The organism is Citrobacter sp. TBCS-15 (assembly GCF_005280815.1).
Taxonomy (GTDB): domain Bacteria; phylum Pseudomonadota; class Gammaproteobacteria; order Enterobacterales; family Enterobacteriaceae; genus Citrobacter; species Citrobacter werkmanii.
The window spans coordinates 690443-804648 of sequence record NZ_SZWK01000292.1; the positions used below are offsets into that span (position 1 = coordinate 690443).

Below are 114206 nucleotides of genomic sequence, written 5' to 3' on the forward strand. Positions count from 1 at the left end.
TCTCACGACCGTGAGTTTGTCAGCTCGCTGGCCACCCGCGTGATTGAAATTACGCCGGAGCGCGTGATCGACTTCACCGGTAACTACGAAGATTACCTGCGTAGTAAAGGTATCGACGGCTAATTTCCCGTCGTCTTTCACGCTGCAGATGTGTTGGCTTCACCTGTTCACCCCGGTCACTTACTAATGTAAGCTCCCGGGGATTCACAGGTTTGCCGCCTTCCTGCAGCGCGAAATACTTAGGGAAAGGCGTCGAGCCTTTATTCCCTCTCCCTGTGGAAGAGGGGTAGGGTGAGGGCATCAGGCAGCACTACACCAGCCACTCACCCCCTTCAACCCCGTTCACCAGCAGCTTACGTTTTTCCCCTACCGGTAACGACACCTTCAGTGCCTTCCACGCCGGACGATAATCCCCGCGCGCGTTCACCTTCAGGTTGATGGTTGTGCCATCGCACACCATTTCCCATTCCACCCACAGCGCATTGCCGTTCTGATAGCCCCAGCTTTCACCGTCGTCTTCAAACAGCAGCCCGGAGGTCGTGCCGACGCCTTTAACCGGGAACAGCTTCAGCTCGCGGGCCGTATCTTTTTCGGCACTCACATGCGTGATGCGCTCGCTCAGCGGCAGACCGGCTCCGGCGCGCACCAGCAGCGGCAGTTTTTCCAGTGGCGCATCGAGGACGATGGATTGCCCGCCCGCATACCACGCGTGGGTGTAAAAATCATACCAGCCCGTTTCGTTATCCGGCAGCCAGACCCGGCGCTCGCGCTGCCCGGCTTCGACGACGCTGGCGACCAGTAGGTCGCGACCCAGCAGGAAGTCATCGCACTCTTCAAAGGTCTGCGCATCGTGCTCGTGATCGAGGAAGGTCGGGCGCAGCATCGGCTCGTCGTCGGCATGCGCCTGCCAGAGCAGGGTGTAAAGATACGGCAGCAGGCGATAGCGCAGTTCAATGGCACCACGAATGGCAGGCGTCACGCCCGGATACATCCACGGCTCGTTCACCGTGTGGTCATCATTCCATGAGTGAATGGTAAAGCGCGGATGCATCACGCCGTTTTGTACCCAGCGGACAAACAGCTCGGCATCCGGTTTGTCGCCGGAGAAACCGCCGACGTCGTGACCGACGTTGAACAGCCCGGACAAGCTCATCCCCAGCCCCATGCGGGTGTTGAAGCGCAGGGTGTCCCAACTTGTGCGGTTATCGCCGCTCCAGGTCTGCACGTAGCGCTGCATCCCGGCGCAGCCGGAACGGGAGATGAGATATGGGCGCTTCTCCGGGGCGAAACGCTGCTGCGCTTCCAGCGAGGCGCGCATCATCAGCAGCGGCATCACCGGGCGAATATGCTTGATAGCGATTTCCTGGCCGAAGCCATGGCAGCGCGCTTCGCCGTCCCACACTTCAAACTCGTTGTTGTCGTTCCAGGTAGAGTCGATCCCCATCTCCAGCAACTGCGTGGTGACGCCTTCCTGCCACCACTGAATAGTCTGCGGGTTGGTAAAGTCGAGGTTAGAGCCTTCGTCATCCCAGAAGCTGGAACGTTCTGGTGTATTGCTTTCGGAATCGCGAATAAACAGGCCGCGTTCTGCTACTTCGTTATAACGCGGGTGATCCTGCAACAGGCACGGTTTGATATTGGCCGCCAGTTTCAGCCCCGCGTCGTGGAACGCCTGGCTCATCACCTTCGGTTGCGGCACTTTGTCGTAGTTCCAGTTAAAGACGTAACGCTTGCCGTTGATCGAGGTGTAACCGGAAGAGAGCTGGAACGAGTCGCATGGAATAGCGTGTTCTGCGCACAGGCGGATGAAGTTCATCAGTTGGTTCTGCGCGTCCGGTGCGTCGGTGTAGTGCATGGTCGAGCCACTGTAGCCCAGGCTCCATTTTGGTCCGAACAACGTTTTGCCGGTCAGACGGACAAAGGCTTTGGTGACGTCCAGCACTCGCTTGCCGGTAAAGATGTAGTAATCAATATCACCCGCTTCCGCCTGCCAGCGGCGATAGGCGGTGTGGTAGTTATCGATTTCGTTACCCAAATCCAGCCAGCAACTGCTCAGGTTGTCGTAGAACAGGCCGTAGCTCACATCATGGCGATGGGCGATAGTGAACGGGATGTGCTTGTACAGCGGGTCAGTGCTGGCTGCGTTATAGCCCATCGCATCGAGGTTGCGCATCTCATAACGTTTACCGTTGCGCTGCAGATCGCCCGCTTTCTCACCCAGGCCGTAGAAACGCTCATCCTTACGGCGGCTGAGATAGTGCGCCACGCCGTCGCCGTGTGCATTCAGCAGGTAGGCGCTGGTGGGGCGGTCATTGACCAGCGGCAGCCATTCGCCCGCCTCATTGCGGTAGTGCCACTCCAGCCACAGCGGCTGGTGGACGGTCACGCGCAGCTGTTCGGTTGCCACGGTCAGCGTCTCACCCTGCTGCGTCAGGTTCCAGGCCGGGCAGGAGAAGCCGCTTATGTCGTCACGATGGCGACCTTCCCACGGCACGTCTTTTTCCGGTGCGATGCTCCAGGTGCGGTCCAGCGCCAGCTCGCCTTTACGCTTAACCAGCACGCGGAAAAGATTCTCTTCCAGCACATACAGACACAGACGGTGCTGGTTATCGACCAGCAGTTCAAGATGGTTTGCTGACTGCTTATCTACGATCCAGTTTTTCAGGGTTTTCATATGTAATACATCCACTATCAGGCGCGTTTAGCGCGACGTTCAGCAATAAATGCTACCAGGAAGACAGCGCCAATCAGGTCAAAGAAGCCCATGGCAATAAACAGCGGGTTAAAGCCGATTTTGTCGGCGGTTACGCCGATTAACAGCGAGAACAGGAAGCTGGCGATCCACGCCGCAGAGCCGCGCATGCCGTTGACAGTCGCCATCTGGCCTTTGTCGAACGACTCAACGACCAGGGCGCTCAGCATGCAGGAGATGATCTGGTGCCCGAAGCCACCGATGGAGATCAGCACGATGGTGATATACGGGTCGCGGGTGATGGCCACGATGCCCAGAGAGATCATCAGGAACGCGCCCGTCACGGAGCTTGCTACCACAGAGTTAACGCGGGAGCAGCCGAACAGACGGGTATACAGACGCGTCAGGTAACCGCTCGCCACGCTACCGAGGTCGGCGGCGAGGAACGGCAGCCAGGCAAACATCGCAATCTGCTTCAAATCCATACCGTGCTCTTTGGCAAGGTACAGCGGCACCCAGAAGCTCAGCACCGCCCAGGCCGGTTCCGCCATAAAGGCCGGGATGGCGATACCGTAGAAGCGTTTGTTTTTTGAGACGGTCTTCAGCGCAGTCAGGAAGGGCAGTTTCACCGCTGGCGGTTCGTTATCCTGTTTGATAAATGCCAGCTCGTCCTTACCCAGGTTCGGGTGCTGTTCCGGATTGTGGTAGAACGCCCACCACAGGATCACCCATAGCAGCGCCAGCACGCCGGTAAACATAAACGCGCCCTGCCAGCCGAACGAGGTGTGAGCAAAGTAGATGATAGGCGGCGCCAGCATCGCGCCGATGGAAAAGCCTACGCCCGCCCAGCCAGCGGCAACGGGACGCTCTGATTTCGGGAACCATTCGCCAATGGTTTTGGCGTTCGCCGGGGTAGCGGCGGCTTCAGAAGCACCCATAAAGAAGCGCAGAATCGCCAGGTGCAGCCAGCTTCCGGCGCCCGCATGGAAAATACACATCAACGCCCAGATCCCGGCGCAGACCATAAAGCCAATTTTCAGGCCGATAACGTCAATCAGCCAGCCGCACAGGGGCTGGAAAATGGTGTAGGCGATCTGGAACGCGCCGACGATCCAGGAGTATTGCTCGGTGGTGATGCCGAGGCTCTCTTTCAGTTCCGGGGCGAGGATCCCGAGCGAGTTTCGGGTGATGTAGTTAACGGTGACGCCAAGTAAGAACAGCACCAGGATGTACCAGCGCAAGTTCTTAATGACGCGACGGGTTTTGCTTGTCGCAATGGTGTTATTGATGTCCTGACTCATTTTACTCTCCACAAGACGGACGGTAAGGGGACGGAGGTTCAGGTGTCACACAAATTTTTATGGCTTTGATTTATATACATTTAAAATATGAAAGTTGATGTACAACTAGTATGGAAGTGGTGTGACAAGTTCACCTTAAGGGAGAACATGAGCGGGAAATAGTTGTTTTTGTGCAAAATTTCTCATAAATGACTTAAGTCATTTGGCATGATGGCTTCTATGCCAGTTATTTACTGATAAATGAGCAATGAAAATTTTTTCATTTTGCAAATGGAGCCAGCTCACAAAATGGACAAAAGGCTAAAAATTACCGAAATCGCAGCCCGTACTCAGCTCTCAATCAGCACGGTTTCTCGCGTGCTGGCGGGGAAGGCCAACACCAGTGAGAAAGCACGGGCAAAGGTGTTGGCATGCGCGCGGGAATTAGGGGTGATTGAAGGCATGGCGGCCGGGCGTTTGCTGCTTAACTGTCTGGTTGTTTTTGCCCCGCAGCGGGCGTTTGACGAGCGGTCCGACATCTTTTACTACCGCGTGATCCAGAGCGTGAGTAAAGGCCTGGCGTCCCACGATGTCCGCCTGCGCTACTGCGCGCTGGAAGAGAACGACAGCGATGCGCAGTTGTTTCTGGCGCGAATGAACGAGCCGGACACCCAGGCCGCCATTCTTCTCGGTATCGACGATCCTCATATCCACGATCTGGCGGTGGATGTTGCTAAACCCTGCATGTTGATTAACTGCCGGGACCGGCACATGCGTCTGCCTGCCGTCGCGCCGGACCATCGCGCCATTGGCGAACGGGCGGCGGAATATCTGTTTGAAATGGGGCACCGGGAGGTGCTGAATGTAATGTGTCTGCGCCGCTACACTATGGAGCTGCGCCTGTCGGGGATCCGCGACGCGTGGCAGTCACACAACCTGAAATTTAATGACCTGCGCGATCTGCTGGTGGTGCCGAGCTTTAGCGCTCGTGAAACGGAGGAGCTGGTAAATGTCTGGCTTATCGAGCGGAAGGGTAAGGATCTGCCGACTGCATTTTTAGTTGGCGGCGATTTTATGGCGGCGGGTACCATCAGTGCCCTGCAAAAACACGGCCTGCGCGTACCTCAGGACGTCTCTGTCATGAGCATCGACGGCTTTAATCTGGCGGCAATTCAGGATGTACCCTTAACCGCAGTTCATGTTCCCCGTGATGAACTGGGAACGGAAGCGGTATATATGCTCCAGCAGCGGCTGATGCGCCCGGATGCGCCGGTGGGGACGTTGTTGCTTAACGGCATGCTGGCCGTACGGGAATCAGTACGGCGGATACGTCAGGGGAAACGACGCACCGCCGTGGATCGGGAAGGACTGTACGACAGCTAAGCAATACCCAGCGCACGCTTACCGTGGATATTCAAATCCTCCAGCGTGAAGCGTCCTTCCCAGTCAGTTTCATAATCCTCGCGCGGGAAATCACCCGGCGACGCGCCTTTTTCCAGCGCGGCCTTCACTTTATGGGCATAAGCCAGATTCTTTTCGCACATCGGCGCGGCAGGGATGTACATTACATTGCCCCAACCCTGCTGATTTTCCACCGGCGCGACGGAGTGGATCACATCGCAATGCCACCAGACGGAGTCTCCGGCGTCCAGTTGCGGAATGCTGGTTAACGCCTCTATCAGCAGGGGATGCCATTGCGTGGAAATCGGCAGGACTCTGCCAGGTGCTACGCCGCAAAGCTCATCTTCCGGCACATCGTCAAGCAATGGACGTAATAGCACATATGCCATCGCTTCAGGAATCGGGACTACGTGCAACAATCCCTGACCTGGCAGCATATCGGACAGCGCCGTCCAGCCCTGGAAGGTACGAAATACTGAACATTTAGTGGTGTTATCTACCGTGTACTCTTCAACTTCTGTGCGATGCGCCGCCTGCCATGGATCGTAATCTTCCAGCTTGCCATTGAAAACATTAGCAAAGACCTGCTGATATGCCGGCAGAAGCCAGCGCTCCAGCGCGCCGGAATCCGTATGCGCGCCCAGCCCTTTGGACGTTGTTCCCGGCGGACGACGACGTATGCGGTCAGGATAGATGACGCTGATGTCCGGGTTAAACCATTGTTTCCCTTCGCTTGTAAACGTCCACAGGCGATTAAGGAATGACTGCGCATTGGCCATTTCTTCGCTCTGGCGGGCCTGCATCTGCGCCTGGGACCAGTAGATGGGGTAGATCTCCGGGCGGGATGCGCTGAGGGTGCCAAAAAAGTTATCACCGGGGCCTTTGTAGACCTCATCAAAATGGTTGCGATCCAGGTAATCGAGCATCGACTGGTCCCATGCCAGCGCCTGTTCGCGGGGGAAATGCGCCTTAATGACCGCGCATCCGCGACGCTTAATCTCTTCACGCTGCTCGGCGCTTACGCGTCCCGCTTTGATATCCGCATAGGACAACGTTGGCCAAACCGGGGAGCCTTGCGCTTTGAGGGCGTTGATTTCCGCCACGCGAGTGGCAATGGCATCGCTCAGCTGATTGAAAATCAACTGAACATCCCCAAGCTGTGCCCGCAGCTGCTGTTTCATCTGACGGATTGCCGCTTTGTGATCGGCGGGCAATGTGTCGCTGGTAAACGTAAAAGCCATAACCACCTCGCATTAACTTTCATTCGAAACTTATTTAACTTACACATGCAATATAAGTTAAAAATAAGTTAATGCAAGTTTAAAAACTTGATGGTGGGCACGGAATGAATAAAGAGTGAAAAACCGGAGCACGCCCCGGTTAGCAGGATCAGACGTTAAAAGGAGATGTGTTATCCAGCACCGCCTGAATCACGTTCAGCGCGCCCTGATGGTTATTGTCGTCGGTCTGATAGCGGGCAATCGCTTTAATGCTCTCTGCCGCATTGGCCATGGCGAAAGAGTAATGCGCCATTTTCAGCATTTCTGCATCGTTGCCGCTATCGCCAATGGCGACGACGTTTTGCGGAGACAGGTTCCAGCGTTTCAGCAGGCGACTGATACCGTTGGCTTTATGTAAGCCCGGAATAATCAAATCGATAAACCCAAAGCCGCTGGTGACGGGCTTCATTATGCCATCCAGAGCAGTATGCAAGTGATCGATAACCAACGGGATTTGTTGGTCGGGTAAGTTCAGAGAAAACTTAAACAGCACATCATCAATGTCCTGATAATCTTTCACCGGTTTCAGGCGATGATAGTGTTTCGACATCAATGCCACGAAAGGCTCTGGGGCATTCTCGCTGACGTAGGCACTTTGCAGACCACATGCAACAAAATTGAGCTGCTTGTCTTTGAGGAGTTCGCCAATAACAATGCGTGATTCGTGACGGGTGAGCTCACCGTGAAACAGCTGCTTGCCATGCTCATAAACCAGCGCGCCATTCTCAGCGACAAACGATATTTCGTCTTTAAGCTCCGGGAAAAAGGAGATCAGCTGGAAATACTGGTTGCCGCTGGCCACGACAAATTCAATATCTCGTTTTTTCAGTTCCTGATACTGCGCCATAAAACGTGCACGATCGTATTTCTTGGCGTCGTCGAGAAAAGTTCCGTCCATATCGGTGACGATAACTTTGATGGTCATACTTGCTCCTGGCTCATAACTGCGACCAGAAACATTCTAATAACAATGTGACCTGAAGCACAAATTTAATTTCGAATGAAAGTAAAAGGCCGGGTGGCAGCTTCGCCTTACCCGGCTAAGGGGGAAATATGTAGGCCCGGTAAGCGCAGCGCCACCGGGCGGGGGAGTTACAACATGTGTTCAGTACGGGCGATGATATCGTCCTGTGCATCCGGAGACAGGGCGGTGAAGAAGGCGGAATAGCCTGCGACACGCACCACCAGGTCACGGTATTGATCCGGGTGTTTTTTTGCTTCCAGCAGCGTTTCACGGGACACAATGTTGTACTGAATATGCCAGCCTTTGTGCTCTTCAAAGAAGGTGCGCAGCAGGATCATCAGTTTTTGCTTATCTGATTCATTCTCCAGCGTGGCCGGATTCAGCTTCTGATTTAACAACACGCCGCCGAGAATGGAACCGGTCGGCAGTTTACCCACCGAGCCAATCACCGCCGTCGGGCCGAGATGGTCCGTCCCGGAAGCCGGACTTGCGCCTTCAGCCAGCGGGGTGTGAGCTTTACGGCCATCCGGAGTTGCCATGGTTGCCGCGCCAAACGGCACGTTTGCGGAGATAGAAGAGGTCCCGGCGTAGTAATTGCCGCCAACCGGACCGCGACCATAACGTGGATTATGATACTGTTTCAGTTCATCGATATAAGTCTGATAAGCGCGGGCCAGTAGTGTATCAACGGAATCGTCATCGTTGCCGTACTTCGGCGCGCCGTTGATCAGTCGTTGACGTAATTGCTCGTGGGTCAGACCGTCAAAATCATCAGCCAGTGCTGCAGCCAATTGCTGCTGGCCGATAGCGCCTTGATCGAAGACCAGTTTCTTCACAGCCGCCAGGCTGTTGCCGAGGTTGGCGATACCCACCTGCAAACCTGATACCCAGTCATACTTCGCGCCGCCTTGCTTAATGCTTTTCGCGCGTTCGATACAGTCGTCTACCAGCGCCGAACAGAGAATATCGTGTACGTTCTCTTCCAGCATGGTGTCAACGACATACTCGATTTCAATGGATTTACGGGTGTAGTAGCGAATCTGTGTATCCCAGGCGTCCATCACTTCATCGAAATTGTTGAAGTTGCCAGCCGAGAGCGCTTTTTCCTGCGGCAGGAAGACTTTGCCGCTGGTGGCATCGCGTCCGCCTTCCAGCGCCGCCAGCATCACGCGGGCAAAGTTAATAAAGCTCATGCCGGTACAACGGTAGCCCCATTTGCCACCAACGGCGGTTTCGATGCAACCAATGGCCGCATAGTCATAGGCGTCCTGCGGTTCAATACCAAGCTTTATAAATTCAGGTATGACGATTTCATCGTTGTTAAAGGCTGGCATCCCGAAGCCGCAGCGAATGACCTGCACACAGGCATCAAGGAAATCGTTACTCATCCCCGCGTGATAGCGCACGCTCAGGTTAGGCTGAGTAGAGCGCAGGCGACCGCAGGATTCCAGAATGGCGTAAGAGAGCGGGTTGACGGCATCCACCGCTTGACCGTTAACCAGATTCTGTCCGCCAATGGTCACGTTCTGATACAGCGGGCTGCCCGCCGATGCTTTGGAGTGGGAACCGGAGCGGATTTTGTTCACTTCCAGCAGCTTCAGCCAGCAGCTGTGCAGCAGCTCAATGGCGTGCTCGCGATCCAGCGACTGATTCAGCTCCACATCACGACGGTAGAAAGGATAGAGATACTGATCCATGCGACCAAACGACACTGAATGGCCGTTCGATTCAATTTGCAGGATCAACTGGATGAAGTAGCACAACTGCAGCGCCTGCCAGAACGTTTTTGGCGGCTCATGGGCGATCACATCGCAGTTTTCCGCCATGGTCAGCAGTTCATCACGACGGCTGGCGCGAGTTTCTGTGGACGCCATTTTACGTGCCAGCGTGGCGAAGCGCTCAATGTGCAGGCTGACGGCCTCCAGCACGATATCTATCGCTTTCAGGAACTGATCGCCATGGAGGTCTTCCAGACATGTCAGATTGATGCGGGAACGACGTTCATCGACTTTGTGGCGCAGGCCGTCGAGACCTTTTTCCAGCAGCAGCGGGAAGTTTACCGCCAGGTGTGCGTCGCCGGAGGTCATGTTGCCTTCGGCTTTGATAATGCCGGTTTCCAGCAGACCTTTCTGCTCATCGGTGAACATCCCGTAGCAGCGATCCTGCACGGTCTGACCACGCCACCACGGACATACCTCGTGCAACACACGTTTATTCTCTTCGCTTACCGAGAAGCCTGCGCCAGGTCTGTCGGCGAGGTCATCGATCTCTTTTTCAATCCAGGAGACGGTGTATTCCGGGAAGATCGGCGCGGCGCGCACTTCGCTCGCCTGGTTGCCAACGATCAGCTCGTCATGCTTAATCCAGATGGTACGTTCCGCCAGATGATGGGCCAGCGCCAGCGCGCGGCGTACCGGGATTGGCTTATCCAGATGTTGTTGATACATCTCGGTATAGTGCTGGGCGCGCTCGGTGCAAACCGGCGGCTTCACGATGTGGATCAGGGCTGTCTTATGCGCTTTGATACGGTCGCTGAGTGTGTCCAGTTTCAGAGTGGTCATGGCGATTATCCTCGTAGGGTCGCGGTTAAACCTTTATGGCGGGCATACTGCTGAGCAAATTCGAGCAGAGCTGGCGCCTCAAGCGGTTTATCCGGTGCGTTGTAGGGTTGACTGAGTAAGTGGTATTTATTGATGCCCAGGGTGTGATAGGGCAAAAAATGGATCTCCCCGACGTGAAGCTCGTCGGCAGCAAAATCGGTAATAGCCTGGATGGCGGCTTCGTCAGCGTTGAAACCCTGAATCAGCGGTACGCGGATAATCATTTTTTTACCCGCAGCGGCCAATTTTTTCAGATTGTCTAATACACGAGAGGCACTGCCATCGGTCCACTGTTTAAACGGCGCGTCGGCGACATGTTTTAAATCGGCCAGGAACAGATCAATGTAAGGTAATGACGGCTCGATATACTTCCACGGCACATGCAGACAGGTTTCGACCGCCGTATGAATGCCCGCGTCGTGGCTGGCTTGGAATAATTCTGCCGCCAGTTCTGGCTGCATAAACGGTTCGCCGCCCGAGAGGGTGAGCCCGCCACCGCTACGATCGTAAAACGGTTTATCACGCAGTACGGTCGCCATGATGTCATCCACGCTTTTTACCTCTCCGCAGACGGTCAGCGCCTGGGTTGGACAGCAGTCCGTCAGCGCGGCGAAATCGTCATCGGTCAGTTTTTCGCGATAAATAAGCAGACCGCTCAGCGCCCGCTCAATCACCGCGGGTGCCGCCTGAGCACAGAGATCGCAACCGTCGAGACACAAACGTGCGTCGTAGAGCAGGTCCTGTGTGCGGGCGCGGCTTTCCGGATTCTGACACCAACGACAGCCGAGGGAGCATCCCTTAAGGAACACCACGGTACGGATACCGGGACCATCATGCGTGGAATAGCGCTGGATATTGAAAATCATAAGCGGCCCCTTTTCTTTCGTATAAAGATTAAATTACTTTCGAATGAAAGTTATATTGACGTGCGTCAACTAACCGTGAGGTTTCGCCGTGCTACCTTTTATTCATGCTAATTATTCGTTTGAGGAAAGGTTATGGAACTCTATTTAGATACGTCGGATGTTGCCGCTGTCAAAGCTCTGGCGCGTATTTTTCCGTTGGCCGGGGTGACCACTAACCCCAGTATTGTGGCGGCTGGTAAAGAGAGGCTGGAAGTGTTGCTGCCGCAACTGCAGGAAGCGATGGGGGGACAAGGCCGTCTGTTTGCGCAGGTGATGGCGACGACCGCCGAAGGTATGGTCAGCGATGCGCGTAAACTGCGGACAATCATTGCGGATATCGTGGTCAAAGTACCGGTGACGGCAGAAGGTCTGGCGGCGATTAAACTGCTGAAAGAAGAAGGGATCCCGACGCTGGGTACCGCGGTATACGGTGCTGCTCAAGGGCTGTTAGCGGCGCTGGCGGGAGCGGAATATGTTGCGCCATACGTAAACCGCGTGGATGCGCAGGGGGGAGATGGTATTCAGACAGTTACCGATCTGCAAACCTTACTGAACATGCATGCGCCGCACGCCAAAGTACTGGCAGCCAGCTTCAAAACGCCGCGTCAGGCGCTGGATTGCCTGCTGGCAGGCTGCGAATCCATCACGCTGCCGCTGGACGTCGCTCAGCAGATGATTAGTTCTCCGGCTGTGGATGCGGCGATTGTGAAGTTTGAGCAGGATTGGCAGGGGGCGTTTGGACGGACGTCGATCTAGTTTTAGGTCGGATTACTCCGGCATATTTGCGTATGTGATTCCGTTAAAATGAATCTGTTGCAGTTAAGAGCAATAAACTGCGAATCCCCCTCGTAAAACCGGTAAAGCCTGCATGCTACCCGTCATCGCGACGGGTACAGTCACGTCATCATGTTTATCAGGTGACGGACCGCCATGAAAAAAACACCTACAGCCACACCGCACGATGCGCTGTTTAAAACATTTTTAAAATACCCTGCCACAGCCCGTGATTTTATTGAAATTCATCTTCCTCCCACGCTACGGGCGCTTTGTGATCTGGCGACGTTAGAACTGCAACCCACCAGTTTTATTGAAGAAAACTTACGCGCATATTATTCAGATGTGCTTTGGTCGATGAAAACCAGTGAAGGGGAGGGTTATATCTATGTCGTGATTGAACATCAAAGTCGTCCTGATGTGCATATGGCGTTTCGCCTGATGCGTTATGCGATAGCGGCAATGCAAAGCCACCTTGACGCTGGGCATGCCCGCTTACCGTTAGTCGTGCCGATGCTGTTTTATCATGGCGTCGATACGCCTTATCCCTTCTCTTTATGCTGGCTGGATGAGTTTGATAATCCGCTCCTGGCGCGCCAGCTTTATCTGTCGGCATTTCCATTGGTGGATATTACCGTGATCCCGGATGAAGAAATTATGCAGCACCGGCGTATCGCACTGCTGGAACTGATTCAAAAGCATATTCGCCAGCGCGATTTATTAGGACTGGTGGACAATCTGGCTACGCTGCTGGTTACAGGAAGTGCTAATGACAGCCAGCTAAAAGCGCTGTTTAATTATCTGCTAATCCAGCATGGTCACAAACCGCGCTTTGGGCGATTTATGCGTAAGCTGGCGCAGCAGGTACCCGAACACAAGGAGAGTACAATGAATATTGTCGAAAAAATACGTAGGGCAGGGGAGCGAAAGGGGCTACGGAAAGGCATGGAGCGCGGTCATGAAAAAGGTTTAGCTGAAGGTCGCCGCGAGGAAGCGCAGCGCATTGCCCACTCAATGCTGGCCGATGGTCTCCCACGGGAGCTTATTGTGAGAATCACCGGGCTATCAGAGGAAGATATTAAATCTTTGACGCATTGACTGTATGTTAGTACAGCCCCGGAAAATAAATGCCGCCGGGGCTTACAGTTATTGCCCGCACACCTCACAGCCAGGGTTACGCATCAGCTTCATTTCGCGAAACTGGCAGGTCATGGCGTCGTACATGACGATTTTTCCAGATGCGGGTTTACCGTAGTTTGCCAATAATTTAATGGCTTCCATAGCCTGTAATGAGCCGATCACGCCGATTAGCGGAGCCATTACGCCAGCCTCCACGCAGGTGAGGGCATTTTCACCGAACAGGCGGCTCAGGCAACGGTAGCAAGGTTCGCCTTCCTGATAGGTAAAGACGGTAATTTGCCCTTCCATGCGGATTGCCGCCCCGGAAACCAGCGGAACCTTTGCGCTAAAGCATCCGGCATTAAGCTGATTGCGGATACTGACGTTATCCGTACAGTCCAGCACCAAATCGTGTTCGGCGATCAGCGCGTGAATTTCGCTATCATCCAGCAGCGCATTCACTGGCGTAATGGCGATATAAGGGTTAATCCGCGCCAGCGCGTCGCGGGCGGACAGCACTTTCGGTTGCCCTACGGTTGCATCGCTGTGCAGCGTCTGGCGCTGGAGGTTCGACACGGAAACGGTGTCAAAGTCGAGCAGCGTTAAATGCCCGATGCCTGCGCCTGCCAGGTATTGGGTCGCGGCGCAGCCAAGTCCCCCCAGACCAACGACCAGTACCCGCGCCTCCTTGAGCGCTTCCTGGCCTTCAAAATCGAAGCCGCGCAGAATGATTTGCCGGTTATAGCGCATCATCTCCTGGTCGCTGAGTTCCGCCATTACAGGCCTCCAAACAGCGCGTTAAACGGCTCGACTTCAACCCACTCTCCGGCTTCAACGTTGCCGCGATCGCGTTCCAGCACGATAAAACAGTTGCCGAGGCTAAAGGAGCTAAAAATATGCGAACCCTGGTGTCCGGTGGTGGTGACTTCCAGTTCGCCTTCTGCGGTGCGCTGCAATACGCCACGTTGAAAATCCAGACGTCCTGGCGTCTTCTTCAGACGTGACGCGGTGCGCACGCGTTGGCGAGGAGGCAACCCACAGCCCGTGTTGCCGCTGAGTTTCGCCAGCATTGGTTGCACCAGTTGATAAAAGGTGAGGGCTGCTGACACCGGGTTACCCGGCAGACCGCAAAACCAACTGTTGCTTAGTTTGCCAAAGGCAAACGGTTTGCCCGGTTTGATGGCCAGCTTCCAGAAGGCAATTTCTCCCAACTCTTCCAGAATGGTTTTGGTGTAATCCGCTTCACCGACAGAAACGCCACCGGAGCTGATAACGACATCGGCCTGGCTGTCGGCTTCAATAAACGCCGCGCGCAGGGCGTTGGGATCGTCGCGAATAATCCCCAGGTTGATCACCTCGCAGCCCAACTGTTGCAGCATCAGGTGAACGGCCAGACGGTTGGTGTCATAAATCTGTCCGTCGCCCAGCGGTTGACCCGGCAGTTGCAGTTCATCACCAGTGGAAAACAACGCCACGCGGACTTTGCGCACAACAGGCACATCAGCAATTCCGAGCGAGGCCAGAACCGGGAGCTCGGCGGTTGTCAGGCGGGTCCCGGCGGGGAAGACGACTGCACCGTTCGCAATATCTTCACCGCGCAGACGAATATTTTGTCCGCTGCGGGCTTCGGCGGTAAAACGCACACCGTCGTCGGTTTGTTCCGTTTGTTCCTGCATGACCACTGCTTCACAACCGGCAGGCACCGGAGCGCCGGTCATGATGCGGATACAGGTCCCCGCGGGCCATTCGCCGTGAAAAGGCTGTCCGGCAAAGGCTTTGCCTGCTACCGCAAGCGGCAGACCCGAGCGTAAATCATCTAATCGCACCGCATAGCCATCCATTGCCGAGTTATCGAATCCCGGTACATCAATGGGGGATACGACGTCGGCGGCCAGGATACGGCCAAAACATTGAACCAGAGGCAGCGTTTCGACGGCGGTGAGCGGGGTAATACGCGACAGCATCTGAGAGAGAGCCGTTTCAAGCGGCATCAGTCCGGCGGTAAATTCCATGAGAAGACTCCTGCGGGGCAAAATCGAATCCGGCCATTATGTCAGAAAATGGCCGAGGACAGTATGCTACCTCAGGCTTAGAATCAGATCTGATCAAGGTTTTATGCCAGAGGATAGCGACACAGGAACAATGCAGTATAGACTTAATATTTCCGCTTTTTTCCCAGGGGGCTAAATGGCTACTACTATCCCGGAGGCAATTCGACGACAGGTGAATGCAGCCAGCGCGCTCATCCGCCAGGTTTTCGAGGAGAATCTCGTTGCTATTCATCTGTATGGTTCTGCTGTCGAAAGCGGTTTAAAACCTCAAAGCGACATCGATTTGTTGGTCACCATACGGGAACCAATGGATGCCCGGTTAAGAGAAACCGTAATGCGGGAATTGCTGACCATTTCAGCGCCGCCCGGGACCTCAGAACGTTACCGCGCGCTGGAAGTCACCGTTGTTCTGTTCTCGCAGATCGTGCCGTGGCGATTCCCACCCGTCAGAGAAATGCAATTTGGTGAGTGGTTGCGTGATGATATTGGTGCCGGCGTATTTGAACCGGCGCTGGCGGATCCTGATCTTGCCATTTTGCTGACCCAGGCCCGGCGCGCCAGCGTACCGTTATTCGGTGAACCCGCTGATATATTATTCAACGCCATTCCTGCCAATGATGTATTGGAAACGTTTCGACATACCCTCGAACAGTGGCAAAAACCGGCAGATTTAGAGGGTGATGAGCGCAATATCATGCTGGCTTTGGCGCGTATCTGGTACAGCGTCGTTACTGGCGATATTGTCGCAAAGGATGAGGCCGCGTCGTGGCTCATGCCGCAATTGCCCGTTGAGCATGCTGACACGCTGCAAGCTGCATGTTCGGAATATCTGGGGTTAAGCAAAACGAACTGGGCTGAATCTATGCCGTCAGTACAACGATTTGTGTTTTATGCAAAAAAAGAGATTACCGATCTGCTTGAATAGGTTATTCAATGTCGTCGGGGATCTCATTCCTGTTTACTCTATCTGTATGACCTGATGGTATCGATTATGAGGTGCAGGCCTTTACCTTTACATGACGTCTGCATCTTTCTATATTCAAAAATCGAATCAATAAGTCACCGAAATTCTGATATTTATAACCCCCGGAATCAGTCACCTTAATGGACGAAAAAATGGGTAAAGCAGTTATTGCAATTCATGGCGGTGCTGGGGCTATTACCCGCGCGCAGCTGAGCCAGGAGCAGGAGTTGCGTTACATACAGGCGCTGTCCGATATCGTCGAAACCGGTCAGCGGATGCTCGAAGAGGGGCGTAGCGCACTGGATGTGGTGACCGAGGCCGTGCGTCTGCTGGAAGAGTGCCCGCTGTTTAATGCCGGAATTGGCGCAGTATATACCCGTGATGAAACCCATGAGCTGGACGCCTGCGTGATGGACGGTAATACCCTGCAAGCGGGAGCCGTCGCGGGAGTAAGCCATCTGCGTAATCCAGTTCTCGCGGCACGCCTGGTGATGGAACACAGCCCACACGTGATGATGATTGGTGAGGGGGCAGAGAATTTTGCTATTGCGCAGGGTATGGAGCGCGTTTCGGCGGATATTTTCTCGACGCCAGAACGCTACGCTCAATTGCTGGCGGTACGAACGACGGGTGAAACGATGCTGGATCATAACGCTACCCCACTGGATGAAAATAACAAAATGGGTACCGTGGGGGCGGTCGCGCTGGACATGTTTGGTAATCTGGCGGCGGCGACATCGACCGGCGGGATGACCAACAAATTGCCGGGCCGGGTGGGTGACAGTCCGCTGGTCGGCGCCGGCTGTTATGCCAATAACGCCAACGTTGCGGTTTCCTGCACCGGAACCGGAGAAGTCTTTATTCGTGCGCTGGCGGCTTATGACATTGCGGCGTTGATGGACTACGGCGGCCTGAGTTTATCTGAGGCGTGCGAGCGTGTGGTGATGGAAAAATTACCGGCGCTGGGCGGCAGCGGTGGCTTAATTGCTATCGATCATGAGGGTAACGTCGCCTTACCGTTTAACAGTGAAGGCATGTACCGTGCCTGGGGATACGCGGGCGATACGCCAACCACCGGTATTTATCGGGAAAAAGGAGATACCGTTGCCACACAGCGATGAGCTTGACGCCAGTGACGTACTGGCAGTGAGCAACCTGAACATTACCTTTGAACAGGAACAGCAGCGCGTCGGTGCGGTGCGTAATCTGTCATTTCGCCTCAAGCGTGGCGAAACGTTGGCGATAGTTGGCGAGTCCGGTTCAGGAAAGTCGGTCACGGCTTTGTCGCTGATGCGTCTGATAGAACAGGCTGGCGGTGAGGTGAGCTGTGATGAAATGCTCCTCCGCCGCCGCAATCGCCAGGTGATTGAGCTGGGTGAACAGAGCGCATCACAGATGCGCCACGTGCGCGGCGCGGATATCGCGATGATCTTTCAGGAGCCAATGACATCGCTTAATCCGGTGTTTACCGTGGGTGAGCAGATCGCCGAGTCTATCCGCTTACACCAGGGGGCCAGTCATGAAGAGGCGATGGTGGAAGCTAAACGGATGCTCGATCAGGTCCGTATCCCTGAGGCGAAGGCGATTTTATCGCGCTATCCACACCAGCTTTCCGGCGGCATGCGCCAGCGCGTGATGATCGCTATGGCGCTGTCGTGCCGCCCCGCGGTTCTGATTGCCGATGAGCCGACCACCGCGCTGGATGTCACTATTCAGGCGCAGATCCTGCAACTGATAAAAGTGTTGCAGCAGGATATGTCGATGGGGGTGATCTTTATTACCCACGATATGGGGGTGGTGGCGGATATTGCCGACCGTGTGCTGGTGATGTATCAGGGTGAGGCAGTAGAAACCGGCAGCGTTGAGCAGATCTTTCATGCTCCCCAGCATCCCTATACTAAAGCGCTGCTGGCAGCCGTACCGCAGCTTGGCTCCATGAGCGGACAAGAGCTTCCGCGCCGTTTTCCACTTATTTCTTTACACGATCCCAGTCATGTCGAACCGCAAACCGAGCAGGACACCGTGGTTGAAGGCGAGCCTATCCTACGGGTACGTAATCTGGTGACGCGTTTTCCTCTGCGCAGCGGCATTCTTAACCGGGTAACCCGTGAGGTGCACGCGGTGGAAAACGTTAGCTTTGACCTGTGGCCGGGAGAAACGCTCTCGCTGGTGGGCGAGTCGGGCTGCGGCAAGTCCACCACCGGGCGGGCGTTGTTGCGCCTGGTTAAGTCTCAGCGTGGAGAGATCATCTTCAACGGACAGCGTATTGATACCCTGGCCGCCAGCAAACTGCAGCCGCTGCGCCGGGATATTCAGTTTATCTTCCAGGACCCTTATGCATCGCTCGATCCTCGCCAGACGGTGGGATATTCCATTTTAGAGCCGTTACGGGTGCATGGATTACTGCAAGGTGATGCGGCGGCAAAACGGGTTGCCTGGCTGCTGGAGCGCGTAGGATTGCTCCCTGAGCATGCCTGGCGCTATCCGCACGAGTTTTCCGGCGGTCAGCGTCAGCGTATCTGCATTGCCCGGGCGTTGGCGCTCAATCCCAAGGTGATCATTGCCGATGAGTCGGTCTCGGCTCTGGATGTCTCGATTCGTGGGCAAATTATCAACCTGTTGCTCGACCTGCAGCGCGAAATGGGGATCGCATATCTGTTTATTTCCCACGATATGGCGGTAGTGGAGCGGATCAGCCACCGTGTGGCGGTGATGTATCTGGGGCAGATCGTCGAGATCGGCACCCGGCGGGCGGTATTTGAAAATCCACAGCATCCGTATACGCGCAAACTAATGGCGGCAGTACCCGTTGCCGATCCATCACATCATCGCCCCCAGCGCGTGCTGTTGTCGGATGATATCCCCAGCAATATCCGCAAGCGCGGCGAAGAGATTTCCCCCATGTCATTACAGTTAGTTGGCCCGGGGCATTATGTAGCGCGTCCACAACAAGAAAATGCGCTTTCGCGTTTATAACAGGCAGACAGGGTTCAAGGAGAATAACATGACAAAAATTGTTGCTCGAAAATGGCTGGTTGCTGTGGGAGTGGCCTCGGCGCTGGCCGCCGCACCGGGCTGGGCCGCCAAAGACGTGGTGGTGGCAGTGGGATCTAACTTCACCACGCTCGACCCCTATGACGCGAACGACACGTTGTCGCAGGCGGTAGCAAAGTCGTTTTATCAAGGACTGTTTGGCCTTGATAAAGAGATGAAGCTGAAAAATGTGCTGGCGGAGAGTTATACGGTTTCTGATGATGGCCTGACTTACACCCTTAAGCTGCGTCAGGGTGTGAAGTTTCAGGATGGCACTGACTTCAACGCCGATGCGGTCAAAGCTAACCTCGATCGGGCCAGTAATCCGGAAAACCATCTGAAACGTTACAATCTGTATAAGAATATCGATAAAACCGAAGTCGTCGATCCGTCGACGGTGAAGATTACGCTGAAACAGCCGTTCTCTGCCTTTATCAATATTCTGGCGCATCCGGCAACGGCGATGATTTCTCCCGCCGCGCTGGAGAAATACGGTAAGGAGATAGGTTTCCACCCAGTGGGGACCGGGCCGTACCAGCTTGATACCTGGAATCAGACGGATTTTGTGAAGGTTAAGAAGTTCGCGGGCTACTGGCAGCAAGGGCTGCCAAAGCTGGATACGATCACCTGGCGTCCAGTGACCGACAACAACACGCGTGCGGCCATGCTGCAGACCGGGGAAGCGCAGTTTGCCTTCCCGATCCCTTACGAGCAGGCGGCGCTACTGGCGAAGAACAAAAACCTGGAACTGGTGGCCAGTCCGTCTATCATGCAACGTTATATCAGCATGAACGTCACGCAAAAACCGTTCGATAACCCGAAGGTACGTGAGGCACTGAATTATGCCATCAACCGTCAGGCGCTGGTTAAAGTTGCTTTTGCCGGGTACGCGACGCCTGCCACCGGTGTTCTCCCGCCATCGATTGCCTATGCGCAAAGCTATACGCCGTGGCCTTATGATCCAGCGAAAGCGCGCGAGTTGCTGAAAGAAGCGGGCTACCCTAATGGTTTTACCACCACGCTGTGGTCTTCGCATAACCACAGTACTGCACAGAAAGTGTTGCAATTTACCCAGCAGCAGCTGGCGCAGGTGGGCATTAAGGCTCAGGTAACGGCGATGGACGCTGGTCAGCGTGCGGCGGAAGTTGAAGGTAAAGCGCAGAAAGAGAGCGGAGTGCGGATGTTCTACACCGGCTGGTCTGCGTCTACAGGAGAAGCGGACTGGGCGCTGTCGCCGCTGTTTGCATCACAAAACTGGCCGCCAACCCTGTTTAACACGGCGTTCTACAGCAATAAGCAGGTGGACAGTGATCTAGCTGCGGCTTTGCAAACCAACGATCCAGCGCAGAAAGCGAAGCTGTACAAAGATGCGCAGGATATTATCTGGAAAGAGTCGCCGTGGATCCCGCTGGTGGTGGAAAAACTGATTTCGGCGCACAGTACCAGGTTGACCGGATTTTGGATCATGCCGGATACCGGATTTAGCTTTGATGATGCGGATTTAAAATAAGCGATGCATTCGGCCCCGTAATGCAGGGGCCGGCGAAGGGAGCGTGATGCTTAACTATGTTTTCAAGCGCCTGCTGGGGTTGATTCCAACGCTGTTAATTGTGGCGGTGCTGGTGTTTTTATTTGTTCACATGCTACCCGGTGATCCGGCCCGGCTGATTGCCGGACCGGAGGCTGATGCTGAGGTGATTGAACTGGTGCGTAAGCAACTAGGTCTGGACCAACCGCTGCATATTCAGTTCTGGCATTACATGACCAACGTGTTGCAAGGCGATTTTGGAACCTCGATGGTTTCTCGTCGCCCGGTTGCGGAAGAAATTGCCAGCCGTTTTATGCCATCGCTATGGCTGACAATTGCCAGTATGGCGTGGGCAGTGTTATTTGGTATGACGGCGGGGATTATCGCCGCCGTATGGCGTAATCGCTGGCCGGACAGGTTAAGTATGACGCTGGCGGTCACCGGGATCTCTTTTCCGGCCTTTGCGCTCGGCATGCTGCTTATGCAGATATTTTCTGTTGAACTCGGCTGGTTGCCCACCGTGGGCGCTGACACCTGGCTGCACTATATCCTGCCGTCAATCACGCTGGGGGCGGCGGTGGCAGCGGTATTGGCCCGCTTTACCCGCGCCTCGTTTGTTGATGTGCTCAGTGAAGACTATATGCGCACCGCGCGAGCTAAAGGAGTGAGTGAAACCTGGGTGGTGTTAAAACATGGTCTGCGGAACGCGATGATCCCGGTGGTTACCATGATGGGACTACAGTTTGGCTTTTTGCTTGGCGGCTCAATTGTGGTTGAGAAGGTGTTTAACTGGCCTGGGCTTGGACGACTGTTAGTGGACTCAGTCGAAATGCGCGACTACCCAGTGATACAGGCCGAGGTGCTGTTGTTTTCTCTGGCGTTTATTCTTATTAACTTAGTGGTGGATGTACTCTACGCCGCCATTAATCCGGCTATCAGGTACAAGTAAGGATGCGATTTTTTAACTGGCGCCGACAGGCGATTTTGAATGCGATGCCTCTTGTTAAGCCAGAGCAGATACGCACGCCGTGGCATGAGTTCTGGCGTCGTTTCCGTCGCCAGCGCATGGCGCTGTTCGCGGGATTATTTGTCCTTGTACTGATTATGGTGGCGATTTTTGCCCGCTGGCTGACGCCATTTGATGCTGAAAACTACTTCGATTATGACCGTCTGAATGACGGACCGTCGATGTTGCACTGGTTTGGCGTTGACTCCCTGGGAAGGGATATCTTTAGCCGTGTGCTGGTTGGCGCGCAAATCTCGCTGGCGGCTGGCGTCTTTGCCGTATTTATTGGCGCGGCGATTGGCACGGTGCTGGGGTTGCTGGCGGGATACTACGCAGGCTGGTGGGATCGACTGATTATGCGCATCTGCGATGTACTGTTCGCCTTTCCGGGGATTTTGCTGGCGATTGCTGTGGTGGCGGTGCTGGGAAGCGGTATTGCCAACGTGATTATTGCCGTGGCTATTTTTTCCATTCCGGCCTTCGCGCGCCTGGTGCGCGGGAATACGCTAGTGCTGAAGCAGCAGACCTTTATTGAATCTGCCCGCAGTATTGGTGCCAGCGATGCAACCATCATCTTTAACCATATTCTGCCGGGAACGGTCTCATCGATCGTGGTCTTTTTTACCATGCGAATTGGCACGTCGATTATCTCTGCCGCGAGCTTGTCATTCCTGGGATTGGGCGCGCAGCCGCCGACCCCGGAGTGGGGTGCAATGCTCAATGAGGCGCGGGCCGATATGGTGATAGCACCCCACGTGGCAATTTTCCCGGCGGTGGCGATATTTCTGACGGTGCTGGTGTTTAACTTACTGGGCGATGGTCTGCGCGACGCGCTGGACCCGAAGATAAAAGGATAAACCGCAGGCCGGATAAGACGTAACGCTTATTCGGCCTACGTTGGGTTACGCTATTTAAACGCGGGTGCCCCACAGATCGTATTCATCTGCGTTTTCGACCTTCACGCGAATGATATCGCCAGGTTTCACCCTGGTTTCGCCATTCAGGTATACCGCGCCATCGATTTCCGGGGCGTCAGCCATACTGCGACCAATCGCGCCTTCTTCGTCAACTTCATCAACGATAACCAGAATTTCGCGGCCCACTTTCTCCTGCAAGCGTTCAGCAGAGATCTGCTGTTGCAACTGCATAAAGCGGTTCCAGCGTTCTTCTTTCACCTCTTCCGGGATTTGGTCTGGCAGGTCATTGGCGCCAGCGCCTTCAACCGGGCTGTATTTAAAGCAGCCGACGCGATCCAGGCGTGCTTCCTTCAGGAAGTCGAGCAGCATCTGGAAGTCTTCTTCTGTTTCACCCGGGAAACCGACAATGAAGGTGGAGCGCAGCGTCAGTTCAGGACAGATTTCACGCCACTGCTTGATGCGCGCCAGCTGTCTGTCGACTGAACCTGGGCGTTTCATCAGCTTAAGAATACGCGGGCTGGCATGCTGCAGCGGGATGTCCAGATACGGCAGGATTTTACCTTCCGCCATCAGCGGGATTACGTCATCAACGTGCGGGTAGGGATAGACGTAATGCAGACGCGTCCAGATCCCCAGTTTTGATAACTGTTCACACAAATCAACCATGCTGGTTTTGACCGGCTCGCCGTTATGGAAACCGGTGCGATGCTTCACATCCACGCCGTACGCGGAGGTATCCTGAGAAATGACCAGTATCTCTTTCACGCCCGCATCTACCAGACGCTTGGCTTCGCTGAGAACGTCGCCGATCGGACGGCTCACCAGATCGCCACGCATTGAGGGAATAATGCAGAACGTGCAGCGGTGGTTGCAGCCTTCAGAAATTTTCAGATAGGCATAATGGCGCGGAGTCAGCTTGACGCCCTGCTCAGGAACCAGACTCTGGAACGGGTTATGCTTTGGTTTTGGCACATAGTGGTGAACGTGCTCCAGAACCTGTTCATAGCTGTGCGGACCGGTGATTTCCAGCACTTTCGGGTGGACTTCACGGATCTGATCGACTTTCGCGCCCAGACAGCCGGTAACGATCACCTTGCCGTTTTCGTTCAACGCTTCACCGATTGCTTCCAGGGACTCCTGAACCGCGCTGTCGATAAAGCCGCAGGTGTTAACGATAACCATATCCGCGTCGTCGTAGCTTGGCACAACATCATAGCCTTCGGTACGAAGTTCGGTCAGGATGCGCTCAGAATCGACGAGGTTTTTCGGACAACCTAGTGATATAAAACCAATTTTTGCCATTTTCTTATACTGTACATTGCTCGTAATCGGGGGATTATACAGATGCCGTCACGGTACATCTATATCTGATCGGCATAAGACCGGGAGAATAAAGACCAATACCTATAAATAGTGGATCGGTTAGCGGAAGGTGTTTAGCGAGTCTAATTCCGGCTTTAAGTGTCACTTCTTGGCTGTAGAAATTAATTAGCATAAATTTTATCTCGTCGAGCGTTATTAATGAGGTTAAATTTGAAAGATATTGTTTTGCAGTCGAAACTTGAAATGGCTAAAACTCTTTATGCTAATGGTGTGAGTTTATATTATATCTCACTGGCTACAGGCTTAAGTTGGCGTGTATTAATGACAGAATTAACGTTTATCGCCAGTCATGAAATTATTCGGCAAAAAACTGACGCTCGCAAACCCAGAGTTTAAATAATTCACCTGTCTATTACCCATCCTGCAAAATTTGAAAGGTAACGTTAATATGTATATTTCGCCACTACCGCTCGCGGCGGACTCTGATGTTGATAAACTGAGAGATGATATTGCTAATAAACTTTTATTTACTATTGGCAAAGATCCCGCCATCGCCACGAAACGGGAGTGGCTTAATGCGACGTTATATGCGGTACGCGATCGAATGGTCGAGCGCTGGCACCGTTCCAATCGGGCACAATTCTCTCAGGATGCGCGCCAGGTTTATTATCTGTCGATGGAATTTTTAATTGGCCGTACGCTGTCTAATGCGTTGCTCTCGTTAGGTATTTACGACGAAGTCAGAAGCGCGCTTGAGGCAATGGGGCTGGAACTGGAAGAGCTAATTGACGAGGAAAATGATCCCGGACTTGGAAATGGCGGTCTCGGACGACTGGCGGCTTGTTTCCTTGATTCTCTGGCAACGCTTGGCCTGCCGGGATGCGGATACGGCATTCGCTATAACTACGGTATGTTTAAACAAAATATCGTTGATGGCGTGCAAAAAGAGTCGCTGGACTATTGGTTAGAATACGGTAATCCGTGGGAATTCAAACGTCATAATACGCATTATAAAGTGCGCTTTGGCGGGCGACTGCAACAAGAAGGGAATAAAACCCGCTGGCTAGAAACTGAAGATATTCTGGCGGTGGCCCATGACCAGATTATTCCCGGCTATGCGACGGACACTACCAATACATTGCGGTTGTGGAACGTTCAGGTAAATAGTGAGGTCAATGCGGGCAAACTGAATCAGCAGGAAGACTTTGCTACGGAAGTGGAAAACAAATATCACTTCGAGAGGATCTCGCGAGTTTTGTACCCTGATGATTCGACCGATGCAGGACGTGAACTGCGTTTACGCCAGGCCTATTTCCTGGCCTCGGCCACGATTCAGGACATCCTGAGCCGTCATTATCAGTTGCACCGCACATACGATAATCTGGCCGATAAAATCGCTATCCACCTCAATGATACGCATCCGGTGCTGGCGATCCCAGAGCTGATGCGTTTGTTGATTGATCATCACCAGTTTAGTTGGGATAACGCGTTTGACGTGACCTGTCAGATTTTTTCTTATACTAACCATACGTTGATGAGCGAGGCGCTGGAAACCTGGCCGGTAGAAATGCTAAGTCGACTTTTACCGCGTCATTTGCAGATTATTTTTGAGATTAACGACCGCTTCCTGAAGACGTTACAGGAGCGCTATCGCGATGATAGCGAACTGCTGCAGCGCGTATCGCTGATTGATGAATCTAATGGGCGCGTGGTGCGCATGGCCTGGCTGGCGGTGGTTGTCAGTCATAAGGTAAATGGCGTGTCGGTGTTGCATTCAAAGCTGATGACCGACTCTCTGTTTGCTGATTTTGAGCGTATCTTTCCTCTGCGTTTCACCAACGTAACCAATGGTGTCACGGCGCGGCGTTGGCTGGCGTTGGCTAATCCTCCGCTTGCCAATGTGCTGGATGAGAATATTGGCGAAAGCTGGCGGACCAAATTAATGCAATTGGGCGAGTTAAAGCAATACATAGATTATCCGACGGTGAATGAGGCGGTGCGCCGGGCGAAGTATGAAAATAAGCAGCGATTGGCGCAACATATTGCCGCCCATTACGGCGTGGTGGTGAATCCTGATGCGCTGTTTGATGTGCAGGTGAAACGTATTCACGAATACAAGCGGCAGCTTATGAATGTGCTGCATGTGATCACGCGCTATAACCGGATTAAAGCCGCGCCGGATGCCAACTGGGTTCCACGGGTGAATATTTTTGCCGGAAAAGCCGCCTCGTCTTATTACATGGCGAAGCAAATTATCCGCTTAATTAATGATGTGGCGCAGTTAGTCAACAATGACCCGCAAACAGGCGGCAAACTAAAGGTGGTTTTCATCCCGGATTACAGCGTCAGTCTCGCACAGCTAATTATTCCTGCTGCCGATCTGTCAGAGCAAATTTCCCTGGCCGGGACGGAAGCCTCCGGGACCAGCAATATGAAGTTTGGTATGAATGGCGCGTTGACCATTGGTACGCTCGACGGCGCGAATATTGAAATGCGCGAGTACGTTGGGGAAGATAACATCTTCATCTTTGGTAATACGGCTAATCAGGTTGAAGCCTTACGACGCGATGGCTATGACCCGCGACGCATCTTTGAAAATGATGAGGAATTGCACCAGGCGCTGACGCAAATCGGTACGGGTATGTTCAGCCCGCAGGAGCCCGGACGTTACAGAGACGTGCTGGATTCATTAATCAATTTTGGCGACACCTATCAGGTGTTGGCGGATTACCGCAGCTATGTGAACTGTCAGGATGCGGTGGATGAGCTGTATCGAACTCCCCGGGAGTGGACGACCAGGACGATGCACAATATTGCCAACATGGGGTATTTCTCATCGGACAGAACGGTGCAGGAATATGCCGACCATATCTGGCGCATAGCTAAAATTCACGTATAGCAATTTCCCTAACGCTGAGCCTCCCTGGTTTTTATAACAGGGAGGCGGTTTGCAAATCGGCGAGTATGGGGGAGAGGATCTTATGGGTATTGCTGTCTTTGCGTGATGAAGCAAACACACTAAATTGCGGCAGGGGAAACGGCGTGTTTATTTTTTTCAGCCCATACAGATGAGCATGTGTTGCAAACACCTTTTCCGGGATCACCCCTATACAATGGGTATTGGACACAATCGTCAGTATCGCCGTAAATGATGAGGTCAGCAGGCAGCGATCCCCGGATCTGAATTTTTTATCCACAATACTGCGATGGTAAATGATTTTTTCATTCTTGGTATTATAACCCACCAGGTTCGCGTTTCTGAATTGTGCTTCGCTAATGGAACTACCGTATAAAGCATTATTCTGCGACGCTACCAGTACCAGGCGCATATCGCATATTTTCTGGCATGAAAGGCTTGCTGACTCAACGGAAAAAGTTGAAAAAACGACATCCGCCTGGCGCATATTCAATAACTCAATAATGCTCTGTTCATTCAGGTCGGCGGTGAGGTGCAGGAGACTGATATCGGCGTCGGTATCGATTATTCTCGCGGTAACATCGGGAATGACGATAGGGGATATAAAAGATTCCGTATAGAGCGTTAGCCTTTTTTTGGCGGCAGGCGTGGAAAGCGGCATCAGCAACGACAGTTTGTCGATAATAGGGATCGTATTATCATAAAGCTCATCAGAGTAGACCGTCGGTAACAGCGCATTTCCGCTGCGGACAAACAGATTATCCCCCATCATTTCGCGCAGTTTTCTCAAGGACTGGCTGACGGCAGAGGGTGAGATATTCAACATATCAGCGACTCGGGAGATGCTGCCTACGCTATAGATCAAACAGAAAATCGTCAGCAGATTGAGATCAATTTTTGATAGTGTGCGAATTTTCTCTGCATCATTTGCTTTCGACATAGACCCCTCATAATCAGCACTACGGCAGTAATCACATCAGGTATAGCAAAAAATGTCATGCTAGCGGGAAACTGACCATTTTCGCTAAGCGCATCGCCTGGAGTTGTAACATTGTAAATTATGTTAATCAATTGAGCTTTGTTGATGTAGGACATCTATTTGTTCAAAAAACAACCATACTATTAAGTTGCACCATGGTTGGAAAGAGGAGGAACAAAGTATGGTTGTTGACAGACTGAGAACCGATCTTCTCAACAAATTGATAAACGCCCGTATCGAACTTGCCGCTTATCTGCTGTTGAGAAAAGCGAAAGGCTACATGTCAGTCAGCGAGAGCGATCGTCTGCGTGATAATTTTTTTGTGCTGAATCGCGAACTGCACGAGCAATCACAACTTCACGGTATGCATCTTGATCAGGAAGAGTGGAATGCCCTTCATCGTGCTGAAGGGGCGTTAGCCGCCGCCGCTGTTTGTCTTATGAGTGGACATCACGATTGTCCAACTTTTATTGCCGTTAACGCAGATAAACTGGAAAACTGCCTGACAACGCTGACGCTGAGCATCCAGTGTTTGCAATCTTATCCAACGCTGGAACACGTCTGAATCAGGGGGAGGGCGCTCCCCCTTTTCGTTAAGATTATGTAAATGTAGCGGGATAATTCCCCCTGCTGGCTACGCTTTATGCAGAGCCATTCAGGAGGTGTTATGCGTCAACTCTTTCTCTGTGCTATCCCACTTGCGCTATTTTCCTCTTATGCCGCCGCGGTAAAGGTGGAGGTGCTGCAAACCAAACTTGATCACCCGTGGTCGCTGGCTTTTTTACCCGATAATCGCGGTATGTTAATTACGCTCAAAGGCGGCCAGCTTCGACTCTGGCAGCCTGATAAGGGACTTTCCGACCCGCTGACCGGCGTACCTAAAGTCTGGGCGAATGGTCAGGGAGGATTGTTGGATGTGGTGTTAGCGCCTGACTTTGAACGATCCCGGCGAGTGTGGCTCAGCTTCGCTGAAGCCGACAGTGAGGGTAAAGCCGGCACGGCGGTGGGTTACGGACGACTGAGCGACGATCTCAAACACTTGCAAGCGTTCCAGACCGTTTTTCGCCAACAGCCGAAGCTCTCAACCGGAAACCATTTTGGCGGGCGCATGGTGTTTGATGATCATGGCTATCTGTTTATCGGCCTGGGTGAGAATAACCAACGTGCAACCGCCCAGGATCTAAATAAATTGCAGGGCAAGGTGGTTCGTCTGACCGACGAGGGCAAAACGCCGCCGGATAATCCGTTTGTGAATCAGTCGGGGGCGCGGGCAGAAATTTGGTCGTATGGCATCCGTAATCCACAAGGTATGGCAATGAATCCGTGGAGCGATGCGCTGTGGCTCAATGAGCATGGTCCGCGTGGAGGCGATGAAATCAATATCCCCGCAAGAGGCAAAAACTACGGTTGGCCGATCGCAACCTGGGGGATTAACTATAGTGGTCTCAAAATTCCAGAAGCCAAGGGGCAAATTGTTGCGGGTACAGAACAGCCTATCTTTTACTGGGAAAAGTCACCGGCAGTCAGCGGAATGGCTTTTTACAATAGCGATACCTTCCCACAGTGGCGGCAGAAGCTGTTTATCGGCGCGTTGAAAGATAAAGAGGTGATCGTGCTGAGCGTCAAAGGGAATACGGTCATCGAAGAGGGAGGCCTGTTGCAGGAAAGGGGACAGCGGATCCGCGATGTGCGCGTCGGACCTGACGGCTATTTGTACGTGTTAACCGACGAGTCCGACGGGGAATTACTGAAGGTGAGTCCCTGAGCTGATTAACTGACCGGGATCATCACCACTTTTTGAAATGCCGGGCGTTCCGTCAGTTGCTGATACCAGCGTTCCAGGTGTGGACGCGGGGTCCATGTCAAACCAACGTTGAACAGGTTATAGACGAATGGCGCAATGGCGATATCCGCCGTGCCAAATTCCGCCCCGGAGAACCACGGCTGGTCCGCCAGCGCGTTATCCAGAATAGCAAACAGGTTATCGCAAACCTGAATACTTGCCTCAATGGCTGCCATGTCGCGTTGATCGGCTGGCGTTCTGACCAGACCAAATAAGATAACCCGGTGCGCAGGACTCAGCGTCTGGTTCGCCCAATCCATCCATTTTTCGCCGACGGCACGCGCGGCAGGTGCCTCAATCCACAAACGCTTTTGCCCGTACTGCGCCGCCAGATAACGGACAATGGTATTGGATTCCCACAGGACAACGTCTGTTTCATCATCGCGTAGCAGTGGGACCAACCCGTTCGGGTTCATCGCCAGATAGTCGGCATCGCGGTTACCGCCATGCTGCCCGCCTGCCAGAATTTGGTTATACGGCAGTTCCAGTTCTTCGAGCGTCCACAATACTTTTTTTACGTTGGTCGAGTTATTGCGACCCCACAGTGTAATCATAGTAACCCCGCAAATTAATTGAGCAGCTTTATGGCTGCAGATACCCTCTGACTCGCTCACATGGTGGGGTAAACCTAATATTTACGCAATAACGTCTAAAAAAATCGTGCCAGGGGCAGCGCTGCGCGGCGTTATTGCATAAACTTTAAAAACTTTACCAACTTACGGTTTCTTTAAGCTCGTTAGTGCGTTATTACTCACCGCACTTATTTTACACGTCATCCATCAGACTTTTTCTGCAATGGGTTGGCCGAGGTTGTCTGGCCAGTTTTGTGTAAACACGGTGTGGTATGACGTGGTTTTTTAGAATGGATACTCGGGTGGCATTTATGACGCAATACTTCTCTTCACTTCGCAGCTTTGCTGCTGGTTCTGCACTCTTAATCCTTTTGGCACCGACCGTACAGGCGGCGGAGCAACCCACGGCTCCTCCGAGCGTGGACGCGCGTGCATGGATCCTGATGGATTACGCCAGCGGCAAGGTGCTGGCGGAAGGTAATGCTGATGAGAAACTGGATCCTGCCAGTCTGACCAAAATCATGACCAGCTATGTGGTCGGTCAGGCGCTGAAGGCCGGAAAAATTAACCTCAACGACATGGTCACCGTGGGCAAAGATGCCTGGGCGACCGGTAATCCGGCCCTGCGCGGTTCGTCGGTTATGTTCCTCAAACCTGGCGATCAGGTTGCGGTATCCGATCTGAACAAAGGCGTTATCATTCAGTCTGGTAATGATGCCTGTATTGCACTCGCTGATTACGTTGCCGGGAGTCAGGAGTCCTTCATCGGTCTGATGAACGGTTACGCGAAAAAACTGGGACTGACCAATACCACGTTCCAGACGGTGCATGGCCTGGATGCGGCAGGGCAGTTCAGTACCGCGCGTGATATGGCGTTGCTCGGCAAGGCGTTAATCCACGATGTGCCCGAAGAATACGCTATCCACAAAGAGAAAGAGTTTACCTTTAATAAAATTCGCCAGCCGAACCGCAACCGTCTGTTGTGGAGCACCAATCTGAACGTGGACGGAATGAAAACCGGTACCACGGCGGGCGCGGGTTATAACCTCGTCGCTTCCGCGACCCAGGGCGATATGCGTCTGATCTCCGTCGTGCTGGGGGCGAAAACCGACCGTATCCGTTTTAATGAATCAGAAAAACTGCTGACCTGGGGCTTCCGCTTCTTTGAAACCGTTACGCCGATTAAACCGGATGCCACCTTCGTGACTCAGCGCGTCTGGTTTGGCGATAAGAGCGAAGTCAATTTGGGGGCTGGGGAAGCGGGTTCGGTAACTATCCCGCGCGGTCAGCTTAAGAACCTGAAAGCCAGCTTTACGCTAACCGAGCCACAGTTAACCGCGCCGCTGAAAAAGGGGCAGGTTGTGGGGACTATCGACTTCCAGTTGAACGGTAAATCTATCGAGCAACGTCCGTTGATGGTGATGGAAGCAGTGGAAGAGGGTGGTTTCTTTAGCCGGATGTGGGATTTTGTGATGATGAAGTTCCACCAGTGGTTTGGCGGCTGGTTCTCTTAATCTAATCGATTGCCGGATGGCGCTAACATCGCTGTCCGGCAGTATCATCTAGTACAACAGCTTTATGCGTTGCGCCTTGGCGTATTCCACAAACTCATCGTCGGGGCGGCTGTCACTGATGATGGTATCAAAACGTTTTAATTCCCCCATCCTCGCAGGACGTACCTTCCCAAACTTGCTGTGGTCGACCACCAGAACGTGATGCTGCGCCATCGACATTGCCCAGTGTTTCACCGCTAATTCTTCCAGATTAAAGCAGGTCGCGCCTTTCTCAATGTGCACGCCTGCCGCGGAATAAAAGGCGATATCCGGGCACAGATTATTCAGTGTTTCCTGAAAATCGAGCGGTTTGAAGATGGCGTTACTGGCATGAAATTCCCCGCCACATAGAATGACGCGACACTGCGGTTTTTCCTGCAATACCAGAAACGTATTTAGCGAGTAGCAGATTGCGGTGAAAGGCAGTTCATTGTCGATAGCCTCAATAATCCACGGCGTGGTCGTGCCGCAGTCGAAAAAGATGGTCTGATGCGCCTGCACGAGGCTTGCCGCCTGCTGTGCGGCACGGCGCTTTTCATCAACCAGACGGGATTTTTGATCGCTGATTAAATAGTGGTTGGCGCTGCGGGGCTCCAGAACAATATAGCCCCCGAGTAAGACGACAGGCGCATTGTTATTATTCAGGTCGCGACGAATGGTCATCTCAGATACGCCCAGCAGCGTCGCGGCTTCTTTGAGGTGTAATTTATCGCTGCGTTTCAGCGCCTGTAGCAACTGACCAATACGCTCGTCGCGTCGAGTTTCCATAGTTCCCCTGGAGAGTAGTATAAGTGCTCGTATTGCGCCTAATACTACTCTTTTTACCGTGGGTTAGTCACGCACCCAGCCTTTACGGATGGGCAGAGCGAAACAGGTGCGATAGCAGGTCTGCAAGCCGAAGTAAAGGGGCGCGCCGAACCGTTGCCAGATCATCTGGGCGCTCAGGCAGCCGATCAGCCCAGCCAGGAATCCGCCCAGCATATCCAGCGGCCAGTGTACGCCAAGGTATACGCGCGACCAGGCAATCGCCACGGCGACAACCATCAGCAGCGCGCCAGTCCACAGGCGATGCCAGAACAGGAAAGCCAGAGCAAAAGTAAAGATAACCGTGCCGTGATCGCTCGGGAAAGAGTCATCCGCCGCATGGTGGAGGAAGTTGTACCCGATGTGGTTAACGAACGGACGATCGTGGGGGAACAGATGCCCCATCAGCCATGAAATAGTCAGGCCAACTGCCAGCGCTATCGCCATTTTTATGACCAACTGGCGCTGGAGAGTAACCTGAGCGCGCGGTCCCCAAAGCCAGAGAATAACCGCTAACAGCGGGACAATGGTGATTAAATCTTTGGCAATAAATATGGCCAGCGAGATAGCCCATTGCGCAGAGTCCGGCGTTGCGTTGATCAGGTAAAACAGCGAATTATTAAGATTTTCCAGCATAACGTCCAGACTCAGTGTACTCGTTAAAAGGCCCATAGGGGGAGAGCATAAAATTGCTGTTACAGGATAAAAAGCGGTCTTGTCTTATTTGTCTGCTAAATGACTATTTTTAAGACAATTAATGAGACTTAATGAGCATGATAGCGGCCTCAACTTAAATTAACCTTAAAGCAAAATGTTCTTGAGCAAATGAATGTAAAAATGTGCGCATTTTGCTTTCAAATCACATAATTCACTATCACCGGTACGGCGCATTTATTACACTTTGCGCGTTTTTTCATTTGCTAAGAGACTGCATGCAAAACCGTTTATCTTCAGGCGCCCGGTTGGGGCGTCAGGCATTACTTTTCCCTCTCTGTCTGGTGCTTTACGAATTCTCTACTTATATCGGTAACGATATGATCCAACCTGGAATGTTGGCCGTGGTGGAGCAATATCAGGCCGGATTAGACTGGGTACCCACTTCCATGACTGCCTATCTGGCGGGTGGCATGTTTTTACAGTGGCTGTTAGGGCCACTGTCGGATCGTATTGGTCGTCGCCCGGTGATGTTAACCGGCGTACTCTGGTTCATTGTGACCTGCCTTGCGACTCTGCTGGCACAGAATATTGAGCAATTTACCTTTCTGCGTTTCTTGCAGGGGATAAGCCTGTGCTTTATTGGCGCGGTGGGTTACGCCGCAATTCAGGAATCCTTTGAGGAAGCGGTGTGTATAAAAATTACCGCGCTGATGGCAAACGTGGCGCTGATTGCGCCGCTGCTGGGACCGCTAGTTGGCGCGGCCTGGGTACATGTTCTGCCGTGGGAAGGGATGTTTATCCTGTTTGCTGCTCTCGCAGCTATCTCCTTCTTTGGCCTGCAACGCGCGATGCCGGAAACGGCGACCCGGCTGGGTGAAAAGCTGTCCATTAAAGAGTTGGGCAAAGATTATAAGCTGGTGCTCAGGAACGTACGTTTTGTCGCGGGCGCGCTGGCGTTGGGTTTTGTCAGCCTGCCGTTACTGGCGTGGATTGCCCAGTCGCCGATTATTATCATCAGCGGTGAACATCTCAGCAGTTACGAATATGGCCTGTTGCAGGTGCCGATTTTTGGGGCGCTGATTGCCGGTAATCTGGTGCTGGCGCGTCTGACTTCGCGCAAGACCGTGCGTTCGCTGATTATCATGGGTGGCTGGCCTATCGCCGTCGGACTGGTGATTGCCGCGGCGGCCACGGTAGTGTCATCCCATGCGTATTTGTGGATGACGGCGGGTTTGAGTATCTATGCGTTTGGCATTGGCGTGGCGAATGCAGGGCTGGTCCGCCTGACGTTGTTTGCCAGTGAAATGAGTAAGGGGACGGTTTCTGCCGCTATGGGCATGTTGCAGATGCTGATTTTTACCGTCGGTATTGAGTTGAGCAAACATGCTTATCTGCTGGGAGGAAACGGCTTGTTCAGCCTGTTTAATCTGGCAAGCGGCGTACTGTGGCTGATATTGATGGTTATCTTTCTGAAAGATAAACGGGTAGGGAATTCCCGGGAAGGCTAAAGCCCGGTTGCCCGGGCCTGACGAAACTCAGTGATGGTCGTCAATCTGATGTTCGATAACCATCCCTTCACCTACGCTGGCAACATGTCGCGCATAGGGATGTGCGCGATAGACAGGTGCCGGGGCGGGTGTTGGAGCAACATACACTGTTTGTGGCGCGGTCGTCACGTTGACCGCCTGCGGAACGCTGACGGAAGAGGGCACGACCACCACTTTATAACCGCTTGGTACATCCACGGTAACGCTTTGCGCAAATGAAGTCCCCGCAAAACCCAGCAACAATGTTGCTATCAGTACACTTTTCTTCATGATCCGCTCGCCTGAAGTAATCACTGGAGGTAATAATCCAGTGGGGTTAATTTGAGGCGGATTATGAATAGATCATATCATCATTTTGTTGCCGTCTGTGCTGAGGCGTTAATGCGTAAACGGCGCTTCGTTTTTTAATACGCGGTCGATAACATCCAGCACACCCTCTTCGTTGTTCGATCCCGCGCGATATTTTGCCGCCTGGACAACCGGTTCGTGAGCGTTGGCCATTGCGAAACTAAATCCCGCCTGACGCAGCATCTCAATATCATTTCCGCCATCGCCAAACACAACAACCTCGTCGTCGCTAATATTCCAGCGTTGTTGCAGCAGGCGCAGACCATTTGCCTTATGCACACCTGGAATAATTAAATCGATGCTGCCGTAGCCGGTATGCACCGGTACCATGATATCGCCAATTGCCTCATGGAGATCGGCCTGCACCTGCGGGATACGGTCGTCTGAAATATTCAGCCCGAATTTGAAAAAAACGTCGTTGAGATTGTCAAAATTATCTACAAATTCAAGACGATGATAGTACATGGCGGAAACGGATTTATGCTCATCGCTGTATTTTTTGAGCGTATAGGCGCTGTTTTTACCGCAGGCGATAATGTCGATGTCCGTACGGGTCAACAGATGATCCACGATGGCCTTGAAATCGTCTTTTGCCAGTTCACCGTTAAAAATATCTTTCCCTTCACTGACTACCCAACCGCCGTTTTCAGCGACAAATGAGATTTCATTGGCCAGTTCAGGGAAAAAGGAGATGAGCTGGTAATACTGATTGCCGCTGGCGACGACAAAGCGGATCCCTTGTTCTTTCATTTGACGGTATTGCGCCATAAACCGCTCACGGTTATAGGTTTTTTGGTCGCTTAAAAATGTGCCATCCATGTCGACCGCAATTAATTTGATGCTCATTAGCTGTTCTCCATCACAGGGGTATTTTTGAGATCCGGTTTCGCCACCGCTTTCGCGACAATGGCGGCGATAAGCACCAGCGCCAGCACCACCAGCATAGCGCTGCGCAGGCCGTAATGTTCACCCAGATAGCCCAGCAGCGGCGGCCCTACCAGGAATGCCAGGTAGCCGGTGGTCGCTACAACGCTGACGCGGGTTGGCGCATCGGGACCGGTGTCGCTGGCTGCTGAAATGGTCAGCGGGAAGCCGAGCGATGCACCAAGCCCCCACAGAATAACGGAAACACCCGCTACCCATGTGCTATCGACAAAAATAATCAGACTGATGCCAAGCGCCCCCATCAACGCGCTGGCACGCACCACCGCGACGCGGCTGTAGCGGTCGATAAACCAGCCGCCGGTGAATCGACCCACGGTCATACCCAGCGTAAATCCAGCATAAATCAGCGAGCCTGATGTCGGGCTAAATCCGTGGCCATCCACCATCAACAGCGGCAGCCAGTCGTTGGCCGAACCTTCAGCAAACGCCATCGCCAGCACCACGACGCCAATCAGCAGCAACTGAATGTCGCGATAGAAAGGCACGCCTTTTTCGCTGGAGTGAGCGCCGTCAGAGGCATTCTTACCCGTGCCGTCTGGAATGGCCTTGATGGCGATAAAGACAGGAGTGATTGCCACCATTGCCGCCAATAAAATATGTACGGTCGCAGGCACGCTGAAGGCGGTAAGCATCATCCCGACCCCGGCTCCCGCCAGCGTTCCCAGACTGTAAAAACCATGCATCATCGGCAGCACGGTCTTGTTCATTTCGCGCTCAACTGCCGCGCCTTCGACGTTGATGGCGACTTCCGCTGCGCCAAAGCTGGCGCCAAACACGCCCAGGCCAAACGCGAAAAGCCATGCGGAATGCAACCATAGCGCCGCGCTGAGGATAGCCATCCCGAGGACTGCACAGGACATGGTGGTGCGGATCACTTTACGCGTGCCAAATCGTTTCACCAGCCAGGCCGAACAAAGAATGCCACTCATCGAACCAATAGAGAGTCCAAACAATACCGCGCCCATTTCGGCAGTGGAGATGGAGAGGATATCTCGGATGGCAGGAGTACGCGTTGCCCAGGAAGCCATTAGTAATCCGGGTAAAAAGAAAAACGTGAAAAGCGCCCAGGTACGACGTCTTAAGGCTTTGCGTGGTGAGGTGCCTGTCATGAATTCGAACCAAAGAAAAGAGGGAAGAAGACAACATTAGCAAGACTGTGTACATTTGTACACAAATGCAAGGTGAGGAAATGCAGTGCGACGCGCGAACGATCCGCTACGGCGGGAAAAGATAGTTCAGGCCACCCTGGCGGCGGTAATCGCCTACGGTGTCCATGGGGTTACGCACCGAAAAATCGCCATGATTGCCGGGGTACCGCTGGGTTCAATGACCTATTACTTTTCGGGAATAGATGAGCTTTTAATGGAGGCGTTCGGGCGCTTTACTGACACGATGTCTCAGCAGTATCAGGCTTTTTTTGCCGACGTTGCGGATGCGCAGACAGCCTGCCATGCCATTACCGAGATGATTTACAGCTCCCAGGTTACGACGCCCGATAATATGGAACTCATGTACCAGTTGTATGCTTTCGCCAGTCGCAAACCGACGTTGAAAATGGTGATGCAAAACTGGATGTTACGCAGTCAACAAACGCTGGAACAGTGGTTTGAACCGGTAACTGCGCGGGCGCTGGATGCATTTCTCGAAGGAATGACGCTGCATTTTGTTACCGACAAAAAACCGCTGTCGCGGGAAGAGATTCTGATGATGGTGGAGCGTATTGCCGGATTGCCGCAGAGATAAAATCATCAAAATGGTTTGTCGAGGCGGGTAATGGCCTGACGTAAAAAATCAACGACTTTCACCGCCTCTGTAGTCAACGGTCGGGCGGCTTTTTTTACCGTCCCGACATCCATATAAGTAATAAAATCATCAATCGTTCTGTGCATGACGCGCAGACCATCCAGTGACCACGGGCGATACACCAGGTCGGATAAAATAGTTATTCCTCTGCCTTTTGCAACCAGGCTTCTTATTGCTTCAAAAGAGTTGCTGCGAAAACTGATATTGGGCGTATAGCCACGCTGCTGCCAGTAATCGATGATTACGTCAGGGTACTTATCTGTTTCCAGCAGTAAAAATGGTAGCTTCTCGACGTCTATTAAACGGATTGATGCTTGGCTCTGTAGCGGATGCCCAATAGACGTCCACAGGCGGCGCTGTGAACGAATAAATGTTTCGATCTCCAGGTCGTTATCATGGCTGATATTTGAGGTCAGAAGCAGGCAAAAATCGACCTTGTGTTCCCGTAGCGCCTGTACCAGTTCCGGTGCAGTAGCTTCATAAAACACGATCTCCAGCAAAGGGAAACGTCGTTCAATATCGTTGAGTATATCGGGGATAAGATAGGCAGAGAGCGTTTCGGCAATGCCTATGCGCACCGTGCCGGTGAGAATTTCACTCCTGTCATGCAGGGCGGCAATAGCCGAGTGGCTGCTGTTGATGATGTTGCAGGCATGTGCCAGAAAGCGCTCGCCCTCGGCGGTGAGCTTCACGCCTTTGGGGTAACGTACAAATAGCTGCACGTCTAATGCTTCCTCCAGATTCCGCATGGCAATGGTCATTGATGACTGAGAAATATGACAGCGCGCAGCAGCTTTGGAAATTTGTAATGTTTCTGCAAGTGCGATGTAAAACTCAAGTTGTCTTAGCGTAAATTTCATAGTTTTAATCTATGCAGATGGATAAAAACGTTATATTAGCATTCATTCTCACGCCGCCGTAGCCTTGTGGTCATACCGTACAACTGGCAATAAGGCGCAAATATGCCCTATCTTTTACTCAGTCTGGCTGCCTGTTTTTGGGGTGGGAATTATGTGGTTGGTCATCTATTAGTCGCTGAAGTTGATCCCATTGTTTTATCAGCGGCACGCTGGATATTTACCGCGTTATTATTGATGGCGCTCTATTTTCGTCAGGTCGCAGAGCAATGGCCGGTGATGAAAACATCCTTGGGTACCATCGTCTTCCTCGCACTTTGTGGTCAGGTTCTTTTCCCCTTAACGCTGTATATCGGCCTGCAATATACAACCTCGCTCAATGCGGCGATTTATATGTCCACGACTCCGGCGCTCGTTCTGTTAATCAATAAGTTCTTTTTTAAAGAGCGGATTTCTGCGCGAAATATAGCAGGTGTGCTCCTGAGCACTGTTGGTGTAATCTGGCTGGTTTCGCAGGGCGATATGATACATACGCGGGTATTTGCACATCTGAATCAGGGCGATGTCTGGACCATGGGGTCGGCGTTAAGTTGGGCTGTATATTGTGCCTTTTTGCGCATTAAACCGCGTGAGGTGAAGGGAAACGCCTTTGTCGCCGTGAGCGCGCTGCTCGGTGCGATGGTGCTTATTCCGGTACTGTCTGTGGAGCTGATGCGCAATGGTATGCCGGGCTGGGATAGCTATGCCAATACAGGCGTTATTACTGGGCTGGCATACCTTGTCATTTTTCCTTCCTGGCTGTCATATCTGTTATGGAACAAAGGGATTAGCGCTATTGGCGCAACCCGCGGAGAGATCTATTCGCACTTGATCCCACTGAGTGGCGGATTATTTAGCGTTATGTTTTTGCATGTCACCCTGCATTCATATCATCTGGTGAGCGCGTTGGTTATTATGTGCGGTATAGCATTGTGTTCCCGCCCGAGTGCAAAAAAAGGCTCGCAGCAGCGCACGGCGTGAAAAGCGGGTAAATTAGCTTACGGTTGTGCCCCCGGTAATATTTACCACCGTGGCGGTCATTGCTCCGGCATGGTCTGAAGCCAGAAAGGTTGTAACCTCAGCGATTTGTGCCAGCGTAGGCAGGCGTCCGATCATGGTGCCTTGTGCTGCACCGCTTAACCATTGTTCGACGGTTAAACCCATTGACTGCGCTTTCGCGGTGAAAATCTCCCCGGTATAGGAACCGGCCGCTACCCCATCCATAATCGCATGCGAGCGCACGCCGACGACACGAATGTTTATGGGGCCCGTCTCGCTGGCAAGCGCTTTAATAAATGCTTCTGTTCCTGCACAACCGACGATGTGGCCGAGATGCCCAGGCATCGCCATCGGGGCTGCGGGAGCAACGATGGTGAGAATGACGCCAGCTCGATTGCCGCCCATGTGTGGCGTTACGGCTTTTGCGATATTGAACTGCGCCGCAAGGAAAGGGGTGATACCACTCATAAACTCAGAGAGGGATAATGCGTCGATGCGCTTGCCCTGTTCATGCATAAAGCCGGTCGCGTTAACCACCACATCAATTCCACCGATTTGCTGTACCAGGCGGGTAACTTGTGTTGAGGTGTCGTGCTCGTCGAGCACATCGGTGATAAACGTATCGACGGTACCCCCCGCCATTCGCAGGCGACTGGCCGCCCAATCAAGCTTTTCCTGACAGCGAGCGCCCAGGTATACATGAGCACCTTCGCGCGCCATCGCCTGTGCAACCGCGCTACCAATAGCGCCGCTGCCACCGAAGATCACCGCAACCTTTCCAGTAAGCAACATAGTAAACTCCCGTCACCTTTAAGCACCGATTAAAAGTATGTGCCATAACCGGCGTGCTGCAAATTTGGGGAGGAATTACGGGGAGAAGGGGGGATAGCAAATTTCAGACAACAAAAAACCCATTTATGTAAACGGGTCAGTGAAAACAATGAGTTACAAGGTAATCAATAAGTTAGGTTAGTGGTAAGGAGTGGCGATTACGGGGCAATGCCAACCGCTGCCGCCACTTTGTCGCCATTTGGCAGGGTAGCCAGCGGGTTGAAGCGCAGGGCGGTTTCAAGATGGTCTGGTGCCAGATGAGCATAGCGCATGGTCATTTTAATGTCGTGATGACCCAGGATTTTCTGCAGGGCAAGTATGTTCCCACCCGACATCATAAAGTGTGCAGCAAAGGTGTGGCGCAGAACGTGGGTAAGCTGTCCGCGTGGAAGCACGATGGAGGTTTTCTCCATGACTGATAAAAACTGGAAGTAGCAGTCCGTAAAGAACTTGAAGCCGTCCAGGGCAATGATTTCTTCGTACAGCTCTTTGCTGATCGGGATACTGCGGTTCTTTTTGCCTTTGGTTCTGACGAATGTGATTCGGTACTTTGTGACCTGGGAACGGGTGAGATTTACAGCTTCGCGCCAGCGTGCACCAGTACTCAGGCATATCTTAACGACTAGGGCGAGCAGGGGACTTTGGCGGTTGCAGTCGTACAAAAGCTCAGTAATTTGTTCATGTGTCAGCCAGGCCATCTCCTTTTCTGCGATGGTGAATTTGCGCATGTTCTCCAGCGGGTTCGGCGCTGTCCATTCACCTAGTCGGGCCAGTTCGCTAAAAACGCCGCTAAGGTAACTTTGCTCAAGGTTGATAGTTACCGGGCTGGCACCTTTCTTCCACTTGTCGCTGAAGTAAATTTCACCCGTTAGGCGTTTATCGCGGTAATGCGCGAACAATTTGGAGCTGAGATCTGTAGCGAGGGGGTTTTCGAGTGCATCGACCATCAAGAGCAGCTTGTCGTAAACATGCTCTCCAGCAGTAAGGGATTTGCCGTGCAGTTTGAACCAGAGTTCAACGACATCTTTCAAAGTCCGACGGTCTACCGATTCACCCAGCCAGGGCTTAGCCTCTGTCTCATCCATCGTGTGACGTTCAAAAGCCAATGCTTCACCTTTGGTGGAGAACTGCTTACGGACACGCCGTCCGCTACGTCCGGCGGGGTAGCATTCGCATATCCATTTACCTGTGTCGAGTTTTCGTACTGCCATAAAAAAGCCCTCATGTCTGAGGGCTAAATTTAACTGTATGTTTGAACAGTAGTCAATGTTTGATAACTATTAGATAAAACATTATCATTCATTTTTAACTGCTTCATTTAACCCAGCTTCAAAACTTGATATTTTAAAATTAACAAGTTCTTTAATAGAATGGCAAATATTCATTAAATCATGTATCTCGAAATTATCACATTTTCTCAGAACATCATCATTAGTTGATATATTAATTAAATTCATTACATCTTCGGCATTGAACTTTTCGTCATGCAAAATATTTTGAAATGTTGTTTGTATTACTTTGTAATAGCTATTAATATTTTCACTGTTTGAATGTGTAAGTTGATATAAATGTCTTATTTGTAGATATAATTCAAGCACTCTGTCTTTGAATAATTCTTCATCACTTTTAGTATTGTTAGAAAACTCATTCTCAAACTGGGATGTTAATTCTTCTTTTTCCTTCGGATCAATAGTCAGAGTCTCGGTTTTTTCAATTGCTTTTTTTAGTATTGGCCTCAGTGTATTTGTAAGGCGAATTACTTCATCAAGATCTTGTTTTGTAAAATCTCTATTATGAGCAACTTTGCATCTGAGCCGATATAAAATACTCCAGTTTTTTATTATAGTGTCAGCATTTGCTTCGATGTTTGACTCAAAGAATTTTTCCCAGTTTGTTCTGGGAACGATTTTTTTCAATTCTGAGAATATATCACCATTAATGTCTTTAAATTCAAGCGGGGTTAATTTTCGGATCAAATCTGTTATTTCAATCTCTCGGTAAGATTTGAATATAAAGTCAGATAGTTCGATGAAGTCAACTTGATACATTAAATTATGTTCATTATATTCCGTGTTTTTTTCGGATTTTTTCAATGCTTCTGAAAATTCCTTCGGCACTGAATCTTTTGTCCAAGACAATCCAACGTTATGTATCATGAATTTTGTTATTAACTTTCTCATTAAATTTTCAATTTCATGGATTAATGGATAAGCCTGAATTGAGTAATATTTGCTTATGTCATCCCAAATAATTTGAGTGCTACCTAAGTTACTTTCGCTAGATATTTTTTTGAATAGTCTGGTTAATTTTGAGAAAATGATTAAATTATCTTCACTAACGTCGCTTAGTGTTAATTTTACAGAGATAGTTTCTTTATTGCTTCCATATTCTGATATATTATATTTAAATGACTGTTCTTTGAATTTTAATTCTTTTGGTGAAAATATGACTTCCTCACTGGCCTCAATTATTTTTTTATAGGCTGACGGAGAGCGTCCAAAGGAAGTATCTTTATTCACTATTAATAACATCTCGACTATACATTCATCCATTAAATAGCTCCTCGTTTACGTGATTTATTTTGCTAAGATTTAAGTTTTACTTATATTTATTTATATTCAAGACATGCCATCACGATTTTTGCGATCATTATTATATCTTCTAACGCGCATTCGAAAGGAGATATACCACCTTCCACATGAAGGCGCCTGCCAGGCAAGCGTGTAATTGTTCTCATTGATATTTCACCATCAATATTAACAATCCATTTTCCATCACGGACATCATCATATTCAATATCACAAATGTATTTGGAACTATCAACAACAACAACCATCGGATTTTTTAGAGCTTTAGGTAGAAAATTTACATCAAAAACATAAGACCCTTCAGGACAAAGTTCACCATCATAAAGAATTTTTAGCGGAAGTTCTTTTGTGTTTTCATTTTGTGAACCTTCTTTGATTCCGTAGCCATTAGTCAGCCAGCTCAATGACGTACCTGTCTCTAAGGCGCACTGAATAACCCATTCCGCAGGGAAGGAGTCGCGCATATAGCGTGTCGCCAAAGTACTCTTTGAAATCCCTAAATGGTCGCACAAAGCTTGTCTTGTCTTGAAGCCATAGGCTTCAACCATACGTTCTATGGCACCACGGCCGCCTTTTTCCAAATTCATGGTCACTCCAGGTGAACTTTTATCTTGACGATTTCATGATGTGATCGTATGTTTGTTGTGTTCACAAAATACAAACGATCAGTATTCATCCTGATTAATCATTGCTAAACGAGGAATGTTGCATCATGAGACCTAACATTTCAATCACTCTAATCACCCCCCACGTCACTATCGAAAGATATAGCGAACTCACTGGGTTATCTATCGACACAATCAACGACATGCTTGCGGATGGTCGACTACTTCGTCATCGCCTACGTAAGGACAAAAAGCGTGAAAAAGTGATGATTAACATTGCTGCAATGACAGTTGATGCACTTTCTGATTGCGACGTGACTATCAACTAGTTCCATTTTGAGACCTCACGAAGGAACTGGCTATGTTTGACTATCGAGTTTCAAAACATCCGCATTTCAATGAAGCCTGCCGAACCTTCGCTTTACGTCATAACATGGCGAAGCTGGCAGAACGTGCAGGTATGAATGTTCAAACCCTGCGCAACAAGCTTAATCCGGAGCAACCGCACCAGCTCACTGCGCCAGATATCTGGCTGCTGACCGATCTCACAGAAGACTCAACATTAGTTGATGGTTTTCTGGCGCAGATCCATTGCCTGCCATGTGTTCCGGTAAACGAAGTTGCAAAAGAGAAATTACCGCATTACGTCATGAGCGCTACCGCAGAAATAGGTCGTGTTGCTGCCGGTGCTGTCTCTGGTGATGTGAAAACTACCGCAGGCCGTCGCGATGTAATCAGCAGCATTAATTCAGTTACACGTCTAATGGCACTGACCGCGGTTTCATTGCAGGCGCGTCTACAGGCAAATCCAGCGATGGCAAGTGCGGTGGATACCGTGACTGGCCTCGGTGCCTCGTTTGGTCTGATCTGAGGTGGTTATGCTGACGAAAGAACCTTCATTTGCATCACTGTTGGTTAGGCAAAGCCCGGCAATGCACTGTGGTCATGGTTGGATTTACTTACCTGATGGGAAAAAGTGGCATCCGTGTATTGAACAGTCTCCCCGGCAGCAGGCTGTCCGGGGAATAGGTAAAAAGAGATTGCTACAACGTTTAAGGATTAACGTGGCAGACAGCCCGCAAACCAGGCGAAAAGCTTTTCCTGGACGCTGAGCTTAGTGTCGTCAGAGCGACCACATGCAATAGCAGTTCTTTTGTAGGCAGGATTTAACAAAGAACCGAAAGGTGCGGAGTCAGAGTGATGCAGCATTTTCAATTTTTGTGCAATCAGTTCCGGGGTCAGTTCATCCACGGCATAAAGCAATTCTCCGTACTGGCGGCTTTGCACGCTGGCCCGCTCGGAAATAATCGCGGGTTGCCACACAAGTTGAATTGTTGCGATTACAACAACAGGCAAAGCGAACAACCATTCCAATCCGGTATCAGCAAATACTGCAGTACCGCTAATAATTTGGATAGCAGTCATCAATTTGTCAGCTCTACCATGAAACGTCGCTGTCATAAGCTCAAGGTAATAGCAGTAATGCAACTGGAAATATTCGGAGCTTTGTCTAGTCATGCCGGATTCCTATTTTTTATCTTGCCCCGGTTCTGGCTTAGGTGCAGGGGCAGGACGAGGCAATACATGGAAGTTGTCAGAGTCTGACATCAGGTTTCTCCTTCGAGGGGTAGATGATTGTTGGCGCAAATAGTCTACCACCAAGGCACGCGCCGGGCGTGTGAAAAGATTCCCGGCACAACTTCAAATAGGTATATGTACGACGAGACAGGAGGGAGTAATGGCTATTGATGGCCCGGCGGCAACTGTTCCATTAAGCCCCGGTAAACGCCTGGACGGGCTGAACCATATTGCGGAATTACGCGCAAAAGTGTTTGGACTGAATATTGAGTCGGAGCTTGAAAGGTTTATTGAAGATATGCTTGACCCAAGGGACGTTAACAATAAACAAAATGAGAGGGCGCTGGCAGCCATATTTTATATGGCAAAAATTCCGGCAGAACGTCATAGCATCAATATTAGTGATCTGACTACTGACGAAAAGCGGGAACTGATTAAAGCAATGAATCATTTTCGTGCAGTGGTGAGCTTATTTCCAAAACGGCTAACCATGCCGAATTAATCCACAACAGAAATTAATGGCGTAAACCCGCCGGGCATTCCTTTGCCCAAATTCAGGAGACATAACTATGCGAAACATTGAAACACGTATCACCAAGACCGGACCAGATGATGCAGGCCTCAATCTGCTGCTTACTGAGGCGCGTATAGATGAGCGCAAGGATCGTGCTTTAGCCGTTTCAATCCGAATGGAAGCGTTGGCGATTCATATTCTGCAGAAGGAAATGAACGGGGTGGAGGCTGCAGAGCTACTGCGCCGCGAAGCTGCGCGCTGTGAAGCGGAATCTCGGGGGGACTGGCACTGATGGCTGATTCAATGGACCTCGTGCAGCAGCGCGTGGAAGAAGATCTCCAGCGCCACATCCACAACGCCCGCGCCAAAGTGCCGGGCGTTTCCCGTGTTCTCTGCGTTGATTGCGATGCACCAATCCCGTCAGCTCGCCGCCGAGCCATCCCGGGTGTGCAGTGCTGCGTTACCTGTCAGGAAATTGCAGAGCTGAAAGGCAAACACTATAGCGGTCGTGCTGTATGAACAGCATCGATCCGCGCTGCTTCGCTGCCAGCACCATCAATACCATCAGTATTTCAGGTGGCAAAGATAGTCTTGCACAGTGGCTAAGAGCCATTGAAAACGATGTTCCGCATATCTCTGTCTTTGCTGATACGGGCCATGAACACCCGCAGACGATGGAATATCTGGATTATCTGGAATCAAAGCTGGGCAAGGTTATCCGCGTTAAAGCCGATTTCACGCGCCAGATAGAAGGGAAACGTAAATTTATTGCGGAAAAGTGGCCCGTTTCTCTGGTTCAGGAATGCGGTATGTCGCCGGATGAGGCTGCAGAGCGTATCCATCGGGCACTGGAAATCCTTAAACCAACCGGCATTCCGTTTCTTGATTTGTGCATGTGGAAAGGCCGTTTTCCTTCAACAAAAGTTCGTTTTTGTACTTTTGAGCTGAAACATGAGCCGGTGCGTACGCAGGTGATCGTCCCGGCTCTGGATGAATACGACGAGGTAATCAGCTGGCAGGGCGTCAGGGGACAGGAATCCCCAGAGCGTGCTTTGCTGCCTGAGTGGGAGGAAGACGCAGACGATACACCGGGCCTTCATGTTTATCGTCCGATCCTCAACTGGCTGCATGAAGATGTGTTCGCTCTTGCCAGACGCCATGGTATTAAGCCTAACCCACTTTATCTGCAGGGCTGCAGCCGTGTCGGGTGTATGCCATGTATTCACGCCCGCAAGTCTGAGCTTGCAGAAATTTTCCAGCGCTGGCCTGAAGAAATCCGCCGTGTGGCTGAATGGGAGAGGATGGTTGCGGAAAGTTCACGGCGTGGCAATTCAACATTCTTCCCGTCCACGCATGATCCGCGCCGTGCTGAAAAACGCATTGAAGTCATTACCGTTGATGCTTATGGCATTGAGTCTTATCGCGACTGGGCCTTAACCACTCGTGGCGGTGTGCAGTTCGATCTGCTGGCAGGCATGAATGATAAGGCGGTGTGTAGCAGTGTTTATGCGGGAGTCTGCGAGTGACGGAAATCAGTACAGGCCGTCTTGCCGCCACATTTGTAACTGAAAATCCCGGTAGCGTTGAGAATGTTGCCGGGCCTTATTCGTGGAATTTGCCCAAACAAGCGGTTAACCCGTATCTGGACCCGGCGGAAGTTGCGCCGGAGTCTGCGCTTTCAAACTTCATCACTCTGTACGCTGCGGATAACGAGCAGGAGCATCTGCGCCGTGAGGCGCTGAGTGATAAGGTTTGGGAACGCTATTTCTTCAATGAATCCCACGATCCTGTCCAGCGTGAAATGGAGCAGGATCGGCTGATTAGCCATGCCAAAATGGCCCGCGAACAGCAGCGAGTTAATCCTGATTTGGTGATTATTGCCGATGTAAGCGCCGCGCCTGCCCATATCAGCAAACCTCTGCTGGAACGGATTAAATACTTCAATACTCTAGGGCGTCCGAAAGCGTATTCCCGCTATCTGCGCGAAACTATCAGACCGTGTATTGAGCGGCTGGAACGCGTGCGGGACAGCCAAATGTCCGCCTCGTTTCGGTTTATGGCGAGCCATGACGGACTGGAGGGGCTGCTGATTCTGCCTGAAATGAGTCAGGATCAGGTCAAACGTCTGTCCACGCTGGTTGCGGCACATATGAGCATGTGCCTTGATGCGGCCTGCAGTGATCTGTTTGTTGCCGAAGATGTTAAACCAGAAGAGATCCGCAAGGCATGGGAAAGGGTTGCTGCAGAAGCCATGCGCCTTGAGGTCATCCCGCCTGCCTTTGAGAAGTTGCGCCGCAAAAAGCGCCGCCGCAAGCTGGTGCCTTATGAGCTTATCCCGCCGTCGCTGGCGCGCATGCTGTGCGCGGACTGGTGGTATCGCAAATTGTGGCAGATGCGCTGCGAGTGGCGGGAGGAACAGCTGCGAGCCGTCTGCCTGGTCAACAAGAAAGCGTCCCCGTATGTCAGCTATGAAGCCGTGATCCACAAACGCGAGCAGCGCCGCAAATCGCTGGAGTTCTTCCGCTCACATGAGCTGGTCAACGAAGACGGTGACACGCTGGACATGGAAGATGTGGTGAACGCCAGCAACAGCAACCCGGCACACCGCCGTAATGAAATGATGGCCTGTGTTAGAGGGCTGGAACTGATCGCGGAAATGCGCGGAGACTGCGCGGTGTTCTATACCATCACCTGCCCGTCACGCTTCCACGCAACCCTCAACAATGGCAGGCCTAATCCGAAATGGACCAGCGCCACTGTCCGGCAGAGCAGTGACTATCTGGTTGATACATTCGCCGCTTTTCGCAAGGCCATGTACAAGGCCGGGCTGCGCTGGTACGGCGTCCGCGTTGCAGAGCCGCACCATGACGGCACCGTGCACTGGCATCTTCTGTGCTTTATGCGCAAAAAAGACCGTCGTTCCATCACTGCGCTGCTGCGTAAGTTTGCCATCCGTGAAGACCGCGAGGAGCTGGGCACCAATACCGGGCCGCGCTTCAAGTCCGAACTAATCAACCCACGCAAGGGCACGCCGACCAGCTACATCGCCAAATACATCAGTAAGAACATCGACGGGCGCGGGCTGGCTAAAGAAATCAGCAAAGAAACCGGCAGATCACTGCGTGACAGCGCCGAGCATGTCAGCGCCTGGTCGTCGCTGCACCGTGTCCAGCAATTTCGTTTCTTTGGTATTCCGGGGCGTCAGGCATACCGCGAGCTGCGTTTGCTGGCAGGTCAGGCGGCGAGAGTACAGGGCGAACGCAAAGCGGGTGCGCCGGTACTGGATAATCCGCGTCTGGATGCGGTACTGGCAGCTGCGGACGCAGGTTGCTTTGCCACCTACATCATGAAACAGGGCGGTGTACTGGTTCCCCGCAAACATCACCTTGTCCGCACGGCTTATGAGCTTAACGACGAACCGAGCGCCTACGGAGATCACGGTATCCGTATCTATGGCATCTGGTCCCCGATTGTAGAGGGCAAGATTTGCACGCACGCGATGAAGTGGAAAAAGGTTCGTAAGGCCGTTGACGTTCAGGAGGCGGCAGCCGACAAGGGGGCTTGCGCCCCTTGGACTCGTGGCAATAACTGTCCCCCTGTTGAAAAGTTGAACCAATCAGGGGGAGATTTACCTGAAACCAGCGAGCCGGAGGCGCTACCGGATCTCCATAATCTGAGCGCGAAGGAACGGCGGGAGCTGACTGCGCGGCTAAGATTGGTAAAACCGAAGCGGCGGAAAGGATACAAACAGCAGATTAGCAATCATCAGCGCCAGCAGCTTGATGCTGAACTGAGGTCTAGGGGATTTGATGCGAGTGATACCGAGGTGGAGCTGCTTCTGCGTGGTGGCAGTATCCCGTCCGGGGCCGGGCTGCGTTTGTTCTACCGAAATCAGCGCCTGCAGGAAGATGATAAATGGCGGCAGTGGTACTAAGAGAGCTGGAATGAGGCTATCTATTAATCAAAGGGTTAGCTGAGTAAAAAACTATTTCAGCTTTAAATACATATGATGTACTGTATATATAAACAGTAATATTGGGAGGGAGTTGTGAACGATTTGTTCATGGAGTCACTTGCACTGCAACGGATAGAACTTATGGCCCGACTGGTCGCCAGCTCAGATTGTAGCGATGACGACAAGGAGGTGGCGATCTCCTGGCTGTCGGAGTTGACGAGTGATCTGGTTACTAGGCTAAATGAGTACGGAGTAAGGCAAGATGAAAGCACGCATTAGTGATTTTGCACCGTGGGAATCTCCCTCCCATACAGCATACGGCGACTTGATAACGCAGTGCATGTCTATGGTGCATGGATTCGCATGATCCAAAAAGGATCGCAACGGGTCGGGACCGCCAGAAATGGCGCGCTCTCCGACCCGTCATGCACCTGCATGAAAACCACTACACAAAGCGGGCAGGCGTGGCGGGGATACGAGCGCGCGCTCGTACAAAAAATAGTAATGCTAAGCAATTGTTGTTTTTGTCTAACACGTAAAGTAAATTAACTATCTATTCATCTATATGTCTAGGGAATGATTATATGAATTTTGATGCAACCCCATTAAATATTAAAAATATACTTTCTGTTAAACAGCGGTATGTAATCCCTCGGAATCAAAGAGAGTTCAGTTGGGAAAAATTACAACTTGATGAACTGTGGCAAGATATAATAAGGAATATAAAAATAAATTCCAAAGGCGATGCCTTTGAATTCAATGAATACTTTATCGGGACAATAGTACTATCTGGTGCTGATAGTGATGATGTTTTAGAGGTTGTTGATGGTCAGCAGCGCTTTAGTGTTATTACAATTTTACTTTCGCTGATTTCTAGGCTTCTAAGAAAAAATGGACAGGAAGAATTTGCTGATGATATTTTCAAAACCTATATCGTAACAGCAAACCAAACTTTTAACAGAAATTCTGTCAGTTCCGGTGGCGATTCAGTAGTTGAGAAGCTTTCTAAGAATAGTGATAGAGCTTTTTTTAAGCTTAAATTCCAAGATAAGCTTGAGCATAAGGCTTGTGTGACCTGTGACGAAGATAAAAAGATTCTATATGCCGGATTGTATTTAAGCCGAAAGCTCGGAAAGAAGGCTTTATGCAGTTCATTATTACGTGACGGTGCAGATAAGTACAAAAAGGAAGATTATCTTTTTTGTCTGCATGCTGTTTATAATATGGTTACCAATTATCTTAAACTAGTAAGGATATCTGTCGGTAAGGAAGATGATGCGTATGATATTTTCGAGGTTTTGAATGCAAGGGGAATAAACTTAAGTTCTATTGATTTAATAAAAAATAAAGTTTTTCAGAGCTGTGTTGAAACATATCCAGTAGATAAGGCTAAAGAAAAATGGGATTATATTACTAGCTGTATTGAGGCTAGGGATAGTAACTCCACAATGGTTGATTATGTTAGATGTTGGTGGCTTTCTAAATTTAACTATATAGGCGAAGACCAATTGTATCGAGCTTTCAAAAGAGAGCTAAATGAAGGTGTCTCTGGATTGACTGCAACATCATTTTTGGATGAATTGCATAAAGATGTTGATTTATATTGTAAGATAATTTCCCCTGATGTTGATGATTGGCCTCAGCAGGATCAACGAGGTATATTTAATTCTCTCAAGGCGTTTGAGATATTTAATGTTTCAATTCCCCGCCCGTTCATTTTATCACTGCTGAGAAAAAGGAGAGATAAGTCGAGAAGCCTTTCGCAAAAGAGTTTAATCGAGTGTCTTGCATGTTTGGAAAGATTCCATTTTAGATTTAATGCCATTTGTCGCTTAAGGCCATCAGGTATAGATGCTAAGTATTCAGTGTTAGCAGTTAGCCTTGATAAAGCTGCTAATAAACGTAGCGTTGATTTAACTATTAATGATGCAGTCTCGTATTTTTCTACCAAAAGTCCAAATGAAAAAATATTCAACGAGGCATTTATCAAGAATTTATTTTATACAAATAAGAAAGCATCGCAGCGTAAACTCATAATGTATATTTTTGAGCGTTTTGAGAAAGGGTTACGTGGGACCAATGAACTAAAATTAGATTTGGTTTCCCTTGAACACATAGGTGCGCAGAGTAGTTTTGATTCTGAGGTTGTTGGACTGATGGGGAATCTTCTTCCTCTTTGTTTTACTTTAAATGAATCATGTAAAAATGATGATTTAAGTAAAAAAATACCTGAGTATAAGAAGTCAAATCTTAGGTTGGTTAATGAGTTTATAGATGAGGTTTCCACGGATGTGGGGGTATGGAATCCTCAGAAAGTTAAGGATAGAACATTATCTATGTCGGCGAGAGCATATAATCTAATCTAATAAACTGGGCGCTTATGTTAAGCGCCTTGTTTCTAAATTATTCCTGAACATTTAAGGTATAAGCTTCAAAGCGGATCACTTCCTCGCCCAGCCAGTCGTTAAGCTCCTGCAGTCGCTTCTGCAACGGCATCAGCTCGTTGCGGACAAAGACGCGGCTGGCCTTTTCCACATCACCAAAGCCACCGGTATTGTTGGGAATAATGCCCATCATCTGCGGTGGTACGCGGTGCGCTGCCATCATGTCATCGCGGCTCACGTTCTTGATGTTCAGAAATTCATCTTTAGCCGCAACTTCCGACAGCGGGATGATCTGGATGCCGTCCTTTTTGCCGTTGGGCGAATACATAAACAGGTTGCGGAAGTTGCCCGGCCCTTTGGCGCTTTTCATTGCCTGGCGGATGTTGTTCACGTCCTCCTGATTCTGCGCTGCGTCGGTCATGTACATGATGAAACCCGCGTGGCTGCCGTTGATGTAATACTTTCGGCGGAACAGCGTTGCGGACTCGTTGAGAAGGGTTGATGGGATGGCGGAGAGATAGCCGGGCAGCCCGTAAATCTCCTGATTAATATCCGGCTCCAGCAGATGAAATATGTTGCCCTGCGTAAATTCATAGGGCTGCGTGGTCAGGCCGTACTGCACAAACCAGTAGGTGTCGAGGTCCACGCCGCGCCGTGTGTATTTCGCCAGTGCTGGCTCCAGCGACAGAACGCCGCCGAGGCGGTTGGTGCGCTTTTCCAGATAGGCGTTACCGAACACCAGATAGTCCTGGACGAAACGGGAAAAAGCCTGCTGGCTGAGCAGGCGGTGCGGGATGTAAGTACTGCTGAGAATGTCACGCTTAACGGCAATCGGTGAGCTGTGATGCACGGCGGCGCGATAGGTACGTGCCAGCCCGTCAAAACTGACCGGCGGTTCATACCAGCGATCTATCTGCACGCACTCCACATAATCCAGCAGCTCGCGGCGGTCCAGTACCGGAATGGGATCGCCAAAGCTGAATGCCTCTGCAGATACACCGCTTTTGTGTTGTACGTTGTGCTCAGCGGCTGCGCGGTTTTTCTTACGTTTGCTCATCAAAAAATCTCCACAATATTGCTGGTATTGGCGGATTCGCCCTGCAGCGGTTCGTTAAATAGGGCGTGCATTGTTGCCCAGGCCAGATCGGCGTGGCTGGCTTCTTCGCTGCGACTGGCTTCGTAGGTTGGGCGGTTGCCGCTGGCGGTGGTGGCCCGGCGGATAGCCATAAAGGACTGCGCAATGTCGGTGTGCCCGGCATCAAACTCCAGACGGCGGTGGCTGATAATGTCGTATGCCTTGAGCACCAGGGCGTTTTTGACGTTGGGGTTGTAGACAAACTCCCGCACGGCAGGAAAGAACGCTTTTACGTTCTCATAAACACCGTGCCCGACGCCGGTCGAGTCGATGCCGATATAGGTCACGTTGTACTGCTGCGTCAGCTTTTTGATAGCGTCCGCCTGGGCGCGAAAGTCCATCCCGCGCCACTGATGACGCTCCAGAATGCGGAACTTTCCGCCCGGTACAGTGGGCGGAGCCATAACCACACAACCTGCGCTGTCACCGTTCTGCGTACCTTTCGCAGGGTCATAGCCGATCCAGACTTCGCGCCAGCCAAACGGGCGCAGTGCCAGCGCCTGAAAATCGGTCCAGACTTCCCAGCTGTCCACCATGCACGCCTGCAGCTCGCTGAGCGGGAATACTGACGCCAGATCGTCAATAAATTCGCACATCAGCAGGTTCTGGTATTCGTCCGGGCTGTACTCCATGCGCAGCTGGTCGAGGTCGAACAGGTTACAGCCGCCGCGCACCGCATCCTCCACGGTGACGATCTGGCGGTACTGTCCGTCAGGGCAGAGCAGGCCGCGCGCAAGGTTGCTGTGGGTCAGGTCAATATCCACCTTGTCCGCTTTGGCACGGCCCCGGTTAAACAGCGCGCCGGACCAGAACGGATAGGCGCTGTGGGTCAGGCTGGACGGCGTGGAGAAGTAGGTTTGTCGCCATTTCTTGTGAATGGCCATACCGGAGGCCACCTTGCGCAGCTCCTGGAATTTCGGAATCCAGAAATATTCATCAAGATACAGGTTGCCGTGGTAGCTCTGCGCCGTACGGGCGTTGGTGCCGAGAAAGTACAATGCTGCGCCATTGGGTAGCACCATGGGATCGCCTTTCAGTTCCACTTCAACTTCTTTGGCAAAGTCGATGATGTACTGCTTAAAAACGTGCGCCTGTGCCTTACTGGCAGAAAGGAAAATCTGGTTGCGTCCGGTCAGCAGGGCGTCAATTAGTGCTTCACGGGCAAAATAAAACGTGGCGCCAATCTGGCGCGATTTGAGCAGATTGCGGATGCGGTTTGTTTTCCCGGCTTCAAACCAGTGGCGCTGATAGTCGAACATAGAGGCGTGGAAGACTTCTTCCAGCTTTTCGATCTGTTCGTCGGTGAAAACGTTCTTTTCCGGCTGCCTGCGCGGACCTTTGTTACGGTTGGCTACTTTCGGGTTTAAATCTGCTTCGTTCCCGCCGTCGTTAAATTTTCCGATTCGGGCGTGGCGCTCTGACTGGCGCGCCAGCAGGTCAATTTCCTTGAAGTCTTTCCCTTCTTTCTGCTCCTTCATGATGAGCTGGCAGTAACGTGCGGCGGTGGTGAGCTGCATCTGATCAAGCGGACCATAGTCGCCCCACTTGTCGCGTTTTTTCCAGCTGTGAACGGTTGCAACTTTTTCGCCCAGCATTTCAGCAATGCGGGCTACGCGGTATCCCTGAAAGTACAGCAGCATGGCCTGCCGACGGGGATCGAGGTCTGCGGGGGTCAGTGTCGTGTTCATGGCCCAAACATACGGCCTTGGGTGGCGGCTTTCCCCGGCTGCGGTTTGTGTGGTTTACCGTACAAATACAGCGCGTTGTCTCACTCCCCCCATCACCGCAAACATAAGGCTCCAGTAAGTTTTCTAACGGAGCACGGCTCATGACAGTGAAAGCAAAGCGTTTCCGTATCGGGGTGGAAGGTGCCACCACTGACGGGCGCGAGATCCAGCGTGAATGGCTGGAACAGATGGCTGCCAGCTACAACCCGACGGTCTACACCGCGTTGATTAATCTGGAGCACATCAAGTCTTATTCCCCGGACAGTGCCTTCAACCGTTACGGCAAAGTGACGGCGCTGGTTGCAGAGGAAATCCAGGACGGTCCGCTGGCGGGCAAGATGGCACTTTACGCAGATGTTGAACCGACGGACTCCCTGGTGGCACTGGTGAAAAAAGGCCAGAAGCTGTTTACCTCCATGGAGGTCAGCCCGAAGTTTGCCGACACCGGTAAAGCCTATCTTGTAGGACTGGCGGCTACTGACGATCCGGCGAGCCTCGGCACTGAAATGCTGGCATTCAGCGCCAGCGCCGCGCATAACCCGCTGGCGAACCGTAAGCAGAACCCTGAAAACCTGTTTACCGCTGCCGAAGAAACGCAGATCGAACTGGAAGAAGCCCAGGACGAAAAGCCGTCCCTCTTTGCCCGCGTCACCGCGCTGTTCACCAAAAAAGAGCAGACAGACGATGCGCGATTCTCTGATGTGCATAAAGCCGTGGAACTGGTCGCCACCGAGCAGCAGAACCTGAGCGAGCGCACTGATAAATCCCTGTCCGATCAGGACCAGCGCCTTTCTGAGCTGGAGTCCTCCCTGCAGGAGCAGCAGACCGCCTTTGCCGAGTTACAGCAGCAGCTGAGCCGTGAAGACAGCCGCAAAGATTACCGCCAGCGCGCGCCGGGCGGTGACGCACCGGCAGGCACCCTGACCAATTGCTGATGGAGCATAAAAACCGATGAAAAAGAAAACACGCTTTGCCTTTAACGCTTACCTGCAGCAACTGGCGCGCCTGAACGGTGTGGAGGTTGAAGAACTGTCCAGCAAGTTTACCGTGGAGCCGTCCGTGCAGCAGACGCTGGAAGACCAGATCCAGCAGTCCGCCGCTTTCCTGACGCTGATTAACATCACGCCGGTCACTGAGCAGTCAGGGCAGTTGCTGGGGCTGGGCGTTGGCAGCACCATTGCCGGAACCACCGATACCACCACCAAAGAGCGCGAGCCTACCGATCCGACGCTGATGGAAGACGTGGAATACAAATGCGAACAGACCAACTTTGATACGGTGCTGACCTACGCAAAACTGGACCTGTGGGCCAAGTTCCAGGACTTCCAGGTGCGTATCCGCAACGCCATCGTCAAGCGTCAGGCGCTGGACCGCATCATGATCGGCTTCAACGGCGTGAAGCGTGCCAAAACGTCCAACCGTGCTGAAAACCCGCTGCTGCAGGACGTCAATAAAGGCTGGCTGCAGAAAATCCGTGAAGACGCGCCGGATCATGTCATGGGTAGCAAAACCGCAGAAGACGGCACCACTACGGCGGAGCCGGTAAAAGTAGGTCCGGGAGGTAAGTATCTAAATCTTGACGCGGTGGTGATGGATACCGTCAATGAGCTGATCGATGTGGAGTATCAGGATGATGACGAGCTGGTTGTCGTCTGCGGTCGTGAACTGCTGTCCGACAAGTATTTCCCGCTGGTCAACAAAGAGCAGGACAACAGCGAGAAAATCGCCGCCGATCTGATCATCAGCCAGAAACGCATGGGCGGCCTGCAGGCTGTGCGCGCGCCTTTCTTCCCGGCGAATGCCCTGCTGATCACCCGTCTGGATAACCTGTCGATCTACTGGCAGGAAGACACCCGCCGCCGTTCTGTTATCGATAACCCGAAACGCGACCGGATTGAAAACTTTGAATCAGTCAACGAGGCGTATGTGGTCGAGGACTACCGCTGCGCGGCGCTGGTAGAAAACATCGAAATCGGTGATTTCAGCGCGCCTGCCGCACCGGAAAGTAGGGAATAACGCATGAGCCTGAGTCCCGCACGGCAGCACCGCCTGCGCATTCAGGCTGAACAGGCCGCCCGTGAGGGCGGCAGTGTTCGCCATGCGTCGGGCTATGACCTGATGCTGCTGCAGCTGGCAGAAGACCGCCGCCGCCTCAAGGGCGTCCAGTCCACGGTGAAAAAGGCGGAAATCAAGGTGGAACTGCTGCCGAAATATTCCGCCTGGGCGGAGGGCGTGCTGGCTGCCGGAGGTGCGCAGCAGGATGATGTGCTGATGTACGTAATGCTGTGGCGTATTGACGCCGGTGATTATGCCGGTGCGCTCGAAATCGGGCGCCATGCGCTGCGCCATGGCTGGGTGATGCCTCTGGGCAACCGTAACGTGCAGACCGTGCTGGCAGAAGAAATGGCAGACGCGGCGCAAAGCGCTCTGCTTGCCGCTGCCGGTTTTGATGCCGATCTGCTTCTGCAGACGCTGGACCTGACCATCGATCTGGATATGCCGGACCAGTCGCGGGCGCGCCTGCATAAAGCCATCGGCGCTGTACTGAGCGAAAGCAACCCGGCGTCTGCCCTGAATCACCTTAACCATGCGCTGCAGCTTGATCCCCGCTGCGGTGTGAAAAAAGAAAAGCAGCAGCTGGAGCGCAGACTGCGCAATGACAGCCGCTAACGAACGTGCCCCGCGCACGGGCGGCACGGGATGGCGAAAGGCACTGCCACATCAAAATTCCGTCCACCGCCCACTTATTCAGGAGAAAGCCGCATGAAGTTTGTTGCGCCAGAACAGGCACCGGAACAGGCGGAGGTCATCAAAAATACGCCGTTCTGGCCTGATGTGGATCTGTCGGAATTTCGCAGTGTGATGCGCACTGACGGCACGGTGACGCCGCGACGTTTAAAGCAGGTCGTGCTGACGGCAATTTCTGAGGTTAACGCTGAGCTGTTCGACTTCCGCAACCGTCAGCAGATGCTGGGCTGGCGGACACTTGCTGAGGTTCCCGCAGAAATGCTGGACGGCAAAAGCGAGCGTATCCGGCACTACCACAACGCTGTTTTTTGCTGGGCGCGCGCCGTGCTCAATGAGCGTTATCAGGACTATGACGCCACGGCGTCAGGTGTGAAGCGAGGGGAGGAGCTGGCGGAGGCCAGCGGCGATCTGTGGCGTGATGCCCGCTGGGCTATCAGCCGGGTGCAGGATGCACCGCACAGTACGGTGGAGCTTATCTGATGAAAGTGCGTGCGCATCAGTATGACACGGTGGACGCGCTTTGCTGGCGTCATTACGGGCGTACGCAGGGTGTCACTGAGCAGGTTCTGCAGGCAAATCCGGGGCTGGCTGAGTACGGCCCATTTTTACCGCACGGGCTGCAGGTGGAGCTGCCGGACATTACGGCGTCAACCACGGCGCAGACCGTCCAGCTATGGGACTGAATTATGACGCTTGAACGAATCAGCGCCTTTATCACTTACTGCATCGCCGTGCTGCTGGCATGGCTGGGCGATCTGTCGCTCAAGGATGTGTCAACGGTTGGCGGCGTACTGATTGGTGTGCTGATGCTGGCTATCAACTGGTACTACAAACACCAGTCTTTCAAATTGTTACGTGGCGGCAAAATTTCGCGGGGGGAATATGAATCCTTCAATCGTTAAGCGCTGCCTTGTCGGGGCGGTGCTGGCTATCGCCGCCACGCTGCCCGGTTTCCAGTCGCTTCATACCTCCGTTGAGGGGCTGAAACTGATCGCCGATTACGAGGGATGCCGCCTGCAGCCTTATCAGTGCAGCGCGGGCGTGTGGACCGACGGGATCGGCAATACGTCCGGTGTGGTGCCGGGCAAAACTATCACGGAACGGCAGGCGGCGCAGGGGTTAATAAACAATGTGTTGCTGACTGAAAAAAGGCTGGACGCCTGCCTGACGGTTAAGCCTCCGCAACATGTCTACGATGCGCTGGTGAGTATTGGTTTCAATGTAGGGACCGGCGCGATCTGCAGGTCAACCATGGTGTCATATATCAATCGCCAGCAGTGGTGGCAGGCATGCAACCAGCTACCGCGCTGGATTTACGTTAACGGTGTGAAAAATAAAGGTCTGGAGAACCGCCGCGCGCGGGAACTGGCCTGGTGCTTAAAAGGAACTGGGGCATGACGCGCTTGCTGGCGGTAGTGCTGGCGCTGGCTATTGCAGCGCTGGGCTGGCAGTCGTGGCGGTTTAACAATGCCAGTCACACCATCGAGACACAGGGGCGTGAGCTGGAAACGAAAGGGCGGGAGCTGACGAAGAAGAACAGTCAGTTGATCGGCCTGTCCATTCTGACCGAAACCAACAGCCGGGAGCAGACGCGGCTTTATGCGGCAGTGGAACAGACCACCGCACTGCTGCGCAGCCGCCAGCGCCGGATCGAGGAACTGAAACGTGAAAACGAGGATTTGCGCCGCTGGGCTGACGCTCCTTTGCCTGCTGACATTATCAGGCTGCGGGAGCGTCCGGCCTTCGCCGGAGGTGCAGCTTACCGTGAGTGGCTGTCCCAGAGTGACGCAGTGCCGCCTGGAAAGGTCAGCGCCGCGCAGTAACGGTGATCTGAATGCGGCACTGGATGAAACCGAGGCCGCCTGGGCGGTCTGTGCCGACAAAGTCGACACGATAGTTGCGTGTCAGGAGCGAAACAGTGAACAAACCGCAGTCCCTGCGCAGCGCCCTGAATAAAGCGGTGGCGTATGTCCGCAACAACCCGGATAAGCTGCACCTTTTCGTTGATAACGGCTCACTGGTGGCAACCGGTGCCAGCTCTATGTCATGGGAATACCGCTACACCCTGAACGTGGTGATCGAGGATTTCAGCGGCGACCAGAATCTGCTGATGGCTCCCGTGTTGCTGTGGCTTAGAGAAAACCAGCCGGACGCCATCAACAACCCGGAGCTGTGCGAAAAACTGTTCACCTTTGAAGTGGATATTCTGCGCAATGATGTATGCGATATCAGTCTGAATCTGCAACTGACGGAGCGTGTACTAGTCAGCACTGACGGTAATGTGTCGAGCGTTGAAGTGGTGCCGGAGCCTGACGGATTCGAGGAAATGTGGACGGTGAAACGTGGATGAACTGCAGAGGGTGGATGACTGGCTGACGGCGCTGCTTGCGAATCTGGAACCGGCAGCCCGCAAACGTATGATGCGACAGCTGGCGCAACAGCTGCGCCGGACGCAGCAGCAAAACATCAGGCTGCAGCGTAATCCTGACGGCAGCGGCTATGAGCCGCGCCGGGTGACTGCCCGCAGCAAGAAGGGACGCATCAAACGCCAGATGTTTGCAAAGCTTCGCACAACAAAATACCTGAAAACTGCAGCCAGTGCCGACTCTGCCAGCGTGCAGTTTGAGGGCAAGGTGCAGCGTATTGCCCGTGTTCACCACTACGGCCTGCGTGACCGCGTCAGCCGTATAGGCCCGGAGGTCCGCTATGCTGAGCGCCGCCTGCTGGGTGTAAATGATGAGGTGGAAACCGTTACCCGTGACACCCTGTTGAGCTGGATTGTGAAATAAATCTATTTTTTTCTTTTTTTTCCTGAGTGACCTTTGTTTTTGTTAGTTTGGTTCATTTTCACATTCAATTCTGAAATCTTATTTTGAATTGGAAGTGTGTTCAGTATTGGTGCTTTGAATATTTCAGCTATAGAGTATCCTGCTCTTGCTATACATATCACGCTAAAAAATATGACAATTAAAATGAAAAGACCACGGTTTTCTGATGACCATTTTGAAAAGGGTAACACAAAATTTGATGGGGCATTTGAGTATTCTAGGATTACATACATTCCATAAAGAAATGTTGCGGCTGTCTCTAAATTCCATAGACCATTAAGAATGTTTTTATAGAGTTCAAATTTACCCATTCTTATGAGTAATGCCCCTTGTACTATTGAGACGGTAAGTATGAAGCATAAATAATTTATCATATCCTTAGTGTCTGTCGATTTTACATTATACCAAATGAAGGTTCCTATTATTAAAAGTGTAAAAATTGAGGCGTAAATCCCCCACGGTAAATTTAAGCCAAATTTAAATTTCATCAAATCTCTCTTTTTCACATTGTGCGATATGCCAAACAACGTTCAAAACATGCCTGAGTTTGCTTTGAGTGGCAAATTAAAAAGCATGAATGCACAACTGACCGAAATCATGCGCCTTATCACCAACCTGATCCGCACCGGCACCGTGACCGAAGTGGACCGGGCAAACTGGCTGTGCCGGGTGAAGGTGGGCGAGCTTGAAACCAACTGGATTAACTGGCTGACGCTGCGCGCCGGTGGTGCCCGTACATGGTGGTGTCCGTCGCCGGATGAGCAGGTGGTGGTGCTGAGTATGGGCGGCAATCTGGAAACCGCTTTTGTGCTGCCCGCCATCTACTCCAATCAGTTTCCTCCGCCGTCGGATTCCGCGAACGGCTGCGTGACGGAGTACCCGGACGGGGGCTGGTTTGAGTATGAACCCGCCACCGGACGATGGCATGTCCGGGGGATCAAATCCATGGTGATCGAGGCGGCGGATAATATCACCCTCAAAACCGCTGAGTTTGTGGTGGAGGCTGACACCACGCGCATTAACAGCGAGGTGGTGATCAATGGTGGCGTCACCCAGGGCGGCGGCGCAATGAGTTCCAACGGGATCGTAGTTGATGGGCATGAGCATACTGGTGTTCTGAAAGGCGGCTCTAATACGGGAGGCCCGGTATGACATTGTATATCGGTATGAGCAGGAATGACGGGCAGGCCATTGCAGATACAGACCATCTGCGCCAGTCGGTGCGGGATATTCTGCTGACGCCGCAGGGCAGCCGTCTTGCCCGTCGGGAATATGGCTCCCTGCTGTCTGCCCTGATTGACCAGCCACAGAACCCGGCGCTGCGCCTGCAGATTATGGCTGCGGTCTATGTGGCGCTGAACCGCTGGGAGCCGCGCCTTATGCTGGACTCCATCACCATCAGCGGCAATTTTGACGGATCTATGGTGGTTGAGCTTACCGGACACAGCAATAACGGCGCGCCAGTTTCCCTTTCCGTATCAACAGGAGCAGACAATGGCAGTCATTGATCTTTCCCAACTACCGCCGCCGCAGATTGTGGATGTGCCGGACTTTGAAGCATTGCTGGCAGAACGCAAGGCCGCCTTTGTGGCCCTCCATCCGGTTGATGAACAGGAGGCCGTTATGCGCACGTTAGCGCTGGAGTCAGAACCTGCCACCAAACTGCTGCAGGAAAATACTTACCGCGAAATCCTGCTGCGTCAGCGAATTAATGAGGCTGCGCAGGCGGTCATGGTGGCCTATTCAATGGGAAATGACCTTGAGCAACTGGCAGGCAACTGCAACGTGAAGCGCCTGACGGTAGTCCCTGCCGATAATGACGCGGTGCCGCCGGTCGCTGCAGTGATGGAAAGTGATGAAGCATTACGCCAGCGTATTCCTGCAGCATTTGAGGGGCTGTCCGTTGCAGGGCCGACGGGAGCCTATGAGTTCCACGCCAGAAGCGCCGACGGGCGCGTGGCTGATGCCAGCGCAACCAGTCCTGCACCGGCAGAGGTGGTGCTTACCGTACTGAGTCGTGAGGGTGACGGTACAGCAGGGGCTGACCTGCTGGCAGTGGTTGAGCAGGCGCTTAACAGTGAAAAGGTTCGCCCGGTGGCAGACCGCCTGATGGTGCGCAGCGCAGAAATTATTCCGTACAGCGTGGACGCAACGATCTTCCTGTATCCGGGGCCGGAGGCTGAGCCGGTGATGGCAGAAGCAAAAGCCAGTCTGCAGAAATACATCGCCAGTCAGACGCGGCTGGGACGTGATATCCGCCGCAGCGCCATTTATGCCGCGTTGCACGTGGAGGGCGTCCAGCGTGTGGAGCTGGCGTCCCCGCTGGATGATGTGGTGCTGGATAAGACACAGGCAGCATCCTGTACCGAATGGAGCGTTACCAACGGGGGCACGGATGAATAGCCTGTTGCCGCCGGGTTCGTCGCCGCTTGAGCGTCGACTGGCGCAGACCTGCAGTGGGATTTCCGATCTGCAGGTATCGCTGCGTGATTTGTGGAACCCGGCAACCTGCCCGGTCAGATTCCTGCCTTATCTGGCCTGGGCGTTTTCTGTTGACAGATGGGATGAGCGCTGGACAGAAAGCGTCAAGCGCCGCGTTGTGCAGGACGCTTTTTATATCCATCAGCACAAGGGGACAACCAGCGCCGTGCGGCGCGTGGTGGAGCCGTTCGGCTTTCTGATCCGCATCATTGAGTGGTGGCAGACTGGCGAAACGCCGGGGACGTTCCGTCTGGATATTGGCGTGCAGGACCAGGGCATAACAGAAGAAACCTATCTGGAACTGGAGCGCCTGATCGGTGACGCCAAACCATGCAGCCGTCATCTGGTTGGTATGTCCATCAACCTGCAGACAGGCGGCCCGTATTTTGTGGGTGCAGCCACCTACACCGGCGAAGAAATCACGATCTACCCCTATATCAACGAAACCATTATTTCCGGCGGCACCGCTTATGAGGGCGGGGCGGTCCATGTTATTGACACGATGAGAGTGAACCCATGAGCGCAAAATTTTACACCCTGCTGACGGATATCGGCGCGGCGAAACTGGCAAGCGCCGCCGCGCTCGGTGTCCCGTTAAAAATTACCCATATGGCGGTGGGGAGCGGTGGCGGTGTGCTGCCCACACCCAACGCGCAACAGACCGCATTAGTTGCTGAGGAGCGCCGCGCGGCGCTGAATATGCTGTATATCGATCCGCAGAATAGCAGCCAGATTATTGCTGAGCAGGTGATCCCGGAAAATGAGGGCGGGTGGTGGATTCGTGAAGTCGGCCTGTTTGATGAAACAGGTGCGCTGATTGCTGTGGGAAACTGCCCGGCGAGCTACAAGCCGAAGCTGGCAGAGGGCAGCGGACGCACGCAGACCGTGCGTATGGTACTGATTACCAGCAGCACCGATAACATCACCCTGAAAATTGACCCAGCAGTGGTTCTGGCAACCCGCAAATATGTGGATGACAAGGTGCTGGAGCTTAAGGTGTATGTGGATGACCTGATGGCAAAGCACCTTGCTGCTGTTGATCCTCATTCGCAGTATGCCCCAAAAGACAGTCCGACACTCACCGGCACGCCAAAGGCGCCGACGGCGGCGGCAGGCAATAATTCCGCGCAGCTTGCAAACACGGCCTTTGTGCAGACAGCTATTCTTGCCCTGATTGGTGGCGCACCGGCAACGCTGGATACGCTGAAAGAAATCGCCGCAGCTATCAATAATGACCCGAATTTTAGTACCACCATTAATAATGCGCTGGCACTGAAAGCACCGCTGACAAGTCCGGCACTGACCGGCGCGCCCACGGCTCCCACTGCAGCCCAGTCGACGAACAATACGCAGATTGCCACTACCGCGTTTGTGAAAGCAGCCATTGCTGGGTTGGTTGGTTCGTCACCGGCGGCACTTGATACACTAAATGAACTGGCTGCTGCGTTGGGGAATGATCCTAACTTTGCGACAACAGTGATGAACGCGCTGGCGGGAAAACAGCCGCTTGATACCACGCTGACGAATCTCAGCGGGAAAAGCATCTCAAGGCTTCTCGAATACCTTGGTTTAACAGCCATCACCACAGTTAAAGGTGCTGCAGACAGTTTTCCTTATTTTTCGGGACCAAATTCCGCGCGATTAACCACCCTGACTGATTTCGCAAGAAACCTGCTCAGCAAGCCAGATGATATTGATGTAAGAAATGCACTGAAGTTAGGTACTGCGGCAACAAAAAAGGTGGGTAATGGAAGTGGTCAGCTCCCAGATATGAGCTTCTTTAGCAGGTCAATTGAGGGGAATGGATATTTTCTTTTGCCAAATGGTGTAGTTATACAGTGGGGGCGGGTTACGATTATCGGTTCTACGACTGCACACATTACTTATCCAATCCCCTTTCCAAATAACCGCCTTGTTCTTGCTGCATCACCAGTTGGTAGTGGCTTTACAATCAATCCGGCAACTCCAGTTTTTACAGATGGTGACAGATTCGGATGTGATGTCAGCTCATGGGGAACAAGTAACTACACCGCTATGTATATTGCTATTGGAGGCTAGGAATAATTATGTATGCATATTCAAATGGCAGTTTTTACCCGTTTTCGTTGATTGAGGCATACCAGGGGACAAAAACATGGCCTGATAATTATATCGAAGTGGATGAGGCAGTGTTTACTGAGTTCTCAAGGATACCACCTGCAGGTAAGATGCGGGGAACGGGATATGATGGGATGCCTGTTTGGGTGGATATCCCGCCCCTATCTCATGAGGAACTTATTGCTGAGGCTGGGCGCGAAAAACAGCGTCGTATAGACGAAGCAAACGACTTTATAAATGGGAAGCAGTGGCCCGGTAAGGCAGCAATGGGGCGTTTGACAGAAGTAGAAAAAATGCAATATAACTTATGGCTTGATTATCTTGATAATATTGGGGCAGTTGATACACAACTGGCCCCCAATATTATATGGCCTATATTAAGTTCTGACGTGTTTGTTTAATATTTCTGTATAGCGTGCTTTAGAGGTTATGAGGCCTTTCTTAAATAGGTATGCTGTGGCTGTGGTAAAGAAAACAAACATGAGTGCATTGATGATGTTACTTTGATTGTATGACACTCCAAGCAGAACGCCTTCAAAAAGATACATTTCGTATGAAATGCTGCCAAAAAAAGAAAGCGATGGAGTGTCAATTTTTAAAATAGAAAAAAGAGAAGTGATTAGTATACCAAAACTCAGACATGATACTTCATAACTGAGCATAGAATATTCATTGAATAGATCATGTAGGGAAAAAATGAAAATGACAGTGCTTATCGGAAGTAATATTTTGAAGGAAATTTTATCTTTATACTCTCCGATAATTACCCCTGCCGCAAATGAAAAAGCATGAAGAGTAAACTGGAAGTTGAGTTGAGGGAATTGCTCAAAAGGATGCCAGTAGTAAATAAATGTAGCGATTGCTGCTATTGATAAAACACGGAATGATTTGTTTTTGGTAAGAGAGTATGAAATAAAAAACAGGATATACCACATACATATAAAGTAAATAAACCACATAGTTCCATCTATGGGATGCAAGGGATTCGTAAGTGTAATTGTTCTAAGAACGCGTAAAGGATCGGTAAACAATATTCCGTATGCAATCGAAACCATGATAGTAACTAAGGCATAGGGAAGAATTACCCCAGATAACCTTTTCTTAAAAAAATCTTTTAATCCATTTGATGAACATGAACAAGATAATCCATATCCTGACAAAATAAGGAAGATGGATACAGCGAAGGCGGCAAAATATCGAAAGTCATAATCAAAGGTGCTTCGATGAATATTTACAAGATGGCCTAACATAACAACTAATATTGCGAAGCCTTTTAAATTTGTGGTTGTTGCTTTGTTTAACATCCGAGTTATATCCGAGTTATAACCAAATAAGGTGTAACGTGATTGTAATTTTTTGTAAGTATAAAATCAACTTTTCAGATAAATCTCAATGCAAATCATTTAATAACACCGTCCAGCAATTTTGGGATTGTGTGAGTCACGTTACAACGCTACACAGATGTCTGTGTGACGTAATCAATACAACATAGGGCGAAGCCTATTCCAATCAGGAGGTTCGCCGCTATGGCTCAGGATTACCACCACGGGGTGCGCGTTGTTGAAGTCAACGAGGGCACCCGATCTATCACCACGGTGAGCACCGCTATCGTGGGCATGGTCTGCACCGGCGATGATGCTGATGCGTCCATATTCCCTCTCAATAAGCCGGTTCTGCTGACGGATGTGCTGGAGGCCAGCGGTAAAGCAGGCGAGTCCGGCACGCTGGCCCGTTCGCTGGATGCGATTGCCGACCAGTCAAAACCCGTGACGGTTGTTGTGCGCGTGGCGCAGGGCGAAACCGAAGCGGAAACCACCTCCAATATTATCGGTGGCGTCACGTCCGACGGTAAAAAAACGGGGATGAAAGCGCTGCTTTCTGCGCAGTCGCAGCTGAAAGTTAAGCCGCGTATTCTCGGTGTGCCGGGGCATGACACGCAGGCGGTAGCCACTGAGCTGATGAGTATTGCGCAGAGCCTGCGCGGGTTTGCCTACCTGTCTGCCTATGGCTGCAAGACGGTGGAGGAAGCCATTGCTTACCGGGACAATTTCAGCCAGCGAGAAGGGATGCTGATCTGGCCTGATTTCATCAACTTTGACACCGTGCTAAAAGCCGATGCGACGGCTTACGCCTCTGCACGTGCGCTCGGTTTGCGCGCCAAAATCGACGAACAGACCGGATGGCACAAAACCCTGTCCAACGTGGGAGTGAATGGCGTCACCGGCATTTCCGCTGATGTGTTCTGGGACCTGCAGGACCCGGCAACGGACGCGGGACTGTTGAACCAGAATGACGTCACCACGCTGATCTGCAAAGACGGGTTCCGCTTCTGGGGTTCCCGCTGCCTCAGTGACGATCCCTTGTTTGCGTTTGAGAACTACACCCGCACGGCGCAGGTGCTGGCTGACACGATTGCAGAGGGGCATATGTGGGCCGTGGATAAACCACTGAATCCGTCACTGGCCCGCGACATTATCGAAGGTATTCGCGCCAAATTGCGCAGCCTGGTGAATCAGGGATACCTCATCGGGGCGGACTGCTGGCTGGATGAGTCAGTGAACGATAAAGACTCCCTGAAAGCCGGGAAACTCACCATCGACTACGACTACACGCCTGTGCCGCCGCTTGAAAATCTGATGCTGCGCCAGCGCATCACCGATCGCTACCTGGTCGATTTTGCCAGCCGTGTCAGTGCATAAGGGGGATACATGGCATTACCACGCAAGTTAAAACACCTGAACCTGTTCAACGACGGGAACAACTGGCAGGGGATCGTTGAGTCCCTGACTCTGCCGAAATTCACCCGCAAGTTTGAGAAGTATCGCGGCGGCGGTATGCCGGGCGCGGTGGATGTGGATATGGGGCTGGATGACGGCGCACTGGACACGGAATTTTCAATCGGCGGCACCGAACTGTTGTTATTCAAGCAGATGGGCAAGGCAACCGTTGATGGCATCCAGTTGCGTTTTACCGGCTCTATTCAGCGTGACGATACCGGCGAAGTTCAGGCCATTGAGCTGGTTGTGCGCGGGCGTCATAAAGAAGTGGATTCCGGCGAGTGGAAAACCGGCGAGAGCAGCACCACCAAAGTCAGCAGCACCAACAGCTACGCGAAGCTGACCATTAACGGCGAAGTGCTCTATGAGGTTGATGTGGTCAACATGATTGAAATCGTTGACGGCGTGGACCTGATGGAAGCACACCGTAACGCCCTTGGCCTCTGATTTAACTTAACGGCGCGGTGATCCGCGCCAGTATCTGATTAACAGGAAACGAACATGAGTGACAAGCTGACTGAAAAAACCGTACAACTGGATACGCCAATCATGCGCGGTAAAACCCAAATCACCGAAATTGTGCTGCGTAAGCCGCAGTCCGGTGCGCTGCGCGGCACCCGCCTGCAGGCCATTATGGATATGGACGTGGGGGCCATGATGACAGTGATCCCGCGTATTTCCACCCCGACGCTGACCGCACAGGAAATGGCTGAACTGGACCCCGCCGATCTCACCGCGCTGTCGGTCGAGGTGGTGACTTTTTTGTTGAAGAAGTCGGTGCTTGCCGGTTTACCGACAGCCTGACGATTGATGACCTGGTGGCGGATATCGCCACCATCTTTCACTGGTCGCCGTCCATCACTGACGTTATGCCGCTGACAGAGGTGCTGGAGTGGCGGCACAAAGCGATTCAGAGAAGCGGGGCCAGCGATGAGTGACAATAGCCTGCGTCTGCAGGTGATTCTGAACGCGGTTGACAAGCTCACCCGCCCATTTCGATCCGCGCAGGCCAGCTCAAAAGAGCTGGCTGCTGCTGTCAAAAAATCCCGCGATGCAATAAAGCAGCTTGATCAGGCCGGGAGCAGTCTGGACAGCTTCCGAAAGCTACAGGCAGAAAATCAGAAACTGGGCGACCGGCTGAACTATGCCCGCCAGCGTGCAAATTTACTCAGTCATGAGCTGGGTGCGATGGGGCCGCCTTCTCAACGGCAGGTTGTTGCTTTGGGCCGTCAACAGCTGGCTGTTCAGCGTCTGGAAGAACGGCAGAAAAAGCTGCAGCAGCAGACTGCACTTGTGCGTGCAGAGCTTTATCGTGCCGGTATTTCAGCCAGTGATGGTGCCAGCGCGACGGCCCGCATTACCCGTGAAACAATGCGTTATAACAGGCAGCTTTCTGAACAGGAAGCAAGGCTACGACGTGTCGGGGAGCAACAGCGAAAAATGCACGCCGCCCGTGCGGCATACTCCAGGAGTCTTGAGGTAAGGGATCGCATTGCAGGAGCCGGGGCCACCACCACGGCAGCGGGGCTGGCAATGGGCGCGCCGGTTATGGCTGCAGTTAAGAGCTATGCCAGTATGGAAGATGCCATGAAAGGCGTAGCAAAGCAGGTAAACGGGCTTCGTGACGATAACGGCAACCGTACAAAACAGTTTTATGACATGCAGGATGCCATTAAGGCTGCCAGTGAGCAGCTGCCGATGGAGAATGGTGCTATAGACTATGCCGCGCTGGTTGAAGGCGGCGCGCGCATGGGCGTGACCAGCCAGGACGATCCTTACGAAGACCAGAAACGTGACCTGCTGGCCTTTGCATCCACGGCGGCAAAAGCAGCAACGGCCTTTGAGTTGCCCGCCGATGAGCTGGCGGAAGGGCTGGGGAAAATCGCGCAGCTCTATAAAGTGCCGACGCGTAATATTGAACAACTGGGCGATGCGCTGAACTACCTGGACGATAACGCCATGTCAAAGGGCGGGGACATTATTAACGTCCTGCAGCGTATGGGGGGCGTGGCTGACCGCCTTGACTTCCGAAAGGCTGCTGCGCTGGGTTCAACATTCCTTTCTCTTGGGGCTGCCCCGGAAATTGCCGCCAGTGCCTCTAATGCCATGGTGCGTGAACTGTCCATTGCCACCATGCAAAGTAAACGCTTCTTTGAAGGTATGAACCTGCTGAAACTCAATCCTGCGGAGATTGAAAAGCAGATGACCACCGATGCCATGGGCACCATTCAGCGGGTTCTGGAGAAGGTCAACAATCTGCCGCAGGATAAACGCCTGTCAGCCATGACAATGATTTTTGGTAAAGAGTTTGGCGATGATGCGGCAAAGCTGGCTAACAACCTGCCGGAGCTGCAGCGTCAGCTGAAACTCACATCAGGCAGTGGTGCTAATGGCTCCATGCAGAAAGAATCCGACATTAACAAGGATTCATTGTCTGCGCAGTGGTTGCTGGTTAAGACTGGCGCGCAGAACGCTTTCAGCAGTCTGGGGGAAACGTTGCGTCAGCCGTTGATGGATATTATGGGCATGGTTAAGGGCGTGACCGGGGCGCTGCGTCGCTGGGTGGAGCAGAACCCCGTGCTGGCTGGCACGCTGATGAAAGTGGCGGCGGCTACGGCGGCTGTCACTGTCGGGCTGGGTACACTTGCCGTGGCAGTGGCTGCTGTGCTGGGGCCGATTGCGGTGATTCGGTTTGGCCTGTCTGTGCTGGGTGTAAAAACATTACCTTCCGTTGCTGCAGCGGTAACACGTACTGGCGGTGCCCTGTCATGGCTGGCAGGTGCGCCACTTTCCCTGTTGCGTCGGGGTATGGCGTCATCCGGTGGTAGTGTCGGGTTGCTGAGTGCCCCGCTTAATTCCCTGCGTCGCTCAGTTGGAATAGCGGGTAATGCACTGAAAACGGTGGCAGGTGCTCCGCTTGCCGTGTTCCGTGTCGGTATGTCAGGTATCCGTAATGTTATCGGTATGGTGATGAACCCGCTGGCGGCGTTGCGGGGTGGGCTGACAGCTGTCGGTGGCGTATTGCGTTTTCTTGTTTCTGGTCCGCTGGCATTACTTCGCGGCGCGCTGTTTGGTCTTTCCGGTATGCTGGGTGCGCTGCTCAGTCCGATAGGGCTGGTTGTGGCTGCGCTGGCTGGTGTGGCGCTGGTTGTGTGGAAATACTGGCAGCCCATCAGTGCATTTCTGGGGGGCGTGGTGGAAGGGTTCAAAGCCGCTGCAGCGCCCATCAGCGCCGCCTTTGAGCCGCTCAGGCCCATGTTCCAGTGGATTGGTGACAGGGTGCAGGCCTTGTGGGGCTGGTTCAGTGATTTACTTACGCCGGTTAAATCCACTTCCGAAGAACTGAACAGCGCAGCTGCAATGGGGCGCCGGTTTGGTGAGGCGCTTGCGGAAGGTCTGAATATGGTGATGCACCCGCTGGAGTCACTTAAATCTGGTGTGTCGTGGCTGCTGGAAAAGCTCGGTATTGTGAGTAAGGAGGCGGCAAAGGCGAAACTGCCCGCGCAGGTTACGCAGCAGCAGTCCGCCACGGTGAACAGTGACGGCAAAGTGGTGCTGCCGCCAGGCGGGTTCCCGGCTTACGCAGGGATGTACGACACGGGCGGGATCATTCCACGCGGGCAGTTTGGCATTGTTGGAGAAAATGGCCCTGAAATTGTGAACGGACCGGCAAATGTCACCAGCAGGCGGCGTACTGCTGCGCTTGCCTCTGTCGTTGCTGGCGTGATGGGGGTAGCTGCGACACCTGCAGAAGTGGCTCCGCTTCATCCGTTCAGTCTGCCTGCGAGGGCATACCAGACGCAGCCTGTGAAGGCTGACAGCCCGCCGTCAGTTATTCGTTATGAGATAAATGCGCCCATTCATATCGTCGCGCAGCCGGGACAGAGTACGCAGGATATTGCCCGTGAAGTGGCACGCCAGCTTGACGAGCGGGAACGCAGGGCCAGGGCAAAAGCACGCAGCAATTTCAGCGATCAGGGGGGGTATGAATCATGATGATGGTGCTGGGTTTATATGTATTTATGTTGCGCACTGTCCCTTATCAGGAGTTGCAGTATCAGCGCAGCTGGCGACATGCCGCCAACAGCCGGGTGAACCGCCGCCCGTCAACGCAGTTTCTTGGCCCGGATAATGATTCACTGACACTGTCCGGGGTTCTGCTGCCGGAAGTGACCGGAGGCAGGCTGTCATTGCTGGCGCTGGAGTTGATGGCAGAGCAGGGCAAAGCCTGGCCTTTAATTGAAGGCAGCGGAACTATTTACGGCATGTTTGTTATTGAAAGTCTGAGCCAGACAAAGACGGAGTTTTTTGCCAGTGGAATGCCCAGGCGCATTGAGTTTACGATCACCCTCAAACGGGTTGATGAATCGCTGTCTGACATGTTCGGGAGCCTGAGTGACCAGCTCAGCAACCTGCAGGACTCTGCTGCCTCTGCGATTGGGGGGATTAAGAACACGGTAGGAGGATTGCTGCAGTGAACGTTAATTCTGATCTTCTGAATCTGAACAGCAAAAGCCCGGCTTTCAGTATCGTCATTGAAGGTAAGGACGTGACGACCGTGCTGGATACCCGCCTGATGAGTCTGACGCTGACGGATAACCGGGGCTTTGAAGCGGACCAGCTTGATCTGGAGCTGGACGACGCCGACGGGATGATCGCCCTGCCGCGACGTGGGGCAGTGATTCAGCTGGCGCTGGGCTGGAAAGGCCAGCCGCTTTTCCCTAAAGGGGCTTTTACTGTGGATGAAATTGAACACAGCGGTGCCCCTGACCGGCTGACCATCCGGGCGCGTAGCGCAGATTTCCGTGAAACCCTCAATACACGGCGCGAAAAATCATGGCATCAGACAACGGTGGGGGAGGTGGTAAAGGAAATCGCCGCCCGGCATAACCTCAAAGTGGCGCTGGGTAAAGACCTGACGGATAAGGCGCTGGATCATCTGGACCAGACCAATGAAAGCGATGCAAGTTTTCTGATGAAACTGGCGAGACAGTATGGGGCGATTGCTTCCGTTAAGGACGGGAATCTGCTGTTTATCCGGCAGGGACAGGGAAGAACGGCGAGCGGCAAGCCGCTGCCGGTTATCACCATCACGCGCAAAGCCGGTGACGGTCATCGGTTCACCCTTGCTGATCGTGGTGCCTATACCGGTGTTATTGCCAGCTGGTTGCATACGCGTGAACCCATGAAAAAAGAGACAACCAGTGTTAAGCATCGTCGAAAGAAAACCACCACACCCAAAGAGCCGGAAGCAAAACAGGGCGATTATCTGGTGGGAACGGATGAAAACGTGCTGGTTCTTAATCGTACCTACGCCACCCGGAGCAATGCAGAGCGCGCAGCAAAAATGCAGTGGGAACGCCTGCAGCGCGGGGTTGCTTCATTTTCCCTGCAGCTCGCTGAGGGGCGGGCTGATCTCTATACGGAAATGCCGGTGAAGGTGGCGGGGTTTAAGCAGCCGATCGATGATGCAGAATGGACCATTACCACCCTGACGCATTCTGTCAGCCCGGATAATGGATTTACGACCAGCATGGAGCTTGAAGTGAAAATAGATGAGTTCGCAATGGAATGATTAGTTCCAAATTGCGAACAATGATGTATCATTATTGCGAACTGGTTAATAATGAGGGCTGATTATTATGATGAATTGTCCTATGTGCGGGCAGGCTGCACATACCCGAAGCAGCTTCCAGGTTTCCAATGAGACCAAAGAACGCTACAACCAGTGCACTAACATCGAATGCGGGCATACTTTCGTGACGCATGAGACTTTTGTGCGCTCAGTATGCCGTCCTCAAAAAATCAGCGCAGCACCGCCTCATCCAAAAGGTATGCAGGAACAATTTGCTTACTAATACTGACCCGCCGCTGGCGGGTTTTGTACGTTTGGTGCCGCCATAACAAAAGCGCTGTCGCCATTTTGTCGCCACACATGAAAAAGAAGTTATCTAAGTGCTTGATTGGAAGGGCGCTGAATTTCAGACAACAAAAAACCCATCAACCTTGAACCAAAACGGCGGGGTTGATGGGCTCCACAAATTGGGGACATCAAAGAAAAGCAGTGGCAATAGTTATGACTGACACCTTGAAGAAAAGTTCTGCTGAACTGCAAAAAATTTTCGTTTAAGGGTGATTTTCAGTGCTAACCAAGGCCTGGCCAGACAATGACGATGAGTGTCCCCGCCAATGTCAGCAGAACGTTGGCAATGGCGTAGGTGCCAGCATAGCCTAATGCCGGGATGTTGCTGCGAGCCGTGTCGCTGATAATTTCCATTGCCGGAGCGCAGGTACGCGCGCCCATCATGGCGCCAAACAGCAGGGCGCGGTTCATGCGCAATACGTAAGCGCCAAACAAGAAACAAATAACAACCGGAACCAGGCTCACAACCAATCCGGCAATCAGCATTTGACCACCAACGGCGCCAAGGCCATTGCCAATGCCGCTACCTGCGCTCAAACCGACGCCTGCCATGAATACCATCAGACCAAACTCTTTCACCATGTTCAGCGCGCCCTGCGGGATATAGCCAAACGTTGGATGGTTGGCACGCAGGAAGCCGAGCATAATCCCGGCGAACAGTAATCCAGCCGCATTCCCAATACCGAAGCTGAAATTACTGAACTGGAAAGTGATCATCCCAATCATCAGACCAATGATAAAGAAGGCGCAGAAGGCCAGCAGATCGGTCACCTGACTGTGAATGGAAATGAAGCCGATACGATCTGCGATCGTTTTAACGCGACGAGCATCGCCGCTAACCTGCAACACGTCACCTTTATTGAGCACGACGTTGTCATCGATAGGCATTTCGATCTGGCTGCGGATCACGCGGTTGAGGAAACAGCCGTGGTCGGTCAGCTTCAACTGGGCCAGGCGACGGCCAACGGCATTGTGGTTTTTCACCACAATCTCTTCAGTGACAATACGCATATCGAGCAGATCGCGATCGAACACTTCTTTGCCGTTACGGAAACTGGGATCGAGGCGGGCATGCGCGTCTGGATAACCTACTAAGGCTATTTCGTCGCCCATTTGCAGCACTGCGTCACCGTCCGGGTTAGCCAGGATGCCGTTGCGGCGGATGCGTTCAATGTAGCAGCCGGTCTGACGATAAATACCCAGTTCGCGCAGATTCTTACCATCAGCCCATGCCACCAGCTCCGGGCCCACGCGGTACGCGCGGATCACCGGCAGATAAACCTTACGGTTGGCGTCAGTGTCCAGACCACGCTCACGCGCAATTTGTTGGGCGCTGGTTTGCAGGTCCTGATGTTGAAGTTTTGGCAGGTAGCGCGCACCGACAATCAGACTGACCAGTCCAATCAAATAGGTGAGGGCGTACCCCAGACTCAGGTTATCGAGGGCGGTGGAAAGCTGTGAGCCTGCCATTCCGGAATGGCGCAAGGTATCGCCTGCGCCGACCAGCACCGGCGTGGAGGTCATCGAACCGGCCAGCATACCCGCCGTCAGGCCGATGTCCCAGCCAAATAGCTTACCCAGCCCCAGGGCGATCAGCATTGCGCTACCGACCATCACCAGAGCAAGCATTAGATAATTTTTCCCATCGCGAAAAAAAATCGAAAAAAAGTTGGGGCCGGCTTCGACGCCGACACAAAAAATAAACAGCATAAAGCCGAGATTTAATGCATCGGTGTTAATACTAAAGTGCTGCTGACCTAATAATAGGGACACCACTAAAACGCCAATGGAATTACCGAGTTGGACTGAACCCAGGCGTAATTTACCCAGGCAGAGGCCCAGAGCCAGGACCACAAATAATAACAGGATGTAATTCCCATTTAACAAATCTGCGACGTTTATATTCACTGAGGCTAACTTCTTGTTTACTAGTAAGCTATTGAAAGAAATGGCAATTTACGCTAATGTTTTTGCCAGAAATTAAGGGGCGACAGCACTACACACAGCCCCGATTAATGCAGCATAACAATATATGCGGATAGTTTAATCTCATTACGTATCAACGGCTATAAGAATCGTGTGGGTGTGTTTTTGGCATGGAATGCCGAGTTACTTTATCTGACTGGACGCCTGTGGGCGAAAAGAGTGTTCGATAGAGAATGTGTCAGGAGGAACGATTGAAACATAAGCAAAGTTGGGCGGGGGCGATCTGCTGCTTTGTGCTCTTTATTGTGGTGTGTCTTTCATTAACGCTAAACGTGAAAGGGGCATTCAGAGCGGCAGGGCATCCAGAGGTCGGGTTGTTGTTTTTTATCTTGCCTGGTGCTGCAGCAAGTTTTTTCTCCCATCGGCGGGAGGTGCTCAGACCTCTTCTTGGTGCAATGTTGGCGGCACCGTGCTGTCTGTTACTGATGCGGTTCGTTTTTATGCCGACGCGTTCATTGTGGCAAGAGATGGCGTGGTTATTCAGTGCGGTGTTTTGGTGCGCGCTTGGCGCATTGTGTTTTTTGTTTATCAGTAGCTTATTCAATCAGCATCAACGACGGAAAAAGAACTGATGACGCCCTCCAGCGGAGGGCGTAGACACTGCTATCAGGCGAACAGATTCATATTCTCTTTTGCCCACGCCTCAAAATCCGTGCATCCGCCGATGTGTTTTTGATCAACAAAAATCTGCGGAACGGTTTCTACTGGCTTACCTACCGTCTTTTCCAGATCGGCTTTCGTAATACCTTCGGCATGGATGTCAATGTAGCGGAAGTTAAAATCGTCATGCTCATTGCTTAATTTTTCTGCTAATTCTTTTGCGCGCACGCAATACGGGCACCCTGGGCGACCAAAAATAACGGCAAACATCTCTCTCTCCTCGAACTTATCAGGCCGGATGGCGAATACTTATTATGATGCCGCGATTTGTGACGGATGGAAAGCAGGTTCGGCCTGTTGCTTTGATATCCTCAAGCTATAACTGTTAAACACGACGAGCCGGAACGTTTTATAATAAAAGCCATTTCGCCGGGAGGTCGCTTATGCGCACCATTGGTGTATTACCGAAAAGCGTATTGATGCTGGAAATAATGGGGATGGTTTTGTTATCGCTGGCGCTGCTGTCGCTTAATGATTACCTGACCTTACCCGCGCCGCTTAACAGCCCGTTAGCCTGCGTGGTGATGATATTTCTGGGCGTACTGCTGATGTTACCCGCCGCAGTGATGTTGATGTGGCGCATTGCTCAACTGCTGGCGCCGCAGCTCCTGTCGCGCGCTCCCGACGATTCTTCCCATTCAGACAGAGAAAAAAGATGACGCCAACCATTGATTTAATCCGCAGCCACCGTTCCATTCGCCATTTTACCGATGAAGCTATTTCTGACGCACAGCGAGAGGCAATCATTGCCGCCGCTCAGGGCACCTCAAGCTCCAGTTTTTTACAGTGCACAACGATTGTTCGGATAACCGATAAAACTCTGCGTGAATCGCTGGCTACCTTATCTGGCGGTCAAAAGCACGTGGCGCAGGCCGCTGAATTCTGGGTGTTTTGCGCTGACTTTAACCGTCATTTGCAGATTTGCCCTGACGCGCAGTTGGGGCTGGCAGAGCAACTGCTGCTGGGTGTGGTTGATACGGCGATGATGGCGCAAAATGCGCTGACGGCGGCAGAATCGCTGGGACTTGGCGGTGTGTATATTGGTGGGTTGCGTAACAATATTGAGTCGGTCACGGAATTATTGAAATTGCCGCAGCATGTTCTGCCGCTGTTTGGTTTGTGCCTTGGCTGGCCTGCGGATAACCCGGATATCAAGCCGCGCCTGCCTGCGTCGCTGGTTGTGCACGAAAACCAGTATCAGCCGCTCAATACAGACGTTTTGTCGCAGTATGACGAACAGCTTGCGCAGTACTATCTGACCCGCGGCAGCAATACGCGTCGTGACACCTGGAGCGATCACATTCGTCGAACCATCATTAAAGAAAGTCGTCCCTTTATCCTGGAATATTTGCATAAACAGGGATGGGCCACGCGCTAAAGATTTCAACCCAGTGTATGATACGCCTGCTTTTACCAGGTCATTGAGAGGTGCAGGGTGAAAATTGCCATTTTGTCCCGGGACGGAACGCTCTATTCTTGTAAGCGCCTGCGTGAAGCGGCGATGCAGCGCGGTCACCTGGTTGAAATTATCGATCCGCTTTCTTGCTATATGAACATCAGCCCGGCGGCGTCATCTATTCATTACAAGGGCCGCCAGCTTCCCCATTTTGACGCGGTGATCCCACGGATTGGTTCAGCGATTACCTTTTATGGTACGGCGGCGCTGCGTCAGTTTGAAATGTTGGGTAGCTATCCGTTAAATGAATCGGTAGCGATTACGCGCGCGCGCGATAAGCTGCGTTCGCTGCAGTTGCTGGCGCGTCAGGGGATTGATTTACCCATCACCGGGATTGCTCACTCCCCGGACGATACCAGCGACATGATTGATATGGTTGGCGGCGCGCCGCTGGTGGTGAAACTGGTTGAAGGCACACAGGGGATCGGCGTGGTGCTGGCGGAAACACGGCAGGCCGCGGAAAGTGTCGTGGATGCGTTTCGTGGGCTGAATGCTCATATTCTGGTTCAGGAATATATCAAAGAAGCGCAAGGGCGGGATATTCGCTGTTTCGTGGTGGGTGACGAGGTGGTGGCTGCCATTGAACGCCGTGCGAAAGAGGGCGATTTTCGTTCTAATCTCCATCGCGGCGGGGTTGCTACGATTGCGAATATCACGCCGCGCGAAAGAAAAATTGCGCTCAAAGCCGCTCAGACTATGGGGCTGGATGTTGCTGGTGTTGATATTCTGCGTGCAGAACGTGGGCCGTTGGTCATGGAGGTTAACGCTTCTCCGGGTCTGGAAGGGGTCGAGAAAACCACCGGGATAGACATTGCCGGCAAGATGATCCAGTGGATCGAGCGCCATGCTACGCCTGAATTTTGTCTTAAAATCGGCGGCTAAACACAATATCGATTGCGATCGTGGTATGACACGCTCTTTTTGCGTAAGCTGTGCCGGTATTTTTTTCATCATTAGAGGTCGCACATTATTATGACATCACTGGTCGTTCCCACTCTGGATACGTTGCGTCAATGGCTCGACGACCTGGGCATGAGTTTTTTTGAATGCGATACCTGTCAGGCGCTGCATTTACCTCATATGCAGAACTTTGACGGCATCTTTGATGCAAAAGTTGATTTGGTGGATAACGTCATCCTGTTTTCTGCGATGGCGGAAGTCAGACCTTCCGCACTGCTGCCCCTGGCCGCCGATTTGTCCGCGATTAATGCCAGTTCACTGACGGTAAAAGCATTTCTGGATATGCAGGATGATAATCTGCCAAAGCTGGTGGTTTGCCAGTCTTTATCCGTTACGCCGGGCGTAACGTTTGAGCAGTTTGAATGTTTTGTTCGCCAGAGCGAAGAGCAGATATCGATGGTGATCCTCGAAGCTGGGGCGCATCAGCTGTTATTTAACGCTGAAGAAGATACGCAAAACAGCAACGCTGAAGTCCATTTCCTCCATTAATTCCCCCTGAATCTGGACGCATTTTGCGCAGCCGCTACCAGAGCGGTTGCGTACGGCCTGTTTTTATTCTGTGTTTAACCTTTTATTAAAGAATTATTCACTTCCATTCTGCTCCTTCTGCTTTATGTCATAGACAATTCCTGCATAAAAAATTGATAAAAGACGTTTTTTAATCTGGGCTATATCCACAAAACCTGGCTAAAGTTATTCTTGCGAAGCATATAGACGTCAATTTTCTAACTGCCCCGTATGACCTGAGCTGTGGCTACAATACGTGGTGAATGAGTGGGCGCATATCTGCGGGCGATAGCGGCATCGGGAGAGGTCTCTCTTTTCATTGATGCCGCATGAAAGAATATGCACGTTTCTTGCATATCATTAGAGTGTGACATTTTTGTTCGTTTGTTAACGAACTTTCAGAAGGAAAGAGATTATGACCGCCTTAAATAAAAAATGGTTATCAGGCCTGGTTGTGGGTGCTCTGATGTCCATCTCTGCCGGCACGCTCGCTGCTGAACAAAAAACGCTGCATATTTATAACTGGTCTGATTATATTGCTCCGGATACGGTGGCTAACTTTGAAAAAGAGACCGGAATTAAAGTTATCTATGACGTATTTGATTCCAATGAAGTACTGGAAGGTAAGCTCATGGCGGGCAGCACCGGTTTTGACCTGGTTGTTCCTTCCGCCAGTTTCCTTGAACGTCAACTGACCGCAGGCGTCTTCCAGCCGCTTGATAAGAGCAAACTGCCGGGCTGGAAAAACCTCGATCCTGAGCTGCTGAAGCTGGTGGGTAAACACGATCCGGATAACAAGTTTGCGATGCCGTATATGTGGGCAACAACCGGCATTGGCTATAACGTGGACAAAGTGAAAGCGGTGCTGGGGCCAGATGCGCCGGTTGATAGCTGGGATTTGATCCTCAAACCGGAAAATCTGGAAAAACTCAAAAGTTGCGGTGTCTCTTTCCTTGATGCGCCTGAAGAGGTGTTTGCAACCGTACTGAACTATTTGGGTAAAGATCCAAACAGTACCAAAGCAGATGATTACACCGGACCGGCGACCGACCTGCTGTTGAAACTGCGTCCGAATATTCGCTACTTCCACTCTTCGCAATATATTAACGACCTGGCAAACGGTGATACCTGCGTAGCGATTGGCTGGGCGGGGGACGTATGGCAGGCGGCGAACCGTGCAAAAGAAGCGAAAAATGGCGTCAATATCTCTTTCTCAATTCCTAAAGAAGGGGCAATGGCGTTCTTTGACGTATTCGCGATGCCAGCCGATGCCAAAAACAAAGACGAAGCCTATCAGTTCCTCAACTACCTGCTGCGTCCTGATGTGATTGCGCATATTTCCGACCACGTGTTCTATGCCAATGCCAACAAAGAAGCGACGGCTCTGGTCAGTCAGGAAGTTCGTGATAACCCTGGCATCTACCCGCCTGCGGATGTGCGCGCCAAGCTGTTCACGCTGAAAGTACAGGATCCGAAGATCGACCGTGTCCGTACCCGAGCGTGGACGAAGGTAAAAAGCGGAAAATAACCTGATGTTTGGGACATGACCCGGCAGGATTGATGCCTGCCGGGCAGTGTTGATCCTAAACACACCTAACCCGGCAATACGCACCACCGTGGTGCGTTATTTGCACCGTTTCTTTGTTTTATGCCGGAGAGCACCTGAGTGAATGATGCAACCCCACGCCCACACGCGAAAATCCGCAAGGCGCTGACCCCGCTGCTTGAAATTCGCAACCTGACCAAGTCGTTTGACGGCCAACACGCCGTCGATGACGTCAACCTTACTATCTATAAAGGTGAAATATTTGCCCTGCTCGGCGCATCCGGCTGTGGCAAATCGACTCTGCTGCGCATGTTAGCGGGATTTGAACAGCCGACAACCGGGCAAATTATGCTTGATGGCGTCGATTTAGCGCACGTCCCGCCTTATCTGCGTCCGATCAATATGATGTTTCAATCCTATGCCCTGTTTCCGCACATGACGGTTGAGCAGAACATTGCCTTTGGCCTCAAGCAGGACAAGCTGCCAAAGGCTGAAATCGCCAGCCGGGTGATTGAGATGCTGGGCCTGGTGCATATGCAGGAGTTCGCCAAACGCAAACCGCACCAGCTTTCTGGCGGTCAGCGTCAGCGTGTGGCCCTGGCGCGTAGCCTGGCGAAACGGCCGAAGTTACTGCTGCTTGATGAACCCATGGGGGCGCTGGACAAAAAGCTGCGTGACCGCATGCAACTGGAAGTGGCGGATATCCTTGAACGCGTCGGCGTGACCTGCGTGATGGTAACGCACGATCAGGAAGAAGCCATGACGATGGCAGGGCGCATTGCGATCATGAACCGTGGCAAATTTGTGCAGATCGGCGAACCGGAAGAGATCTACGAGCATCCGACTACGCGCTATAGCGCCGAGTTTATCGGTTCGGTTAACGTCTTTGAAGGACTACTGAAAGAACGCCAGGAAGATGGTCTGATTATTGAGTCTCCTGGACTGGTGCATCCGCTGAAAGTAGATGCAGATGCGTCTATTGTCGATAACGTCCCGGTGTATGTTGCGCTGCGCCCGGAAAAAATCATGCTCTGTGAGGCTCCTCCGCCAGATGGTTATAACTTCGCGGTAGGCGAAGTGGTGCACATTGCCTATCTGGGCGATTTGTCGGTGTATCACGTACGTTTGAAAAGCGGCCAGATGCTGAGTGCTCAGCTACAAAATGAACATCGTTATCGCAAGGGATTACCCACCTGGGGTGACGAGGTCCGTTTGTGCTGGGATGCAGACAGTTGTGTGGTGTTGACGGTTTAAGGAGCGAAGATGAGTACACTTGAACCTCCGGCACGCGTGGATAAAGCAGGGCGATTCACGCTGTTTATGTCGCGGCTGCAAATGAAACACGGGCGCAAGCTGGTGATTGCGCTACCGTATGTGTGGCTGCTGCTCCTGTTTCTGCTGCCTTTTCTGATCGTCTTCAAAATCAGTTTGGCTGAAATGGCGCGCGCTATTCCACCCTATACCGACCTCGTTTCATGGGCTGACGATCAGCTATCCATCACGCTCAACTTAGCCAACTTCCTGCAGTTAACGGACGATCCGCTCTATTTTGATGCCTACCTGCAATCTTTGCAGGTGGCGGGGATTTCGACGATCTGTTGTCTGCTGTTGGGATATCCGCTGGCGTGGGCTGTCGCACACAGTAAACCCTCGACACGCAATATTCTGTTGTTGCTGGTGATCCTGCCGTCCTGGACGTCGTTTTTGATTCGCGTGTACGCCTGGATGGGGATCCTGAAAAATAACGGTGTACTGAATAACTTTCTGATGTGGCTGGGCGTTATCGATCAACCATTGACGATTCTGCACACCAATCTGGCGGTCTATATCGGGATTGTTTACGCCTATTTACCCTTTATGGTACTGCCGATTTACACCGCGTTGACGCGTATTGATTATTCGCTGGTAGAGGCGGCGCTGGATTTGGGTGCCCGACCGTTGAAAACCTTCTTTAGCGTGATTGTGCCATTGACCAAAGGCGGGATTATCGCCGGATCGATGTTGGTGTTTATCCCGGCTGTGGGTGAGTTTGTCATTCCGGAACTGCTGGGCGGCCCGGATAGCATCATGATTGGTCGCGTGCTGTGGCAGGAATTTTTCAATAACCGCGACTGGCCGGTGGCGTCTGCCGTTGCCATTATTATGCTGCTGTTACTGATTGTGCCAATCATGTGGTTCCACAAATATCAGCAAAAAAGCATGGGGGAACACGGATGAATAACTTACCGGTCGTTCGCTCGCCGTGGCGTATTTTTATCCTGGTGCTGGGCTTTACCTTCCTGTATGTGCCGATGCTGATGCTGGTTATCTATTCGTTTAACAGCTCGAAGCTGGTTACGGTCTGGGCGGGGTGGTCAACGCGTTGGTATGGTGAGCTTTTCCATGATACCGCGATGATAAGCGCTGTTGGCATGAGTTTAACGATTGCTGCGGGTGCAGCGACGATGGCGGTAATCCTCGGCACTATAGCCGCTGTGGTAATGGTGCGTTTTGGCCGTTTTCACGGATCGAATGGGTTTGCTTTTATGATTACCGCGCCGCTGGTTATGCCGGATGTCATTACCGGTTTGTCGCTGCTGCTGCTGTTTGTAGCTCTGGCGCACGCCATCGGCTGGCCTGCGGATCGCGGTATGTTGACCATCTGGCTGGCGCACGTCACCTTCTGTACGGCGTACGTGGCGGTGGTGATTTCCTCACGGTTGCGCGAACTGGATCACTCCATTGAGGAAGCGGCGATGGATCTTGGCGCTACGCCGCTGAAGGTCTTTTTCGTTATCACGCTGCCGATGATTATGCCTGCGGTGATCTCCGGCTGGTTACTGGCCTTCACGTTGTCGCTTGATGATCTGGTTATCGCCAGCTTTGTCTCTGGTCCTGGCGCCACAACATTACCGATGCTGGTGTTCTCCAGCGTACGTATGGGGGTTAACCCGGAGATCAACGCGCTGGCGACGCTGATTCTTGGCGTGGTAGGAATTATCGGATTTATCGCGTGGTATCTGATGGCGCGAACAGAAAAACAACGGATTCGCGATATCCAACGTGCAAGACGCGGCTGAAAAAACTAAAATCTGCCAACCTGTCTATACGGCGCAGCTGTGGTGGCTGCGCCGTTTTCATGGAAGACGACGCGTTGGGATTTTTTAAGAAATCATCCACATCACATGCTCGCTTAAACGTCCCTGCGTTGGTGCAGGTGGCGGCGCTGGCTATTATCATGATCCGCTGTCTCGATCTGTTGATGATTTTTAATACGCTAGGGTTGCGTGGCACCAGCGAATTTATTCATCGCAGCGTGCAGACCTGGAATTTGACGCTGGTGTTTCTGGGCAGCCTGGCGCTGCTGTTTATCGAAATCTACTGCGCATTTTCGCTGGTAAAAGGACGGAACTGGGCACGCTGGATCTATCTGTTGACCCAGATTACCGCCAGCGTTTATCTGTGGGCGGCCTCGTTGGGCTATGGTTATCCGGAACTGTTCAGCATTGCGGGAGAGTCCAGACGTGAGATCCTGCGTACGCTGGTGATGCAAAAGTTGCCGGATATGCTGGTGTTGCTGCTGCTGTTTGTGCCTGCGTCCAGCAGGCGGTTCTTCCGTTTGCAATAACGTTAATACCCTAAATAATTCGAGTTACAGGAAGGCGGCAAGAGAATGAATCCCCAGGAGCTTACATAAGTAAGTGACTGGGGTGAGTGAGCACAGCCAACGCACCTGTAACTTGAAGTATGACGGGTATATAATCTTCGCCCCCTGTTAATTTGTAGGTTTTTGTATGCAGTGCGCACTTTATGACGCCGAACGCTGTCGCTCCTGTCAGTGGATAACACAGCCTGTTGCCGATCAACTTCTCTCAAAAACAGCCGATCTGCAGAATCTGCTGGCTGATTATTCGGTCGGAGAATGGTGCGCACCGGTCAGCGGCCCGGAACGCGCTTTTCGCAACAAAGCCAAAATGGTGGTCAGCGGCAGCGTGGAAAAACCACTGCTTGGGATGCTGCATCGTGACGGTACGCCGGAGGATTTGTGTGATTGTCCGCTCTATCCTGCGTCTTTTGCGCCCGTATTTGCCGCGCTCAAACCGTTTATCGCCCGGGCGGGGTTAACGCCCTATAACGTGGCTCGTAAACGCGGAGAGCTGAAATATCTGCTGTTAACGGAAAGCCGATTTGATGGCGGTATGATGCTGCGCTTTGTCCTGCGTTCAGACGCCAAACTGGCGCAGTTGCGTGCAGCGCTACCGTGGTTGCAGGCACAATTGCCACAGTTAAAAGTGATCACTGTTAATATTCAACCGGTGCATATGGCGATTATGGAAGGGGAGACAGAAATCTTCCTGACAGAGCAGCAGGCGCTGGCGGAACGCTTTAACAATGTGCCGTTGTGGATACGCCCGCAGAGCTTTTTCCAGACCAACCCAGTGGTGGCGGGGCATTTATATGCCACCGCGCGCGACTGGGTGCGTCAGCTTCCGGTTACTCATATGTGGGATCTGTTTTGCGGCGTAGGGGGCTTTGGTCTGCATTGCGCCACGCTGCAGATGAAACTAACAGGTATTGAAATCGCGCCAGAGGCGATTAACTGTGCGAAACAGTCGGCGCAGGAGCTTGGGTTGCAGAATCTGCATTTTCAGGCGCTGGATTCGACTCAGTTTGCTACCGCCCAGGACGAAGTCCCCGATCTGGTGCTGGTAAACCCACCGCGTCGCGGGATTGGCAAACCGCTGTGCGATTTTCTTTCCCGCATGGCGCCACGTTTTATTGTCTATTCAAGCTGCAATGCGCAAACCATGGCGAAGGATATCCACGAGTTGCAAGGGTACCGCATTGAACGTGTCCAGCTTTTCGATATGTTCCCACACACCGCACATTATGAAGTATTAACGCTGCTCAGCCGACAATAACTGCTATGCCTGATGGCGCTTCGCTTATCAGGCCTACAGGCTGTTCGTCATTCATAGGGTGGATAAGGTGCTTGCACCGCATCCGGCAAATGTAATATGCGAAAAAAAAGCCCGTACTTGCGTACGAGCTCTTCTTAAGATATGGCGGTGAGGCGGGGATTGACTCGCTTCGCTCGCCCTGCGGGCAGCCTGTTCGCTGCGCTCTCAGTCTGTCCAACTGGCTGCGCCAGTAGTCGAACCCCGGTCCGGGCTTCTCATCCCCGCCAGGCTGTGAAATATGCGAAAAAAAAAGCCCGTACTTGCGTACGAGCTCTTCTTAAAATATGGCGGTGAGGCGGGGATTCGAACCCCGGATACGTTGCCGTATACACACTTTCCAGGCGTGCTCCTTCAGCCACTCGGACACCTCACCATATTGTATTGCTGCCTGACCGCTTGGGGGGCAACGGGGCGCTACTATAGGGAGTTGCGCTAAAACGGTCAAGCAGAATTTACGTGTTCACTGTTGTTTGGTTACACAGTGTACATATTCCTCCGCCCGAACCGGCGCGGAGGATATAATTAACGCTGAGAGTCCAGTTTTTCGCCGTTGGTCACAACTTCCTGGGCTTTGCTGTAGCTTTCGATCAGCAACTGATAAGCCGGGAAGACTTTGGTATACACTTCCGCCCACTCAGCGGCGTCTTCACGGTTCCATGTCCCCTGTATTTCAGAAGCGACTGCAGCGGTATCCATCGGCACGACACCAGCCTGAACCACGCGAGCCAGGGTGATTTCCTGCGCCATCTTGCTGTAGGTACCGGACGCGTCAATCACCGCGAAGACCTTGTAACCTTCAGCCACTGCGCTGATGGCCGGGAAAGCCATGCAGACACTGGTGATCGTACCGGCGATAATCAATGTCTTACGACCCGTTGCTTTTACCGCGTTCACGAAGTCTTCGTTATCCCAGGCGTTGATTTCACCTTTACGCGCTACGTATTGGGCATGCGGTGCATTGGCGTGGATCTCCGGGATCAACGGGCCGTTAGGTCCCTGCGGTACGGATGCCGTGGTAATCACCGGCATTTTCGCCAGGGTCGCCATTTTAGCCAGCGCAGCGGCACGTGCACGCAGTTCAGGCATTGGCATATCGCCGACGGTCTGGAAAAGCCCACTCTGATGATCGATAAGCAGCATGACGGAATCATTCACATCGATAACCGGACGTGAGCCATTAAAGTTTGCAGGACTGGACATATTCTTCTCCTTCGATTCAGATTTGGCCAAAACGGCCGGAGTTAAAATCGCGTACAGCTTCAGCGATTTCTTGTTTCGTGTTCATAACAAACGGACCGTAACCTACAATCGGCTCGTTCAACGGTTCGCCAGACAGCAGCAGCACGATGGCATCGCTGGTGGCTTCAATGTGCAGCGTTTTCCCCTGCTGGCTTAGCACCACCAGTTGCGCTTCGCTGGCTGGCGTGGTCCCGTTTACAGTGATATTGCCTTTCAATACCACCAGTGCGGTGCTCCATCCTTCCGGCTGAGACAACGTGAGCTGATGATTACGTTGTAGTCGCATATCCCAGACGTTCAGCGGCGAAAAGGTATGTGCAGGCCCTTTGGTTTCCTCGTAGCTACCCGCAATAACGCGAACGCTTCCTGTTTCATCAGGCAGAGCAACCGTGGGGATAACATCGCTGGTGATGCTCTGATAACCCGGCGCGGCCATTTTGTCTTTTGCCGGCAGGTTAACCCACAGCTGTACCATTTCCAGTTCGCCGCCCCGACGGGTAAATTCCGGTGAATGGAACTCTTCGTGTAATATTCCTGCACCTGCGGTCATCCACTGCACGTCGCCGGGACCGATAATGCCGCCGCGACCAGTTGAATCACGGTGTTCAACTTCGCCGCTGTAAACGATGGTCACCGTTTCAAAACCACGGTGAGGGTGTTCGCCGACGCCGCGCTTTTCGTTACCCGGTGTGAACGTATGCGGACCGGCGTAATCCAGCAGCAGGAATGGACTTAACTGCTCTGCATGAGACTGGTAAGAGAACATTGAGCGAACCGGAAATCCATCGCCAACCCAGTGTGGGCGAGGTGCGGTGTAGACGCCTGTTACTTGTTTCATTTGTGTCTCCTCAGTGGCGTTGTCTTGATGTGAATAAGCTTATATTCATGACAGCGAATTGAGTAGTCGCTAAAATGGTCTTCACTGTCTCATAAATAGGACAATAAAATGACAAAGCCGGATCTCAATGATTTTGCTTGGTTTGTACATGTTGTAGAGGAAGGTGGATTCGCAGCGGCGGGACGTGCGCTTGATGAACCGAAATCAAAACTGAGCCGACGTATTGCGCAACTTGAAGAGAGGTTGGGGGTTCGACTTATTCAGCGAACCACCCGGCAGTTTAACGTGACTGAAGTCGGACAAACATTTTACGAACACTGTAAGGCAATGCTGGTGGAAGCGCAGGCGGCGCAGGATGCTATTGCGGCTTTACAGGTTGAGCCGCGCGGCGTTGTAAAACTGACTTGTCCGGTCACGTTGTTGCATGTGCATATTGGGCCAATGCTCGCCCGATTTATGGCCCGTTATCCCGATGTTTCCGTGCAGCTTGAGGCGACGAACCGCCGCGTTGATGTGGTAGGCGAAGGCCTGGATGTGGCGATTCGCGTCAGACCTCGTCCATTTGAGGATAGCGACCTGGTGATGCGGGTACTTGCAGACAGGGGACACCGGTTATATGCCAGCCCGCGATTAATTGAACAAATGGGCGCGGTCAACTCTCCGGCGGATTTGACCCGTTGGCCGGGGCTGAGTCTGGCATCGGGTAAACATGTGCATCGCTGGGAGTTATTTGGCCCACAGGGCGCACGGGCGGAGGTGCATTTCACGCCGCGTATGATCACCACTGATATGCTGGCGTTACGTGAAGCTGCGGTTGCCGGTGTGGGGGTTGTACAACTGCCGCAACTGATGGTGAAAGAACAATTAGCGGCGGGTGAACTGGTGGCATTGCTCGACGGTTGGGAGCCTAAGCGGGAGATTATTCACGCAGTCTTTCCGTCTCGTCGGGGATTATTGCCCTCAGTACGCGCATTGGTGGATTTCTTAACAGAGGAATATGCGCGGATGATTGAGGATTAAATACCTGTCCTCAGCCTATAAAAAAGGCCGGTTAAACCGACCTTTTATTATCTGGACGCCATTCGGGCGTTAAAAACAATCAGCGACTACGGAAGACAATGCGGCCTTTGCTCAGGTCGTACGGGGTCAGCTCAACAGTCACTTTGTCGCCCGTCAGGATGCGGATATAGTTTTTACGCATTTTACCGGAGATGTGTGCAGTAACCACGTGACCGTTTTCTAACTCTACGCGGAACATGGTATTAGGTAACGTATCGAGAACGGTACCCTGCATTTCAATATTGTCTTCTTTGGCCATCTAATCCTCTGGGGTATCACTACCGTAATTTGAACCGGCAAGATAATGCCGAAGTTCTTTTAATAAGTAAAGATTTGTGCGTTTAAAACACAGCAAATCGGGTTTGGCGCATTACTCTAACCGCACACGGCAAAGCCGCACTTAAAGCGTAACGTGTAAGGGAACGAGGAGATAAACGATAGGCGTTGCCTGGCGCGAACTGTTCCTTAACGGCGGCGGGGTAATGGGCTAAACCAACTCTGCGGCACAATTATAACACCCCGACAAAAAATGTGCCGAAAACATTCACCCCTGAGGCGAAAATAACGTCCTTGGTATCCAGAAATGGCTCGGTAGCCGCTGCTGACGCAGTATGCTCAGCTGCTCAAGGTACTCCCGCCGCGGGGTTTCGATGGCGCCCAGGGATGCTGTGTGGCTATTTAATACCTGGCAGTCGATTAATTTTCCGCCCTGACGGATAAATTCCGTGCAAAAAACAAGTAGTGCAGTCTTGGACGCATTTTCCTGACGACTGAACATTGATTCGCCACAAAACAGCGTACCTTGCGCCACGCCGTACATGCCGCCGACTAATTCATTTTGTCGCCATACTTCAATTGAATGCGCATGTCCCAGTTCGTGCAGACGATGGTAAGCGTCCACGACATCGTGTGTGATCCAGGTACCTTCTTCCCGATCGTTCGCACAGCCTTCAATCACCTGACCGAACGCGTAGTTGAGCGTCACACGATAAGGCGAATTTTTATGAAAGCGTTTCATGCTGCGACTGAGGTGAAAGTTCTCAGGCCAAAGAATGGCGCGCGGATCGGGTGACCACCACAGAATAGGGTCGCCGGGAGAAAACCACGGGAAAATACCGCGCTGGTAGGCCATCAACAGGCGGGCAGGGCTAAGATCGCCACCCAGCGCCAGTAGACCGTTAGGCTCGCGTAGAGCGCCTTCCGGTGATGGGAAGGCTATAGAATGGCGGGACAGTTGCACCAGGCGCATGACAGCGAAACTCCACTACGCGAGTTTGATCGTTCAATAATAGCTTACAGACGTTGCTTAAACTGGTAATAACGCCCCTGCCTGGCTAACAGATCTGCGTGATTACCTTGCTCAATAATTTGTCCGTTGTCCATCACTATTATTTGATCAAAACGCGACAATCCGCGCAGACGATGGGTGACCATCAGCACGGTTTTATCCCGCATCACATCGCTAATTAATTCAAGCATTTGGCTTTCCGTTGTGGCATCAAGCCCTTCGGTAGGCTCGTCCAGCAGCATCAGCGGAGCATCGTGCAACAAGGCGCGGGCGATAGCCAGACGACGGAGTTCGCCGCCAGAAAGCTGACGACCACCTTCACCCAACCAGGCATTGAGTCCATCGCCATCAAGCAGTTTGTCCAGACCGACGCGGCACAGGATCGCGGATAATGCTTCATCGCTGGCGTGCGGTGCTGCCAGCAGCAGGTTATCGCGAAGCGTAGCGCTGAACAGATGTACGCGCTGTGGCACGACGCTGATGATTTGACGCAGCGTGGCTTCATTCAGGGCTGAAAGCGGTCGATCGTTAATCAGGATTTCTCCACTCTGCGGATCCCATGCGCGGGTCAGCAATTGCAGCAATGTTGATTTTCCGCAGCCGGTGCGACCCAAAATAGCGATGTGCTCACCGGGTTTTGCCAGCAAGGAAAGGGTATCGAGTGCTTTTTGCGTCTGCCCCGGATAGCTGAATGAAACCTCACGCAGGGTATGGGTGAGCTGCTCAGAAACCGGAGATTCGGTATCCGGGAAGGTGACTTCTGGCTGCTGTTCGGTTAGTTCGGTGATGCGTAATGCAGAGGCAATAACCTGGCCGAGATGCTGAAACGCGCCGGTGACAGGCGCTAATGCCTCAAACGCAGCCAGCGCACAGAAGACGAACAGCGCAATTAGCGCGCCTGGCTGAGTGTTGCCGCCCACGCCGCCTGAGGCCATCCATAACATCATAATCACCGCCAGCGCGCCGATTAACAGCATGATAGCCTGCGACAGTGCCGTTAATTCGGACTGACGTCGCTGCGCTTCATGCCACTGCAATTCGGTGGCTTCCATTTGAGCGCGGTAGCGTTCGCTGGCGCCGAAGATGGTCAATTCAGCCTGGCCCTGCAGCCAGGAGGTTAACTGCTGACGATATTTCCCACGCAGATGCGTCAGGCTTTGCCCGGTACTTTTGCCTGCCTGATAAAAGAGGGGGGGCAGAATGAATAAGGTCAGCAGCATAATGCCGCCGAGGGTGACCGCCAGCGTGAAATCAAGAACGCTCAGTCCCAGCGTGACCACCATGATGACAACAAACGCGCCCACCAGCGGAGACAGAACGCGTAAATAAAGGTGATCGAGCGTGTCGACATCAGCCACGACGCGGTTAAGTAATTCACCTTGTCCATAGCGGGACAGGCCAGCAGGGGAGAGCGGTAGCAGCTTGCTAAAGGTATAAATACGCAGGTGTTGCAGCACGCGGAACGTGGCGTCGTGGCTGACCAAACGCTCGAAATAACGGCCTGCGGTTCGGGTGATTGCCGCACCACGTACGCCCGCTGCGGGGAGCATATAGTTAAAACTGTAAATTCCGGTGACGCCCACCACCGCAGAAGCAGACAGGAACCAACCTGAGAGCGTCAGCAAGCCAATACTTGCCAGCAGCGTAACGATCGCCAGAACGATGCCCAGCGTTAACATCCATTTGTGACGTTTGTACAGCGTCAGATAGGGTAGCAAAGCGCGCATTTAGATATCCTCCTGACGATGAGCCAGTAGTGTCGCAAAAGCTCCGTTGGCAGCGCTAAGTTCATCCCAGCTACCTTGTTCAACGATCTGACCGTCCTGCATGACCCAGATAGCGTCCCAGTCGGCAAGATCTTCAAGCTGGTGTGTCACCATCAGCGTGGTCTGGCGGCGCGATGCTGCGTTCAATGCCTGCATCACTCGTTGTTCACTATGAGCATCAAGGCTGGCTGCGGGTTCGTCCAGCAGAAGCAACTGACACGGATTAAGTAAGGCGCGCGCCACGGCCACGCGCTGCGCTTGACCAACAGAAAGTCGGGCCGCCTGATCGCCGACTGGCGTATCTACGCCCTGCGGCAACAGCGGTAAAAACTCGCTCACCCAGGCACTATCGAGTGCGGCCTGAAGCTGTTCTTCACTGGCATCGGGCCGTGCCAGCAGTACGTTATCGCGTAATGTGGCGGCAGGGAGCTGCGGGTTTTGCCCAACCCAGGACAGCTGTTTGCGCCAGGAATCAGGCGACAGGTCGCGTAGTTCAAAACCGTTAATCCGCAGCGACCCCTGATAAGAAAGAAAGCCGGACAGAACATTCAGCAACGAACTTTTTCCGGAGCCGCTACGCCCCACCACCACCGTACGTTGACCTGCTGCCAGGGTAAAGTTGAGCGGCCCCGCAAGCACTTTGCCTTCCGGCGAGGTGATGACCAGATCTTGCGCCTCAATTGAAACGGCATCTTTCGTCGCCAGCTCAATCTCACCACGCTCAGGGTGCGCTAGCGGGGTTTCCATAAAGGTTTTCAGACTGTCTGCAGCTCCAACGGCTTGTGCTTTGGCGTGATAAAACGTCCCAAGATCGCGCAGGGGTTGGAAAAACTCCGGTGCCAGAATGAGCGCCAGGAAACCAGACGCCAGCGTGACGCCCATGCCGTAGTGACCGAAGTCGAGCTCGCCGAGGTAGGAAAAACCGAAGTAAACCGCAACCAGCGCAATAGACAGCGACGTAAAGAACTCAAGGACGCCAGATGACAGGAATGCCAGGCGCAGGACTTCCATGGTGCGCTGGCGGAAATCCTGTGATGCCGCGCGAATACTTTCTGTTTCGGCTTCACCGCGACCAAATATTCTCAGCGTTTCCATACCCCGAAGGCGATCGAGGAAATGACCGCTGAGGCGGGCAAGCGCCTGAAAGTTGCGGCGGTTAGCGTCGGCTGCGCCCATACCGACCATCGCCATAAACAACGGGATCAGCGGGGCGGTTCCGAACAGAATAAGAGCGGCTACCCAGTTTGACGGAAACACGGCCGCCACAATCAACAGGGGAACGCATACGGCCAGCGCCATTTGCGGCAAATAACGCGCATAGTAATCATGCATATCGTCAATCTGCTCGAGGATCAGCGTAGCCCAGCTCCCGGCTGGTTTACCCTGTATCCAGGCCGGACCCGCCTGTTGCAGGCGATCCAGAACCTGGCGACGAATCTCAAAGCGAATATGTTGCCCGGCGTGAAACCCGACGCGTTCGCGTAACCAGACAACCCATGCGCGCAGGATGAAAACCAAAATCAGCACGATGAAAGGGAGCAGAAGCGCCTCTCGGGGGATGTTGCCCATGATCATATGGTCCAGAATTCGGGCCATGAGCCAGGCCTGAGCGACAATTAACAGGCCGCTCACGAATCCCAGCAGGCGTGAAATATTCAGCCATCGTTGGGAAATTACACTTTGCTGTTTTAACCAGCGGGTCAGCTCTTTTTGACGGGTTTTATTCATTGCACGCTTAGCAGGTGAGTTATTGGAATTTTTGGGCAGGACAATGTTACAACGAGGCAAAAATAAAGGCGACTTATAGTCGCCTTTTTTACTTTTGTTACTGATTTGTAAAACTTATTTGCAAGCGTCTGCCAGACCGTCGAGATAACGTTCTGCGTCAAGCGCAGCCATACAACCTGTGCCCGCAGAAGTGATCGCCTGGCGATAAATATGGTCCATCACGTCACCGGCTGCGAAGACGCCTGGAATGCTGGTTTGCGTCGCATTGCCGTGAATACCGGACTGAACTTTAATGTAGCCGTTTTCCAGTTCGAGCTGACCGTCGAAAATGGCGGTATTCGGGCTGTGACCGATGGCGACAAACAATCCCGCAACGTCTAGTGATTCGACGTTGTCAGCATTTTGCGTATCGCGCAGGCGCAGTCCGGTTACGCCCATTTGATCGCCAGTCACTTCTTCCAGCGTACGGTGCGTATGCAGCACGATGTTGCCGTTTTCCACTTTATCCATCAAACGCTTGATAAGAATTTTCTCAGCACGGAAGCTGTCGCGACGGTGAATCAAATGTACTTCAGACGCGATATTCGCCAGATACAACGCTTCTTCAACAGCGGTATTACCGCCGCCGATCACCGCAACTTTTTGGTTACGGTAGAAGAAACCGTCGCAGGTGGCACAAGCGGAAACGCCGCGGCCTTTAAATGCTTCCTCTGAAGGTAAGCCCAGGTAACGTGCTGACGCGCCGGTGGCGATGATCAATGCGTCGCAGGTGTATTCACCGCTGTCGCCGGTCAGACGGAAAGGGCGGTTTTGCAAATCAACTTTGCTGATGTGATCAAAAATGATTTCTGTCTCAAATTTGGTCGCATGTTCGTGCATACGCTCCATCAGCAGCGGGCCAGTAAGATCGTGCGGATCGCCAGGCCAGTTTTCCACTTCTGTTGTTGTGGTCAGCTGACCACCTTTTTCCATACCGGTAATCAGTACCGGTTGCAGGTTAGCGCGTGCAGCGTAGACCGCAGCGGTATATCCCGCAGGGCCTGAGCCCAGAATAAGAAGTTTACTGTGTTTGGTTGCGCCCATGAGATCCCCATAGTTGTTGGCAGGCAATGAGCAGGATTGTAGGGAATTTACAGGCGTAAAAAAAGAGTATGGCGATTTTGTTAACAATATGTGTAATAGCGGAAACCGATGAACGGCAGATTTAGTCGTAACACTATAACGATTTCTACTTAAAATCGGTCAGTTATAAGGTGATAAAATGACGAATTTCCATCACCGCGACTGAATAACTGGCATGTTGTACTAAAAATCGATGTTTTGCTTTGACAATCCCCTGCTGTTTTGCGAAAACATTCAAGGAAGAAAAAAACTGTGTCATGTATGTGCTGCATAATCATGCATGTAGATACCATGTTTACCGTGTTAGCGAAATCTACGCATGGTGTGGACAGATGCCATTCGTGATGTCGATAGCCGCCGACAGGCAACGGTCTTCTCACCATAAACCCAGACATTGCGAGCCGTAAATCCCTCTGGGTTGCGGTTTATTTTGATGGGGAGCGACTCTGAACAGTGATGTTAGTAGAGTCAGGCAGGAGTAGGGAAGGAATACAGAGAGACAATAATAATGGTAGATAGTAAGAAGCGCCCTGGCAAAGATCTCGACCGTATCGATCGTAACATTCTTAATGAGCTGCAAAAGGATGGGCGTATTTCTAACGTCGAGCTTTCTAAACGTGTGGGACTTTCACCAACGCCCTGCCTTGAGCGTGTGCGTCGGTTGGAAAGACAGGGTTTCATTCAGGGCTATACAGCGCTGTTAAACCCACATTATCTGGATGCATCACTTCTGGTTTTTGTTGAGATAACTCTGAATCGTGGCGCCCCGGATGTGTTTGAACAATTTAACTCTGCAGTACAAAAACTTGAAGAAATTCAAGAGTGTCATTTGGTTTCCGGTGATTTCGACTATTTGCTGAAAACACGCGTACCGGATATGTCAGCATACCGTAAGTTGCTGGGGGAAACCCTGCTGCGTCTGCCTGGCGTGAATGACACACGTACTTATGTAGTAATGGAAGAAGTCAAACAGAGCAATCGTCTGGTAATTAAGACGCGCTAACACGGAACAGGTGCAAAATCGACGCAGTTTGATTACACTCCTGTTAATCCATACAGCAACAGTGCCGGGGCAACCCGGTGCTGTTGTCCGTTTTAGCATCGGGCAGGAAAAGCCTGAAACCTGGAGAGCCGTTTTTGAGCCAGGAATACACTGAAGACAAAGACGTCACATTGACGAAGTTAAGCAGCGGGCGCCGACTTCTGGAAGCGCTACTGATCCTTATTGCCCTTTTTGCCGTCTGGTTGATGGCTGCCTTACTCAGCTTTAACCCTTCGGATCCCAGTTGGTCGCAAACCGCGTGGCATGAACCTATCCATAACCTGGGAGGCATTCCCGGTGCATGGCTGGCGGACACGCTGTTCTTTATTTTTGGCGTCATGGCCTACACCATTCCGGTCATTATTGTCGGCGGCTGCTGGTTTGCCTGGCGACATCAGGCCAGCGACGAATACGTCGATTATTTTGCCGTTTCACTGCGCATTATTGGCGTTCTGGCGCTGATTCTCACTTCTTGCGGGCTGGCCGCCATTAACGCCGATGACATCTGGTATTTCGCCTCTGGCGGGGTGATTGGCAGCCTGCTCAGTACTACGCTACAGCCATTACTGCATAGTAGTGGCGGTACACTTACGCTTTTGTGCATCTGGGCTGCGGGATTAACGCTGTTTACCGGCTGGTCATGGGTGAGCATTGCTGAAAAACTGGGCGGCTGGTTACTTAATATCCTGACATTTGCCAGCAACCGTACCCGCCGCGACGATACCTGGGTCGATGACGAAGAATATGAAGATGAAGAAGAGTTTGTCGACGCCGCTGATGGCAAACCAAACGAATCGCGTCGGGCTCGAATTCTGCGCGGTGCGTTAGCGCGCCGTAAACGCCTGGCTGAGAAATTTACCAATCCGCTGGGCCGTCATACTGATGCTGCGCTGTTCTCCGGCAAACGCATGGATGATGAAGACGACATCGAATACAGCGCCCGTGGCGTGGCCGCCGATCCGAACGATGTGCTGTTCTCTGGTAATCGGGCAACATTGCCTGAATACGACGAACTCGATCCACTGCTGAACGGTCATTCGGTGACAGAGCCAGTAGCCGCCGCAGCAGCCACAACGGTATCTCAGGCCTGGAGCGCGCCGGTCGACCCGCTGTTGCAAACGTCGCCAGTTACCAGCACCGTTATGGAACAGTCGACGCCAGCCGTTGCCTGGCAATCCGCGCCTGGCCCGCAAGCCGGTGAGGCGGTGATTGCGCCAGCGCCTGAAGGTTATCCGCAGCCAGCCGAATATGCTCAGCCTGCGGTGCAACAGCCGTATGAGCCATGGCAACAGCCGGTTGCACAGGAAAATCCACAGCCGGAATATTACGCGCCACAGACGCCTGAGCCGGTATATGCGCAATCCGTCGCGCCGCAGCCGCAGGAATTCACTGCGCAGCAAAACTGGCAGCCGGAACCTGTTTATCACCCGGAGCCTGTGCCGCAACCTGTCTATCAGCAGGAGCCAGACTTCCAACAGCCTTCTGCGTTCCAGCAACCTGTGGTTGAACAACCTTCCGTGGTGGAACCTGAGCCAGTCGTTGAGGAGACGAAACCGTCTCGTCCGCCGCTCTACTATTTTGAAGAAGTCGAAGAGAAACGAGCGCGCGAGCGTGAGCAGTTGGCCGCCTGGTATCAGCCTATTCCAGAACCCGTTCAGGAGCCTGAGCGTGTTAAGCCGCCTATGCCATCTATGCCAACGGCAGCCTCCATTCCGCCCGTTGAGTCTGTTGCTGCCGTTGCGCCGATGGCTGCCGGCGTGAAAAGCGCCGCTTTGGGGGCAGGTGCCGCTGCCGCAGCACCTGCCTTTAGCCTTGCGGGTGGCGGTGCGCCGCGTCCGCAGGTAAAAGAAGGCATTGGCCCGCAGCTACCACGCCCGAATCGTGTGCGTGTGCCTACTCGTCGTGAGTTGGCTTCATATGGCATAAAACTGCCCTCACAGCGTATGGCTGAAGAGAAAGCTCGCGAAGAGCAGCTTGATACAGATGCGTACAGTGACGATGAAATGGATGCAATGCAGCAGGACGAGCTGGCACGTCAGTTTGCCCAGTCTCAGCAGCATCGTTATGGCGAAGAGTATCAGGACGATACCCACCAGGCTGATGACGAAGATTCAGCCGCAGAAGCGGAACTGGCTCGCCAGTTTGCCTCTTCCCAGCAGCAGCGCTATTCCGGCGAACAGCCTGCCGGGGCGAATCCGTTCTCGCTTGATGACTTTGAATTTTCGCCAATGAAAACGCTGGTGGATGACGGTCCGCATGAGCCGCTGTTTACGCCAGGCGTGATGCCGGAGCCTGCGCCGCAGTACCAGGAACCTGTCGCGCCGCAGCAGCATTACCAGCAGCCGGCACAGCCTGTCGCGCCGCAGCAGCATTATCAGCAGTCGGCACAGCCTGTCGCACCGCAGCAGCATTACCAGCAGCCGGCACAGCCTGTCGCGCCGCAGCAGCATTATCAGCAGTCGGCACAGCCTGTCGCACCGCAGCAGCATTACCAGCAGCCGGCACAGCCTGTCGCGCCGCAGCAGCATTATCAGCAGTCGGCACAGCCTGTCGCACCGCAGCAGCATTACCAGCAGCCGGCACAGCCTGTCGCGCCGCAGCAGCATTATCAGCAGTCGGCACAGCCTGTCGCACCGCAGCAGCATTACCAGCAGCCGGCACAGCCTGTCGCGCCGCAGCAGCATTATCAGCAGTCGGCACAGCCTGTCGCACCGCAGCAGCATTACCAGCAGCCGGCACAGCCTGTCGCGCCGCAGCAGCATTATCAGCAGTCGGCACAGCCTGTCGCACCGCAGCAGCATTACCAGCAGCCGGCACAGCCTGTTGCGCCGCAGCAACATTACCAGCAGCCGGCACAGCCTGTTACACCGCCGCCGCAGGATAGCCTGATCCATCCACTGTTGATGCGTAACGGCGACAGTCGTCCGGTTCAGCGTCCGAGTACGCCGCTGCCATCGTTAGATCTGCTCACGCCGCCGCCGAGTGAAGTTGAGCCGATTGATACTTTTGCACTGGAACAAATGGCGCGTCTGGTAGAAGCGCGTCTGGCGGACTTCCGTATTAAAGCCGATGTAGTGAACTACTCTCCAGGCCCGGTTATCACCCGCTTTGAGCTAAACCTGGCGCCAGGGGTTAAAGCCGCGCGCATTTCCAACCTGTCGCGAGATCTGGCGCGTTCGTTGTCAACCGCTGCGGTTCGCGTGGTCGAGGTTATTCCTGGCAAACCGTATGTCGGTCTGGAATTACCGAATAAAAAACGGCAAACCGTTTATCTGCGCGAAGTGTTAGATAACGCGAAATTCCGTGATAACTCGTCTCCGTTGACTGTGGTATTGGGTAAAGATATTGCGGGCGAACCGGTTGTTGCCGATCTGGCGAAAATGCCGCACCTGTTGGTGGCAGGGACTACTGGTTCCGGTAAGTCGGTTGGGGTGAACGCTATGATCCTCAGCATGCTGTACAAGGCGCAGCCAGAAGACGTTCGCTTTATCATGATTGACCCGAAAATGCTGGAGCTGTCGGTTTATGAAGGCATTCCGCATCTGTTGACTGAAGTTGTGACCGACATGAAAGATGCTGCCAACGCGCTGCGCTGGAGCGTCAATGAAATGGAACGTCGCTACAAGCTGATGTCGGCGCTTGGCGTACGTAACCTTGCCGGTTATAACGAGAAAATCGCTGAAGCAGCCCGTATGGGACGTCCGATTCCGGACCCATACTGGAAGCCAGGCGACAGCATGGATGTTCAGCATCCGGTGCTGGAAAAACTGCCGTATATCGTGGTGCTGGTGGATGAATTCGCCGACCTGATGATGACCGTTGGCAAAAAGGTGGAAGAACTGATTGCTCGTCTGGCGCAAAAAGCGCGTGCGGCGGGGATCCACCTGGTGCTGGCAACCCAGCGACCATCCGTTGACGTCATTACCGGTCTGATTAAAGCGAACATCCCGACGCGTATTGCCTTTACCGTGTCCAGCAAAATTGACTCACGTACTATTCTTGACCAGGGCGGCGCGGAATCGCTGTTGGGTATGGGCGACATGCTCTATTCGGCACCGAACTCGACGATTCCTGTGCGTGTACACGGCGCCTTTGTTCGTGATGAAGAAGTTCACGCCGTGGTTCAGGACTGGAAGGCGCGCGGGCGTCCGCAATATGTTGACGGTATTACCTCTGATAGCGAAAGCGAAGGTGGTGCTGGCGGCTTTGATGGTGGCGAAGAGTTAGATCCGTTGTTCGATCAGGCGGTGAACTTTGTTACCCAAAAACGCAAAGCTTCCATCTCCGGTGTTCAACGACAATTCCGTATCGGCTACAACCGAGCGGCACGCATCATCGAACAAATGGAAGCGCAGGGAATTGTCAGTGAGCAAGGGCATAATGGTAATCGTGAAGTGCTGGCTCCGCCGCCCTTCGATTGATTGCAAAGTTAAGTAATTCAGTATTTTCTACTTTCCTCATGCTGATTTTTGGCCTGAAATGGATAGCAGAGAGATCTCCCCGTTGGGAGTGACGTATTTTGAGGAATAACGATGAAAAGAATCGCAATCACCTGTGCATTACTGTCGAGCTTTGTGGTTAGTAGCGTCTGGGCTGACGCTGCCAGCGACCTGAAAAGCCGCCTGGATAAAGTCAGTAGCTTCCATGCCAGCTTTACGCAGAAAGTTACGGACGGTAGCGGTGCGGCAGTGCAGGAGGGGCAGGGTGATTTATGGGTTAAACGTCCTAATCTGTTTAACTGGCACATGACGCAGCCTGACGAGAGCATCCTGGTCTCCGATGGTAAAACGCTGTGGTTCTTTAACCCGTTTGTTGAACAAGCTACTGCGACCTGGCTGAAAGACGCCACCGGCAACACGCCATTCATGCTGATTGCACGTAACCAGGCCAGCGACTGGCAGCAGTATAACATTAAGCAAAACGGCGATGATTTCGTGCTGACGCCGAAAACCAGCAACGGTAACCTGAAACAGTTTACGATCAATGTTGGGCGCGACGGGACGATCCATCAGTTTAGCGCCGTTGAGCAAGACGATCAGCGCAGCAGTTATCAGCTGAAATCGCAGCAGAATGGCGCGATTGAACCATCGAAATTCACCTTTACCCCGCCGCAAGGTGTAACGGTTGACGATCAACGTAAGTAGAGGCGTGTGAGTGAGCAATCTGTCGCTCGACTTTTCTGATAATACTTTTCAGCCACTGGCCGCGCGTATGCGGCCAGAAAATTTAGCGCAGTATATCGGCCAGCAGCATCTGCTGGCTACGGGTAAGCCTTTGCCGCGTGCCATCGAGGCCGGGCACCTGCACTCCATGATTTTATGGGGGCCACCGGGAACGGGTAAGACCACCCTTGCCGAAGTCATTGCCCGTTACGCTAATGCCGATGTCGAACGGATTTCTGCGGTCACCTCTGGTGTGAAAGAAATTCGTGAAGCGATTGAGCGTGCGCGTCAGAACCGTAACGCTGGCCGACGCACAATATTGTTTGTGGACGAAGTCCATCGCTTTAATAAAAGCCAGCAGGATGCGTTTTTACCGCATATTGAAGACGGTACCATTACGTTTATTGGCGCTACCACCGAAAACCCCTCGTTTGAACTGAATTCGGCACTGCTGTCGCGGGCACGCGTTTATTTGCTGAAATCGTTAACCACCGACGATATTGAACAAGTGCTGGATCAGGCGATGGCTGATAAAGCGCGGGGTTACGGTGGGCAGGATATTGTTCTGCCACAAGAGACGCGTCGGGCGATTGCTGAGCTGGTTAATGGTGATGCGCGGCGGGCGCTGAATACGCTGGAAATGATGGCCGATATGGCCGAAGTTAATGATTCCGGCAAGCGCGTATTGAAAGCGGAATTGCTGACCGAAATTGCCGGTGAACGCAGCGCGCGCTTTGATAATAAAGGCGATCGCTTTTACGATCTCATCTCCGCCTTACACAAGTCGGTACGTGGTAGCGCGCCGGATGCGGCGCTCTACTGGTATGCGCGAATCATTACCGCTGGCGGCGATCCGTTGTACGTTGCCCGTCGCTGCCTTGCGATTGCCTCTGAAGATGTGGGCAACGCAGATCCGCGCGCTATGCAGGTGGCGATTTCCGCGTGGGATTGTTTCACTCGCGTGGGACCCGCAGAAGGCGAACGGGCAATTGCTCAGGCGATTGTTTATCTGGCCTGTGCGCCGAAAAGTAACGCGGTTTACACCGCCTTTAAGGCGGCACTGGCCGATGCCCGTGAACGTCCGGATTATGACGTTCCCGTTCACCTGCGTAATGCGCCGACCAAGCTGATGAAAGAGATGGGCTACGGTCAGGAGTATCGTTACGCGCATGATGAACCAAATGCCTATGCCGCCGGAGAAGAGTACTTCCCCCAGGAAATGGCACAAACGCGCTATTATCGCCCCACAAACAGAGGTCTTGAAGGCAAGATTGGCGAAAAGCTCGCCTGGCTCGCCGGACAGGATCAAAATAGCCCTATAAAACGCTACCGTTAGTGTTATCGTTGCGGTAATGTTGTCTCTGTATCCCTGTGACCGCAGGCTGTGGTCACTTTTCCCATTTTAATTCGATAAGCACAGGATAAGCATGCTCGATCCCAATCTGCTGCGTAATGAGCCAGACGCAGTCGCAGAAAAACTGGCAAGCCGGGGCTTTAAGCTGGATGTAGATAAGCTGCGCGCTCTTGAAGAGCGTCGTAAAGTTCTGCAGGTACAAACTGAAAACCTGCAGGCAGAGCGTAACTCTCGATCGAAATCCATTGGCCAGGCAAAAGCGCGCGGGGAAGATATCGAGTCTTTACGTCTGGAAGTGAACAAACTGGGCGAAGAGCTGGATGCCGCGAAAGCTGAACTTGATACCTTACAGGCCGAGATCCGCGACATTGCGCTGACCATTCCGAACCTGCCAGCGGATGAAGTTCCGGTGGGTAAAGATGAAAATGACAACGTCGAAGTCAGCCGCTGGGGTACACCGCGTGAGTTTGATTTCGAAGTTCGCGATCACGTTACCCTGGGTGAAATGCACACGGGTCTTGATTTCGCCGCTGCGGTGAAGCTGACCGGCTCTCGTTTCGTGGTCATGAAGGGGCAGATCGCACGTATGCATCGTGCGCTGTCTCAGTTCATGCTGGATCTGCATACCGAACAGCATGGTTACAGTGAAAACTATGTTCCGTATCTGGTTAACCATGACACGCTGTACGGTACAGGCCAACTGCCGAAATTCGCTGGCGATCTGTTCCATACCCGTCCGCTGGACGAAGAAGCTGACAGCAGTAACTACGCGCTGATCCCAACGGCCGAAGTTCCGCTGACCAACCTGGTGCGTGACGAAATCATTGACGAAGATGCGCTACCGATCAAAATGACTGCGCATACGCCGTGCTTCCGTTCTGAAGCTGGCTCTTACGGTCGTGATACCCGCGGTCTGATCCGTATGCACCAGTTCGATAAAGTTGAGATGGTGCAGATTGTTCGTCCGGAAGATTCAATGGACGCGCTGGAAGAGATGACCGGCCATGCCGAGAAGGTTCTTCAGCTTCTGGGTCTGCCGTACCGTAAGATCATTCTGTGCACCGGCGACATGGGCTTCGGCGCATGCAAAACCTACGATCTGGAAGTGTGGATCCCGGCGCAGAATACCTATCGCGAAATCTCTTCCTGCTCCAACGTGTGGGATTTCCAGGCCCGTCGCATGCAAGCGCGTTGCCGCAGCAAATCCGACAAAAAGACCCGTCTGGTGCATACGCTGAACGGTTCCGGTCTGGCAGTTGGACGTACGCTGGTGGCGGTAATGGAAAACTATCAGCAGGCAGATGGCCGCATTCAGGTTCCGGAAGTATTACGTCCGTACATGAATGGCCTGGAATTCATCGGCTAAGCTACCTTTTCTATGCGAAAAAGCGCCTTAGGGCGCTTTTTTTATGCCCGTTTGACGTCGGACAATAACCACTACCCACATAGGAGTAATACTGCCTTCGAATGAAAGTCAGTATCTACCAGTCTGTATATTAATACTAGCGATATATAAAAATCTATACAACGAGTATTTATTTTTAGTTTATTGTGAGCAGCAGAGTGAGCCCCTATGAAAACTAAGATCCCCGATGCCGTGCTGGCAGCTGAGGTTAGTCGCCGCGGTTTGGTAAAAACGACGGCGATAGGCGGACTGGCGGTGGCCAGTAGCGCGTTTACCCTGCCATTTACCCGTATTGCCAATGCCGCCGAAGCCATTAATCCCACGCAGCGCAATGAGAAAGTCATCTGGAGCGCGTGTACGGTAAACTGCGGTAGCCGCTGTCCACTGCGGATGCATGTGGTAGACGGTGAAATAAAGTATGTCGAAACCGACAACACTGGCGATGACAACTATGACGGTCTGCACCAGGTGCGAGCTTGTCTGCGTGGTCGCTCCATGCGTCGTCGCGTTTATAATCCCGATCGTCTGAAATACCCGATGAAACGCGTCGGCAAGCGTGGCGAGGGCAAATTTGAGCGCATCAGTTGGGATGAGGCGTACGAGATTATTGCCAGCAACATGCAGCGTCTGATTAAAGACTATGGTAACGAATCTATCTATCTGAACTACGGCACCGGTACGCTGGGTGGCACCCTGACGCGCTCCTGGCCGCCGGGTAAAACGCTGGTGGCACGTCTGATGAACTGCTGTGGTGGTTACCTGAATCACTACGGGGACTACTCTTCGGCACAAATCGCTGCCGGGTTGAACTACACCTACGGCGGCTGGGCCGACGGTAACAGCCCGTCCGACATTGAAAACAGCAAGCTGGTTGTTTTGTTTGGTAATAACCCTGGCGAAACCCGTATGAGCGGGGGCGGGGTAACCTATTACCTTGAACAGGCGCGCCAGAAATCCAATGCCCGGATGATTATTATCGATCCCCGCTATACCGATACCGGCGCGGGGCGTGAAGATGAATGGATCCCGATCCGTCCTGGTACAGATGCGGCGTTGGTTAATGGTCTGGCGTATGTCCTGATCACCGAAAACCTGGTGGACCAGGCGTTTCTCGACAAATACTGCGTGGGTTACGACGAGAAAACCTTGCCGGCTGACGCGCCGAAGAATGGCCACTATAAGGCGTATATTCTTGGGCAGGGGACTGACGGTGTTGCCAAGACCCCGGAATGGGCGGCACAGATTACCGGTATTCCCGCGGACCGTATCATCAAACTGGCGCGCGAAATTGGCAGCGCTAAACCGGCATACATCAGCCAGGGGTGGGGGCCGCAGCGTCATGCTAACGGTGAAATAGCGACCCGTGCTATTTCTATGCTGGCCATTCTGACCGGTAATGTTGGCATCAATGGCGGCAACAGCGGTGCGCGTGAAGGCTCTTACAGTCTGCCGTTTGAGCGTATGCCCACGCTGGAAAACCCTGTTGAAACCAGCATCTCAATGTTTATGTGGACGGACGCTATTGAGCGTGGTCCGGAGATGACGGCGCTGCGTGACGGCGTTCGCGGCAAAGATAAGCTTGATGTTCCGATTAAAATGATTTGGAACTATGCTGGTAACTGCTTGATTAACCAGCACTCTGATATTAACCGCACGCACGAAATCCTGCAGGATGACAAGAAGTGCGAGATGATCGTTGTCATCGACTGCCATATGACCTCCTCGGCGAAATATGCGGATATTTTGCTGCCAGACTGTACCGCTTCCGAACAGATGGACTTCGCGCTGGATGCGTCCTGCGGAAACATGTCCTATGTGATTTTCACCGATCAGGCGATCAAACCACGTTTCGAATGTAAGACTATCTACCAGATGACCAGCGAGCTGGCGAAACGCCTTGGCGTCGAGCAGCAGTTTACCGAAGGTCGTTCTCAGGAAGAGTGGATGCGTCATCTGTATGAGCAGTCGCGCAAAGCCATTCCTGAATTGCCTGGGTTTGAAGAGTTCCGTAAACAAGGCATCTTTAAGCAGCGAGATCCTGAAGGGCATCACGTGGCGTACAAAGCGTTCCGTGACGATCCCAAAGCCAATCCGCTCACCACGCCGTCGGGTAAGATCGAAATTTATTCGCAGCAGCTTGCCGAGATCGCGGCAACCTGGGAACTGCCGGAAGGGGATGTGATCGATCCATTGCCGATTTATACCCCTGGCTTTGAAAGCTTAGGTGATCCGCTAGTGGAGAAATTCCCGCTGCAACTGACCGGCTTCCACTACAAATCTCGCGTCCACTCGACCTATGGCAACGTAGATGTTCTGAAAGCATCCTGCCGCCAGGAAATGTGGATCAATCCGTTGGATGCGCAGCGACGTGGCATTAACAACGGTGACAAGGTACGCATCTTTAACGATCGTGGCGAGGTGCATATCGAAGCGAAAGTGACGCCGCGTATGATGCCCGGCGTGGTGGCATTAGGCGAAGGGGCCTGGTACGACCCGGACACGAAGCGTGTGGATCAGGGCGGCTGTATTAACGTCCTGACGACTCAGCGTCCTTCTCCTCTCGCGAAGGGGAATCCGTCACATACGAACCTTGTTCAGGTTGAAAAGGTGTAAGGAGTAACCGATGACAACCCAGTATGGATTTTTTATTGATTCCAGTCGTTGCACCGGTTGCAAAACCTGCGAACTGGCCTGCAAAGACTTCAAAAATTTAACCCCGGATGTCAGTTTTCGCCGCATTTACGAGTACGCGGGTGGCGACTGGCAAGAAGACAATGGTGTCTGGCACCAAAACGTCTTTGCCTATTACCTCTCTATTGCCTGTAACCACTGTGAAGACCCGGCCTGCACCAAGGTATGTCCGAGCGGCGCGATGCACAAACGTGAAGATGGCTTTGTCGTCGTGGATGAAGACGTGTGCATTGGTTGTCGGTATTGTCACATGGCCTGTCCTTACGGTGCGCCCCAGTACAATGCGGAAAAAGGACATATGACCAAATGCGATGGCTGCCATGAGCGCGTCGCTGAAGGTAAGAAACCTATCTGCGTCGAGTCCTGCCCACTGCGTGCGTTGGATTTCGGTCCGATTGACGAACTGCGCAAAAAACACGGTACTCTGGCCGCTGTTGCGCCACTCCCGGGCGCGCACTTCACCAAACCGAGCATTGTTATCAAACCTAACGCCAATAGCCGCCCGACCGGGGATACCACGGGTTATCTGGCCAATCCGAAGGAGGTGTAAGATGGGAAGTGGATGGCATGAATGGCCGCTGATGATCTTCACGGTCTTCGGACAGTGTGTGGTTGGTGGCTTTATCGTTCTGGCATTGGCGTTAATGAAAGGGGACTTACGTCCTGAATCGCAGCAGCGGGTAATCACCTGCATGTTCGGGCTGTGGGTACTGATGGGCATTGGCTTTATTGCTTCTATGCTTCACCTGGGCTCGCCGATGCGTGCCTTTAACTCGCTCAATCGCGTAGGCGCTTCTGCGCTGAGCAATGAAATCGCCAGCGGTTCAGTGTTCTTTGCCATTGGCGGCATCGGTTGGCTGCTGGCGATGTTGAAAAAAATGCCGCCCGCATTACGCAATCTGTGGTTAGTTGTCACCATGGTACTGGGCGTCATTTTTGTCTGGATGATGGTGCGTGTGTATAACACCATTGATACCGTGCCGACCTGGTACAGTGTCTGGACGCCGCTGGGTTTCTTCCTGACGCTGTTTATGGGCGGTCCGCTGCTGGGATATCTGCTATTGAGAATTGCCGGTATTGACGGTTGGGCGATGCGTCTGCTGCCAGCCATTTCAGTGCTTGCTCTGGTCGTGAGCGCCATTATGTCTGTAATGCAGGGTGCCGAACTGGCGACGATCCACAGTTCGATTCAACAGGCGTCTGCGCTGGTTCCGGATTATGGCTCGCTGATGGCCTGGCGGATCGTGGCACTGGCGTTAGCGCTGTGCTGCTGGATTGTACCGCAAGTCAAAGGTTACCAGCCCGCAATACCACTGCTTTCCGTCGCGTTTATTCTGCTGATAGTCGGCGAGCTGATTGGTCGTGGCGTGTTCTATGGCCTGCATATGACCGTCGGCATGGCGGTTGCAAGCTAATCCATAATATGCCGGATGGCGGCTCGTGCCTTCTCCGGCCTACAGAACAGTAGGCCTTCACGCTGCTTGTCATCCGGCATTATGTCACGCCAGGTTTTTCGCCCCGGTTTTTTAATTCTGTTTGGTCAACGTGTCGTAACTGGTCATCAGATTGCGATAATCTGGAATGTGATTAGAGAACAACGTCGCCAGCCCTTCGATATCGTTACGCCAGTCGCGGTGCAGCTCACACGCGACGCCGAACCACGTCATCAATTGCGCACCAGCCTGCGACATCCGATCCCATGCTGAATGGCGGGTGATTTCGTTAAATGTACCCGAAGCATCCGTGACGACAAAGACGTCAAACCCTTCTTCTATTGCGGATAGCGCAGGGAAGGCGACGCAAACTTCCGTCACGACACCGGCGATAATCAGCTGCTTTTTGCCGGTCGCTTTTACTGCTTTCACGAAATCTTCGTTATCCCACGCGTTGATGTTTCCCGGGCGAGCAATATAGGGCGCATCGGGAAACTGAGCTTTCAGTTCCGGTACCAGCGGTCCGTTCGGCCCTGTTTCAAAACTGGTGGTCAGGATAGTCGGGAGCTTGAAGTACTTTGCCAAATCACCCAGGGCAAGCACGTTATTCTTGAATTTATCGGGATCGATATCCCGAACCAGAGAGAGCAAGCCAGCCTGATGATCGACCAGCAATACTGCCGCATTATCTTTATCAAGTCTTACGTAAGGTTTAGTCATGATATTTCTCCTGTTCGGCATCGGTGCGGGAAATTTGATGAGTTTAAGTCTGGAGAAAGAACGGTATCCGGACCGGAAGTATAGATAAGAACTTACTGTTCTATGTCGAAGACAATACCGCTCTGCATCTCGCATAGAGTTTAGTAAGAAATAAAAGTAAGGGGAGTCCATGAAATTTTTCGACTGAACGAAAGGTGAGATTTTTGTTTTAGATCAATAAAAACAAGCAGATGTATTTTTCTGTTATTTATCCATTCACATTAAGAATCAGTAATACGAATCGATCGTCCAGAAAGCGCTTCAGCCCTCTGATTGCGCCGATTGACAATGTTTTTAGCAGTGGCATGATGCGCATGAAATTTGAGCTTCCTCACGGTTTTTATTCATGTCCATCTATACCCGTCCCGTCATGCTGCTGCTGTGCGGGCTGCTTCTGTTGACCCTGGCGATCGCCGTGTTAAACACGCTCGTCCCGCTTTGGCTCGCCCATGAAAATATGCCAACCTGGCAGGTAGGTATGGTGAGTTCGTCCTACTTTACCGGTAATTTGGTAGGGACGTTGCTGACCGGGTATCTAATTAAACGCCTTGGTTTTAACCGCAGCTATTACATCGCCTCGTTTATTTTTGCCGCGGGCTGTGTTGGACTGGGGATTATGGTTGGATTCTGGAGCTGGATGACCTGGCGCTTCATTGCCGGCGTTGGCTGCGCCATGATTTGGGTGGTAGTGGAAAGTGCGCTGATGTGCAGCGGGACTTCGCGCAATCGCGGACGTTTGCTTGCCGCCTATATGATGATCTATTACGTGGGGACGTTTTTAGGGCAATTGCTGGTCAGTAAAGTATCAACAGAACTGATGAACGTGCTGCCGTGGGTGACGGGAACCATCCTGGCTGGGGTTCTGCCGCTGCTCTTTACACGGATTGCCAATCAGCAGGGTAATGAACAGCACTCCACCCCTATTGTATCGATGCTGAAGCTGCGACAGGCGCGTCTGGGCGTTAATGGCTGCATTATTTCCGGGATTGTTCTGGGCTCTTTGTACGGCCTGATGCCGCTGTATCTCAACCATCAGGGAGTGAGCAATGCCAGCATTGGTTTCTGGATGGCAGTTTTGGTTAGCGCCGGTATTCTGGGGCAATGGCCGATTGGCCGCCTGGCGGACAAACTGGGACGCCTGCTGGTTTTACGCGTCCAGGTCTTTGTGGTTATCGTCGGGAGTATTGCTATGCTGAATCAGGCGGCGATGGCCCCCGCATTATTTATGTTGGGTGCGGCAGGTTTTACTCTCTATCCGGTTGCGATGGCATGGGCCTGTGAAAAGGTGGAACACCATCAACTGGTGGCCATGAATCAGGCATTGTTATTAAGCTATACCGTGGGCAGCCTGCTTGGTCCTTCATTTACCGCGATGCTGATGCAGAATTATTCAGATAGCTTGCTGTTTATCATGATCGCCAGCGTATCGTTTATTTATTTACTGATGCTGCTGCGCAAGACGGGCCACACGCCCAACTCTATCGCGCATATTTGACCTGTTTTAACAGAATACGAACAGGTACTGGTCGGGTTGGGATTGATTTTCCCGCTGCTGGCGAGAAGAGGGCATTAAGAAGGCGTTAGGTGGGTAACAGGTTTGTTACCCACCTGGAGACTTAATACATAACTTTATGACCATACTGCTCGAGAATGCCTTTTACGCGCTCCATGGTCTCTTTCTTCGGCGGCTTCACGCCATCGAGTTTGTACTCTTCGCCCATCGCTACCCATTTGTGTTTGCCCAGCTCGTGATAAGGCAGCAGCTCGATTTTTTCAACGTTGCCCATATCGCGGGTAAACTCGCCCAGACGGTGTGCGGAGTCGTCATCGTCAGACCAGCCTGGTACTACCACGTAACGGATCCACACCTTGATGTCTTTGTTCGACAGGTAACGAGCAAATTCCAGCGTGCGATGGTTAGACACGCCGACCAGATTCTGGTGGATTTCGTCGTTCATCTGTTTGAGATCGAGCATCACCAGGTCGGTGACTTCCAGCAACTCATCGATAACCGGATCGTAGCGGCGAACAAAACCGTTGGTGTCCAGGCAGGTGTGAATGCCTTCTTTTTTACAGGCGCGGAACCAGTCACGTACGAACTCAGCCTGCAGGATGGCTTCGCCACCGGATGCCGTCACGCCACCGCCGGAGGCGTTCATAAAGTGGCGATAGGTCACGACCTCTTTCATTAATTCGTCGACAGTGACTTCTTTACCGCCGTGCGTATCCCATGTGTCACGGTTATGGCAATACAGGCAGCGCATCAGGCAGCCCTGGAAGAAGGTAATAAAACGGATGCCCGGGCCGTCTACAGTGCCACAGGATTCAAAGGAGTGAATGCGACCAATAACTGACATTGCGGTGTTTCTCCAGATGTGGCCCATCCGGGGCCTGTGTTAGTGCACAGTTATTAACTGTGTCGAGTCTGTTTTGGCTGCTATCCATAAGTATAGATAGCTGACAAAGCAGGCTATTAAAAAGGCCCCACTTACGTGGAGCCTTTATTGTACGCTTTTTAAAGTACGATTTCAGTCAAAACCAATTACATGGTCTGAGTGAAAGTACGAGTAATAACGTCCTGCTGCTGTTCTTTAGTCAGGGAGTTAAAACGTACTGCGTAGCCAGAAACGCGGATGGTCAGCTGCGGATATTTTTCCGGATGTTCCATCGCATCCAGCAGCATTTCACGGTTCATGACGTTCACGTTCAGGTGCTGACCACCTTCGATGGACGCTTCGTGGTGGAAGTAACCATCCATCAGACCTGCCAGGTTAGTCTTACGAACTTCGTCGTCTTTACCCAGTGCGTTCGGAACGATAGAGAAGGTATAAGAGATACCATCTTTAGCGTAAGCAAACGGCAGTTTAGCAACGGAAGTCAGAGAGGCAACAGCACCTTTCTGGTCACGACCGTGCATTGGGTTAGCACCCGGTCCGAACGGCGCGCCAGCACGACGACCGTCTGGGGTGTTACCCGTTTTCTTACCATAAACCACGTTAGAGGTGATGGTCAGAACAGACTGAGTCGGGATAGCGTTACGGTAAGTAGTCAGTTTCTGAATTTTCTTCATGAAACGTTCTACCAGGTCAACCGCCATGTCATCTACACGAGAGTCGTTGTTACCAAACTGCGGGTATTCGCCTTCGATTTCGAAGTCGATAGCCAGACCGTCTTCGTCACGAATCGGTTTAACTTTCGCATATTTGATTGCAGACAGGGAGTCAGCAGCAACGGACAGACCAGCGATACCACACGCCATGGTGCGGATAACGTCACGGTCGTGCAGCGCCATCAGAGAGGCTTCGTAGCTGTACTTGTCGTGCATGTAGTGGATAACGTTCAGCGCAGTGACGTACTGTTTAGCCAGCCAGTCCATGAAGTGATCCATACGGTCCATTACTTCATCGAAGTTCAGAACGTCGCCTTTGATCGGTTCAGATTTAGGACCAACCTGCATTTTCAGTTTTTCATCAACGCCGCCGTTGATTGCGTACAGCATGGTTTTCGCCAGGTTTGCACGCGCACCGAAGAACTGCATTTGTTTACCAACAACCATCGGGCTTACGCAGCAAGCGATAGCGTAATCGTCGTTGTTGAAGTCCGGACGCATCAGGTCATCGTTCTCGTACTGCAGAGAAGAGGTGTCGATGGACACTTTAGCGGCGAATTTCTTGAAGTTCAGAGGCAGTTTTTCAGACCACAGAACGGTGATGTTCGGCTCCGGAGAAGGACCCATGGTGTACAGGGTGTTCAGGAAGCGGAAGCTGTTTTTGGTAACCAGAGTACGGCCATCAACACCCATACCACCGATAGATTCAGTTGCCCAAATCGGGTCACCGGAGAACAGTTCATCATATTCCGGAGTACGCAGGAAGCGAACCATACGCAGTTTCATGACCAGGTGGTCAATCATTTCCTGAGCGTCTTGTTCAGTGATTTTGCCTGCTTTGATATCACGTTCGATGTATGCATCCAGGAAGGTGGATACGCGACCGAAGGACATTGCTGCGCCGTTCTGAGATTTAACCGCGGCCAGGTAGCCGAAGTAAGTCCACTGGATAGCTTCCTGAGCGTTGGTAGCCGGACCAGAGATATCGCAGCCATATTTCGCTGCCATTTCTTTGATCTGACCCAGCGCGCGGTGCTGTTCAGCGATTTCTTCACGCAGACGGATAGTCGCTTCCAGGTTTACGCCGTTTTCCAGGTCAGACTGCAGGGAAACAAACTGTGCGTATTTGTCTTTCATCAGGAAGTCGATACCGTACAGCGCAACGCGACGGTAGTCACCGATGATACGGCCACGGCCATACGCATCTGGCAGACCAGTCAGAACACCGGATTTACGGCAGTTCAGAATGTCTTTGGTATAAACATCGAATACGCCCTGGTTGTGGGTTTTGCGGTATTCGGTGAAGATTTTTTTCAGCATCGGATCCAGTTCGCGGTTGTACGCTTTGCAGGAACCTTCAACCATTTTGATGCCGCCGAACGGAATGATCGCACGTTTCAGCGGAGCTTCAGTCTGCAGACCAACAATTTTCTCCAGCGCTTTGTTGATGTAGCCAGCGTCGTGAGAAGTGATGGTAGAAGCAACGGAGGTGTCAAAGTCAACAGGCGCGTGAGTGCGGTTTTCCTGTTTAACGCCTTCCATTACGCTGTCCCACAGCTTGGTGGTCGCGTCAGTAGCGCCAGCCAGGAAGGACTCGTCACCCTCATACGGAGTGTAGTTTTTCTGAATGAAGTCACGTACGTTTACTTCATTCTGCCAGTCACCTTTGGTAAAACCTTCCCAGGCTGTGGCTAACTTTTCATTAAGCTCGGACATGTAACACCTACCTTCTTAAGTGGATTTTTTATTTACTGCGTGTAATGAGCATCAACAGATTAATGATGATCGTTACCACGCAGGTAAATGACCCAGTATGTCAACCCGACCAACAAACCGCCGCCGATAATATTACCGATCGTAACCGGAATCAGGTTATCGGTGATGAAATTCATCACGGTCAGGTGAGAAAAATTCTCCGGAGAAGAACCGACAGCGGTCCAGAATTCCGGGGTGGCGAAATCGCGTATTACAATACCCATAGGGATCATAAACATGTTTGCGATACTGTGCTCAAAACCGCTGGCAACAAACATTGCGACCGGTAATACCATGATAAACGCTTTGTCCATCAGGCTGCGACCTGAGTAGCTCATCCATACGGCCAGACACACCATCAGGTTAGCCAGAATACCGAGGCTTACCGCCTCAACAAAAGTATGATGCACTTTGTGGTCGGCTGTTTGCAGGACGTTGAGTCCCCACGCGCCGTTGGCGGTCATATACTCGCCGGAAAGCCACATAAGTAACACGAAGATCAGGGCGCCAATCAGGTTGCCGACATAAAC

General features: G+C 52.4%; 112 protein-coding genes, 1 tRNA gene, 1 other RNA gene and 1 pseudogene (2 of these 115 running past the window's edge). 73 read left to right on the forward strand and 42 right to left on the reverse strand.

Features of this window, described 5'->3' with window-relative positions:
- A protein-coding gene (locus FDW96_RS20945) for an ABC-F family ATPase (protein WP_042309575.1) crosses the window boundary here: on the forward strand, nt 1-123 show its 3' end. Its footprint begins 1473 nt before the window's first position; the window shows 123 of its 1596 coding nt (coding positions 1474-1596); its start codon lies off the left edge, out of view; its stop codon occupies nt 121-123.
- 187 nt (nt 124-310) lie between these two features.
- Here the strand turns inward: FDW96_RS20945 and FDW96_RS20950 are convergent, their stop codons facing one another.
- The gene (locus tag FDW96_RS20950; protein WP_137366223.1) at nt 311-2674 is read right to left on the reverse strand and encodes a TIM-barrel domain-containing protein; all 2364 of its coding nucleotides are present in this window, start codon (nt 2672-2674) and stop codon (nt 311-313) included.
- Between the two features lie 17 nt (nt 2675-2691).
- A complete protein-coding gene (locus tag FDW96_RS20955; protein ID WP_137366224.1) occupies nt 2692-3993 on the reverse strand; it encodes an MFS transporter in 1302 nt (433 codons plus the stop codon).
- A gap of 288 nt (nt 3994-4281) precedes the next feature.
- Here FDW96_RS20955 and FDW96_RS20960 point away from each other — a divergent pair, with 288 nt between their 5' ends.
- Nucleotides 4282-5355, forward strand: coding sequence for a LacI family DNA-binding transcriptional regulator (locus FDW96_RS20960; RefSeq protein WP_137366225.1), 1074 nt, complete (start codon nt 4282-4284; stop codon nt 5353-5355).
- Here FDW96_RS20960 and FDW96_RS20965 read toward each other — a convergent pair.
- The 4 genes from FDW96_RS20965 to FDW96_RS20980 form a co-directional block, all read right to left on the reverse strand.
- Complete coding sequence (locus FDW96_RS20965; protein WP_042309570.1) at nt 5352-6614, reverse strand: DUF1479 domain-containing protein; 1263 nt, start codon at nt 6612-6614, stop codon at nt 5352-5354. The genes FDW96_RS20960 and FDW96_RS20965 overlap by 4 nt on opposite strands.
- A 148-nt stretch (nt 6615-6762) precedes the next feature.
- Entirely contained in the window at nt 6763-7578 is an 816-nt protein-coding gene (locus FDW96_RS20970; protein ID WP_061381898.1) for a Cof-type HAD-IIB family hydrolase, read from the reverse strand.
- A gap of 167 nt (nt 7579-7745) precedes the next feature.
- A complete protein-coding gene (locus FDW96_RS20975; RefSeq protein ID WP_079224866.1) occupies nt 7746-10178 on the reverse strand; it encodes a glycyl radical protein in 2433 nt (810 codons plus the stop codon).
- 5 nt (nt 10179-10183) lie between these two features.
- Nucleotides 10184-11083: a glycyl-radical enzyme activating protein gene (locus FDW96_RS20980; protein ID WP_137366226.1), complete on the reverse strand. Its 900-nt coding sequence runs from the start codon at nt 11081-11083 to the stop codon at nt 10184-10186.
- Between the two features lie 132 nt (nt 11084-11215).
- Here FDW96_RS20980 and fsa point away from each other — a divergent pair, with 132 nt between their 5' ends.
- Complete coding sequence (gene fsa / locus FDW96_RS20985; protein WP_042309562.1) at nt 11216-11878, forward strand: fructose-6-phosphate aldolase; 663 nt, start codon at nt 11216-11218, stop codon at nt 11876-11878.
- 174 nt (nt 11879-12052) lie between these two features.
- Nucleotides 12053-12994, forward strand: coding sequence for an Rpn family recombination-promoting nuclease/putative transposase (locus FDW96_RS20990; RefSeq protein WP_137366227.1), 942 nt, complete (start codon nt 12053-12055; stop codon nt 12992-12994).
- Nucleotides 12995-13042: 48 nt separating this feature from the next.
- Here the strand turns inward: FDW96_RS20990 and moeB are convergent, their stop codons facing one another.
- Together moeB and moeA are read right to left on the reverse strand one after the other, a co-directional pair.
- On the reverse strand, nt 13043-13792 hold the full coding sequence (moeB, locus tag FDW96_RS20995) for a molybdopterin-synthase adenylyltransferase MoeB (protein WP_042309559.1): 750 nt from the start codon (nt 13790-13792) through the stop codon (nt 13043-13045).
- Nucleotides 13792-15027, reverse strand: coding sequence for a molybdopterin molybdotransferase MoeA (moeA, locus tag FDW96_RS21000; protein WP_137366228.1), 1236 nt, complete (start codon nt 15025-15027; stop codon nt 13792-13794). Before moeA ends, moeB begins: the two co-directional genes overlap by 1 nt.
- 175 nt (nt 15028-15202) lie before the next feature.
- Here moeA and FDW96_RS21005 point away from each other — a divergent pair, with 175 nt between their 5' ends.
- From FDW96_RS21005 to gsiD, 6 genes are all read left to right on the forward strand, one after another.
- Nucleotides 15203-15991, forward strand: a complete 789-nt coding sequence (locus FDW96_RS21005; RefSeq protein ID WP_137366229.1) for an aminoglycoside adenylyltransferase family protein — start codon at nt 15203-15205, stop codon at nt 15989-15991.
- Between the two features lie 191 nt (nt 15992-16182).
- Nucleotides 16183-17151 carry a beta-aspartyl-peptidase gene (gene iaaA / locus FDW96_RS21010; protein ID WP_079226182.1) on the forward strand — a complete coding sequence of 323 codons (969 nt, stop codon included), beginning with the start codon at nt 16183-16185 and terminating at the stop codon, nt 17149-17151.
- Nucleotides 17135-19006 (forward strand): glutathione ABC transporter ATP-binding protein GsiA, encoded by a 1872-nt coding sequence (gsiA, locus tag FDW96_RS21015; RefSeq protein WP_137366230.1) that lies wholly within the window; start codon nt 17135-17137, stop codon nt 19004-19006. The genes iaaA and gsiA overlap by 17 nt, the downstream gene beginning before the upstream one ends.
- A gap of 28 nt (nt 19007-19034) precedes the next feature.
- Complete coding sequence (gsiB, locus tag FDW96_RS21020) at nt 19035-20573, forward strand: glutathione ABC transporter substrate-binding protein GsiB (protein WP_061381895.1); 1539 nt, start codon at nt 19035-19037, stop codon at nt 20571-20573.
- A 46-nt stretch (nt 20574-20619) separates the two neighbouring features.
- A complete protein-coding gene (gsiC, locus tag FDW96_RS21025; protein WP_042309550.1) occupies nt 20620-21540 on the forward strand; it encodes a glutathione ABC transporter permease GsiC in 921 nt (306 codons plus the stop codon).
- 2 nt (nt 21541-21542) lie between these two features.
- On the forward strand, nt 21543-22454 hold the full coding sequence (gene gsiD / locus FDW96_RS21030; RefSeq protein WP_137366231.1) for a glutathione ABC transporter permease GsiD: 912 nt from the start codon (nt 21543-21545) through the stop codon (nt 22452-22454).
- Nucleotides 22455-22508: 54 nt separating this feature from the next.
- Here gsiD and rimO read toward each other — a convergent pair whose 3' ends face one another.
- Nucleotides 22509-23816, reverse strand: coding sequence for a 30S ribosomal protein S12 methylthiotransferase RimO (rimO, locus tag FDW96_RS21035; protein ID WP_038639187.1), 1308 nt, complete (start codon nt 23814-23816; stop codon nt 22509-22511).
- A gap of 231 nt (nt 23817-24047) precedes the next feature.
- On the opposite strand from rimO, the gene FDW96_RS21040 reads away from it, so the two are divergent.
- Nucleotides 24048-24233 (forward strand): glycine cleavage system protein T, encoded by a 186-nt coding sequence (locus FDW96_RS21040; RefSeq protein WP_227093261.1) that lies wholly within the window; start codon nt 24048-24050, stop codon nt 24231-24233.
- A 52-nt stretch (nt 24234-24285) separates the two neighbouring features.
- The gene (gene glgP, locus FDW96_RS21045; protein WP_137366232.1) at nt 24286-26736 is read left to right on the forward strand and encodes a glycogen phosphorylase; all 2451 of its coding nucleotides are present in this window, start codon (nt 24286-24288) and stop codon (nt 26734-26736) included.
- A gap of 31 nt (nt 26737-26767) precedes the next feature.
- On the opposite strand, the gene FDW96_RS21050 is transcribed toward glgP, so the two are convergent.
- Nucleotides 26768-27694, reverse strand: coding sequence for a LysR family transcriptional regulator (locus FDW96_RS21050; protein WP_042309545.1), 927 nt, complete (start codon nt 27692-27694; stop codon nt 26768-26770).
- 220 nt (nt 27695-27914) lie between these two features.
- Between FDW96_RS21050 and bssR the strand changes: the two genes are divergently transcribed.
- Together bssR and FDW96_RS21060 are read left to right on the forward strand one after the other, a co-directional pair.
- Entirely contained in the window at nt 27915-28298 is a 384-nt protein-coding gene (bssR, locus tag FDW96_RS21055; protein ID WP_038639191.1) for a biofilm formation regulator BssR, read from the forward strand.
- A 102-nt stretch (nt 28299-28400) separates the two neighbouring features.
- Complete coding sequence (locus FDW96_RS21060; protein WP_061381891.1) at nt 28401-29498, forward strand: PQQ-dependent sugar dehydrogenase; 1098 nt, start codon at nt 28401-28403, stop codon at nt 29496-29498.
- Between the two features lie 5 nt (nt 29499-29503).
- On the opposite strand, the gene FDW96_RS21065 is transcribed toward FDW96_RS21060, so the two are convergent.
- Complete coding sequence (locus FDW96_RS21065; protein WP_061381890.1) at nt 29504-30130, reverse strand: glutathione S-transferase family protein; 627 nt, start codon at nt 30128-30130, stop codon at nt 29504-29506.
- A gap of 329 nt (nt 30131-30459) precedes the next feature.
- On the opposite strand from FDW96_RS21065, the gene dacC reads away from it, so the two are divergent.
- Entirely contained in the window at nt 30460-31662 is a 1203-nt protein-coding gene (dacC, locus tag FDW96_RS21070) for a serine-type D-Ala-D-Ala carboxypeptidase (protein ID WP_032940149.1), read from the forward strand.
- Between the two features lie 48 nt (nt 31663-31710).
- Here dacC and deoR read toward each other — a convergent pair whose 3' ends face one another.
- On the reverse strand, nt 31711-32469 hold the full coding sequence (gene deoR, locus FDW96_RS21075; RefSeq protein WP_042309541.1) for a DNA-binding transcriptional repressor DeoR: 759 nt from the start codon (nt 32467-32469) through the stop codon (nt 31711-31713).
- A 63-nt stretch (nt 32470-32532) separates the two neighbouring features.
- Complete coding sequence (gene ybjG / locus FDW96_RS21080; protein WP_061381889.1) at nt 32533-33141, reverse strand: undecaprenyl-diphosphate phosphatase; 609 nt, start codon at nt 33139-33141, stop codon at nt 32533-32535.
- Nucleotides 33142-33437: 296 nt separating this feature from the next.
- Here ybjG and FDW96_RS21085 point away from each other — a divergent pair, with 296 nt between their 5' ends.
- Nucleotides 33438-34670, forward strand: coding sequence for an MFS transporter (locus FDW96_RS21085; protein ID WP_079224845.1), 1233 nt, complete (start codon nt 33438-33440; stop codon nt 34668-34670).
- Between the two features lie 27 nt (nt 34671-34697).
- On the opposite strand, the gene FDW96_RS21090 is transcribed toward FDW96_RS21085, so the two are convergent.
- The 3 genes from FDW96_RS21090 to FDW96_RS21100 all read right to left on the reverse strand — a co-directional run bounded on the left by FDW96_RS21090 (nt 34698) and on the right by FDW96_RS21100 (nt 37111).
- Complete coding sequence (locus FDW96_RS21090) at nt 34698-34979, reverse strand: hypothetical protein (RefSeq protein WP_061381887.1); 282 nt, start codon at nt 34977-34979, stop codon at nt 34698-34700.
- 108 nt (nt 34980-35087) lie between these two features.
- Complete coding sequence (locus tag FDW96_RS21095; protein WP_042309534.1) at nt 35088-35903, reverse strand: Cof-type HAD-IIB family hydrolase; 816 nt, start codon at nt 35901-35903, stop codon at nt 35088-35090.
- Complete coding sequence (locus FDW96_RS21100) at nt 35903-37111, reverse strand: MFS transporter (protein WP_137366233.1); 1209 nt, start codon at nt 37109-37111, stop codon at nt 35903-35905. Before FDW96_RS21100 ends, FDW96_RS21095 begins: the two co-directional genes overlap by 1 nt.
- An 85-nt stretch (nt 37112-37196) precedes the next feature.
- Between FDW96_RS21100 and FDW96_RS21105 the strand changes: the two genes are divergently transcribed.
- A complete protein-coding gene (locus FDW96_RS21105) occupies nt 37197-37745 on the forward strand; it encodes a TetR/AcrR family transcriptional regulator (RefSeq protein ID WP_137366234.1) in 549 nt (182 codons plus the stop codon).
- A 5-nt stretch (nt 37746-37750) separates the two neighbouring features.
- Here FDW96_RS21105 and FDW96_RS21110 read toward each other — a convergent pair whose 3' ends face one another.
- Complete coding sequence (locus FDW96_RS21110) at nt 37751-38665, reverse strand: LysR family transcriptional regulator (protein WP_137366235.1); 915 nt, start codon at nt 38663-38665, stop codon at nt 37751-37753.
- A 102-nt stretch (nt 38666-38767) separates the two neighbouring features.
- Here FDW96_RS21110 and FDW96_RS21115 point away from each other — a divergent pair, with 102 nt between their 5' ends.
- Nucleotides 38768-39682, forward strand: a complete 915-nt coding sequence (locus FDW96_RS21115; protein ID WP_137366236.1) for a DMT family transporter — start codon at nt 38768-38770, stop codon at nt 39680-39682.
- Nucleotides 39683-39694: 12 nt separating this feature from the next.
- Here the strand turns inward: FDW96_RS21115 and FDW96_RS21120 are convergent, their stop codons facing one another.
- The 4 genes from FDW96_RS21120 to FDW96_RS21140 all read right to left on the reverse strand — a co-directional run bounded on the left by FDW96_RS21120 (nt 39695) and on the right by FDW96_RS21140 (nt 43706).
- Nucleotides 39695-40492 (reverse strand): SDR family NAD(P)-dependent oxidoreductase, encoded by a 798-nt coding sequence (locus FDW96_RS21120; protein ID WP_061381883.1) that lies wholly within the window; start codon nt 40490-40492, stop codon nt 39695-39697.
- Between the two features lie 197 nt (nt 40493-40689).
- Entirely contained in the window at nt 40690-41742 is a 1053-nt protein-coding gene (locus FDW96_RS26310; RefSeq protein ID WP_137366237.1) for a tyrosine-type recombinase/integrase, read from the reverse strand.
- Between the two features lie 84 nt (nt 41743-41826).
- Nucleotides 41827-43083: a HEPN domain-containing protein gene (locus FDW96_RS21135; RefSeq protein WP_137366238.1), complete on the reverse strand. Its 1257-nt coding sequence runs from the start codon at nt 43081-43083 to the stop codon at nt 41827-41829.
- Between the two features lie 56 nt (nt 43084-43139).
- The gene (locus FDW96_RS21140; RefSeq protein ID WP_137366239.1) at nt 43140-43706 is read right to left on the reverse strand and encodes a phage repressor protein CI; all 567 of its coding nucleotides are present in this window, start codon (nt 43704-43706) and stop codon (nt 43140-43142) included.
- A 125-nt stretch (nt 43707-43831) separates the two neighbouring features.
- Here FDW96_RS21140 and FDW96_RS25465 point away from each other — a divergent pair, with 125 nt between their 5' ends.
- The 3 genes from FDW96_RS25465 to FDW96_RS21155 are packed head-to-tail and all read left to right on the forward strand — an operon-like array spanning nt 43832 to nt 44836.
- On the forward strand, nt 43832-44053 hold the full coding sequence (locus FDW96_RS25465) for a regulator (RefSeq protein WP_137366240.1): 222 nt from the start codon (nt 43832-43834) through the stop codon (nt 44051-44053).
- A 32-nt stretch (nt 44054-44085) separates the two neighbouring features.
- Nucleotides 44086-44595: a phage regulatory CII family protein gene (locus FDW96_RS21150; RefSeq protein ID WP_137366241.1), complete on the forward strand. Its 510-nt coding sequence runs from the start codon at nt 44086-44088 to the stop codon at nt 44593-44595.
- Between the two features lie 7 nt (nt 44596-44602).
- Entirely contained in the window at nt 44603-44836 is a 234-nt protein-coding gene (locus FDW96_RS21155; RefSeq protein ID WP_137366242.1) for a phage filamentation protein Fil family protein, read from the forward strand.
- On the opposite strand, the gene FDW96_RS21160 is transcribed toward FDW96_RS21155, so the two are convergent.
- On the reverse strand, nt 44784-45242 hold the full coding sequence (locus FDW96_RS21160) for a hypothetical protein (protein ID WP_137366243.1): 459 nt from the start codon (nt 45240-45242) through the stop codon (nt 44784-44786). The genes FDW96_RS21155 and FDW96_RS21160 overlap by 53 nt on opposite strands.
- 220 nt (nt 45243-45462) lie before the next feature.
- On the opposite strand from FDW96_RS21160, the gene FDW96_RS21165 reads away from it, so the two are divergent.
- From FDW96_RS21165 to FDW96_RS21200, 6 genes are all read left to right on the forward strand, one after another.
- Complete coding sequence (locus FDW96_RS21165; protein WP_137366244.1) at nt 45463-45804, forward strand: DUF5347 domain-containing protein; 342 nt, start codon at nt 45463-45465, stop codon at nt 45802-45804.
- A gap of 67 nt (nt 45805-45871) precedes the next feature.
- The gene (locus tag FDW96_RS21170) at nt 45872-46108 is read left to right on the forward strand and encodes a DUF2732 family protein (protein ID WP_137366245.1); all 237 of its coding nucleotides are present in this window, start codon (nt 45872-45874) and stop codon (nt 46106-46108) included.
- Nucleotides 46108-46335, forward strand: coding sequence for a TraR/DksA family transcriptional regulator (locus tag FDW96_RS21175; RefSeq protein ID WP_137366246.1), 228 nt, complete (start codon nt 46108-46110; stop codon nt 46333-46335). Before FDW96_RS21170 ends, FDW96_RS21175 begins: the two co-directional genes overlap by 1 nt.
- Nucleotides 46332-47342 carry a phosphoadenosine phosphosulfate reductase family protein gene (locus tag FDW96_RS21180; RefSeq protein WP_137366247.1) on the forward strand — a complete coding sequence of 337 codons (1011 nt, stop codon included), beginning with the start codon at nt 46332-46334 and terminating at the stop codon, nt 47340-47342. The genes FDW96_RS21175 and FDW96_RS21180 overlap by 4 nt, the downstream gene beginning before the upstream one ends.
- An 89-nt stretch (nt 47343-47431) precedes the next feature.
- Nucleotides 47432-49750, forward strand: a complete 2319-nt coding sequence (locus FDW96_RS21185) for a replication endonuclease (protein WP_252362881.1) — start codon at nt 47432-47434, stop codon at nt 49748-49750.
- Nucleotides 49751-50355: 605 nt separating this feature from the next.
- Entirely contained in the window at nt 50356-52137 is a 1782-nt protein-coding gene (locus tag FDW96_RS21200; RefSeq protein WP_137366250.1) for a DUF262 domain-containing protein, read from the forward strand.
- A gap of 37 nt (nt 52138-52174) precedes the next feature.
- On the opposite strand, the gene FDW96_RS21205 is transcribed toward FDW96_RS21200, so the two are convergent.
- A complete protein-coding gene (locus FDW96_RS21205; protein ID WP_137366251.1) occupies nt 52175-53212 on the reverse strand; it encodes a phage portal protein in 1038 nt (345 codons plus the stop codon).
- Nucleotides 53212-54978, reverse strand: a complete 1767-nt coding sequence (locus FDW96_RS21210) for a terminase ATPase subunit family protein (protein ID WP_137366252.1) — start codon at nt 54976-54978, stop codon at nt 53212-53214. The genes FDW96_RS21205 and FDW96_RS21210 overlap by 1 nt, the downstream gene beginning before the upstream one ends.
- Nucleotides 54979-55118: 140 nt before the next feature.
- Here FDW96_RS21210 and FDW96_RS21215 point away from each other — a divergent pair, with 140 nt between their 5' ends.
- The 11 genes from FDW96_RS21215 to FDW96_RS21265 all read left to right on the forward strand — a co-directional run bounded on the left by FDW96_RS21215 (nt 55119) and on the right by FDW96_RS21265 (nt 60554).
- A complete protein-coding gene (locus FDW96_RS21215) occupies nt 55119-55952 on the forward strand; it encodes a GPO family capsid scaffolding protein (RefSeq protein WP_137366253.1) in 834 nt (277 codons plus the stop codon).
- A gap of 16 nt (nt 55953-55968) precedes the next feature.
- On the forward strand, nt 55969-57033 hold the full coding sequence (locus tag FDW96_RS21220) for a phage major capsid protein, P2 family (protein ID WP_137366254.1): 1065 nt from the start codon (nt 55969-55971) through the stop codon (nt 57031-57033).
- A 3-nt stretch (nt 57034-57036) separates the two neighbouring features.
- Nucleotides 57037-57687, forward strand: a complete 651-nt coding sequence (locus FDW96_RS21225; protein WP_137366255.1) for a terminase endonuclease subunit — start codon at nt 57037-57039, stop codon at nt 57685-57687.
- 93 nt (nt 57688-57780) lie between these two features.
- A complete protein-coding gene (locus FDW96_RS21230) occupies nt 57781-58245 on the forward strand; it encodes a head completion/stabilization protein (RefSeq protein ID WP_137366256.1) in 465 nt (154 codons plus the stop codon).
- The gene (locus tag FDW96_RS21235) at nt 58245-58448 is read left to right on the forward strand and encodes a tail protein X (RefSeq protein ID WP_000868184.1); all 204 of its coding nucleotides are present in this window, start codon (nt 58245-58247) and stop codon (nt 58446-58448) included. The genes FDW96_RS21230 and FDW96_RS21235 overlap by 1 nt, the downstream gene beginning before the upstream one ends.
- A 3-nt stretch (nt 58449-58451) precedes the next feature.
- The gene (locus tag FDW96_RS21240; protein ID WP_053276626.1) at nt 58452-58667 is read left to right on the forward strand and encodes an HP1 family phage holin; all 216 of its coding nucleotides are present in this window, start codon (nt 58452-58454) and stop codon (nt 58665-58667) included.
- Nucleotides 58648-59163, forward strand: a complete 516-nt coding sequence (locus FDW96_RS21245; RefSeq protein ID WP_137366257.1) for a lysozyme — start codon at nt 58648-58650, stop codon at nt 59161-59163. Before FDW96_RS21240 ends, FDW96_RS21245 begins: the two co-directional genes overlap by 20 nt.
- Nucleotides 59160-59588, forward strand: a complete 429-nt coding sequence (lysB, locus tag FDW96_RS25480; protein ID WP_137366258.1) for an Rz-like lysis system protein LysB — start codon at nt 59160-59162, stop codon at nt 59586-59588. The genes FDW96_RS21245 and lysB overlap by 4 nt, the downstream gene beginning before the upstream one ends.
- Nucleotides 59473-59721, forward strand: coding sequence for an Rz1-like lysis system protein LysC (gene lysC / locus FDW96_RS25335; RefSeq protein WP_238888191.1), 249 nt, complete (start codon nt 59473-59475; stop codon nt 59719-59721). The genes lysB and lysC overlap by 116 nt, the downstream gene beginning before the upstream one ends.
- A complete protein-coding gene (locus tag FDW96_RS21260) occupies nt 59684-60115 on the forward strand; it encodes a phage tail protein (RefSeq protein WP_137366259.1) in 432 nt (143 codons plus the stop codon). The genes lysC and FDW96_RS21260 overlap by 38 nt, the downstream gene beginning before the upstream one ends.
- Nucleotides 60108-60554, forward strand: a complete 447-nt coding sequence (locus FDW96_RS21265) for a phage virion morphogenesis protein (RefSeq protein ID WP_137366260.1) — start codon at nt 60108-60110, stop codon at nt 60552-60554. The genes FDW96_RS21260 and FDW96_RS21265 overlap by 8 nt, the downstream gene beginning before the upstream one ends.
- A gap of 2 nt (nt 60555-60556) precedes the next feature.
- On the opposite strand, the gene FDW96_RS21270 is transcribed toward FDW96_RS21265, so the two are convergent.
- The gene (locus FDW96_RS21270) at nt 60557-61081 is read right to left on the reverse strand and encodes a hypothetical protein (RefSeq protein WP_137366261.1); all 525 of its coding nucleotides are present in this window, start codon (nt 61079-61081) and stop codon (nt 60557-60559) included.
- Between the two features lie 85 nt (nt 61082-61166).
- Between FDW96_RS21270 and FDW96_RS21275 the strand changes: the two genes are divergently transcribed.
- Genes FDW96_RS21275 through FDW96_RS21300 form a run of 6 tightly spaced genes read left to right on the forward strand, consistent with a single transcriptional unit; the run spans nt 61167 to nt 65572 of the window.
- Nucleotides 61167-61745: a phage baseplate assembly protein V gene (locus tag FDW96_RS21275; protein WP_137366262.1), complete on the forward strand. Its 579-nt coding sequence runs from the start codon at nt 61167-61169 to the stop codon at nt 61743-61745.
- Entirely contained in the window at nt 61742-62101 is a 360-nt protein-coding gene (locus FDW96_RS21280) for a GPW/gp25 family protein (protein WP_137366263.1), read from the forward strand. Before FDW96_RS21275 ends, FDW96_RS21280 begins: the two co-directional genes overlap by 4 nt.
- The gene (locus tag FDW96_RS21285; RefSeq protein WP_137366264.1) at nt 62088-62996 is read left to right on the forward strand and encodes a baseplate assembly protein; all 909 of its coding nucleotides are present in this window, start codon (nt 62088-62090) and stop codon (nt 62994-62996) included. The genes FDW96_RS21280 and FDW96_RS21285 overlap by 14 nt, the downstream gene beginning before the upstream one ends.
- Nucleotides 62989-63594, forward strand: coding sequence for a phage tail protein I (locus FDW96_RS21290; protein ID WP_137366265.1), 606 nt, complete (start codon nt 62989-62991; stop codon nt 63592-63594). Before FDW96_RS21285 ends, FDW96_RS21290 begins: the two co-directional genes overlap by 8 nt.
- Entirely contained in the window at nt 63591-65132 is a 1542-nt protein-coding gene (locus FDW96_RS21295) for a phage tail protein (protein ID WP_252362879.1), read from the forward strand. Before FDW96_RS21290 ends, FDW96_RS21295 begins: the two co-directional genes overlap by 4 nt.
- Nucleotides 65133-65140: 8 nt before the next feature.
- Entirely contained in the window at nt 65141-65572 is a 432-nt protein-coding gene (locus tag FDW96_RS21300) for a tail fiber assembly protein (RefSeq protein WP_137366266.1), read from the forward strand.
- Here FDW96_RS21300 and FDW96_RS21305 read toward each other — a convergent pair.
- Nucleotides 65549-66475 (reverse strand): acyltransferase, encoded by a 927-nt coding sequence (locus FDW96_RS21305; RefSeq protein WP_137366267.1) that lies wholly within the window; start codon nt 66473-66475, stop codon nt 65549-65551. The two genes, FDW96_RS21300 and FDW96_RS21305, sit on opposite strands and share 24 nt — an antisense overlap.
- Nucleotides 66476-66697: 222 nt before the next feature.
- Between FDW96_RS21305 and FDW96_RS21310 the strand changes: the two genes are divergently transcribed.
- The 8 genes from FDW96_RS21310 (at nt 66698) to FDW96_RS21345 (ending at nt 73806) form a co-directional block, all read left to right on the forward strand.
- On the forward strand, nt 66698-67870 hold the full coding sequence (locus FDW96_RS21310) for a phage tail sheath protein (RefSeq protein ID WP_137366268.1): 1173 nt from the start codon (nt 66698-66700) through the stop codon (nt 67868-67870).
- 9 nt (nt 67871-67879) lie between these two features.
- Complete coding sequence (locus tag FDW96_RS21315; protein ID WP_137366269.1) at nt 67880-68395, forward strand: phage major tail tube protein; 516 nt, start codon at nt 67880-67882, stop codon at nt 68393-68395.
- Between the two features lie 54 nt (nt 68396-68449).
- On the forward strand, nt 68450-68752 hold the full coding sequence (locus FDW96_RS21320; protein ID WP_001744189.1) for a phage tail assembly protein: 303 nt from the start codon (nt 68450-68452) through the stop codon (nt 68750-68752).
- A 14-nt stretch (nt 68753-68766) separates the two neighbouring features.
- The gene (locus FDW96_RS21325) at nt 68767-68886 is read left to right on the forward strand and encodes a GpE family phage tail protein (RefSeq protein WP_001397628.1); all 120 of its coding nucleotides are present in this window, start codon (nt 68767-68769) and stop codon (nt 68884-68886) included.
- Entirely contained in the window at nt 68879-71944 is a 3066-nt protein-coding gene (locus tag FDW96_RS21330) for a phage tail tape measure protein (RefSeq protein WP_137366270.1), read from the forward strand. Before FDW96_RS21325 ends, FDW96_RS21330 begins: the two co-directional genes overlap by 8 nt.
- On the forward strand, nt 71941-72426 hold the full coding sequence (locus FDW96_RS21335) for a phage tail protein (protein ID WP_000980407.1): 486 nt from the start codon (nt 71941-71943) through the stop codon (nt 72424-72426). Before FDW96_RS21330 ends, FDW96_RS21335 begins: the two co-directional genes overlap by 4 nt.
- Complete coding sequence (locus FDW96_RS21340; protein ID WP_137366271.1) at nt 72423-73523, forward strand: phage late control D family protein; 1101 nt, start codon at nt 72423-72425, stop codon at nt 73521-73523. Before FDW96_RS21335 ends, FDW96_RS21340 begins: the two co-directional genes overlap by 4 nt.
- A 67-nt stretch (nt 73524-73590) precedes the next feature.
- A complete protein-coding gene (locus FDW96_RS21345; RefSeq protein ID WP_058842448.1) occupies nt 73591-73806 on the forward strand; it encodes an ogr/Delta-like zinc finger family protein in 216 nt (71 codons plus the stop codon).
- A gap of 287 nt (nt 73807-74093) precedes the next feature.
- Here the strand turns inward: FDW96_RS21345 and FDW96_RS21350 are convergent, their stop codons facing one another.
- A complete protein-coding gene (locus tag FDW96_RS21350; RefSeq protein WP_042309524.1) occupies nt 74094-75779 on the reverse strand; it encodes an aspartate:alanine antiporter in 1686 nt (561 codons plus the stop codon).
- Between the two features lie 269 nt (nt 75780-76048).
- Here FDW96_RS21350 and FDW96_RS21355 point away from each other — a divergent pair, with 269 nt between their 5' ends.
- Nucleotides 76049-76429 carry an inner membrane protein YbjM gene (locus FDW96_RS21355; protein WP_137366272.1) on the forward strand — a complete coding sequence of 127 codons (381 nt, stop codon included), beginning with the start codon at nt 76049-76051 and terminating at the stop codon, nt 76427-76429.
- A 34-nt stretch (nt 76430-76463) separates the two neighbouring features.
- Here the strand turns inward: FDW96_RS21355 and FDW96_RS21360 are convergent, their stop codons facing one another.
- Nucleotides 76464-76727, reverse strand: a complete 264-nt coding sequence (locus FDW96_RS21360; protein ID WP_016152408.1) for a GrxA family glutaredoxin — start codon at nt 76725-76727, stop codon at nt 76464-76466.
- Between the two features lie 173 nt (nt 76728-76900).
- Between FDW96_RS21360 and FDW96_RS21365 the strand changes: the two genes are divergently transcribed.
- The 10 genes from FDW96_RS21365 to rlmC all read left to right on the forward strand — a co-directional run bounded on the left by FDW96_RS21365 (nt 76901) and on the right by rlmC (nt 85887).
- Nucleotides 76901-77176, forward strand: a complete 276-nt coding sequence (locus FDW96_RS21365) for a DUF1418 family protein (RefSeq protein WP_137366273.1) — start codon at nt 76901-76903, stop codon at nt 77174-77176.
- Entirely contained in the window at nt 77173-77895 is a 723-nt protein-coding gene (gene nfsA / locus FDW96_RS21370; protein WP_042309520.1) for a nitroreductase NfsA, read from the forward strand. Before FDW96_RS21365 ends, nfsA begins: the two co-directional genes overlap by 4 nt.
- Before the next feature lie 57 nt (nt 77896-77952).
- On the forward strand, nt 77953-78855 hold the full coding sequence (rimK, locus tag FDW96_RS21375; protein WP_038639233.1) for a 30S ribosomal protein S6--L-glutamate ligase: 903 nt from the start codon (nt 77953-77955) through the stop codon (nt 78853-78855).
- 90 nt (nt 78856-78945) lie between these two features.
- On the forward strand, nt 78946-79422 hold the full coding sequence (locus tag FDW96_RS21380) for a YbjN domain-containing protein (protein WP_042309517.1): 477 nt from the start codon (nt 78946-78948) through the stop codon (nt 79420-79422).
- A gap of 433 nt (nt 79423-79855) precedes the next feature.
- Nucleotides 79856-80968, forward strand: a complete 1113-nt coding sequence (gene potF / locus FDW96_RS21385) for a spermidine/putrescine ABC transporter substrate-binding protein PotF (protein WP_042309515.1) — start codon at nt 79856-79858, stop codon at nt 80966-80968.
- A 138-nt stretch (nt 80969-81106) separates the two neighbouring features.
- Nucleotides 81107-82240, forward strand: a complete 1134-nt coding sequence (potG, locus tag FDW96_RS21390) for a putrescine ABC transporter ATP-binding subunit PotG (protein ID WP_137366274.1) — start codon at nt 81107-81109, stop codon at nt 82238-82240.
- A gap of 9 nt (nt 82241-82249) precedes the next feature.
- Nucleotides 82250-83203, forward strand: a complete 954-nt coding sequence (gene potH / locus FDW96_RS21395; protein ID WP_137349289.1) for a putrescine ABC transporter permease PotH — start codon at nt 82250-82252, stop codon at nt 83201-83203.
- Nucleotides 83200-84045, forward strand: a complete 846-nt coding sequence (gene potI / locus FDW96_RS21400; RefSeq protein WP_137366275.1) for a putrescine ABC transporter permease PotI — start codon at nt 83200-83202, stop codon at nt 84043-84045. Before potH ends, potI begins: the two co-directional genes overlap by 4 nt.
- 59 nt (nt 84046-84104) lie before the next feature.
- Nucleotides 84105-84593 (forward strand): YbjO family protein, encoded by a 489-nt coding sequence (locus FDW96_RS21405; protein WP_137366276.1) that lies wholly within the window; start codon nt 84105-84107, stop codon nt 84591-84593.
- A 166-nt stretch (nt 84594-84759) separates the two neighbouring features.
- The gene (gene rlmC / locus FDW96_RS21410; RefSeq protein WP_137366277.1) at nt 84760-85887 is read left to right on the forward strand and encodes a 23S rRNA (uracil(747)-C(5))-methyltransferase RlmC; all 1128 of its coding nucleotides are present in this window, start codon (nt 84760-84762) and stop codon (nt 85885-85887) included.
- Nucleotides 85888-86029: 142 nt separating this feature from the next.
- On the opposite strand, the gene FDW96_RS21415 is transcribed toward rlmC, so the two are convergent.
- The 4 genes from FDW96_RS21415 to FDW96_RS21430 form a co-directional block, all read right to left on the reverse strand.
- Nucleotides 86030-86166, reverse strand: a non-coding RNA gene (locus FDW96_RS21415) — RtT sRNA.
- A gap of 45 nt (nt 86167-86211) precedes the next feature.
- Nucleotides 86212-86299, reverse strand: a tRNA-Ser gene (locus FDW96_RS21420).
- Nucleotides 86300-86448: 149 nt separating this feature from the next.
- Nucleotides 86449-87126, reverse strand: coding sequence for an isochorismatase family protein (locus tag FDW96_RS21425; RefSeq protein ID WP_042309503.1), 678 nt, complete (start codon nt 87124-87126; stop codon nt 86449-86451).
- A 16-nt stretch (nt 87127-87142) separates the two neighbouring features.
- Complete coding sequence (locus tag FDW96_RS21430) at nt 87143-88003, reverse strand: pirin family protein (protein WP_042309501.1); 861 nt, start codon at nt 88001-88003, stop codon at nt 87143-87145.
- A gap of 108 nt (nt 88004-88111) precedes the next feature.
- Between FDW96_RS21430 and FDW96_RS21435 the strand changes: the two genes are divergently transcribed.
- A complete protein-coding gene (locus tag FDW96_RS21435; RefSeq protein ID WP_137366278.1) occupies nt 88112-89023 on the forward strand; it encodes a LysR family transcriptional regulator in 912 nt (303 codons plus the stop codon).
- Between the two features lie 79 nt (nt 89024-89102).
- On the opposite strand, the gene infA is transcribed toward FDW96_RS21435, so the two are convergent.
- The 6 genes and pseudogenes from infA to trxB all read right to left on the reverse strand — a co-directional run bounded on the left by infA (nt 89103) and on the right by trxB (nt 94927).
- The gene (gene infA / locus FDW96_RS21440; protein ID WP_002211347.1) at nt 89103-89321 is read right to left on the reverse strand and encodes a translation initiation factor IF-1; all 219 of its coding nucleotides are present in this window, start codon (nt 89319-89321) and stop codon (nt 89103-89105) included.
- A pseudogene (locus tag FDW96_RS21445) lies at nt 89249-89606 on the reverse strand (hypothetical protein). The gene infA and the pseudogene FDW96_RS21445 overlap by 73 nt, the downstream one beginning before the upstream one ends.
- Nucleotides 89607-90311 carry a leucyl/phenylalanyl-tRNA--protein transferase gene (gene aat / locus FDW96_RS21450; RefSeq protein ID WP_042309498.1) on the reverse strand — a complete coding sequence of 235 codons (705 nt, stop codon included), beginning with the start codon at nt 90309-90311 and terminating at the stop codon, nt 89607-89609.
- 44 nt (nt 90312-90355) lie between these two features.
- Nucleotides 90356-92077: a cysteine/glutathione ABC transporter ATP-binding protein/permease CydC gene (cydC, locus tag FDW96_RS21455; protein WP_137366279.1), complete on the reverse strand. Its 1722-nt coding sequence runs from the start codon at nt 92075-92077 to the stop codon at nt 90356-90358.
- Nucleotides 92078-93844 (reverse strand): cysteine/glutathione ABC transporter permease/ATP-binding protein CydD, encoded by a 1767-nt coding sequence (gene cydD, locus FDW96_RS21460; RefSeq protein WP_137366280.1) that lies wholly within the window; start codon nt 93842-93844, stop codon nt 92078-92080.
- Between the two features lie 114 nt (nt 93845-93958).
- Nucleotides 93959-94927, reverse strand: a complete 969-nt coding sequence (gene trxB / locus FDW96_RS21465; protein WP_137349293.1) for a thioredoxin-disulfide reductase — start codon at nt 94925-94927, stop codon at nt 93959-93961.
- A gap of 547 nt (nt 94928-95474) precedes the next feature.
- On the opposite strand from trxB, the gene lrp reads away from it, so the two are divergent.
- The 8 genes from lrp to FDW96_RS21505 all read left to right on the forward strand — a co-directional run bounded on the left by lrp (nt 95475) and on the right by FDW96_RS21505 (nt 108035).
- Nucleotides 95475-95969 (forward strand): leucine-responsive transcriptional regulator Lrp, encoded by a 495-nt coding sequence (gene lrp / locus FDW96_RS21470; protein ID WP_002439523.1) that lies wholly within the window; start codon nt 95475-95477, stop codon nt 95967-95969.
- Between the two features lie 134 nt (nt 95970-96103).
- Nucleotides 96104-100429, forward strand: coding sequence for a DNA translocase FtsK 4TM domain-containing protein (locus tag FDW96_RS21475; protein ID WP_137366281.1), 4326 nt, complete (start codon nt 96104-96106; stop codon nt 100427-100429).
- 111 nt (nt 100430-100540) lie between these two features.
- On the forward strand, nt 100541-101152 hold the full coding sequence (gene lolA / locus FDW96_RS21480; RefSeq protein ID WP_085049191.1) for an outer membrane lipoprotein chaperone LolA: 612 nt from the start codon (nt 100541-100543) through the stop codon (nt 101150-101152).
- A gap of 10 nt (nt 101153-101162) precedes the next feature.
- A complete protein-coding gene (rarA, locus tag FDW96_RS21485; RefSeq protein ID WP_042309488.1) occupies nt 101163-102506 on the forward strand; it encodes a replication-associated recombination protein RarA in 1344 nt (447 codons plus the stop codon).
- A gap of 91 nt (nt 102507-102597) precedes the next feature.
- A complete protein-coding gene (gene serS / locus FDW96_RS21490; RefSeq protein WP_003836908.1) occupies nt 102598-103890 on the forward strand; it encodes a serine--tRNA ligase in 1293 nt (430 codons plus the stop codon).
- A 207-nt stretch (nt 103891-104097) separates the two neighbouring features.
- Entirely contained in the window at nt 104098-106542 is a 2445-nt protein-coding gene (gene dmsA / locus FDW96_RS21495) for a dimethylsulfoxide reductase subunit A (protein WP_061381871.1), read from the forward strand.
- A 10-nt stretch (nt 106543-106552) separates the two neighbouring features.
- Entirely contained in the window at nt 106553-107170 is a 618-nt protein-coding gene (locus FDW96_RS21500; protein WP_038639290.1) for a DMSO/selenate family reductase complex B subunit, read from the forward strand.
- A 1-nt stretch (nt 107171) separates the two neighbouring features.
- On the forward strand, nt 107172-108035 hold the full coding sequence (locus tag FDW96_RS21505; RefSeq protein WP_137366282.1) for a dimethyl sulfoxide reductase anchor subunit family protein: 864 nt from the start codon (nt 107172-107174) through the stop codon (nt 108033-108035).
- A gap of 111 nt (nt 108036-108146) precedes the next feature.
- Here the strand turns inward: FDW96_RS21505 and ycaC are convergent, their stop codons facing one another.
- A complete protein-coding gene (gene ycaC, locus FDW96_RS21510; RefSeq protein ID WP_042309482.1) occupies nt 108147-108773 on the reverse strand; it encodes an isochorismate family cysteine hydrolase YcaC in 627 nt (208 codons plus the stop codon).
- Between the two features lie 385 nt (nt 108774-109158).
- On the opposite strand from ycaC, the gene FDW96_RS21515 reads away from it, so the two are divergent.
- Nucleotides 109159-110307, forward strand: a complete 1149-nt coding sequence (locus FDW96_RS21515; protein WP_137366283.1) for an MFS transporter — start codon at nt 109159-109161, stop codon at nt 110305-110307.
- Nucleotides 110308-110428: 121 nt separating this feature from the next.
- Here FDW96_RS21515 and pflA read toward each other — a convergent pair whose 3' ends face one another.
- The 3 genes from pflA to focA all read right to left on the reverse strand — a co-directional run.
- The gene (pflA, locus tag FDW96_RS21520; RefSeq protein ID WP_003035751.1) at nt 110429-111169 is read right to left on the reverse strand and encodes a pyruvate formate lyase 1-activating protein; all 741 of its coding nucleotides are present in this window, start codon (nt 111167-111169) and stop codon (nt 110429-110431) included.
- A gap of 185 nt (nt 111170-111354) precedes the next feature.
- The gene (gene pflB, locus FDW96_RS21525; RefSeq protein WP_006685273.1) at nt 111355-113637 is read right to left on the reverse strand and encodes a formate C-acetyltransferase; all 2283 of its coding nucleotides are present in this window, start codon (nt 113635-113637) and stop codon (nt 111355-111357) included.
- 59 nt (nt 113638-113696) lie between these two features.
- A protein-coding gene (gene focA / locus FDW96_RS21530; protein ID WP_032939923.1) for a formate transporter FocA crosses the window boundary here: on the reverse strand, nt 113697-114206 show its 3' portion. It continues 348 nt past the right edge of the window; only the last 510 of its 858 coding nucleotides appear in the window; the start codon falls outside the window, past its right edge; it ends in the stop codon at nt 113697-113699.

Excerpts from the sequence above, each read along its gene's own strand:
- FDW96_RS20950 (WP_137366223.1), bottom strand. The coding sequence starts at position 2,674 with ATGAAAACCCTGAAAAACTGGATCGTAGATAAGCAGTCAGCAAACCAT.
- FDW96_RS20955 (WP_137366224.1), bottom strand. The coding sequence starts at position 3,993 with ATGAGTCAGGACATCAATAACACCATTGCGACAAGCAAAACCCGTCGC.
- FDW96_RS20960 (WP_137366225.1), top strand. The coding sequence starts at position 4,282 with ATGGACAAAAGGCTAAAAATTACCGAAATCGCAGCCCGTACTCAGCTC.
- FDW96_RS20965 (WP_042309570.1), bottom strand. The coding sequence starts at position 6,614 with ATGGCTTTTACGTTTACCAGCGACACATTGCCCGCCGATCACAAAGCG.
- FDW96_RS20970 (WP_061381898.1), bottom strand. The coding sequence starts at position 7,578 with ATGACCATCAAAGTTATCGTCACCGATATGGACGGAACTTTTCTCGAC.
- FDW96_RS20975 (WP_079224866.1), bottom strand. The coding sequence starts at position 10,178 with ATGACCACTCTGAAACTGGACACACTCAGCGACCGTATCAAAGCGCAT.
- FDW96_RS20980 (WP_137366226.1), bottom strand. The coding sequence starts at position 11,083 with ATGATTTTCAATATCCAGCGCTATTCCACGCATGATGGTCCCGGTATC.
- fsa (WP_042309562.1), top strand. The coding sequence starts at position 11,216 with ATGGAACTCTATTTAGATACGTCGGATGTTGCCGCTGTCAAAGCTCTG.
- FDW96_RS20990 (WP_137366227.1), top strand. The coding sequence starts at position 12,053 with ATGAAAAAAACACCTACAGCCACACCGCACGATGCGCTGTTTAAAACA.
- moeB (WP_042309559.1), bottom strand. The coding sequence starts at position 13,792 with ATGGCGGAACTCAGCGACCAGGAGATGATGCGCTATAACCGGCAAATC.
- moeA (WP_137366228.1), bottom strand. The coding sequence starts at position 15,027 with ATGGAATTTACCGCCGGACTGATGCCGCTTGAAACGGCTCTCTCTCAG.
- FDW96_RS21005 (WP_137366229.1), top strand. The coding sequence starts at position 15,203 with ATGGCTACTACTATCCCGGAGGCAATTCGACGACAGGTGAATGCAGCC.
- iaaA (WP_079226182.1), top strand. The coding sequence starts at position 16,183 with ATGGGTAAAGCAGTTATTGCAATTCATGGCGGTGCTGGGGCTATTACC.
- gsiB (WP_061381895.1), top strand. The coding sequence starts at position 19,035 with ATGACAAAAATTGTTGCTCGAAAATGGCTGGTTGCTGTGGGAGTGGCC.
- gsiC (WP_042309550.1), top strand. The coding sequence starts at position 20,620 with ATGCTTAACTATGTTTTCAAGCGCCTGCTGGGGTTGATTCCAACGCTG.
- gsiD (WP_137366231.1), top strand. The coding sequence starts at position 21,543 with ATGCGATTTTTTAACTGGCGCCGACAGGCGATTTTGAATGCGATGCCT.
- rimO (WP_038639187.1), bottom strand. The coding sequence starts at position 23,816 with ATGGCAAAAATTGGTTTTATATCACTAGGTTGTCCGAAAAACCTCGTC.
- glgP (WP_137366232.1), top strand. The coding sequence starts at position 24,286 with ATGTATATTTCGCCACTACCGCTCGCGGCGGACTCTGATGTTGATAAA.
- FDW96_RS21050 (WP_042309545.1), bottom strand. The coding sequence starts at position 27,694 with ATGTCGAAAGCAAATGATGCAGAGAAAATTCGCACACTATCAAAAATT.
- bssR (WP_038639191.1), top strand. The coding sequence starts at position 27,915 with ATGGTTGTTGACAGACTGAGAACCGATCTTCTCAACAAATTGATAAAC.
- FDW96_RS21060 (WP_061381891.1), top strand. The coding sequence starts at position 28,401 with ATGCGTCAACTCTTTCTCTGTGCTATCCCACTTGCGCTATTTTCCTCT.
- FDW96_RS21065 (WP_061381890.1), bottom strand. The coding sequence starts at position 30,130 with ATGATTACACTGTGGGGTCGCAATAACTCGACCAACGTAAAAAAAGTA.
- dacC (WP_032940149.1), top strand. The coding sequence starts at position 30,460 with ATGACGCAATACTTCTCTTCACTTCGCAGCTTTGCTGCTGGTTCTGCA.
- deoR (WP_042309541.1), bottom strand. The coding sequence starts at position 32,469 with ATGGAAACTCGACGCGACGAGCGTATTGGTCAGTTGCTACAGGCGCTG.
- ybjG (WP_061381889.1), bottom strand. The coding sequence starts at position 33,141 with ATGCTGGAAAATCTTAATAATTCGCTGTTTTACCTGATCAACGCAACG.
- FDW96_RS21085 (WP_079224845.1), top strand. The coding sequence starts at position 33,438 with ATGCAAAACCGTTTATCTTCAGGCGCCCGGTTGGGGCGTCAGGCATTA.
- FDW96_RS21090 (WP_061381887.1), bottom strand. The coding sequence starts at position 34,979 with ATGAAGAAAAGTGTACTGATAGCAACATTGTTGCTGGGTTTTGCGGGG.
- FDW96_RS21095 (WP_042309534.1), bottom strand. The coding sequence starts at position 35,903 with ATGAGCATCAAATTAATTGCGGTCGACATGGATGGCACATTTTTAAGC.
- FDW96_RS21100 (WP_137366233.1), bottom strand. The coding sequence starts at position 37,111 with ATGACAGGCACCTCACCACGCAAAGCCTTAAGACGTCGTACCTGGGCG.
- FDW96_RS21110 (WP_137366235.1), bottom strand. The coding sequence starts at position 38,665 with ATGAAATTTACGCTAAGACAACTTGAGTTTTACATCGCACTTGCAGAA.
- FDW96_RS21115 (WP_137366236.1), top strand. The coding sequence starts at position 38,768 with ATGCCCTATCTTTTACTCAGTCTGGCTGCCTGTTTTTGGGGTGGGAAT.
- FDW96_RS21120 (WP_061381883.1), bottom strand. The coding sequence starts at position 40,492 with ATGTTGCTTACTGGAAAGGTTGCGGTGATCTTCGGTGGCAGCGGCGCT.
- FDW96_RS26310 (WP_137366237.1), bottom strand. The coding sequence starts at position 41,742 with ATGGCAGTACGAAAACTCGACACAGGTAAATGGATATGCGAATGCTAC.
- FDW96_RS21135 (WP_137366238.1), bottom strand. The coding sequence starts at position 43,083 with ATGGATGAATGTATAGTCGAGATGTTATTAATAGTGAATAAAGATACT.
- FDW96_RS21140 (WP_137366239.1), bottom strand. The coding sequence starts at position 43,706 with ATGAATTTGGAAAAAGGCGGCCGTGGTGCCATAGAACGTATGGTTGAA.
- FDW96_RS25465 (WP_137366240.1), top strand. The coding sequence starts at position 43,832 with ATGAGACCTAACATTTCAATCACTCTAATCACCCCCCACGTCACTATC.
- FDW96_RS21150 (WP_137366241.1), top strand. The coding sequence starts at position 44,086 with ATGTTTGACTATCGAGTTTCAAAACATCCGCATTTCAATGAAGCCTGC.
- FDW96_RS21155 (WP_137366242.1), top strand. The coding sequence starts at position 44,603 with ATGCTGACGAAAGAACCTTCATTTGCATCACTGTTGGTTAGGCAAAGC.
- FDW96_RS21160 (WP_137366243.1), bottom strand. The coding sequence starts at position 45,242 with ATGACTAGACAAAGCTCCGAATATTTCCAGTTGCATTACTGCTATTAC.
- FDW96_RS21165 (WP_137366244.1), top strand. The coding sequence starts at position 45,463 with ATGGCTATTGATGGCCCGGCGGCAACTGTTCCATTAAGCCCCGGTAAA.
- FDW96_RS21170 (WP_137366245.1), top strand. The coding sequence starts at position 45,872 with ATGCGAAACATTGAAACACGTATCACCAAGACCGGACCAGATGATGCA.
- FDW96_RS21175 (WP_137366246.1), top strand. The coding sequence starts at position 46,108 with ATGGCTGATTCAATGGACCTCGTGCAGCAGCGCGTGGAAGAAGATCTC.
- FDW96_RS21180 (WP_137366247.1), top strand. The coding sequence starts at position 46,332 with ATGAACAGCATCGATCCGCGCTGCTTCGCTGCCAGCACCATCAATACC.
- FDW96_RS21200 (WP_137366250.1), top strand. The coding sequence starts at position 50,356 with ATGAATTTTGATGCAACCCCATTAAATATTAAAAATATACTTTCTGTT.
- FDW96_RS21205 (WP_137366251.1), bottom strand. The coding sequence starts at position 53,212 with ATGAGCAAACGTAAGAAAAACCGCGCAGCCGCTGAGCACAACGTACAA.
- FDW96_RS21210 (WP_137366252.1), bottom strand. The coding sequence starts at position 54,978 with ATGAACACGACACTGACCCCCGCAGACCTCGATCCCCGTCGGCAGGCC.
- FDW96_RS21215 (WP_137366253.1), top strand. The coding sequence starts at position 55,119 with ATGACAGTGAAAGCAAAGCGTTTCCGTATCGGGGTGGAAGGTGCCACC.
- FDW96_RS21220 (WP_137366254.1), top strand. The coding sequence starts at position 55,969 with ATGAAAAAGAAAACACGCTTTGCCTTTAACGCTTACCTGCAGCAACTG.
- FDW96_RS21225 (WP_137366255.1), top strand. The coding sequence starts at position 57,037 with ATGAGCCTGAGTCCCGCACGGCAGCACCGCCTGCGCATTCAGGCTGAA.
- FDW96_RS21230 (WP_137366256.1), top strand. The coding sequence starts at position 57,781 with ATGAAGTTTGTTGCGCCAGAACAGGCACCGGAACAGGCGGAGGTCATC.
- FDW96_RS21235 (WP_000868184.1), top strand. The coding sequence starts at position 58,245 with ATGAAAGTGCGTGCGCATCAGTATGACACGGTGGACGCGCTTTGCTGG.
- FDW96_RS21240 (WP_053276626.1), top strand. The coding sequence starts at position 58,452 with ATGACGCTTGAACGAATCAGCGCCTTTATCACTTACTGCATCGCCGTG.
- FDW96_RS21245 (WP_137366257.1), top strand. The coding sequence starts at position 58,648 with ATGAATCCTTCAATCGTTAAGCGCTGCCTTGTCGGGGCGGTGCTGGCT.
- lysB (WP_137366258.1), top strand. The coding sequence starts at position 59,160 with ATGACGCGCTTGCTGGCGGTAGTGCTGGCGCTGGCTATTGCAGCGCTG.
- FDW96_RS21270 (WP_137366261.1), bottom strand. The coding sequence starts at position 61,081 with ATGAAATTTAAATTTGGCTTAAATTTACCGTGGGGGATTTACGCCTCA.
- FDW96_RS21275 (WP_137366262.1), top strand. The coding sequence starts at position 61,167 with ATGAATGCACAACTGACCGAAATCATGCGCCTTATCACCAACCTGATC.
- FDW96_RS21280 (WP_137366263.1), top strand. The coding sequence starts at position 61,742 with ATGACATTGTATATCGGTATGAGCAGGAATGACGGGCAGGCCATTGCA.
- FDW96_RS21285 (WP_137366264.1), top strand. The coding sequence starts at position 62,088 with ATGGCAGTCATTGATCTTTCCCAACTACCGCCGCCGCAGATTGTGGAT.
- FDW96_RS21290 (WP_137366265.1), top strand. The coding sequence starts at position 62,989 with ATGAATAGCCTGTTGCCGCCGGGTTCGTCGCCGCTTGAGCGTCGACTG.
- FDW96_RS21295 (WP_252362879.1), top strand. The coding sequence starts at position 63,591 with ATGAGCGCAAAATTTTACACCCTGCTGACGGATATCGGCGCGGCGAAA.
- FDW96_RS21300 (WP_137366266.1), top strand. The coding sequence starts at position 65,141 with ATGTATGCATATTCAAATGGCAGTTTTTACCCGTTTTCGTTGATTGAG.
- FDW96_RS21305 (WP_137366267.1), bottom strand. The coding sequence starts at position 66,475 with ATGTTAAACAAAGCAACAACCACAAATTTAAAAGGCTTCGCAATATTA.
- FDW96_RS21310 (WP_137366268.1), top strand. The coding sequence starts at position 66,698 with ATGGCTCAGGATTACCACCACGGGGTGCGCGTTGTTGAAGTCAACGAG.
- FDW96_RS21315 (WP_137366269.1), top strand. The coding sequence starts at position 67,880 with ATGGCATTACCACGCAAGTTAAAACACCTGAACCTGTTCAACGACGGG.
- FDW96_RS21320 (WP_001744189.1), top strand. The coding sequence starts at position 68,450 with ATGAGTGACAAGCTGACTGAAAAAACCGTACAACTGGATACGCCAATC.
- FDW96_RS21330 (WP_137366270.1), top strand. The coding sequence starts at position 68,879 with ATGAGTGACAATAGCCTGCGTCTGCAGGTGATTCTGAACGCGGTTGAC.
- FDW96_RS21335 (WP_000980407.1), top strand. The coding sequence starts at position 71,941 with ATGATGATGGTGCTGGGTTTATATGTATTTATGTTGCGCACTGTCCCT.
- FDW96_RS21345 (WP_058842448.1), top strand. The coding sequence starts at position 73,591 with ATGATGAATTGTCCTATGTGCGGGCAGGCTGCACATACCCGAAGCAGC.
- FDW96_RS21360 (WP_016152408.1), bottom strand. The coding sequence starts at position 76,727 with ATGTTTGCCGTTATTTTTGGTCGCCCAGGGTGCCCGTATTGCGTGCGC.
- FDW96_RS21365 (WP_137366273.1), top strand. The coding sequence starts at position 76,901 with ATGCGCACCATTGGTGTATTACCGAAAAGCGTATTGATGCTGGAAATA.
- nfsA (WP_042309520.1), top strand. The coding sequence starts at position 77,173 with ATGACGCCAACCATTGATTTAATCCGCAGCCACCGTTCCATTCGCCAT.
- FDW96_RS21380 (WP_042309517.1), top strand. The coding sequence starts at position 78,946 with ATGACATCACTGGTCGTTCCCACTCTGGATACGTTGCGTCAATGGCTC.
- potF (WP_042309515.1), top strand. The coding sequence starts at position 79,856 with ATGACCGCCTTAAATAAAAAATGGTTATCAGGCCTGGTTGTGGGTGCT.
- potH (WP_137349289.1), top strand. The coding sequence starts at position 82,250 with ATGAGTACACTTGAACCTCCGGCACGCGTGGATAAAGCAGGGCGATTC.
- potI (WP_137366275.1), top strand. The coding sequence starts at position 83,200 with ATGAATAACTTACCGGTCGTTCGCTCGCCGTGGCGTATTTTTATCCTG.
- FDW96_RS21405 (WP_137366276.1), top strand. The coding sequence starts at position 84,105 with ATGGAAGACGACGCGTTGGGATTTTTTAAGAAATCATCCACATCACAT.
- rlmC (WP_137366277.1), top strand. The coding sequence starts at position 84,760 with ATGCAGTGCGCACTTTATGACGCCGAACGCTGTCGCTCCTGTCAGTGG.
- FDW96_RS21425 (WP_042309503.1), bottom strand. The coding sequence starts at position 87,126 with ATGTCCAGTCCTGCAAACTTTAATGGCTCACGTCCGGTTATCGATGTG.
- FDW96_RS21430 (WP_042309501.1), bottom strand. The coding sequence starts at position 88,003 with ATGAAACAAGTAACAGGCGTCTACACCGCACCTCGCCCACACTGGGTT.
- FDW96_RS21435 (WP_137366278.1), top strand. The coding sequence starts at position 88,112 with ATGACAAAGCCGGATCTCAATGATTTTGCTTGGTTTGTACATGTTGTA.
- infA (WP_002211347.1), bottom strand. The coding sequence starts at position 89,321 with ATGGCCAAAGAAGACAATATTGAAATGCAGGGTACCGTTCTCGATACG.
- aat (WP_042309498.1), bottom strand. The coding sequence starts at position 90,311 with ATGCGCCTGGTGCAACTGTCCCGCCATTCTATAGCCTTCCCATCACCG.
- cydC (WP_137366279.1), bottom strand. The coding sequence starts at position 92,077 with ATGCGCGCTTTGCTACCCTATCTGACGCTGTACAAACGTCACAAATGG.
- cydD (WP_137366280.1), bottom strand. The coding sequence starts at position 93,844 with ATGAATAAAACCCGTCAAAAAGAGCTGACCCGCTGGTTAAAACAGCAA.
- trxB (WP_137349293.1), bottom strand. The coding sequence starts at position 94,927 with ATGGGCGCAACCAAACACAGTAAACTTCTTATTCTGGGCTCAGGCCCT.
- lrp (WP_002439523.1), top strand. The coding sequence starts at position 95,475 with ATGGTAGATAGTAAGAAGCGCCCTGGCAAAGATCTCGACCGTATCGAT.
- lolA (WP_085049191.1), top strand. The coding sequence starts at position 100,541 with ATGAAAAGAATCGCAATCACCTGTGCATTACTGTCGAGCTTTGTGGTT.
- serS (WP_003836908.1), top strand. The coding sequence starts at position 102,598 with ATGCTCGATCCCAATCTGCTGCGTAATGAGCCAGACGCAGTCGCAGAA.
- dmsA (WP_061381871.1), top strand. The coding sequence starts at position 104,098 with ATGAAAACTAAGATCCCCGATGCCGTGCTGGCAGCTGAGGTTAGTCGC.
- FDW96_RS21500 (WP_038639290.1), top strand. The coding sequence starts at position 106,553 with ATGACAACCCAGTATGGATTTTTTATTGATTCCAGTCGTTGCACCGGT.
- FDW96_RS21505 (WP_137366282.1), top strand. The coding sequence starts at position 107,172 with ATGGGAAGTGGATGGCATGAATGGCCGCTGATGATCTTCACGGTCTTC.
- ycaC (WP_042309482.1), bottom strand. The coding sequence starts at position 108,773 with ATGACTAAACCTTACGTAAGACTTGATAAAGATAATGCGGCAGTATTG.
- FDW96_RS21515 (WP_137366283.1), top strand. The coding sequence starts at position 109,159 with ATGTCCATCTATACCCGTCCCGTCATGCTGCTGCTGTGCGGGCTGCTT.
- pflA (WP_003035751.1), bottom strand. The coding sequence starts at position 111,169 with ATGTCAGTTATTGGTCGCATTCACTCCTTTGAATCCTGTGGCACTGTA.
- pflB (WP_006685273.1), bottom strand. The coding sequence starts at position 113,637 with ATGTCCGAGCTTAATGAAAAGTTAGCCACAGCCTGGGAAGGTTTTACC.